We start from the raw sequence: 115,343 nt of genomic DNA, 5'->3' as shown, positions 1-115,343 counted from the left end.
GCATAGCCACTAAATTCAGTTCCTGGACCACCGTACTGTAAATAATATTTACCATTGTACTTGGTCATCCATGCCCCTTCCATAAAAGGTTGAAGAAAAGTATTGTCGTTGTACTCTCCAAAGCGCTCCCAACCATGGTCCTCAGGAACCAGACTGATTAAGGGTTTTACATAGCCTTCAGACTGCAATGTTTCTGTATTGATCTCAGTGCCCAAAATGGGAAACACGTTGCTGGAACCCCAATACATGTACAGTTTATCGGTCTCTTCTTCATACAAAAAACCAGGATCCCATGCACCGGCCTTTAACGAGTCCACAGCAATTTCCCAATTATCCCCGGTTGGATCTTTACTCTTCCACATAGAAAAAGCTGGTCCATGGGTGGAACCAATGAGATAGAGTTCATCCTTCATGACAAATGCTGCGGGTGCACAAAGTTCGTCGTAAGTCTCATTGCGTTCTCTCAAAAATTTTCTTGGGACAAACTTCCAATCAACCATATCATCACTCCACCAATACCCCCATTGGTTTGTGGAAAATAAAAAATAGTTGCCCTTGAAGGTTACAATTACCGGGTCTGCCGTGGCTCTGTGTTTGCCATGCTTGGCCAAGTTGGGAATAGGAGTGTATCCGTAATCAATGTTAATGGGATTGCAATAGGTTTTTTGTTGTGCGTGAATTACTTGAAATGACATAAAAAGCACAAAAGAGAATGAACAAAATAATGTTTTGGCTCTCGTCATTATGGACTTTCTTTTTTGTGTGAAAACAGCCAAGGCAACAAATCGGGTTCTGCAAAGGCAGGGTCCCAGCTGTTATGATTGGCAAAATCGTATACCGTAAACCTTGGATAAGCCCCAGCGCTTAAAAGTGCGGATACCATTTCCATGGATTGCAACGGATTCACCACGTTGTCTTGTGCCCCGTGAAACACCCACAGCGGTATTTTTTTGGCATAGGTTGCTACGGAATTAGGGTCTCCTCCTCCGCAAATTGGAATTGCGGCTGCAAACGTATCCGGTTTTCTACTTAACAATTCAAAAGTGCCCATGCCCCCCATGGACAATCCCATCAGGTACACTTGATTGTCATTGGCATAGGGTTGTTCAATGGTGGTTTGGAGCAAATCCATCACCATTTCTAAGGGTTTGGTAGGACCTCCCTTGTAATTAAAGTTCAATTTTATGGGATAGGTGCTTCGGTCCACATCCACGTTGGACCAATAGCTATTGGTTGGACACTGTGGAAAAATAACGATTGCCGGATATCGCTCTTGCAGATAATCCGTAGCGAATAACTTACCGCCATGTACCAATTGTTTTTCATTATCGTTTCCACGTTCTCCAGCTCCATGTAGAAAAAGTACAACAGGATAATTCCCATCTTCCTGAAAATTATTGGGATACATTATCCGATATCTTAAAGTATCGTTCCCTTCGATCAACATTTTGGCTTCATATTTTGATTGCCATTGTGCAGCGACCAAATTACAAGTGAGGAGCAAAAGAAAAAATGATAATTGTTTTGTCATATTAAAATCCAAGTTTGGTCAAACCGGCCTGTACATCTTCGTTTGCCATAAACAGATTCCAAAGCAACCCAGTTCGGTAGTTTTCAATCATAATAATCTGAGGACCTTGGTCTATGGCCAAGTACGCTTCGGCCACCCAATAATTATTTTGCGGACTAAAGGCATCATAAAATCCGGCTGGGCCCAATAATTCCTCTTTATTTTTATAAAAATAATGCATTGCGGCCAACGATTCGTCAGGAGTGTACGGAATTGAGCTTATGGCAGCCGTAGGTGATATAACCCCGGTATCATTTGATGGACTATGGGCATTATATCCTATACTGCCATCATTATTTCTAGAGTAGCTCGCCGTTAAGCCCCAACAGTCTTCTCCATAATCTAAATAATTGTTGGGATTGTCTACACAGTACGTATAGTTGATCATGGAGTGGTTGATGTTTACATCCCAATAATCCACATAATCATCGGACAGGTTTCTTGGATTTAATCCCAAATAGGAATAGTGTGCCCAAAACAAGGGGCCACCAAACTGTTCTGATCCATTATGCTTAACCCAAAGTGGATATCCGTATTGGGTATTGGCCGAGACTATACTACCATCTGAAGCCCAACCGCTAGTATAAACTTCCTTTGATATACCATAATCAGGAGAAGCTGCGGCCATAATGTAGGTGATTAATACTTCGTTATATCCCCTTAGTTGAAAATTGATATCGAATCCAAAGTTTGGACTCCAATGCCAATACAGCACGTTTTGGCCTTGGGTGTACCAATCCCATTCAACACCTTTCCAGAGGTCATCTGCCTGTTGTGCCAGTGTTTGTTCTGATGCACTTCCATTCTTAAAATATTCTTTTACACAAATAAGGCCTTGAGCCAAAAACGCCGTCTCGACCAGATCACCTCCATTATCCATAGCGCTGAATGGAATCACAGACCCATTGGCGCCATTAATCCAGTGCGACCATGCCCCATGAAACCGGTCTGCGTTCTCTAGAAAATCCAAAAGTGTAGTCAATCGTTCTACACCTTGTTCCCTACTGATAAAACCTCTTTCCATTCCCACTAGCAACGCCATAAGACCAAAGCCCGTACCTCCTGCAGTAACCACGTTGGCATCCCTACCTGGGTCATTTGGATGGTATCGTTCCCTGGCCCCGCCTGAATTTTCTTCGGCGTAATCCCAAAAATATTTAAAGGTTTCCTCCTGGGTCAGGTCCATGAGTTCTTCATTGGTAATGGTTGGTTCTTCCTCCTCCTCAACGGGAACCTCATCGTCCGTAGGTAATTCTGATAGCCCTGTAGGTCCCTTGCCATCATCAGAGCATGAAAGCAAGAAAAGTGTGCAAAGCAAAAAATATCCAACTATGTTTTTTACCATGTTATTCTTGGGTTTTAAAGCCTAGCTTTTCCAATCCTTTTTGTACATCTATATTAGCCATGAACAATTTCCACAACAAACCACTCCTGTAATTTTCAATCATTACAGGAATTGGACCTTGATCTATGGCCAAATATCTAGGCAAATACCAGTTGTCTTCCAAACTAAATGCATCATACGGACCGTATTCCCCAACCAAACTATCCTGCTCGGTGTACATAAACCGTAAAAACTGCATACTTTCTTTAGGTGTATACGGCATGGATGACAAGGCTGCAGTGGGTGAAATCACTCCTAAATCCATCCCTGGACGGTGACCGGCATATCCTTTTATGGAATAGCTCGATGTTAGTCCCCAGCAATCTTCCCCATATCCTTTATAGCCTTTTGGATTGTCCACGGCGTATTTATACTGAATCATAGCGTGATTGGTGTTCAATTTCCAATAATCCGCGTATTGGTCTTTAAGGTTTTTTGGATTGAGCCCCAAATAGGAATAATGCGCCCAAAACAAGGGACCAACAGGTGCATTATCATGCTCATAATGATTCAATTCGGTTTCCAAACCATAATAGGTGGTGTCTTGTGCTATTTTGCCATCCAAGGCCCAGCCCTTTTCATACACACTTTTTTTGATGGAATGGGTTGGCGATGCAGCTGCAAGGACGTACATAATCAGGCATTCGTTATACCCTCCCACAGGGAAATTCATTTCCCATTTGTATTCTGGGCTCCAGTGCCAATACAGCACATCTTCCCCATTCTTGGTATACCAGTCCCACTCAACACCTTCCCAGAGCTGCTGGATTTTATCCGCTAGCTTTTGTTCACGTTCATTGCCATCTTTGAAGTACTCCTTTACAGCCAAAAGTCCCTGTACGAGAAATGCAGTCTCCACCAAATCACCTCCATTATCCTTTTTACTGAAGGGAGTCACTTTTCCTGATGGCAACAGCCAATGGGGCCATGCACCATGAAAACGGTCTGCTTTTTCCAAATAATCCACAATTTTCTCATAGCGCTCCAACGCTTGTTGACGTGTGATGAACTTCCGTTCCACACCAACCAAGATAGCCATGAGTCCAAATCCAGATCCACCTGTGGTAATGATATCTTTATCGTGATTGGGATACACATTGTCCATATGAAAACGTTCCCGCGCCAAACCAGAAATGGGCTCCGCTCCCTCCCAAAAATAGTTGAAGGTTTGGTACTGAACCGAATCCAACAATGCTTCATCGGAATATGTTTTCTTAGCTGGAGTATTATCCGCTACACTTTTGTCCTTTTTAGTTTTTTGGCCATTGCATCCCATAACCAAGGATGCAACGGCCAAAGCAATTGAAATTAAAATTAACCGCATATAAATCAACTAACTCAAAAAACTTAACTTTTTGATTTTTATTAATCATTCATTATTTCTTGTATTTCCTCTTGGGTCAATGCCTTATCGAATATGTAAAGCTCATCAATAAAGCTTGTATCCGACAGGTGTCCCCATCCAATAAAATTGGGTGCTCCAGAGCCAATGGAGAGTATGGAACAGTTTTCCCAACTAATGGTCTTACCAGTCATATCTCCCATGTTGGCCACAGGCTCTCCATTGAAATAGATCAGTGTTGCAGTTTCGGTCACTGTAAAGGCTACATGTACCCATTCTCCTGCGGTAACGTCGATGACCTCCCCATCATTCCACACATCTCCGGCATCACTTCCCACATGAAGTTTAATACGCTGTGATGCGGCATCTCCTTCTCTAAACAACCTAAACCCTGCACTTAAATCATTATCGCTCCCATTCATGGGTGGGCTAACTGTAAGTAGTCCTGCCCTATCAGGGTTTCCATCCACTTTATACCAGAAAGCAGCACTGAACTGATTGTTGAACAATCCATCGATAGGGAATGTGAGATAGGAATCTGCTACGCCCGCGTAAGCGTCGCTTCCCACACTACTTTCTCCAGCAAATCCTGGAGTTCCTTCCACAGTGGGTTCTGAGTTGCTATTGGCCTCCGTGTAGGTACCATCGAATGGCATATACAAGGTTGACCCATAGTTTGGTACGGTTACCGTACCGCCTGCAACCGCTGCCACTTCTTCAGGCGTAAGTGCCTTATTGAAGAAACGAAGGTCATCTATGGTACTATTGTCCGATAGGTGATCCCAATAACTGAAAGTTGGGCCTCCCGATCCAATGGTAAAGGTTTCGCAACCTGTCCAGTCGATAGGTGCAGACATGGCAGAGGAAAGCACTTCAGTACCATTAAAGTAAATGGTGTTTTTATCACTGGCAATGGTAAAGGCAATATGTACCCATTCTCCGGCGGTAACATCAATGACATCACCATCGTTCCAGCTTTCACCTGCTCCCGTTCCTACGTTGAGTTTGATTCGTTGTTCATTGGCATCACCTTCCCTGAAGAGCCTGAACCCTTGGAAACGGTCCACTTCATCATCGCCAATTACTATAATTCCAGCCCGTGTAGGCTCTGCATCCACCTTATACCAGAAGGCTCCGCTGAATTCGGGGGTAAGCAGTGATGCGTTAGCTGGATATTCAATATAAGAATCCGTTGCCCCAGCATAGGCTTGGTCACCTACTTGACTTTCATCTGTAAATCCAGGTGCACCTACTTCGCTGGCTGCCCTACTTCCCACTAAATCAATATAATCACCATCAAAAGGCATATAGAATGACTCTCCGGGATACTGTGGCATATATGGGTTTAATGAATTCAACATAATTTGTATGTCTACATCAGTCAACGCCTTATTGAAGATTCGGAGTTCATCTATTTCACTATAATCCGATAAATGGTCCCAGTAATCAAAAGTAGGACCACCTGAACCAATGGTCAAAACTTCACAGCCTGTCCAATCAATGGGTGCTATTAAATCTGAAGACAACATCTCAATCCCATTAAAGTAGATAGTGGTCTTGGTTTGCGAGATGGACATGGTCACGTGGACCCATTCACCTGCGGCCACATCTATGACGCCACCATCATTCCAGCTCTCACCGGCTCCAGTACCTACGTTCAATTTTATCCGCTGTTCATCACCATCTCCTTCCCTGAACAATCTAAAGCCTTGGAAACGGTCTTCGGCATCATCGCCAACTACTAATATTCCGGCTCTGTCCGGTACAGCATTTACCTTATACCAAAATGCCGCACTAAATTCTGGGTTTTTTAGCCCATCCATGGGAAAATTGAGGTAGGAATCTTGTGCTCCAACGTAGGCATCAGAGCCCACGTATCCATCTCCATTGAATCCTGGTGAGCCTACTTCCTCGGGCTGTTGAAAGCTGATGAGGTCCATAAATTGGCCATCAAAAGGCATGTACATTACCTCCCCATCAAACATAGCCTCATATGGAGGCGATTTGGAGAAGTTGACTTCCTCTGTGGACGTTTTTCCCTCTAGGTCGGTAGCAGTTACGGTAAGCTTGTGATCTCCATCGCCTAAATTATCATATGAGAACTCTTTGAGTACCACACGATAATCCAAAAACGAATTGAAATTGGCAATTTGGGTACCGTTCAACATCACTTTAATATCCTCTACCTCTATATCATCGGTAACTTCAATATCAATATCCAAGCTTGTTACTTCTTCAAAAACCTGAATCTGGGTTCCCTCAGTGGGATAGTTTATGCTTATCTGAGGAGCTGTCTCATCTGTTCCCGGAGCTACTTCTGTGATAGAGTCAATTCCTTGGTCACATCCATAAAAGAACAGGATAACCAGGCAATTGACCAGTATTAATCTTATGGTTTTCATTTTTGTGCTGTGTTAGTTGTTAATTATATCTCCCAAAATGGGGAATTCATCAATTTGGTCTTGATGATATGTAACGAAGGCTTTGTCTGCCGTGAACGTCCTTCCTTCGAAACTGAGTTCCTCATATCTACCTAAGCGAACCATGTCCAAAAACCGTTTGCCCCATTCCATGGCCAATTCGGCATATTTTTCATCTACAAGTTGGTCCATAGTAACACCACTAATGGGTGGAAGTCCTGCCCTGCTTCTTACCATATTCACCGCTTGGTCAGCACTCATTGCAGAGCCTGATGCTCCATGTAACAAAGCTTCGGCATAAATCAATAGGGTTTCTGCATATCTATATACTATATAGTGCTTGTTGCTTCCATATTCTGTCCGACCAGAAATGAGTTGGCTGCTGGGCAGGTAGTGCTTACCACTGCAGAATATGGCCCTTTCGTTGTCTAGAAGGACATCTCCATATCGTGTTTCAGGAGAAACAAAATCAGGTAAGGTTTCCGCGGTGTAAGCTGTTGCGTTGATAATACTGTCAATTCCGTTCTGGGTGAACAACACTGTTGTTTCCAGACGTTCCGTTTCGCCGCGGTCCAACATAAAGGTCACATACTTCATACTTGGCTCAAAGAAGCCCCAGCCACCTGCGGCTCCAGCCACTGCAGGGGTCCAACCATTGGGTCCATAAGGCGCATAAAGATGGCCTACGCGATCTCCAGAACCTGTATTAAAATCAGAATATTGGAATTCAAATAGGTTTTCATCACTGAGCTTTCCCGGTGTTTTGAATAATTCATAGTAGTCAGACATCAAGCTAAATTTACCTGAGCTGATTATTGCTCCTGCGGCATCTGCTACAACTTGGTAATTTTCCAGTTCTTGGTTCGCCAATGCCTTTAGCATTAGTGCCGTATATCGAGTTACACCTCCAGGCAAATCTGTACGTTCATTGGGGCGCATGTTCAGCAGAAATGGCAGGGCCTCATCCATTTGATCGGAAATGTGTTGCATCACCTCTTCCTTAGTGGGAACCGAGGTTACATTTTCAAAGGCACTGAGGTCTGATGATTCAGGAATAAAGACCGCACCATATACCTGTGACAATTGAAAAAGCAATATGGCTCGCAAGACCTTTGCCTCGGCTATATATTGATTACCAAGGGCAATTCCTTCCTCATCGGCTAATTCCATATACCTGCCAATCTGTTCCATACCAGTATGTGCCGCTATGATATCACCGTAGTAGGTCTCCCAAAGGGTTCTGGAACCAAAAAAGGAGTTATCATACACATATCTGTCCTGATTCTTTAAACCTTGCTGATCTCCAGCCGCATTAACATCATCTCCTCTGGTTGCCACAACCAAAGGTTGTTCCCAACCTCTGGAATTTACGGCCTGATAGACCCCAATGAGTGAGAATATCATATCATCGGTCTTAGAGAAGTCGGTACCACCCGCAAAATTGTTATTGAGTTCTGGTTGCTCAAGTTCACTGGAGCAGCTTGAAATCAAGATGCCCAAGAATGCCAAGAGTGCAAAAAATTTGTTTGTTTTTATAAATTTCATAGCTGTCTTTTTAGATTTTAACATTAACTCCCACTGTATATATTCCTGGAATAGGATACGTTTGATTGTCACGTCCATCTGGCACCTCTGGGGTGAAACCGTTATAATCAAATAAGGTCAAAGGCCGCTCCGCGGTTATATAAAACCGTATTTCGGGGTTAAATTTTCCGGGTAATTCCGGCAAAGTGTACCCCAAAGTCACATTTTGTAGTCTGACAAAATCTCCTTTTTCAACAAAAAAGCTGTTGAGAAATTGATTGCTCCATGGGTTTCTAATTCCCCTGGCTGATGGGTAGGAATTGGTAGAACCAGGCCCGTTCCATCGATTTATCGCAAAGTCTCGGTCTATATTGGGATCGGGAGTTTGACGAATTGCAAATCGTTTTTGATTGGCAATGACATTCCCGCCTTGTCCAATGACATTCAATGTAAAATCCCACGCTTTATAGTTGAGCCCAACATTGAAACCAAAGGTATATGTGGGCAAGTAAGACCCTAAATCGACCCTGTCTTGGGCATCAATCATCATATCGCCATTGTGGTCCACAAATCTAAAATCACCGGGTTCTACCGTTAGACCATTTCCAATAGCTGTCTGTGCAGCAGGGTCCGCTTGGATTTCTTCAGGTGTTTGATACACTCCCGCCACTTCGAGACCAAAGAAAGGGTTTATGGTACCCCCAACCACGGTTCTTTGGGCAAGGTCACCACCACTGGTCAGGTTTTCTTGTCCCTTCAAATCCAACACTTCATTATTGAGGGTAGAAAAGTTAGCCCCAATATTGTAACTGAAATCCTCAGAAACCCGTTTGTTCCAATTCAACACCACCTCAAACCCAGTGTTTCTGATTTTTCCAACATTCTGTCTTGTTGTCCCTGGCACCAACAATCTAGACACGGGAATTACCGCGTCCCTGGTATCCCTTTTAAAGTAATCCGCATCCAAAGACAATTGGTTATTGAACAATCTTGCTGTTATACCCACATTGGTCTCTGCCGTAACTTCCCATTTCAAGGCCTCAAAGTCACTGCTAGTGACCAATCCTGAAAATCTGGTATCTCCAAAAGCCGCAACAACTTCTTCTGAGGTTATGCCCCCGGTACTTGAAGCAACATTGGCATTCCCCAATTCACCCCAGCTACCTCTAAACTTTAAAAAATTGATGGCATCGGTGTCTGGAAAAAACGATTCTTCTGAAATGACCCATCCAGCACCAATGGTTGGAAAATAGCCCCATTTTTCTTGGTACTTGCTTGTTCCATCCGCCCTGAATGTACCATACAAAAGGTATCGATCATCGAAATTGTAGGCAACTCTTCCAAAGTAAGAGAAAAAGTATTGCCTACTTCCATCATCCCCAACACCATCAACATCAATTGTTTTGGACAAATCCAAGAAATAGGATTCATCGCCAATCCCTGGTCCATTAGGGAAATTCAATCCTTTGGCTTCCAAAAGTTCAAAAGATCTATCCCGAAATGCCGTACCTGCCAAAACTGTTAAGTTATGTTTGCCAAAACTGTCATTAAAGGTCAGGGTATTGTCCCAAGTCTGTTCAGAAAAGGTTTCCGTTCTTTTGATCAACTCTGCATTCTCCCTGAAGGCATTTCCGTTTCCAAAAAAGAAAGGCAATCTTACTTCCCTTACTTCCAAGGTTTCAAAATTGTGGTAATAAGCAGTTTTGAATGTCAATTTATCGGGAACCAGTTGATAGCTCAAATCAATGGTCATCAGCGTATTCCGTATTTTGTTCCTATTTTCCGTATTGTCCATTATTGGGAAAGGGTTTTGTGTGCCCCTATACCCTAAATCCTGTGCATTAGCATACGGTTTTGGGTAAGCATCAGTTTTGGAAGGGTCCAGAACTGGCATTACGGGTACTGCAAAATAGGCTAGCGCAAAAGCAGTATCTTCTGGTCTATATCTTGTAGCATTACTAAAAAGTGTGGATACGCCTACATTGAGTCGATCACTAATATCAAAGCTCAATTTGCTTCGGATATTGAGACGCTCAAAATCGTTCTTCATTTTAAGAATCCCTTCTTGCTCAAAATAATTCAGCCCTACTGAATAAGCGATGTTATCGGAACCTCCTGTCACCCCAAAACTGTGATTTTGTTGAAGGGCATGTCTTAGAATTAAATCGTACCAGTCTGTATTGACATTTGGCACGTTAGGGTTTACCCTGCTTCTACCATAGCGTTGCATGGCATTTTCAATAAACTGCGCTTCAGCTGCAGACCCTGACTCCCTGGCCAAAGTGGCAAACTGTTCCGAATTGGAAAGCTTCACTAAATTTTGGGCTATTTGTACGCCTTGATACCCATTGTAAGTAATCTGTGGTTTTTGATTTTTTCTTCCGGACTTGGTCTCTATCAACACCACACCATTTGCAGCTCGAACACCATAAATGGCAGCTGCCGAAGCATCTTTCAAGACTGAAATACTTTCAATGTCCTCCGTATTCAGAAAGTCAATGTCATCGAAAAATGTTCCGTCGACCACATATAAAGGATTCGAAGCCCCACCAACATAAGAACCAATACCCCTTACCCTAATGGTAGGGCCTGTTCCCGGAGCACCACTACTCACAACCTGCAAACCCGCTACTTTACCCTGTAGGGCCTGCATAGCGGCTCCAGAAGGAGTCCTGGTGATATCCTCTGATTTAATCGTGGCTATGGAACCTGTTAAATCAGCCTTCTTTTGGGTACCATAACCTACTACTACCACTTCATCCAAGCTCTCTGTATCTTCCTGAAGGGAGATATTAATAATGGTTTGACCATTAATAGATACTTCTTGGGTGGCAAAACCAATGTAACTGAATGAGAGTGTTCCGGTACTTGAAACATTGTCCAAACTGTAATTTCCATCGAAATCGGTTTGGGTTCCGGTTGTAGTACCCATTAAGATAATACTCGCTCCTGGCAATGGCGTACCTTGATCATCAGTAACTGTACCCGAAACCGTTATATTGCTTTGGGCCAAAAGCACCGCTTGAAACAATAAAAACGAGATTGTTAATAGTTTGCTTTTAATTTTCATAATTGTGCAAAAATTGAGTTAGATTTTTACTAAATTAATAAAGTGTCGTTCCCGTTGTCCGATGTACCATTACATAATAAATACATCATTAAAATATACCTCAGAATGCCTTATTTCACTTGATTTGCAGTAGCACCACCCTAATTTGATGTAAAAAAATTTAACATAGTGATGTAGTGATGATGTAGTGGATAAAGCACGGAATTTATCCCTTTTTAATGGGCAACACCGCTATTAAAAAGTTATCAGAAAATTGGAAAGGTTGTCAGAACTGTCCATATCCAGTTTTTTTCGCAGTCGGTATCGATGTATTTCAACGCCCCTGATGGATATCGCCATCAATGGTGCTATCTCCTTTGTGGAAAGATTCATTTTTAGGTAGGCACATAATTTTAAATCCTTTGGCGTCAATGCTGGGTATTCTGCTAAAAGTCTTTCAAAAAAGTCTTCGTGCAATTCCTTGAAGTTCACTTCAAAGCGTTTCCAATCTTCGGTATCTTGAATAGACCTATTTAATTTTTTGATGAACGACCTATATCGTTGTGAATTGGAGAATTTATCCTTGTTCATCAGGAGCATGTTTTTTAGCTCCAATATCATTTCATTCTTTTTGGCGATGTTGAGGGTCGTACTCGCCAATTCGTTTTGCTTCAGCCGTATTTCCTTTGCCAATTTTTCCTTTTCCAGCTTGGCCAATCGCTCCTGCTGTTCTTTTTCCATCTGTTTCTCCAATTCCCTTTGCTTTCGCATAAATTTTCTACGATTGTAGAGCCTTATCGCAATCACGACCAACACCGCGCCAATGCCATAAAATATCATACTGATGGTGGAAAGGTACCAAGGTGGTGTAATTTCAAAATTGATGATATTGGGAGCCGAAACCTTATTATCCATCCCGGCAGTGGACACTTTAAATGTATATTCGCCATGGGGTAGGTTCTGAAAATTTATGAATCCATCCTCGGCATACTCAGAATATTCTTTTGGGCCTTCAAGCTCATAATAATATCGGGACTGTATAATTTCCGGGCAGGATGCTTCTATGATTATTGACTGTGAATTTTTAAAAGGTATCTCAATTTTTCCCTCCACTGAGTACTTGTTTTTCTGGTCATTTAAAACGGTAATATCAGGAACGGGAAGGGCATGTTGATTGGACTGACTTTTTAATTTGTAATCGTTGACTTTTGCAAAACCATCACTCAACGTAATAAATGAAATGGAATCGTTCATTTTAATCAACCGCTGGGAATCTGGAATCAACCGTTCCCGTAGCGGCAAGTCCGTAATCATCAAACTATCCCTTTTTAAATCGGTATAGATAATCGATTTTCTTCCTTCACCATCAACAAACCAAAAATGAGTATCATCAAAAAATAATAGTTCCTTGTTGGAATAATTGGAAAATTCCTCAAAAGAAACAATGTTCTCGCCAATGGGATTATACTTGAACCATTTGCCTTCGCTGGAGAAGACCATTTGATTTTTAATGTTGTACACCTTTACGTTATATTCACTCGGGGCACTTTCTTCATGAAATCTTTGGGTTTGCACAACCTGCGCGTAGTCATCATCCAAATGTATCCTATAAAATCCCTTGTAGGGGTGGGCCGCCCATAAAATGCTAGGAGTTTCAAAAGACAATTGTTTTACGGGAAAATCTATTCCCCTAATCTTGGTGACCTCCCATTCTCCATTGGGTTGTTTTATAAACTTTGTGAGTCCGTTGTAGGTGCCCTGTATATACGTTGCATTCTGATCGGGTACTTTTATAATTTGGTACCCCCCCGATTGTGAGGTCAACAATTTGAACCCATTCTCTTCAACCTTATACGTTCCGGTATTGTGTCCGCACAATAGGTCGCCCTCAACCTCAATCAAATTCCAAACATGTCCTTGTGAGCCATTAACAAACTTCAATGTATTCCCTTCAAAATAAAATACGCCTGTATTACTGCCCAGATATAATCTATCATTATGATTTACCATGTCATAGACCATTCCCAATGTTCCAGAATAATCTGTGTAATACATGATTGAATTGTTGAGTTTTGCCCTTGCTATTCCATTATCCAATCCCAACCACAACTGATCATTGAAAAGCAACATGGAAAGCACTGTATTATTCTGAAGGCCAGATTCACGGTTTACTATTTGATACGAATCTGTATTGGTATTGAATAGGTACATCCCATTTTTAATGGTTCCAAAACCAATCTCATTTTCTGCCATAAGCACCATTTTGTTCAACTGATGAAGTTTAAGCTCATCATTTACCTTGGCGTTCCAGGGTTGTAAGCGCTGACCATCAAAAAGGTAGCATCCACTTAATTTGGTTCCTACCAAAAGTTTATCCTTCAGCAAAATCATATCCGTCACCGTCTTTCCCTGTAATAATTCTTGATTGGGCAACGGGACAAGTCCTTCGTCCGTAAGCTCAAATAGACCTCGCAACCCCCCAGCTACAATGATTTTGCTATTAAATTCTATAATATCCGATATGACGGGTTCGGGATCTACAACTTCTATCTTGTTGCCATCATAACTGTAAATAGATGAAAATGAGCGAAAAAAAACTTTATTTTTTACAGGAAGAATTTCCCAAAACTCCTCACTGGTAAATTCGTGGTCTTTTATAAGTTGTGTCAAGGAAGTGTACTCAAGTTCTCCCAATCGATTCTTTTGCCAGTACCCGAATTCTTCATAGGAACCTGTATAGATTCTATCACCAATCGACTCAACCGATCTAATGATGGTATTGTTGGGGAGTTTGTTGAGGTTCCACTGCTCTCCATTAAAGTGCAGCAATCCCTTGTTATTGGCCACAAACAGCTCTCCATTGGCATTTACGGACAAATCCCAATTTTTACTGGCTCCTTTATATTCCAGTAACCGGTAATTATAAATGGGGGGAAGCAGGTTTTGGCCGCTTAGCAATAGAGGGATGAGGAAAACAATAACCCTAAACAGCATAAAAAAGATATTTTTTTGTTTGTTGCCCAAAAAATTGTTTGTAGTACTCAATATACAAAACTGGTCTCAAAGAAAGACAATCATAGATTTATGCAGGATAAAATACGGGAGGTGCGATCGGCTGATTGAAAATCTCGAGCTAAGCATAGAATGTTTTTTTGATTAACTTATGTTGGTTTTAACCCAATTTGACCTGTAAAGATTCAAATGTAAGGGAAAAACAGTACGGAAACAGCAGGGTAGCTCCTGTATATTACACCTCTTAATTGACCCTTTATGAAGCTTCGCTTTCGAATAACCAATCTCTTTCAACTTTTTACTTTTTTAATTCCTGTTCTTCTTTTAGGACAGCTTTCCAATGAAATCAATCCAAAATTATTGGAGTCATCATGGGATGCAAACTGGATTGCCCATCCCACCGAATCCAGAACCGAATATGGGGTGTATTTGTTCAAAAAGGAATTTAATCTGGTCGCTGTACCTGAGAAATTTGTGGTTCACGTTTCTGCGGACAACCGATACAAACTCTATATCAATGGCGATTATATCACCAATGGTCCAGCAAGGGGAGATGAACAAAACTGGCGATTTGAAAGCTTGGATATCGCATCCTACCTCAAATCGGGAACAAATGTGGTAAGTGCTGTGGTATGGAACTTTGCACAATACAGACCCTTGGCTCAGCACTCCGCTAAAACCGGCTTTTTGCTCCAAGGAAATTCAGATATGGAGAAAATTTTGAACACTGATGAAACTTGGTCCGTTGTCAAAGATAAGGCGTATAGTCCCCTCCCTGTCTCCATGAACGAATTCTATGTGGTCGGACCTGGTGAACATTTTAATGGGTCTCTACACCCATGGTCTTGGATGAATGCTGGTTATGAGACTGATTTTGTCAAGGCCAAGGCCTTTGAGCCTGCCCAAACCCAAAAAAGCCTGAGGTATTGGGGCAATATACCCGCCCTTGTACTTACACCCCGAACCATTCCTTTGATGGAGGAGCATCTTCAGCGTTTTGAGTCCATACGGCGTTCTTCAAATACAATCGGCATAAAATCAAAACTTCTTTTGGGCGAAGGGTCCCTGAGCATCCCCAAAAACACACAAACCAGTATTTTGATAGACCAAGGTTATTTGACCAATGCCTATCCGGTATTGACCTATGCAGGCGGTAAAGGGTCATCCATTAAAATAACCTATGCGGAAAGCCTCTTCAATGAAAATGGACAAAAAGGAAATCGTGATGCGATTGAGAACAAGTTCATAAAAGGAAACTCCGATGCGATTATCGCGGATGGTGAAGCTGATAGAACCTTCCAAACACTTTGGTGGCGTACCTTCCGGTATGTGAAGTTGGACATTGAAACCAAAGATGAAGCGTTGAAAATAGACGATTTTCATAGCATCTCCACAGGCTATCCCTTTGAAGAAATTGCCTCGTTCAAAAGTTCGGAACCTGTGCTTTCCAACATTTGGGATGTGGGATGGCGAACCCAGTTATTGTGCTCTGGGGAGAACTATTTTGACTGTCCATATTACGAACAATTGCAATATGCCGGGGACACTCGAATCCAATGTTTGATATCCTCTTATGTTTCTGGGGATTTTAAGCTCTTTAAAAATGCATTGGAGTCCTATAACCATTCCAAGATGCCATTTGGCCTCACCCAAAGTAGGTATCCCAGTTTTGATACGCAGATCATCCCCACTTTTTCTTTGGTTTGGATCACCATGTTACACGACTATTGGATGCTAAGCCCAAATAATGATTTTCTGGAACAAATGATGCCTGATATCCTGGACATTGTCCAATGGTTCCAAAATCGATTGGATAACAATGGCATGTTGGGGCATTTGGAGTATTGGCAATTTGTGGATTGGGTTAATTATGATGGTTGGGAACATGGGGTCCCTCCGGGGGTGTATCATGATAATTCTGCCATTATCAGTCTTCAATTGGTGTACACGTTACAAAAAGCGGCAGCTCTGTTAAAATACTACAACCGACCTGATGAGTCTCAAAGATTGGAAGCGCTCGGTGAAAAGATTAAAACAGCCGTAATACGGCAATGTTGGACTGAGGAAAAAGGTTTGATTGCTGATACTCCGGATAAAAAACTTTTTAGTCAACATGCCAATATCTTGGCAATTTTAACCGAAGCCATTTCACCCGAAAATGCAAAAAACCTGATGGAAAAGGTTCTGGCTGAAGAGAAAATGGCCCAATGCACTTATTATTTTACGTTCTATCTGGTGGAAGCCTTGAAAAAAGCAGGAATGGCCGATAAGTACCTTTCCACCCTTGAACCATGGGAAGAAATGTTGGATAATGGGCTCACCACCTTTGCCGAAAAACCAGACCCTACACGTTCGGATTGTCATGCTTGGAGTGCTTCACCCAATTATTATTTTCTTTCACTCATTGCAGGGATAGAACCCATGAAACCCGGGTTTGAATCAGTTAGAATTGCACCAAACCTTGGTGATTTACCTGAAATTGAATCTTCCATGCCCCACCATTTGGGAATGATAGGGATAAAGCTTGAAAAAAGGTCTGAATCTAATATTACGGGCACCGTGACCCTGCCCAATGGATTAAATGGTGTTTTTGAATGGAAAGGAAAACAAACAGCACTTCAATCTGGTGTTAACCTTATAGATTTATAAACTTATCAGTGTGATACAGGCTGACGGTTAGCCCTTAAAATCTTATCTTTTCATCTTAATTCAAATATAAGAGGCTCCGAGAATTCTTCTTTTTAAGGGTGTTGCACCATAAATGACCCAGCTTTAACCAGATAATTTTAACAATGATTAATATAAGGTTAAATAAACAAAATTTTAATTAAGCAATGCATCAAGAAGAGTATATTCCAACCATTTATAATATCTTTTTTAATTGAATATTCAGCTACCCTAAAGGAGTTGCCAAAACATTGGATTGATAAGCTTTTAACCTAAAATATGTACGATTACTTAAAAAGAACAAAGTTTAAAATATTCTTGACCTGCTTGTTGGCGGTTTTGGTCAATTGTACCCAAAAAAACCAAGAAAAAACGCTATTTCAACTAGTGTCTCCAGAGGAGAGTCATGTAGACTTCAACAATGCATTAACTTCAACGGATTCCTTAAATGTTCTGGATTTTGAGTACATGTACAATGGAGCCGGGGTAGCTATTGGCGACATCAACAATGATGGATTGAGTGACATCTACTTCAGCGGTAACCAAGTCTCTGGCAAACTCTACCTGAACAGAGGAAACCTAACGTTTGAAGACATTACCGATAAAGCCGGTGTAGCAACCACAGGCTGGAGCAATGGGGTTTCCATGAACGATGTTAACAATGATGGACTCATTGATATTTATGTCTGCAGGGGCGGTCCAAGGGGAACAAAGGAAGAAGATAAAGGCAACCTTTTCTTTTTAAATCAAGGAAATGGCACTTTTAAGGAGGTGGCCCAAGAAATGGGTATCGCCGACACCGGATATAGTATTCAGGCTCTTTTCTTTGATTATGACAAGGATGGCCACAAAGATTTATACGTGCTCACAAACGCTTTGGTCGATTACAATCGAAACAACACCAAACCCATAGAAAAAAACGGTACATCCATCAGTACAGACAAATTGTACCGCAACAACGGAGATGGCACTTTTACCAATGTGAGTCAACAGGCAGGAGTAACTATTGAAGGTTTTGGTTTGGGGGTAACTGTTTGCGATATCAATGAAGACCTTTGGCCAGACCTCTACATTTCAAATGATTTTTTGACCAATGATATTCTCTATCTCAACAATCAAGATGGTACTTTTACAAATAAAGTAAAGGAATACATCAAACACCAAAGCTATAACGGCATGGGCAATGATGTAGCCGATATTGACAATGATGGCAAGTCTGACATCATGGTACTGGATATGTTTCCGCAGGACAACCAACGTATCAAACAGACCATGATGAAGCCCAGCTATGACACCTATACGAGAAATATTAATTATGGGTATTCACCCCAATTTGTTCGAAACACTCTCCAATTGAACAACGGCAACGGAACCTTCAGTGAGGTAGGGCAATTAACAGGCCTTCACAATACGGATTGGAGTTGGGCTCCACTTATTGCCGACTTTGATAATGACGGTTGGAAAGATGTTTTTATCACCAACGGTTATCGTAGGGACATTACCAATCTGGACTATGTGGTGTACAGTGAGCAAAACAGTGTCTTTGGCGAAAAAAAAATAGACGAAAAAGACCAGCTGAACAAGCTGACATCCCTCCCAGAAGTTAAACTGCACAACTACATCTACAAAAACAACGGCGACCTCACCTTCACCGATATGGTGAAAGAATGGGGACTGGAACTTCCCAGCTATTCAAATGGTGCGGCCTATGCCGATTTGGACAATGATGGTGACCTCGAGCTAATTATAAATAATATTGATGACAAGGCCAGTATTTATAGGAACAATGCCATAGAGCAGCAGGACTCGGTACAAAGTGACAAACACTTTCTAAGAGTCAAATTAACCGGAACAAACGATGCAACCGGCACCAAGGTATCCGTGTACAAAGACGGACTTTCCCAACATCAATCGTTTTCTCCTGTCCGTGGCTACCTGTCCAATGTGGAACAGGCATTTCATTTTGGTTTGGGCAAGGCCACCCAGGTAGATTCGTTAAACGTGATTTGGCCCAATGGATTTGAACAATCCCTTAAAAATATCCAATCTGATAAAACCGTGGTGTTAAATCAGACAGATGCTAAACCAATGGTGAAGGAAAATAAAGATGTTCCCACTTTGTTCACCAAAACAAACGAAACATTAAAAATTGACTATCAACATACAGAGGACGATTTTATAGAATTCAAATGGCAACCCACTTTATTACGCATGTATAACCGTTTAGGACCAGGTTTGGCGGTTGGCGACGTAAATGGCGACGGCCTGGAAGACTTTTATGTAGGGGGAAGTAAGAAAAAAAAGGGAGGATTATTTATCCAACAAAAAGACGGAACCTTTACACCCAAGGAGTTTGGCGAAGAAGAACCTCGTGAGGACATGGGACTCGCATTTGCCGACATTGATTCAGATGGGGACTTGGATCTACTATCCGTTCATGGGGGTGGTGTTTGGGAGATGGCTCGAAAAGACTATAAAGATGTAATCTACGTGAATGACGGAAAAGGAAACTTCGCGATCAAAACCTTACTGGAAAGGGATTCCAGAGGTTCGGTGGTCCGACTCGCGGATGTAGACCGTGATGGAGATTTGGACATTTTTATTGGAGGTCGGGTAATCCATGGTTCCTACCCCTCAAGTCCTAAAAGCTACCTACTCAAAAACAACAACGGCACATTTGAAGATGCTACAGAAACTGTTTTTGGTTCTGAGGGGCAACTAGGTATGATTTCAGATGCGCTTTGGACCGACTTTGACGATGATGGCTGGACAGACATGATCATGGTGGGTGAATTTATGGAAATCCAATTTTTAAAAAATGAAAATGGAAAGTTAGTGAACATAACATCACAAACCGGACTTACCAACCATAATGGGCTGTGGAACAGCATTGTTTCAGGAGACTTTGATGCTGATGGGGATACCGATTATGTTATGGGTAACCTAGGTCTCAACAATGATTTTAAAGTAAGCCCAGATGAACCGCTGACCCTCTATGCCAAAGATTTTGATGAAAATGGCAATATAGACCCTTTGGTAAGTTGCTATCGAAACGGTAGCGAGCATCTCATTCACCCCAGGGATGTACTCATAGATCAAATCAATGGAATGAGAAACCGGTTTTTGGACTATGAAACCTATGCCAATGCCGATATGAGCCAAACCCTTTCCTCAAAAGACTTGGAAGGAGCCCAAATTTTTAAAGCAACCAATCTGGCTAGTACCTATATTGAAAACCTGGGCAACGGTAAGTTTAAATCAAAACCATTACCGCTACAGGCCCAATTCTCACCTATATATGGTATGCAGGTACAAGACTTCAATACCGATGGATATATGGATGTTCTTGTAGCTGGAAATCAATTTGCAGTTGAACCTTTTATGGGAAGGTATGACGCTTTTGTTGGATTATGCTTGTTAGGGGACGGACAAGGCAATTTTAAAACCGTGCCCACAAACAAAAGTGGGCTGGACATTAGTGGTGATGCCAAGGGAATGGTTTCGATTCAATCAGCCACTGGTGGACATAACATCTTGGTAGGGCAAAATTCCGGTAAGTTGCAATCCTACAGTTATGGGGGGAAATTAAGTCAGGTAAACGCTAGTACTATGGATTCCCATGCGATAGTTCATCTAAAAAATGGGGGGACTTATAAAACGGAATTCCACTATGGAGGTTCGTACCTAAGCCATCCTTCCCGTAGTTTAGCGATTGACAAAACAGTAATAGATTATATTGAGATTTTCGATTATCAAGGAAATAAAAGAAAAATAGAAATACAATCATAAACTTTCAGTAGCAATAGGAATAGCATCATGAATAGAATAGATCAGGTCCTTAAAAAAAGATTTTTTATCGGGTGGTTTTGTGCAATTATGCTTGTTGGGTGCAATCAACAAGTGGATGAAGTAAAATTGCATCAATTGACCGATACGGCGGTAATGGACTGGAACTCCAAATTGACCGATGTAATCGTAGCGGACATTTTTACACCCCCTGTTTCCAGCAGGATCTATGCCTATTGCAATGTTGCCGCTTACGAGGTATTGTCCAAATCAGACCCAAACTTCCACAGTTTTGCCGGTAAATTGAATGGGTTGGAAGCCACCCCAAATCCACAAGAAGATAAAGAATATAATTTTCCAGTTGCTGCCATGGTTGCTTTCTCATCGGTGGGTAAAAATTTGGTCTTTAATAGCGAGGCCATGGAAAAATTACAAAACGATTACCTCGATGAAATCAAAGCTACAAACCTCGACGAAGCCACACTTGAGAATTCTATAACTTTTGGCAATGAGATGGCGGGTCACATCATGGCTTGGGTCAAAAAAGATGGCTATAAAGAACGCAGCGCCATGTCTCGCTATCAAATTGACCATAACGATCCTGGCACATGGCAACCCACTCCACCCAATTATATGGAAGCCATAGAGCCCAATTGGAGCACTTTACGTCCTTTTACCCTGAAAACATCCAATCAATTTGAACCTGCTCCGCCAACGCAATTTGACTCCATCCCCTCTTCACAGTTTTATCAAGAGACCATGCATGTTTATGAATCGGTCAACAATTTAACCGAAGAAAATTTGGCCAAGGCCAAATTCTGGGACTGTAACCCAAATATTTCCTATACCAAAGGGCATGTGATGTTCTATCATCAGCAAATTTCTCCTGGTGGACATTGGATCATGATCGCATGCCAAGCGGCCAAAGCGGAAAAATTGAATCCCATGAAGGCTTCAGAAGTATTGGCCAAAACCGCCGTTACCATTGCTGATGCCTTTATCAGTTGTTGGGCTGCCAAATACAATACTGGGCTCATTAGACCCGAGACCTATATCAACCGATATATAGATCCTGATTGGAAACCAATTCTTCAAACTCCCGCTTTTCCAGAATACACTAGCGGACATAGTGTGGCCTCAAGCTCCGCCGCCACAATGCTTACCCATCTTCTTGGAGAGAATTACAGTTTTATTGACTCAACGGAAGTAAGCTATGGACTCCCCCCTCGTCCTTTCAAATCATTTAGGCATGCTGCCGATGAAGCAGCCATAAGTAGATTGTATGGAGGAATCCACTATATGCCTGCGATACAAAATGGAGTTGAACAGGGAAAACTGATTGGCGAGCATGCTATTCGAACACTAAAATGATAGCCAATTGATTCCTCTCATACTATTGAACACTTATGAAAAGAACCCTTTTCTTTTTATTGGCCGTGATTGTATTGGCAAGCTGTAGAAACAAAGCCAAAAATACTTCGCAAGACAATGTGGATGATACTGAAGTTCAGCTTAAGGACCATACCAATAATGTGGAAGAACCTCCAATGGAAACTCCAGAAGGAATGATCTGGATTTCTGGCGGGGAATTTATGCAAGGGGCTGTGTCACAGGATAAAATGGCCATGATGCATGAAAGACCTGCCCATAAGGTCCATGTCGATGGATTTTTTATGGACATCCATGAAGTGACCAATGCCCAATTTGCCCAATTTGTGGAAGAAACGGGATATATCACCGTAGCGGAAAGGGAGATTGATTGGGAGGAAATGAAAAAGCAGTTGCCCAAAGGTACACCCAAACCCCATGATTCCATTTTGCAACCGGGTTCATTGGTTTTCAAAAAGACCAAATCCAGCGTTCCCAACCTATATGATTATTCGCAATGGTGGGAATGGAAAATCGGTGCCAACTGGAAGCATCCAAATGGACCGGAGAGCACTATAAAAGATAAAGAAAACCAACCTGTGGTACATATTGCACTCGAAGATGCACTTGCCTATTGTAAATGGGCTGGAAAGAGACTACCTACCGAGGCTGAATGGGAATATGCGGCACGGGCCGGGAGAAAAGACGACCTGTTCTTCTGGGGAAATGATATTGGTGAGTTAAGTTCCCATGCCAATTCGTGGGAAGGTGAGTTTCCTGTGGAAAATACTATGGAAGACGGTTTTGAACGTAGGGCTCCCGTGATGAGCTACTCCAAAAACAACTTTGGACTCTATGATATGGCCGGCAATGTATGGGAATGGACTAATGATTGGTACAACACCAATTATTATAATGAACTCGCTGATAAAAATGAGGTTGTGCAAAATCCAAAAGGAGCTGCCAAGGCATTTAATCCCTCCAATCCGTATGCAGAAGAAAAAATCATCAAGGGAGGGTCTTTCCTATGCAGTGCTTCATATTGTGCCAGTTATCGAATCTCAGCAAGAATGGCCACCAGTCCAGATTCGGGAATGGAACATTTGGGGTTTAGAACTGTACTGTCACCTAATTAAGAACAAGGAGACCACTCAAAATATAGCGGTTGTCCCATTGTGGAAATACATTTTAATGCCCTTAATGTTGGTAGAGTCCAGGTTCTACCATTCAGCAAGACTACCATCTTGGTTCCTCCAAATTGGGTTGCTCCATTGATGGCCCTCGTTCACGGCGCTCCTAAGTTTTTCTTCATCAATGCGCACACCCAGTCCCGGTTCTTTTAAAAGTGAAATGTAGCCATCCTCCATGTCAAAAACTTCTGGGTTCTCCATATAGTCCAATAGGTCATATCCCTCATTATAATGAATGCCCAGGCTGCTTTCTTGAATAAAGGCATTTATGCATGTAAAATCAATTTGTAAAGCCGACGCCAATGAAATCGGACCCAATGGGCAATGCGGCGCCAAAGCCACATCATACGCTTCAGCCATGGCCGCAATCCTTCGTACTTCAGATATACCACCTGCATGACTAAGATCGGGCTGTACGATATCAACAACACCCCTGTGCAGTAGTTCCTTAAAATCCCATCTGGAGAACATACGTTCTCCCGTGGCAATGGGAATGGATGTAAAGGAATACACATGCTCAAGAACACCGTTGTTTTCTCCCAGTATGGGCTCTTCAATAAACATGGGGCTATAGGGTTCCAATTCTGAGATGAGTCTCTTCATCATCCCTTTGTGCACCCTCCCATGGAAATCAAGTCCAATATCCAAGTCATCCCCAAATTCCTCTCTGAGCAATTGGATGTTCTTGGTCACGCTTTTTATTTTTTTTGTGGAATCAATCCACTCCATTGCACCTGTGGCGTTCATTTTTACCGCCGTATACCCCTCTTTTACCTTGGACTGGGCTTGTTCAATGACCACATCTGGGGTATCACCACCGATCCAGCAGTACATTTTCATTTTCTTTCTGACCGCTCCGCCCAGCAATTCATGGACTGGAACACCCAAAGATTTTCCCTTGATATCCCAAAGTGCTTGATCAATTCCAGCCAAAGCGCTCATCAATATGGGACCTCCTCTATAAAAGCCTCCGCGGTATATGATTTGCCATATATCTTCAATGTCATTTGCTGATCTACCAATGAAATGTTTAGAAAGTTCCTGCACACATGCAGCAACCGTATCCGCTTTTCCTTCCACAACTGGTTCACCCCATCCAATTATGCCTTCCTTGGTGGTTATTTTAAGGAACAACCATCTTGGTGGCACCTTGAACAGTTCAATATTTTCAATCTGTAACTGACCCATTTTAGCTTTTTAGACGTTCCACAAACTTTGATGCACTAATTTTGATCGCATTCAAATCTTCTTTCGTTGCAACTTCTGATGGAACCAACGTACTTCCAATGCCAACACCATCAATCCCTGATTCAAACCAATCGCCGATATTGGCAATCCCTATACCACCAACAGCAAAAAAATTAGTACTGGAAAAGGGACCTTTCAAAGATTTAAAATAGCCCGTACCAAACTGATTTGCCGGGAAAAGTTTGATGATATCGGCCCCAAAATCAATAGCATTGGCTATCTCGGTTGGGGTCAAAGCTCCCATGACCACTGGTATATCAGCCTTTTTTGCCACATCCACTACGGCTTTATTGGTATTGGGCGTAACCAAAAATTGAGACCCGGCTTCAATTGCTTTAAATGCTTGGCTTTGGTTGGTGATTGTACCGGCCCCAATTAAGATATCTGGGTATTTCTTCCGTGCTTTTCTAATTTCAACATCAAAATTTGGTGTATTGGAGGTAACTTCAAGTGTCTTGATTCCCCCTTGTATGAGGTGGTCAATGACACTAGCTGTCATTTCGCCATTTTTAAGGCGAACAATTGAAATGATTTTTTCCTCCAAGAGTCTATATAGTATTTTTTCTTTCTTCATCGTATCACATGTCCTGATAGATTTCCATCCACCACCGAAAGAATTTCTTCCTCCGTGCTGGTATGCAAATCCCCGTTTATGGTATGCTTGAGCGCAAAGGCAGCTGTAGCAAATTCTACTGCCTTCTCTACTTCCCATCCCTTGTTCAAAGAGTGAAGATAGGCCGCCGCAAAGGCATCCCCTGTACCAAAGCGATCTTCTACTTGAATCTCATAAGGCTTTGAAAAGAAGGTTTCATTGTCCTTAAGTGCTGCACCTTGAAGCTTATTTTGCGAAGCGGAGCGATGTTCCCGTATGGTAAAAGCCAGATTTTTTACCCCGAAAAGGTTACTTGCCTTTAACATTGCCCTTTCTGTTCGCTCCATTCCATCCTTTCCTGAAAATTTTAAATCATATACATCATCCAAGGCACCCAAGTTGCCAAAAATCACATCTGAGTTTGCTATTATGGCATCAAATATGTCCCGAGCCGTTTTCCCATTAGGCCATAATGTCCTTCTAAAGTTTAAATCAAAACTGACCTTAACACCATATTTTTTAGCGGTTTCCGCAGCCAAAATTGACTCTTTGGCACATTGATCGGACAAGGCTGGCGTAATTCCGGAAAGATGAAGCCATTTCGTATTTTGTAAAATAGCATCCCAATCCAATTCTCCAGATTCCATTTGACTTATTGCGGAACCCTCTCTATCATACACCACCCGCGATGGCCGGATTGATGCACCCAACTCTATAAAGTAGGTTCCCATTCTATGGCCTCCAAGCAAAACATTATCGGTGGAAACCCCAAATTGATTAAGTCCCAATAAAGCGGCCTTACCCATGGGATTATTGGGCACTTTGCTCGCAAAGGAAACCTTATTTCCCAAAAAGGATAGGGAAACCGCCACATTGGATTCTGCTCCTGCGTATCCCAAGGCAAACTCTTGAGCAAGTAACAATTTACCCCCCTTTTGCGAGGGTGTTAGTCTTAACATGATTTCCCCAAAGGTGACAAATTCCATCATTGTTTTAATGCCTTTATATAATTCTCACGGGTTATCCTTAAGTGTTCCCTCATAAAATTCTCAGCTTTTTTCGCATCTTGGGAAATTATTGCATCCGCTATCAATTGATGATAATGCATCATCTCCTCCTTATCCTTTTCAAGATTCCCCTCAACGGATTTTGCAAAAACCCCAAGTTTAAATTTTGGCATAAGATTAAATATGGGATCCACTAACAAATGCAACACAGGATTGTCAACACAATCAAGTAGGATACGGTGGAATTGGTTGTCGAGCTCAGCCTCTTTCCTTTTATTTTCCAAAGGGCATTGCTTCATCTTTTGAATATTCTCTTGCAATTGAGCCAAATGATCTTCTGTTCTAACGAGGGCTGATTTTGCGGCTATCATCGGTTCGATCATAGCCCTCGAATCAATGGTACTCAACATTACATCTTGATCGGATGACAACTTAAAGAACATGTTCAATGTTTCGGAGGCATTTTTAATACTCATCTCAGAAACATAAGCCCCACTCCCCTTTTTCACTTCTACAATTCCCTTTGCATTTAATCCTTTGATAGCCTCTCGAACCACAGTTCTGCTTACATTAAAAATGGAACAGAGTTCATTCTCAGTCGGTAACTTCTGCAAGGGCTGATATTGACCTTTTCTGATTGCTCTGGTCAGTTCTTCTTCAACCTGTTTGCTAAGGGGTCCACGATTTTCTATGGGTTGAAACAAATTCATTAAGAATATTTGTCATACATCATACAAATTTATTTAAAAATAATGAAATATGCATCACTCCGAGATAGATTAGTTAATCTAGATTATGGAACCTTGATTACCACAACAGGGCATAAATGACCGTCAGGACTATCATGATGCAAAAGGCCACAATGTTGAACAACGGTCCGGTCCTGAAGGTTTCCTTTTTTAGTTCTATCCCCTTGGGGTCATCCTTGCCATTGGTTTGTACATAACTGGCCAGCATGATGACCGCCATGGTGATAAGACAGGTTAGGCCCATTTGGTCCATCCATGGCAAAGATGGAAAAAGGGGTTCAAGCGCACTTCCCCCGGCCCAGCCCTTTGGGCCAACCTTGAAGAACATGGCGATGGGTATGGAGATCAAAACCCCAATAATGGCACCTCTGTTGGTCGTCTTTTTCCAAAAAAGTCCCAATAAGAACACAGCCAGGATACCGGGGCTCACCACTCCAGTATATTCCTGTATAAATTGAAAGGCTTGGTCCAATCCTCCCAAAAGTGGAGCCACGACCATGGCAATAATCAGTGCACCCGCTGCTGAGAGCCGTCCTACCCCGACAAGCTTCCTATTGCTTGCGCCATAGTTTATGTGTTGTTTGTAGATGTCCATGGTGAAGATGGTTGAGGTGGAATTCAACATGGAGGCCAATGATGACACGATGGCCGCTGCAAGGGCCGCAATGGCAACACCCTTGAGTCCTGTGGGCAGGAACTGCATCAACCATGGGTAGGCCTTGTCCGAAGCCCCCGAAGAGGGGATGTTGGCCAATCCCTGTTCCCCGAGGCCCGATAATAGACCTGGATCATTGACGATGACGTAGGCCGCGATTCCAGGGATTACAACAATCAAGGGGATGATCAATTTCAAGAAAGCTGCAAATAATATCCCCTTTTGCGATTCCTTCAGGGATTTGGCAGCAAGCGTTCGTTGGATGATGTACTGGTTGAACCCCCAGTAGTAGAGATTCGCCACCCAGAGACCACCAACGAGCACACCTATGCCGGGCAGGTTGATGTATTCAGGATTGGTTTTGTCCAATATCATATCAAAATGACCCGGCACTGTATCAAAGACCGTTTGGAGGCCGGCCATAACCCCATGTCCGCCCGAGACGGTATCCAATGCCAAATAGGTCGTGACCAAGCCGCCTAAAACCAAGAACACAACTTGGATAATATCTGTCCAAGCAACTGCAGCCAATCCACCGTAAAGGGAGTAAGCTGCTGCGAAAAGGCCCAAACCAATAATGGCATAGATCATATCAATACCCAAAATGGTCTCCAGCGCAAGCCCTCCCAGATACAGTACCGAGGTAAGGTTCACAAAAATGTAAAGACAGACCCAAAACACGGCCAAAATAGATTTTAGATTGCTAGAAAAGCGTTTCTCAATGAATTCCGGGATGGTGTACAGTTCTTTTTCAATGAATACGGGCAAGAAATACTTTCCCACAATGAGAAGCGTCAGAGCGCCCATCCATTCATAAGATGCAATCCCCAGCCCAAGGGCAAAACCTGAACCCGACATACCGATGAACTGTTCCGCTGAAATGTTCGCCGCTATCAGTGAAGCTCCAATGGCCCACCACGGCAACGCCTTGCTTGCCAAAAAATAGTCCTCAGTGCTCTTCTCACCCCCCTTCTTGGTCCGTGAGACCCAAAGTCCCACTGTCAATATCACCAGTGCGTATAGCACGAAGACCAGATAGTCCCAAAATTCAAAACTGCTTTCCATAATTATTGGTTGTTCGTTATCGGTTCATTTTTATTTGTTGGTCGACGCCCATTTCAATGGCCCTCCATTTTGGTATAGTGTTCCGTTGGGAGCTGGGCCAAGGCCATGGCTGCCTGTTCAGCGGTGATGTCCCGCTGTGGGTCGGCGAACATTTCGTAGCCAACCATGAATTTTTTTACCGTGGCCGAACGCAACAAAGGTGGGTAGAACGACATGTGAAAATGCCATTCGGGATGCTCCTCCCCGTCTGTAGGCCGCTGGTGAATCCCCGATGAATAGGGGAACAAAGTCTCAAAGAGATTGTCGTACTTGGTAGTTACTATTTTTATCATCTCTGCAAAATCCCTCTTTTCCTTTCCATTCATTTGTGAAATATTCTGATGGTGTTTTCTGGGAATGATCATCATCTCATAGGGCCATACCGCCCAATAGGGCACCAGTGCCACAAAATAATCATTCTCCGCGACTATCCGCTCCCCCAGTTCCAGTTCTTGTTCCAGATAATCCCCCAAAAGGCTCCTTTGGTTCTTTTCCCAATGCTCTTTTTGATGGATGGTCTTCTTCTCCACTTCCCGCGGAACGGAACCCTGTGCCCAGATCTGTCCATGGGGATGGGGGTTGCTGCAGCCCATGATGGCCCCCTTGTTCTCAAAGATCTGAATATGATTAATGCCCGGGGCTTTTCCCAATTCTGAATATTCACTTTGCCAAAGGGAGACCACTTTTTCAATTGCGGAAACTTCCATTTGGGGGAGTGTCAAGGAATGGTCGGGTGAAAAGCAGACCACCTTGCAAATACCGGCCTCGCTTTTTCCCATTAAAAGTCCCTTGTTATATACCTCCATCGATGTATCGGGAAGCAAAGCTGAAAAATCATTGACAAAACTGAATACATCCCCATAATTGGGATTGGCCTGCCCGCCTGCCCTGACATTTCCAGGGCACAGATAACATTCCTTATCGTAGGATGGTTTGTCCAAGGTGGACAGTTTTTCCTGTTTGCCCTGCCATGGCCGTTTGGTGCGGTGTGGCGAAACCAGTACCCACTCTCCAGTAAGAATATTATACCTACGGTGCGGTATTTGGTTCAATTGGTTATCAGCCATGCTTTTTTATGATTGCTGTCCCTTCACTGGGAACGGTTTGGAACGGTGAAAGTTCAATTGAAAATTTCTTTTTGTAGGCCTCGCTTACCGCGCTCACAAAACTGTCAACGGCTTCCTTATGGATAATGTTCAAGGTGCATCCGCCAAAACCGCCTCCTACCATCCGGGCGCCAAGTACTTCTTTCCAATCCCTTGAGAAATCCACCAAAAAATCAAGCTCTGGGCAACTGACCTCATATTTTTTGCTCTGCCCCTGGTGGGACTCATATAAAAGTTTTCCCAAGTTGGTTAAATCATTGTTCTTCAGGTGCTCCACAGCTTTCAGGACCCTTTGGTTCTCTTCAAGTACATAACTGCACCTTCGGTACCTTACATCGCCCAGTTCCTCCCTGCAGCTGTTGATCATGTCGATGGTTATATCCCTAAATGAATTGGGTACTCCATAACGTTCGGCAATAATCTTAAGACCGGAAGAGCTTTCCTCCTTCCTATCATTATAACCACTTGTGGAAAGATTATGTTTGACATTGGTGTTGAGCATCAAGATTACATAGGGGTCCATCTTGGTGGGAATGTACTCAAAATCCAGTGATTGGCAATCTAGTAGCATAGAATGATTTTTTCGCCCCATAACGGAAGCAAACTGATCCATGATACCGCATTGGGTGCCCACAAAGTTATGTTCAGCCCTTTGACCAAGTTTGATTATTTGCCAGCGATCAAGTCCTAAGTCGAAAAGCTCATTCAATCCAAAGGCTAGCCCACATTCCAGTGCTGCGGAGGAGCTCACCCCCGATCCCACGGGTATATCCGTCTCCATTTCACAGTCAAATCCCTTTAGGTCCTTTGTGAGCAACTGCATCTCATTTAAAACGCCCAGCACATAATTGTGCCAACCTTCAGTGCCCTTGTCTAATTTGGCAAAATCAACGATCAAAACACTGTCAAAGCCCTTGCTCTTTATGGTGCACCTGGTATTACTGCCATTGACCCTAAACCTCATGGTAATGGACTTATCAATGGCGGCCGGCAGCACAAACCCATCATTGTAGTCTGTGTGCTCCCCAATTAAGTTGACCCTCCCGGGCGAGGAGACCTCCAGGTCGTATGCTAATTCTGCGACATCCAGGTCGCCATTTATTTTTTTCTCCATTAAACCACTATCATTTTTCATCTATCTCTAAAAATCAAATTGAATTCATATTTATTCCACTGAAAACTTGTATTCTGTAACCGTGTGGTAGATCTCACCCGGATTGAGTTGTATGGATGGAAATCCTGGTTGGTTCGGTGTGTCCGGAAAATGCTGGGTCTCCAGACAAAACGCTGTTCGGAAGTCGTCCTTGGCACCAGATTTCAAAGTATTCTTTGAAGCCATAAAGTTTCCGCTGTAAAATTGGATTCCCGGTTCTTCGGTAAACACCTCCATGACAACTCCCGATTTATCCCCCACAACCTTTGCTGCTTGATGTAAGCCATTTTCATCGCTATTTAAAACATAGTTGTGGTCATACCCCTTGCCAAATTCCAGTTGTTCATTGATTGCTTTAATACGCTCACCAATCGTATGAGGCTTCCTAAAATCGAAGGGGGTTGAGGCTACATCACTCAACTCTCCAGTGGGAATGAGTCCTGCATCAACTGGGGTGAATCGGTCCGCATTGATTTGCAGCTTATGGTCCAAGATTGAACCGCTTCCTTCCCCATTGAGGTTAAAATAGGCATGGTTGGTTAAATTTACCACCGTAGGTTTATCCGTAGTCGCTTCATATTCAATCTTAACCGCATTTTTTTCAGTGAGCGAGTAGATTACCTTCGCTTGTAAATTCCCGGGGAAACCTTCTTCCATATCAGGAGAGGGGTACGTTAAAATCAATGTATACCCATTGGGTTGTTCGGCATCCCACACCACATCTTGAAATCCTTTGTAGCCCCCATGTAGGGTATTTTTATTGTCGTTGGTAGGCAGGGTATATTCATTTCCGTTTATGGCAAACCTACCATTTGCAATACGGTTACCTACCCTACCAATGGTTGCCCCAAAATAGGCTTCGGGTGATTCCATGTATTCCTTAATACTACCGCGACCTATGTTTACGTCAATTGCATTCCCATTTTTGTCTTGCACAAAAAGGCTTATGATGCGTCCCCCATAGTTGGTCATCGCCATTTTTAAATCCTTCCGCTGCAACCAGTACAGTTTTACGGATTTACCATCAATTGTTGTATCAAAATCTTCATCTTTTATGGTACTGAATATTGCGGCTGCTAGGGTATCGCTTTTGTTTTCCTGTTTTGTTTTGCACGATATACACAATAGAACTATAAACAAAGCTATTGCCCGTCTGAGAATTTTAATTTTTGACCGAATGATCATTTCCCCTCATCGTTTAATTTTTTAATTAAATCAACTTCATCTTGTCTATAGGGAGTACCGTCCTTTCTAAATATGTCGTGAAACCATTCAACAGGCTCAGCTCCATCTTCAATGGGAGTGTTCCATGCATATATGGTGTTGGATTTTCCATTGACCAACCCCCAGTTAATAGCTCCGATATTCTCCTTTTTGAGAACAGGCAAAACATTGGAGAATCTGCTGTTGTTGGTCCGTGCCATATATTCGGTACAGATCATGGGGCGCCCATGTGTCTTTAGCAAATTGATTACATGCTGGTGTTTTTTCTCATCATCATAATGGTGATAGGTAAGAATGTCTGAATTGGCTGCCTGGAACTCATTGAGTTCCTGAAAATCCCAGCGCCAAAGGCCTGCACTCAATGGTTGGCTCGGATTGACTTCTCGTGCCCAAGTGAAAATCGCTTTTAACAGGGGCATGGAACTTGTGAGTTTGTCCGTGTTCCCGGGTTCATTGTAAAGATCCCACAGAAGTACACGATCATCATTGGCGAAAGTGTTCAGGATATCCTTTACATAGATTTCCAAGGCTGCAAAATTTTCTTCATTCTTGGATGCCGGGTCTCCCGGATCTTGCACCCATCCCGAATTATGGGTTCCTGTAACGGGTTCAGGTTGCTTGCCAATTTTTGGCTCTTTCCCCCAAACGTCATCAAAGAACACAAACATGGTTTTGATACCGTGCTTGTCTGCAATTTCCAAATAGGTTTCCATATTTTTCTTGAAGTCCTTTGGATTTGCTTTATAGGCCAAACTGTGCAGGTATACTCTCATGGTGTTGAACCCTATACCTTCGGCATAGCCCAACTCACGATCAATAGTCTCTGGGTCAAATGTGCTGGATTGCCACATTTCCAATTGGTTAATTGCTGTACTGGGAACAAAATTGGCACCGGTAATCCATTTTTGTTTGGCGTACCATTCACTCGCTTTTTCTTTTGACCATTTATTCTTTTCCAGAACATTTTCTTGGGCATTTGCCACAAGGATTGCACATAAAAACAGCCCAGTAATCAATATTCGCTTCATAATAATCTTGTTATTTTTTGATTCACACTTAAATATTTTTGAGAGCTTAGGTTTTGGAATTAGCATCGACCTTGAAATTGGAATAGGCTATTCTGTGTGGGGAAGTTGAACAATAGAATTACCGGGCCTTTTTCAAAGCCCGATAATTTCCATCAACTAAACTCAAACAATCTAATTCAAACTAACTAACACTCGTACTCAATTAATTCTTGGTTTTATTTTGGTTTTTTTATGACTTTTTCCAACGGCCATGGCTCACCAAAATCCGGTCTGCCCTCTTTATCCCAACCAAATCGTTGTATCCGTGTACTCCGCTGGGAACATCCCAATTTGGGTTTGTCCTTTGCATGATACACCAACCAATGTTCACTGGGATCATTGGAGGTCGTTATACTATGGTGGCCTGGACCATACACATTGTTTTCTGTGGAAAATTCAAAGACCGCTTTAGAAAACCGCTTCCAAGAAGAAGCTTTGGTAAAATCTGAATCCTTCTTGGCCGCCAGCATTCCCAAGGAATAATTATCGTCCCAACAGGCTCCAGCCGAATACACAATAAAGACCTCATCCCCTGGCCCCTCCAAAAATGAAGGTCCTTCCAGAATACTTCTTTCTCCGGTTTTCTCCCAGTCATATTTGGGTGCAGCCAAAATGGTTTCATCGTCATTTAAGGTCCAAGGGTTGGACATGGTGGCGATGGCTATATCGCTGTGGTCATCTACGTAGGGTGAATACATGAAATACCTTTTATCGCCATATTTGAAAATAGACCCGTCTATTCCGCAGTATTTTGTGTTGATTTTCCCCCTATCAATCCACTCCCCTTGCATTGGATCTTGATGGCTGTTCTCCAGAACAAAGACATATCTGGAGTGATCTCCTTCATTGGATGCATCAGCAGCGGTGTAATAGATGTACCACTTTCCATCCACATGATGAATCTCTGGCGCCCAAATGCAACAACTGTTTTCCCCCTCACTGGGAGCTTTCCATACTGTTTTTGAACCAACGGTCTTCACTTGGGTAAGGTCTTTAGTGGACCAAAGTTCCAAGCGGTTTCCCCTTGTTACCATGAAATAGTAATATCCATTGTCATGCAGCATGGTATAGGGGTCGGCTCCGTCCTCAAGAATGGGATTGGTGAATGTGTTTTTATCCTGACCTATTCCCATCTGAAAGAAGAAAATGGAAATCATATAGACCAGTATGTTTTTTAAACTTTTCAAACTCTCTTGTATTGGTTGAATTATTGCATCCTATTCGGAGGGAATTTCAATGACATCTTCCACAGATCTAGGTGTTCCGATGACGGGATAGCCTTCCCCACTCCATTGAATCATTTGCATCCTAGGTGAACGATGCGAACCGCATCCTTGGCCTGGTTCTGAATTCGCGTGGTACAGAATCCAATCCTCTTTTCCGTTAGGTGACTTAAAAAAGGAGTTGTGCCCGGGACCATACACTCCATTCTCCGGGGACTGTGTGAATATGGGTTCATCAGACTTAACCCAAGCGTCTGGGTCCAATAAATTGTCCGTTCCGGTAAACGTCAACAATCCCAACGAGTAATAATCGGTCCAACATCCACTTGCAGAGAACACAATAAATATGTTGTCATCATGGGACAAAAATTGTGGTCCTTCGTTCACATATACCTGTGGAGGGTTACTATCGGAAGTGCCTTCATTCCAATGCCTTTCCCATTCATGGGTTGGTGACGAAATTTTTACACGGTCTCCTTCAATCTCCAAAGGGTTTTTCATTTTGGCGATGAAAATATCTTGCTGCCCGTTGGCATCGCCTTCCCAGCCGGACCAAATCATATACAATTGCCCATTATGTTTAAAAACATTACCATCAATGGCCCATTTGTCCGTAGCTGCGGCTATCTTTCCCTTAAACTCAAAAGTGCCTTGAAACGGGTTTTCGTTCGAGTTTTCCACAGCATACATTCTGTGGGTCTCATTGTTCCCATCATCTGCAGCAAAATACACGTACCACTTTCCATCAATAAAATGCACTTCTGGCGCCCAAATATCATGGGAGTACAATGTGCCCTCTGGTGGGGTCCAAATTGTCTTGGTTTCTGCTTCACTAAGATTTGCCAAGTTTTTCACTTTTCTCAAGACCAGTTTATTGCCCTCTGTACTGGTGTAATAATAGTATCCGTTATGGTAAATGTTGAACGGGTCCGGGCCAGATGGCAACAATGGGTTGGTGAACGTCTCTTTCTGGGGTTGTTCACTTTCTGCTGCTTCTTTTTTTTCTGTCCGCTCCTGACATGAAATCAAACAAAAGCCCAATACCGCAATAAGGGGTCCATAAACTATTGATTTTCTCCTATTTTTCATTGAATTCTTCTTTAACAATCTCAAATTTCTCAACTAGTTGGTTATATTCTTTTTTTGAAATAGCGATCATGCAACCGTGCCTAACCTCTTTGGGCAATGCATATTTATCCCAATCACTATAAAATGTATATCCTGATGCTTGATACCACGGGCCATTCAAATTATCGGCCACGGATAGCCCGTAGGAAACCCCTGGATATTGCTCATAATACAGGTACCAAACTTTATTGTTTGGGGAGGGAATTAGAGTTGGTGCCTCCCTAAAATTTGGGCTTATGGGATCTGCTGGAAAGGAATACGGTCCCAACAAGGAATCTGACCTTGCAATTCGTATGGTCTTTCCAGTTGGCCAGTACAAGGTTGGATAGGTTTCATCCTTTATGATTGCAAAATAGGTGTCCTCTACCTTTCTGATGATAACGTCAATGGTGCCAATGTTCCAATCAAAAAGTTTTTTGGGGGTGTCGGAAAATGTCTTCAAATCCTTTGAAAGCACATACAAAGTCCTTTGACTTGCCCAATACCGTTCTGGGTCCGTTTTGGTGCCTTCTTTGTGCGGTGTATGCCAGGTCATGACAAATTGCGCCGAAGCTTCATCATAAAAAAGTTTAGGTGCCCCAATACGCTGTAACGCCTCTGAATAATCCGGAGTTTGTTTAAGGTTGGGCGTATATACCCCGTGTTTCTTCCAGCTGATCAAGTCATCAGAAACCCAAATATTGATATCAGGTGAAGAATCACTGGTATTGCCCAAAATATAGTACTTTCCGTCTGGCCCTTTGCAGATATCTGGATGGCCTTGATATTCATCAAAAACTCGTTCCCCATTGTTCAAACGTTGCCAATGCAGACCGTCCAAGCTAACGGAGTAATATAATCGCCCATAATCCTCATGGGTCATGTGGGCAAAAAGATAGGCCTCATTTTTTGGCGACTCATTTTGGGAAACCTGCCCCGGTATATCGGGTTGCTGGGCAATTAAGTCCGCAGACCCCATTAGAGCAACTAAAAATAATATGCGACACACCAAGTTCATCTTCAAATTCTGTCTTCTTTCAGTTTGGTTCATGTTGATTGGTTTTTATGGTACGCGTCTGATTTCCCACAAAATCATACACATTGATTTGTTTTACACTTTTTGTGGGGACAAAAATGCCCCTTGAGGACTGGGTTAAATATCCACTACCATACCCTATTTCCCTTCGTTCATTCTTCCCATTATCCAATATCATTTCGAGCGATGTTTCATCGGTTTGAAGCGATATAAATTCGCCCTTTGATGCTACTGAAGTCTTTAGTAATTGTACAAGAGCATCGTTATTGGTGACAACGAAAAGATTTTCATTACCCGCATTTATCATCCCCAGCGCTTTTTGGTCATAATCCAAGTACAGCCCAGAGTTGGATTGCGGAACATAGGTGAAATCCCCATTTCCATTTCCGAACAACAAAGTGCCCAAAGAAGCATTGTATGGTCCTGTGTAGGTTTCAAAAGATTCTGAATTACCCACAAGTAGCACATCTAAAAACCCATCTGCATTAAAGTCATTGGCCAGCGTTCCAAAAACAGGAGAGAACTGCACTTCGTTAGGCAACGGTTTTAGAACAAACTTTGAATTTCCTTTGTTTTCTATGTAGCAACTGCGCATTTCAGTGGCAGAAAGTACAATAGCGCTTTCCAGTTCTTTTTTGCTGAAAATATCATTTATGGAAGCTTTTGAATAAGCATCATATGTTCCAAACCGCTTGTGGGTGAGGCTCAATTGTTCTTGCATTACATCCCGAACAGCCACAGGAACATCCTCGCCGTTTTTAGAGTAGCTCACAATGGGATCGTTGGTGCCATTATGGTCAAAATCTGAGCCATATACTTTTAAAGGCCTATCTGGATAGGCTTTATACTGACTGTTTAACCCAAGATTCCCTGCGATATAATCCATGTCCCCATCTTGATCAAAATCGCCGGCGGTTATGCTGTTCCACCATCCACTTGAATTGGGAATTGTGGCTTGTTCATCCCATTTTAGTGTTCCTTCATGATTCTTAAAGAAGGTTATGGGCATAAATTCACCCGCCACCACTAAATCATACCATCCGTCCAAATTATAATCAGTCCACAAGGCCGCGCTTACCATGCCCACATTTTGTAACCCATCCACCATATGGGCCACATCATTGAAAATCCCATCATCATTTTGCAACAAATAACTGTCCGGTGATTTTGGAAATTCGCCGACAGCAACCCTGCTTCCCCTAAAAATATCCAAGTCTCCATCGCGGTCATAATCGGCGGCTACCACAACACTGCCGCTAAAGCGTGTTTTGGGAATCAGGTTTTGGGACCGGGACATATTACCTTTGCCATCATTTAAATACAACCGATCGTTGTAGATATAGTCATCTTCCTTTAGGTTAACACTGCCGCCACTTACCACATACAAATCATTATCCCCATCATTATCGGCATCAAAAAGAAGCGCACCCATATCTTCCATATTGTTCTCCCCTTGGGGCAAGGCTTCAAATTTTCCCGGTGTTTTTTGAAGGTAGATGGTTCGCAATCGTTTGGAATCCGCTCCTATAAAAATATCATCGAGGCCATTGTTGTCCACATCGGCTATGGCCATGCCCGGAGAAAGTTGGTTGTATTGCTGATGTAGGGAGAAGGTGCGTTTGAACTCATCAAAAGCGTACTCCTCATGTTCGTAGGTCAATCCCAAACTATCTGCTTTCAACAGTTGAAAAACTTGTTGCTCTGAAGGTTGGGCAACCAAATGCTGTTCTTCTTGCGATGCATACTTTATGGTATGAAGGGTATCCGGAGCTAAATCATGTAACTGTTGAATTGTGCCATCGGTCCAAACCACTTCCACCCTAAAACTGGTGTTGTTCCCCAACCCAAATGAGAGTATGGGATCCACAGAGGACATATACCCTCTTACCGGTAGGTTTTCCTGATATTTTAATTCCCCGGAAGGAAGCAAGACCCTCACCTTTGCACCAACTTCTTTACTTTGACCTGTATCGGATTTTAATTGAAGTCGCACAAAATGGGATTCGTTTTTGATTTCAGTAACTTCAGAAGTGGAGGATGAAATAAGCTCGTTTCGGTACAAACTTGCTTCGGAATCGATATTGTTGAACACCAAATCAAGGTCGCCATCATTGTCAAAGTCTGCATAGGCCGCACCATTGGAATAGGTGCTTTCTTGAAGTCCCCAGGTTTCCGAAGCATTTTTAAAGGTTAAATCTCCATTATTCTTGAATATAAAGTTCTGCAGTTGTATTTCTGGAAGCTCATACAGTTTTTTGATTCGATTCTGACGTGCTTCCTCTTGGTTCTTGCCTTGAAAAGCTGCTTCTTGGTTTAGATACACTGCATAATCCAAATTGGTAATATCACGGCGATAGCCATTGGTGACCACCAAGTCTTTTAATCCGTCATTGTCAAAATCGGCCAGCAAAGGAGCCCAGCTCCAATCTGTGGCATGAATGCCGGCTAGCTGGCCTATTTCGCTAAACCGAAGACTACCTTCTTGGTTGTTCCCTTGATTGATTTGCAGGACATTTCTAACATACTCCTCTTGATAGCCAAGACCTTTAGCCATGCTAAAAAAGTCCCTGTTGGTCTTCATGACCATCATTTTTCTTCGCTGCTCCTCTTCAGGCAACATATCCACGACACAGATGTCTGGAAGTCCATCATTGTTCACATCCTGTATGTCCACTCCCATACTGTTGTATGAAGTGTGCTTTAAATACTCAGCAGATTTGTCCACGAATGTTCCATCATGGTTGTTGATCCAGATATTGTCGTTGGAGACAAAATCGTTGGCACAGTACACATCAAGCCATCCGTCTTGGTTTAAGTCTGTTACGCAAACCCCCAATCCATGGCCCTCTTTTAGGATACCTGCACCAAGAGTCACATTTTCAAAGCTTGGATGACCATCTACAAATCCATTGTTCCGGTACAACCGATCATTTGATGGGCTCTCACCATTATTTCGCTTTTTATGTAGTTGGTTTCGACCTGTTTTTTCCATGGCGTTGCTAAGAATGTAGCAATCCAGATCGCCATCTTTGTCATAATCGAAGAAAACCGATTGTATGGAAAATCCATCATCAGCAAGGCCATACGCATTGCTCAACTCTTCAAAAATGGGAATTCCTTCAGCGTTGTTCCCTTGGTTGATGAACAACAGGTTGGACCTTTCTTCTTTAGATCCCGTTGCATGGGCGACGGCCACATACATATCCAACAAGCCATCCTGGTTGACATCTGCCACTGAAACCCCGGTGCACCATTTAGTGGTGGCAACACCAGCTTTTTCAGTAACTTCAAGAAAGGTAAAGTCACCCTGATTGATATACAATTGCGAGGACACCAGATTTCCCGCAAAGAAAATATCTTGAAGTCCATCTGCATTGAAATCCCCTATTCCCACACCAGCGCCGTTGAAAAGCACATCATATTCCAAAGCATTGAGGGTATCACTTTCAAAAGGTTGAATTTGATTATTAAAATCAATTCCTGAGTGTGTACTGGATATCCGTTTGAACATCTTTGGTTGAGCATCATTTTCAGAACAAGCTGCAAAACATAAACAAAGGGCAGTAGCGCTCAAAAGCATGCTCCTTTGCCTTGTTAAAAATGTCCGTATTAAACTGCACCTCCCCATCGATGAAACGATATCTTAATTATCCTTGAAGTTTTAATTGGAGACAAGCACCATTGCTTGATTACGCTTGCAATGGCACTTGCCTTCTCTTTATTAAATTTATTTATCGCTTACCAGCCTGGATTCTGTTCCAACGAACCTCCGTAGGCATCAATTTCCCGCAAAGGAATTGGCAAGTACTCTGATTTTCCCTTGACAAAGTTTTGGAACTCGGTATCAAAATCTGATTCTGCAGCCGAAAGGCTTGGATCAGGACCCGCAAGTTCCGGTCCAGCGATACCATAGCGTACCATGTCAACAAATCTTACACTTTCCCCAGCCAATTCAACCACACGATCGTGGCGTAACTGTAGCCTAAAATCCTCCTGATTCAAGGTCATGGGCAAATCATTCATGTTGGATCGTTGACGGACCAAGTTTGCATATGGAATGGCCTCTGGTGTTCTGCCCAGCTCGTTCAAGGCTTCGGCATACATTAAATACACATCGGCCAATCTAAGCACCCTGGTATTGATTCCTGAAAAGTAGCTTTCATAATCTTGCCAGTAGTTGGTGTACTTTCTCCAAAAACGGTCATTGGGTCCAGCACCTCTTTCAGCATAGGTTTGCCCATATAAAAGTTCACCTGGATGATCATAAGTCATGGTGTACTGCAGACGTGGGTCTTCATTGCCATCACTATCGGTTTCACTCAAGAATTGGTTTAAGAGCCATTTGGTAGGTTGACCATCGGTCCAACCCAAAGGACGAACTCCAAAAAACTGTGCACGCTCACTGGTTTCATCTCCAGAAGCATTGTTATACGTAGGAAAACCACCGGTCTTCCCGTTGTTATTGACAAACTGTATTTCAAAAAGGGACTCTTTGTTGTTTTCGAACTCCTCTGTAAAATTATCCTTGAAATCTTCCATTAAGTCATAAGTTCCTGGTACCATGGCAATGATTTTCTCAAATTCAGCTGCTGCTTCACTCCATTTTTTCTGTTGCAAATAAGACCTTCCTAAATAACCTATAGCTCCACCATACGTTGCACGTCCAGTATCAGCCCCCGTATAACTTTCAGGTAGTCCTGCAGCGGCAGCAATGAAGTCTTCTTCAACTAAAGCCCAAACTTCCTCGATGGTTCCTTGTGGATAACGCGTATTGGCATCCTCAATGCCAGTAACCAATGGAACACGACCCCAAAGTGTAGCCAATTTGTAGTAACAATGCCCTCTTAAAAAATGGGCTTCGGCCACAATTCTGGCCCGTAGCGATTCATCCATTTCTATGTTTGGCACATTTTCAAGCACCTGGTTTGCTTTATAGATGGTTCTATATAATTCTCGCCAAACCTCAAGTAGCCATGGGAAGTCGTAATTTATGTTCACGTGTCTACCCACATTGGCGAGGTCTGTCCATGGACTCTGGCTATAGCCCTCATCCGAGCGCATGTCATAGTCAAATATTTCCCACAGACTGAGTTCGCGGTTCTGGATTCCAGAGTATACTGCATTTATACCAAGTATGGCATCCTCCTCCGTCTGCCAGAACGTATCTGGCGTAGGAGCATTTGGATTCACTTGGTCCAAAAGGTCTTTTTCGCATGAGACGGTCATCCCAAAGAATACCATCAATACTATTATTTTTCTTATTTTTTCCATTCTTTGAAGTTTAAGTTTTTAGTTGATTAAAATCCTATTTGAATCCCCAATATTCCTGTTCTCAATGAAGGGAAATTCCCGTTGTCAAATCCTCTGTTCAAGAAATCACCGTTTCCATTGGCTCCAACTACTTCTGGGTCATAACCGGAATAATCGGTAATGGTGAAAAGGTTTTGTCCTGTCATATACAATCTAAGCTTATTTAAGCTGAGTTTGCTGATGACTGCTTCTGGAAAGGAGTATCCTATTTGTAGGTTCTTTAACCTAAAGTAATCCCCCTTCTCCACATAACGGTCAGAATTCTGGGTAGGGTTAAGTGAAGAATCCAAGTGTTGTGGTCTAGGAATAAGATTTGAAGTGCCCTCACCCGTCCAGAAGACATCTCCGACCAAATAGTTGGCGTTGTCATCATAGCGCTGAGACCACCATTTTTGCTCATTAAAGATGCTGTTTCCAGTAACTCCAGCGAAAAACGCCGTCATATCAAACCCTTTATAACCAAAATTCAAGTTTAAGCCGTATTCAAAATCCGGTAGGGCCTTTCCAACCACGGTTCGGTCATCAAAATTGATGACTCCGTTGCCATCATTATCCACATACTTTACATCACCAGGGCGAGCACCGGGCTGTACACCCCATGCATCAATCTCAGCTTGGTTTTGAAATATACCTGCAGTTTCCAACACGTAGAAAGATGCCACTGGTTCACCAACTGCAGTACGCAAAATCTGTCCTTGTCCAAAAATGGGCAAGTTCCCAGCTTCTTCAACCAAAGCCTTTACCTCGTTCTTCAAGAAAGTACCATTGGCCAAAATCCCAAAACTAAAATCATTGATGACATTCTGGTAACCTAGACTAAGCTCCAAGCCCCTGTTCTGTACCTGACCTACGTTGGCCAATGGGTCGCCACCTGTGTTACCGGAAGACAAAGGTATTGGCACAGCCAATAGTAGATCTTCAACATCAGCTATATAATAATCCGCAGTAAGGCTCAATCTATTTTGAAAAAAGCCCATATCCACACCAATATTGGTGGTGGTTTTGCTTTCCCACCTTAGATTTGGATTTACCAACTGAAGGTTGGTGGCACCAGGAACCACTTGGTTGTTGAGTACATAGTTTTGGTTGTATCGAAGTACGCTTTGGGTCGCGTAATTGTTGATGGCCTGATTACCTACAATACCCCAACTTCCTCGAAGTTTTAGGTTACTGAATACACCGTTGTTTTCCATAAATCCTTCTTCACTAATTCTCCAAGAAGCGGATACTGAAGGGAAATTGGCATACTGGTTGTTTTTACCAAACTTAGAAGAACCATCTCGTCTAAAATTGAACAATAGGGTGTATTTATCATCAAAAGAGTAGTTGAAACTACCAAGAAAAGACCGTAGTCCGGCAACTTCCTCCCTACCTTCAGTACGTGGGCTGGTAGTACCATTATCCTGTACCCAGAACTCTCCACTCAACCCTTCGGTATGGGCAAAATTATAGGTAAAATTGTCTTTTTGGGTAGTGTAACCCACCAATGCAGAAATGCTATGTTTTCCAAATGTCTTGTTGAAATTCAAGGTGTTTTCCGCTAGAATATTGAAAAACTCTGTGTGGCGATCATCCAAAAAGGCTGCTCCGGGAGTATTCTGTCTCAACGCCCCAGCTCTTTGATAGTATTTTTCTCTGATTTGTGCATAATCCAGACCAAGATTCAGTTTATACTTTAAAAATGGGAAAATCTCAAATTCAGCAAATGCGCTACCAAGTACTTTACTGGTAACCGCAGTATTGCTGTAATGTTCTTGTAATCCGATTGGATTGGTCGCGAAAGTTGAATTGTTATCGTCCCCATAGCCATAGCCACTTTCATTATTGGGGTCGTACACTGGTATCGTGGGTAACATCCAGACCACATCAATAAACGGGTTGCCGTTTACCCTGGTTTGAGTGCTTCGGCTCATGGCAATATTTTCACCAAAGGTGAATTTCCCCTTCTTGGTTTGGGTATTGACCCTAATCTGATAACGCTCAAACTCAGGGCCGATGATAGCACCTTCTTGATCGAAGTAGTTCAATGAAATAAAATAGTTTGAATTTTCGGAACCCCCTGAAAGGTTTAGATTATGCTCAGAAATAGTTCCGGTCTTGAACAATTCTTCTTGCCAATCGGTATCCACTCCTTCCCTAAGATTTAGGGGCGCATCGCCATTATTGGTATAGGCAAGATTGTTAATTTCCCTGAACTGCTCGGCATTGGTCAACTTTAATCTTTTGTTTATGGTCTGGAAGCCATAATAAAAATCATAATCCACTTTTAATGGACCCGGTCTTCCTTTTTTGGTTGTTACAACAATGACCCCGTTCATTCCCCTTGATCCATACAACGCTGTTGCCGCAGCATCCTTAAGCACTTGTATCGACTCAATATCGTTTGGGTTGAAGTCAGACCCTAGGGCAGAAATCAACATACCATCCACTACATAAAGCGGAGAATCTTGACCCGAAAATGAATTCAATCCCCTGATTTTTACGGAAGAAGAGGTACCGGGCGCACCAGTTGAGGTAACGGTTACCCCAGCTGCCCTACCCTGCAACATCTGACCGACATTACCAGCGGGAGCTTTCAACATTTCGTCCGTATCCACAACAGATACAGATCCCACAATTTCACTTCGTTTAACACTTTGGTAGCCAATTACCACTACCTCATCCAAAAGGTTATTGTCTTCTGAAAGCACAATGTCAATCGACCTTCTATTATTAACATCTACAAGCAATTGTACAAAGCCAATATAACTCACCGTGAGCTGCCCATCCGCTGGCACGCCATCTAGTTGAAAGTTTCCATCAAAATCCGAAGTAGTCCCTTGCTGGGTACCTTGGATAACAATACTGGCCCCAGGTAATGGAGCACCCTGGGTATCCGTAACGCTGCCCGTAACCGTCAGTTGTTCTTGTGCATGAACATAGCTGTGTGCGCACAACAAAAGGATTGGCAGTAACGCCATTTTAGTTAGTCTAGTTAGCTGTTTTTTCATTTGTCCTTAATTTTAATTTAAAGTTGGTATTCCAAAAAAGCATTGGTTCGTTGTCAATTTATCAATCACACATACTGTTAATTGATATAATTTGAATAAACAAATCAAATAATTTACATATTGATAACACCTATGGATCTGTTCCAATCTATCATACAAATCGTTCATACTTTAAGAAACCGTTAAGGATTTGGCCTTTTTGAAATAAATTATTGCATGTTGAGACAAATTGTTGTGCCTGACCAAAACAAAAAAAGCAACATAAATTATAATTTAACTCTTTGTTTTTTAGCATTTTACAACCAACAAAGCATCTATTTTTTAAACCTTGGGTGTGTGTATAGTACACAAGAATGGACCGACTGGAGAAAAGTTGGTTTGACTGGTTTTTTACACGATTTCTGTATTTCTAGCCCTATTTTACTACGGAGTCTCACCTCTTTTTCAGATAGTGTCACATGGTATGCATCGAAAATAATTAAAAGGAAAGTCTGGCCTACTGTTTAGCAAAGGGGACAGGTTTTATAGGTCAGGCTGGGAGTGGATTGGATGAATTTACCCAAAAGATTACCTTGTTGGAGTGAGTGCTCTATCTTTGGTATTTCTTTACACCAAGTTTTAGCCTAACCATAGGCAAAAAAATGTAAATCAATAGGTTAATCCCATTCCGTGCCATTCTCGCCAATAACAGGGAACGCACTTATGCGTAATCTGGCCGCACCCATGGGAATCAATTCAATTTGTTCAACAGCTTCATCAGATTTTACAGGACTATCCTGTAATTCACTCGCCAAACCGTACTCGTCTATGGTCCAATTTGGGATTACCTTGCCCTTAGCCTTCAGTACAAATGGAGTGGTCTCGGGAGTGAAGGGAAAATTGTCTTTTGGCCATTGTCTTTTTGTCATGGAAAAAGAAGCTTCAGGATTCTGGTCATCCAAAACCAATCCATAGTTCCAGGCTGTGGTCGGATAAATTGAAAAGGAAGGCCATTTACCAACATCGGCATCTTTTTGCCATTTTGAGTCCCAAACCGCTGTCTTATCACTTTCACCCTTTACATATTCCTCGCCTATCTTCAAAGAGAACGTCAAAGGGCCATAATCTACACTTACACTGTTGTGATTATTTTCCCAAGTACGGAGTTTCAATTCCTTCGGAAGTGAAAGCACCAAAGTATCTCCTTTCTTCCAATTTCTATCTAAACGGATGTATTTACCCTGTTCTGCCTGTACATCCATAATTGTATTATTCAGTGCTATGCTTGGAGACTTACACCAAGCGGGTATGCGAAAATATAACGGAAATGAGGTTTCATTTTTAGAGTCGATGATAAAAGTGAGGTCCTCCTCAAACGGATAATTGGATTGCATTGTGATACTGACTTCTTCTCCCTTACCTACTTTTGCAGTTACCGTGTTCGAGGCATAGATGACGGCAGCGAGACCATTATCGGGGGTTGCCATCCAAAGGTTTTCCGTTAAATAGGGCCAACCCTGACCATGGTTATGTTGGCAACAACGCGAACTAAACGGATTCATCATTAAAAAGGGTCCATCATTTTGTATACCTGGTCGGTGGTTCTTGTCGTCGTTCAATACCATATTGGGACTTGTGATGTACCGCAGACTTTTAAAATCGGGCATTAAAGCTGCCGGAAGCAAATTAAAGGCAACCTCCTCGGCATGGTCCGCCCAAAAAATATCGCCCGTTATCCGAAGTAAGTGTTCATCTGAATTCATCTGCTCTACCATGCCACAGGTCTCAATGCCTTGTCTTGGATCATCATAACCTGGCCTTGCATTCTCATCGGCCCCGAACATGCCCCCGGGTACTTGACCAAAATATTTCCTAGCTATCCCAAAATTCTCATACGTAGCCTGCAAATCTTTCGTGTTCTTGCTGACCAAATAATACTGGGCAGGTTCCCTAAAGGCTTGAGCAATGTTGACATTGTGCCAATCAACCAGTTTGCCATACCAATCTGGCCATTCCATCCCTTCACGGACTTCTTTCCAATTCCCAATTTCCTCCAAAGTATTATCCCTTTTTGACCAAGGTGCGGTATTTCTGTGGATTTTCTCTGCAAGCTCTAAAAGCCATTCATCCCCCGTTCTGTTATACAACCAAATAACGCTGTGCAGATTATCCCCTCCGCGAATACGCTGCCAATATTGGGTCTTGGAAAGCAATTCTTTGTCAGGAAGGTTTAATTGGTATCTGAAATATTTGGTCATCAAGTCGATTACCCTTTTATCTTGGGTATATTCATAGTAGGATTGCAGGCAATAGAGCATGATCATATTGCTCCAAAAATCCTGTGTGCCATCCTTTTCAGAAACCATAATGGGCCCAAAATTTCCATCGGGACGCTGACCTGCAATGACCGCCTCAACCCAAATCTGGCTTTCCTTGATCATTTCTTCATCTTCAAGAATATAGGCAGTGTTCAAATACCCCTTTAACCAATAGGGAACTTCTTCCCATCCCCATGATCCATGTCCGTCCTTGGAAAGCCAAGCATTATCATCTTTTTGCAGCCAGGCACTAATTTCACCTAAATGACCCATTAGGCCATCAGCCTGACGTCTTAGACATTCTTCTAGCCAATTGTGGGGCTTAATGGCTCCCAAGGGCAGTTTGATCAAACGACTCGGTACCAAAGGTGTACGATTGCCTGGATAAAGGGTGTTGGTTGCTGTTGAATCGGGAACTTGAACAATTTTGACTTCTACAGTTGGCGTATCCTGTAGGCTATTCTGGCAGGAAATACATATAAATAGCAAAAATGCCACAGACCACTTCAGTTTCTTTTTCAGAATTGCTGTCATAATTTCCTGTCGTATTTTCATATTGTAAAAGATAAACAATTTGGGATGGCCAACCCAGCATCTTGAGGTATTGTAAAATGAATGCTCAAGAAAGGCCTTTCAACGCGTTTTTATGGAATGCTCCTTTACCCCTTCATGTGTAATTTTGACCGGTTTTATGGTTCCGTCGGCATTGAACTCCATTTTATCCATACAAACCACACGATGATCACGGTCCTTATTGGGAATGGGCCTTCTATGATAAACCATGATGTATTCATCAAGACCTGGCTTTTTAATGACCGAATGATGTCCGGCCCCTGTGGCAATATCACCTTCTTGGGTCTCCAAGACTGTTCCTATGCGTTTGTAGGGCCCGGTAGCCTTGTCGGACATGGAGTAGGCAACTTTATAACTCCCGTCCCCCCAACTGCCCTCGGACCACATAAAATAGTATATCCCGTTTCTCAGAAACATAAATGGTCCCTCTACATAGCTTTCAGGTGTGACTTCTTTAAAGAGGGTTCCATCTTCCCAAGGAGTGAATCCAGTAAAATCATCGTTCAGTTTTCCTAGATTACAATGGCTCCATCCACCATAGAAAAAATAGTACGTACCATCGGTGTCTTTAAAAACAAATTGATCTATGGGTTGGGCGTCATTATAAAAATCGGATATCAATGGCTTACCCAAATAGTCTTTATAGGGTCCTGCAGGACTTTGAGCCACAGCGACCCCTATGCCACCATAATGGTTGATATCATTATCGGGGTCATAGGAATCCCTACCTGGTCGCTGAATGTCATTGGCACCAAAAAAAAGATAGTATTCATCGTTTTTTTCAATAATGGAAGGAGCCCACAAGGCTTGCCTCAGCCACTTAATTTGGGTCGTATCCAAAATACGTTCATGCTTTTCCCAGTTCACCAAGTCTTTGGAAGAGAAAGCATCGAAATGGAGCTGTTTTTCAAAATCATCGGAAAACGTTGGAAAAACCCAGTAGGTATCTCCAAAAACCACACCTTCAGGATCTGCGTACCAACCATCGAACAAAGGGTTATGGTTTTCTTTCCCTTGCGAATTTGATGATTGTGCACCAATCACCGTTGTTGTCAACAGCATTATTCCAATTATGCATTCTCTAACTTCTTTATTCATGAATGGCATTGATTATTTCCAGATTGATTTTCTTTACTGCTGAAAAATCCATCTTATCTACCTTACGATCATATGTCATGAACCCGTTGACCTCTCCCTCTACGTCTGTGGTTTGGGTATAAACGGCCGCTGAGAAACCTCTTATTACCATGTTTTTCAATTCCTTTGCATATTTGATATATTCATTGGTGGTCTCCTTGGAGTTTTTAAACTTTATATAGCCCCAGTTATTATCAGGTTTCCAAAGATGTCCTTCCAAAGGAAGCCCGATTCCGCCATATTCTCCCAAGACATTGGTTCGTTCAGCATCATAAAGATACATTTTTGGTCCGGGATAGTGATGGAGGTCCACAATATCACCAGTACGATAGAAGTTCCCTCCACTGGCGGAATTTACAAGTCGACTTGGATCATGAGCCTTTGTCCACTCGGTGATTTCTTCTGTTTTAAACTGACCCCAAGCTTCATTGAAAGGAACCCATACGACAATGCTGGGGTTGGAATACAGGTAATCCATGATATCCTTCCATTCTTTTCTGTAAATCGCTTCCGATTGGCTGCTTCTTTTAAGCTCCGTACCATCAAAATAGTTTCGGTTCTGCCATCTTGGGCTTTTATCACCATTCGGCATGTCTTGCCATACCAATATTCCCAAACGATCACAGTGGGTGTACCAGCGTGCAGGTTCCACCTTCACATGCTTTCGGATCATGTTGAATCCTAATTCCTTTGTCTTTACGATATCATATTTCAGGGCTTCATCGGTTGGAGCGGTATAAAGCCCATCGGGCCACCAACCTTGGTCCAACGGACCAAACTGAAAGTAATCTTTATTGTTGAGTTGCATTCGGACAACGCCATACTGGTCTTTCTGCATGGAAATCTTCCGCATCCCGAAATAACTTCTCACCTCATCCACCACCTTTCCATTACTGATCAGTTTTGCGGTGAAATCATATAAAAAGGGAGATTCTGGGGACCAAAGTTTAGCATTTGGCACATTGAGCATCAAGGATTCCCCCACAGAAGATTTTGCAGTAGCTATGCCATTATCACCATCTAAAACGCTCACTTCAATGATATCACCATAAGTACCACCAACAATATCTGTCTCTATTTTTACCGTACCATTATCTATATCAGGTACACTTTTAATACCGTCAATACTTTTTTGGGCCACTGGTTCCAACCATACGGTTTGCCAAATGCCTGTAACTGGGGTATACCAAATGCCTTCGGGTTCCTTCACCTGTTTGCCCCTGGGTTGTGGACCATCGTTGGTGGGATCCCAAACTTTGACCACTAAATTTTGTTCATTGTTGCCCAAAAACGGGGTAATGTCAAGGGAGAAAGGTGTGTATCCTCCTTCGTGGGAACCAATTTTTACGTCATTAAGCCATATATCAGTTCTCCAATCCACTGCACCAAAATGCAGTAGAACGTTTTTACCGTTCCACCCTTCGGGTACAGTGAAAGAGGTGCTGTACCATACCTCCTTGGATGCCCCTACTTCCTTCATGACCCCAGATAGGCTGCTCTCCACTGCAAAAGGCACTAAAATCTTTCCATCATATCGGGTTGGTTGAGATGCTCCTTTAGGCTGAATGGCATAATCCCAAAGCCCATTCAGATTTTTCCAATCGGCCCGCTCCATAATCGGGCGAGGGTATTCTGACAATACATTGTTAGGGTTGATTTTTTCTGCCCATTCTGTTTTGATTTTGTTACCCGCAGGTTTCCATTGTGCCGAGAGCTGAAAACTCAACAAAACAGTAAAGAGTATCGTAATTGTGTTTCTCATGTTTAATGCTATTAGGGTCATTTTTACTTTGTGTTGGAAATAGTGTCGTTGCTCCATTGAATTGATTATAAAACTCAACGGAATCCATAAAGCATTCCAAGTACCATATTTCTGTGGTGATGGGCGCGATAATTTGTTTCAAAATATATCACAATCCGTTCAAAAAGTGCATTTTCCTGAATCTTGATTGGAATTATGCAACAATTTGAAGCAAAATGACACGCTTTGTTGTTCTCTAAATCCATAATATTGTAAAACAGCAATGAGGTCTATGATGAAGGGTATTTGGTTTGGTTTTTGGATGTTCCTTTGCTCATTTTATTGGGTAACCGGACAAGAATTTTATTTCAAGAATTACAAAGCAGAGGATGGTCTTTCCCACAATACCGTTCTCAGCTCTTTACAAGATGAGCGTGGCTTTTTATGGTTTGGGACCAAGGATGGTCTTAACCGTTTCGATGGATATTCTTTCAAGGTTTTTCAATATGATGCCAACAATCCAAAAAGTTTGGGCAGTAATTTTATTGAATGCCTACATGAATACAAGGGCAAATTATGGGTAGGCACAGATAGTGGACTGTTCAGTTACGATGAGCGTTATGAAAGCTTTGAGGCCATTGATGCCTCAATGGGTCTTCCCATTCTTGATATAGACCATGACGATCAGGGGAATCTTTGGTTTGTATCCGGGCAATCTTTGGTCAAGTATGAAGTAGAGACCCAGAAATCCACCCGTTATGATGCCGAAAAGCATTTCCATGTAGAGGATATCACCAGAGGTGCTGATGGAAATATCTGGGCTGCCCATGATAATTCCCTACATTGGTATGATAGCGATTCAAAGAGTTTCAAAAATTTCAATATTACCCTAAATGAATCAAATGCCCCATCATTACGGATAAGTAAAATAGAAGCACTTGATAGCTCTACTTTATTAGTGGGGACCCAAAGTCACGGCTTACTTTCTTTTGACACTTCAAACCAAAACGTGACCAAGCTTTTGTATGATGATGAAGATCAGTTGTATGTAAGGGGCATCTCTGTAAAAAAAGAGGATGAGCTTTGGGTGGCAACGGAATCAGGGCTTTTTATCTACAATATAGAAAATGGGACATTCATCAACCTAAAAAAAAGCATCAACGATCCTTACGCCCTTTCTGATAACGCTCTTTACTGTGTTACCGTTGACAATGAAGATGGTGTATGGATAGGCAGCTATTTTGGCGGGATCAATTATTATCCCAAACAATACACGCAGTTCAATAAGTTTTTCCCGATACCCGGAGAAAACTCTATCAGCGGAAATGCGGTTCGGGAAATCATCAAAGACCGCTTTGGGAATCTTTGGATTGGAACCGAAGATGCCGGGCTCAATAAATATGACCCAAGAACAGGGCTTTTTACAAATTATGCCCCATCAGAATCGGACCAAACACTTTCCTATTATAACATCCATGCTCTTTTTCCCAATGAAAACCGTTTATGGGTGGGTACTTTCCAGCATGGGCTCGACATCATGGACATTACCACCGGAAAGGTAGTAAAGCATTACGGAAAGGGTGATGGCCATGGACTTTCCAGTGATTTCATTTTCAGCTTGTATGAGGACGATTTTGGGAACCTGTTTGTGGTAACAGATTCCGGGATTCAAACCTACGACTACGAAACCGACATGTTCTCCACCATTGATGCCTTTTCCGAAGACACACATTTTACTGCCGTACTAAGAGATGATGATGGGGTACTTTGGGCGGGTACCTATTGGGACGGTCTGTTTACTTTTAACCCCAAAACCAAAAAGAAACGGATTTATAGACACGACATAAATGATCGGAACAGTATTAGCGGGAACAATGTCAATGGAATATTTCAAGATAGCAGCAACCGTATTTGGATTACCACAGAATATGGACTTAACCTGTATCGAGAAGAAACAAATGATTTTAAAACCTATACGGTTGGTGATGGTTTTCCCAGTAATGTGTTCTACTCCATAATTGAGGTTGGGGAATGGTTATGGATCAGTACCTCTAAAGGTTTGGTTGAATTCAACCCAGAAACCGAGGAAAAACGAATTTATTCAAAGGCCAATGGTTTGCTGAGCGATCAGTTCAACTACAATTCCGCCTATAAAGATGATAATGGAACGCTTTACTTTGGAAGTGTTGCGGGCTTGGTAAGCTTCAATCCTTCAAGTTTTAAAGAGAATTCCGAACAGTCTCCAATTTATCTAACGAGCTTGCAAATAAATAATACGGAAGTCAATGTATCCGATGAGGATTCTCCTTTGCAAGAATCATTGATTTGGGCCGATAAAATTAATTTAAAGCCCAATCAGGCATCCTTTAGTATTGGTTTTGCAGCCTTGGGCTATGCTGCTCCAGAGACCACGGAGTACTGGTATCGGATGGATGGTTTGAACGACGATTGGATTAGCCTTAAAAAGAGCCATAATGTGTCTTTTACCGAAATTCCAGCAGGAAATTATGTGTTCAAGGTTAAATCCATGAACTATGATGGTACTTGGAGTAAAGAATCCAAGGCTTTGCAAGTAAAAGTTTTTCCCATATTCTGGAAAAGCAACTTGGCCTACGCCCTATATACTTTTTTGATTGCAACCTTGGCCATACTAGGGTTTAGACTATATCACCAACGGAATAAAATTAAAAATATCCAGCGAATCCGTCAATTAAACTATAAAAAGGAAAAAGAACTGTACGAGGCCAAAATTGAGTTCTTCACCAATATTTCACACGAAATACGTACCCCGCTGACATTAATAAAAAGTCCGTTGGAAAAAGTGCTCAACAAAGTGAAGGAATTGCCGGGCGTATCCGAAAATCTGAACATCATTGAAAAGAACACCAACCGCTTGTTGGACCTCGTGAACCAGTTGTTGGATTTTAGAAAAACCGAAACCGAACGGGTAAACCTTACGTTTGTGGAGACCAATATTACAGAGTTGGTAAAAAAGACTTTGGAACGCTTTAGTGAAGCCATTGAAGAGCGGGAAATCGATTTTAAATTGAACACAAGCGACCATGACATCTATGCCTATGTGGATGCTGAGGCCCTTCGGAAAATACTGAGCAACCTATTTGGAAATGCCATTAAATATGCTGACGAAAATGTCACAGTACACCTAAAAACAAGTACAGAGGGGTTGGTATTGACCATTGCCAATGATGGAAATTTGATTCCCACGCATTTAAAAGAAACTATTTTTGAACCTTTCTACAGGGTATCCGGAGTCGAGAATCAGTCAGGAACTGGAATTGGGCTTGCATTGGCCAGATCACTTACAGAAATGCACCAAGGAAGCTTAACGCTGGATACCAGTAATGGAACTGAAAACTGCTTTGTGTTGGTATTGCCTATCCGTCAAGAAAAGGAATTTGTGCTTTGGCCCAAAAGAATTGACCAAAGGTTTCAAAATGAGGAACCGGAAGAAAGTCTGAAAGTGTTTGGGAAAACAAGTATTTTACTGGTGGAAGACAGTGAAGAATTACTGGATTTCATAGCCAAGGAACTGAAAGAGGAATATACCGTATTCAAAGCTTCAAATGGTGCCATTGCCCTTCAAATCTTGGAAGTGGAAAACATTCATCTTATCATCAGCGATGTAATGATGCCCGGCATGGACGGTTTTACGCTTTGCAAGAACTTAAAGACGAATCTGGAAACAAGCCATATTCCCGTAATCTTACTCACATCAAAAAGTGCGATGGCCGCAAAGATGGAGGGGCTTGAATCTGGCGCCGATGCCTATATGGAAAAGCCTTTCTCCATGCGGCATCTAAAGGTGCACATTGCCAATCTGTTGGAAAACCGCAAACATATTTTGGAGCATTATACAAGTTCACCCCTGGCACATATCAGAAGTATAGCCAATACAAAAACCGATGAAAATTTCATCAAGAAGTTGGATGAGGTCATATACGAGAATATGGCAGACCATGAACTTAACGTTGAAGTTTTGGCAGAGATCATGAACATGAGTCGATCAACCTTATATCGCAAAATCAAGGACATATCCAACCTAAGTCCCAATGAGCTGATCAATATTACCCGGCTAAAGAGGTCTGCCGAACTGTTAAAAACAGGGAAGTATCGCATTTTTGAAGTAGCTGAAATCGTAGGATACAATTCGGCTACCAGTTTTGGACGGAATTTTCAGAAGCAATTTGAAATGACCCCTACCGAATACATGCAAGGAAAGCCCTGAGTTAAATGTATTCAGTCTAAAGTGGAGGTGGCAGAATATGGGAATGTTTTATAAGAATTATAAGCCAGCCTAAAATTATTGTGCTTTTAAAGCAACGATGACTGAAATCCCATTTACATCCTTACTTATTTACTTGCTTCAAGCCTTTTAACTTTCGGTTAAAATGGATAACGTATGTCGCATTGAACCCAAAATTAAGGTTAGGGTTCTTAAAGTTGAAATTATAATTTGTTCCTGTGATAAAGGCATCTTCAACAATATGTGAGGCATTTGTAAGCATAAATTGGAGCATTACATCCCCAAGCTCCCAATTTAGCCCTATACTGAAAGGGCCGTAAGTATCATAGGATTTTTTTGGATTAAACACTGTATAGTATTCCGAAACCAAAGAAAGATGCCCTCCCAATTTATACCTTCCTCCAAAACCGATTGCAAAATGATTCATTGGGTCTTCTTCAGAATATCGCATCCCTTTGTGTACAAATGTGGGGGCTATTTGAAATGAAAAATCTGGGGTAAACTTTCTTGCAACAAGTGCTTGTGAGGTAAAAGACAATCTGCCGGAAAAACTATCTTCCATATTTGGTGCCGTTATGCCTTCACTATAATAACTGGCATTCTGAAAAAGCGTGATACTGAACGGGGAGCCTTCTGTATCATTCCGTTGCCTAACAAGTCTGTATTTTAGATATCCGTCAAAGAGTCCGTCCCATGTACTTCCTCCAAAACCGATAGAAAATCTATCGGAAATACCATATTCCAATGCAATGCGTGCATTCATTTTATCCGCCCCAAAACTTTGGGAATATAGGCTCGGGGTATTCCAAAACCGGTTGGCCACTGAAACCTCCAAAATTCCCTTTTTTCGCGTTTCAATGGAATGCCCATAGGAGATCCTTGTGGCCTTAAAGGTTGCCAAGGTATATTGCGGAAGGTCCTGCTGTTCCTCATCCAATATCTCCAATAGGCCTTTTTGGGCCATGAGGTCATTGGCTACAAGTACCAAAATGAATAAAAACAAAATCCTCTTAATCTTCATAGGGCAAACATTCAAATCTAAAATCAACAGATACTGTTTTTGCTATATTCCCGGCCAAAAGAGGCGGTATTTTTATCTCGTAATCCTGTACCACAGCTTCAAAAGTACCTGATAGCACATAATTCTTATCCACTTGCTCTATCCTGGTTTTGATTTCCAGTTCCTTTGTCACCCCATGCATGGAAAAGTTTCCCTTTACAATTTTAGTCTGATCATTACCCGAATCAGGATCAAAATCAAGCATTTCTCCTTCAAAAGTGGCTTTGGGGTAAATGTCAGATTCCACGTAACTTTCGTTGAAATGTTCCCGCATCAATGCTTTTTCAAAAATAAAAGCGTTCATCAGCATGCTTACCGCAATCTTACCGCTCTCAAGATCAACGATACACAATGCCTGGTTATTTTCGGCTTTTATGTTTTCCACTGAAGTATACGAGAAAAAGGCCACATGTCCCTGGCGGGCAATTACCTTTTGCGCCACCAATTGCTGGCTTACCCAGAACATGTTAAAACAAAGTAATATATACTTAATCATTTGCTTGACTGAAGGTGACAACACAATCCAAAAATACGGCGTCTTTGAGATACCCCTTGAAAATACCCTTTATTTTGACAGAATCGTTGGGTTTAAGCTGAGATACCACCTTTCTTTGATGTGACACCATATCGCATATAATATAAGGAGGACTGTCATTGCTTCCTTTTAACAATACGGTTATTCGTCCGTTAATGAAATTGGTTTCTTTAACATGACCTGTCACCTCAATAATTCGTTCGGTATTTAAGCTGTCTTTCCATGCTAGGTTTCCGTCATTTAAAACAGACAATAGATTTTGTGCCGAAATCTCCACTTCAGGAGTGGCCTTACGTATATCTGTCTTTTTGGTATCCAATAGTTTCCATAGCCCAAATAACAACACCGCCGCAAGAAGGGTTGAAAAAACCATGGATTTTACTTTTATGGACATTTTGGAAAGTTCTACACCAATGATAAAGATAAGGCTAGACATTAATTAAAAAACCAAGACCCGGTCTGGATCTTGGTTTCTTTAATAAAAATTCCCTTTTTCAATCTACTATGTTGAGGGTTCCTGTCATGGGAATATGGAACTCGCAAACATAAAATAAGGTATCTGGAGCATCATTGGGAACCGCAAAGGTCACCGTACCCGATGCTGTACCATTATTTGTCACTCCATCATTATAGGTATCTCCTGTACCAATGCTTTGAACCGTTTTTATCCAAAAGGGATGACCGGGTGCACTCACATTGAATTCATAGGTGTTGCCTCTTTGTAAAGTTAAATCTGGATTCACGGCACCGCTGAGACCATCACCATCCAAGACATAAGCGGATGCTTCCTGATTGGCTACATCATAAGAAATTGTAGTTGACGGCGGTTCTGGTGCGGTTTCAGTATCAGAATTAGCAATGGGCCATATTCCTGCAGAAGGGAAACCTACCCCGTAATTGTCTCCGCGTTCTTCATCTTGGCCAAAGTAATACAATGGCCATCCTTTATAGGTTAATTGTTGTCTTCCAAATACATCTATTGAACCAAAATCCCCGGATGAGAATGTACTGGGCACCTCCATTAAAGTTTCCTCAAAAATGGGCCATACCCCATTGTTGGAAAAATCATCGGCAGTAAAGTTGTTTACTCCATTTTCATCGTTGGAAAAAAGATACAGGGTGTTGCCATACGCATCGGTCATATAAAAGGTCTGCTCATCCCCCGGTTCATAATTGCTGGTTAAATTGGTTTCGACTCCGCCAGAATCCCTACCAACCAATTGGGCCCTTACCTTCATCACCGAATAATCAGGTTTGGCAACGTACCATACATCGTTGAAACCATCACCGTTCACATCACCTTCCACACTATCATCGGCATAGTAGTATAAAGGCCACCCTTTGTAGGTGGTTTGCATGGCACCATCAGTTCTTGTAATTGTACCAAAGTCACTGCTGTCCAAACCTTCATCCAAGGTTAAATCCGAAGCGTGGAATACGGGCCAAACACTCAAACAACCATCAATACAATTGGATTCACCCTTACTGTCTAAGGAGAAAAAATACAAGGTTCTTCCATCAGTATCTGTCAAAATGCTTCCAAATGTTCCATTGCTGACCAACCTCACACTATCGGGGTCATCCATTGGTGGCATATCATCATCTGGTGGGGAATAATCATCTGTTGGATCTCCACCAACGGGACCATCATCGTTCATCCCTTCATTATCAGAACTGGAAGAGCATCCCAAAACAAATAACATTACCAGAAAAAAAGTGATTTGATTTTTCATTTTCGTTTTTTTTAGTTGTGTTTTATTCAAATGAAGTATTAATTACAATCCTGTCACAAAAAACCTTGGTGAAGGCGAATTATGGCTTATAAAAAGGAATTTTGGAGCTTGAAATTTGACGGGTTTAAAAAATCCGAAGGAGATTAAACCCAAAATAAATATCGGCCTTGCCCCAGTCCCCTGTTGCTTGGTTTAAAAATGTATTGATGTTCATGGGTTGGGCATTGGTAAAGTGCAATTGGAAAACGTGCCCCCCTGTTTCAATATCCACCCCAACAGATAATGGGTTTTTGAACGGCGAATTGGAAGCCCTGTTCAAGTGAACCCCGTAATCCGCGTTCAAGGAAACCCTGTTTGAAATTTTATACCTTCCTCCCAATCCAATGGCGTATTGCGAATTATCCTGCTCGTCCAAAGACACCAGATTGTCATGAAAAAAAGTGGGAATGGCTTCGAGGGATAACTTTGGGGTCATTTTTCGTGAAATGAGAATTTGCATTGCATAGGACAACCTATGTTCAAATGTAAGTCCCGGTAGATTTTCCTTCTCCAAAGCGCCATTCAATAGAATGGTGTTGAACGAAACAATGCTGAAAGGTGACCCATTTTGGCTTTGCCGTACCAATCTGAGCTTTAAGGAACTCTCATAGGTTTTTTCAAAGGAACTTCGGGATATACCCAAGTTGATGCCATCTGTAATACCATAAATGAAATTCAATCGGGTTACGGCCTGATCCAGCCCAAAAAATTCTTCAATTCCCGGTTTAATGCTTCCAAATCTATGTGACACCACAAAATACAACCTTCTTTTGGGCACCATTTTAGTGGTTTCAAAGTTGACAATCTTTAACCCCTTAAAGGCAGCAATCTCATAATCATCCTGGACAGAAAGTGTATCTATTTCATCCAATAGATCATCTTGTGCTGCAACCCACAAAGGTGCTAGAAGCAATGCGAAAATTATTTTTTTCATGTTCAAAGGTTCTGGTTTTTTTGGTTATCTATTCTTGAATTATTGTCGCTTGGTCCAACTTTACTTCGCCCAGTAGGTCATCATAACCAATGCATCGTCCCTTTACGGTAATACTGTCCCCTTTTTCAAGTTCAGGGTTTGAATCCATAAGGTTTACCACCACACCATCCCCCAACGTAATGGTACTCCCATCGATGGCTATTATTCTTCCAAAGGTTTGGACCACCTTATCCCCATATTTTTTAGCGTTTTCTTCACTGGACATTTCATTTACCAAGGCTTTGGCCGATAGCGTAAAGTCAACCCTTTGGGTTGCAATGTTTCTTGGCTCGGGGAACAGCGTTTTGTAAACAACAACTATTACAATGCCCAGTACCAAACCTATCGCCATCAGTATTGTTCTTTTATTCCTCATGATCGCCGGTTAGTTTAAAATCAAGTTTCACCATTACTGTTTTGGCTATTTTGTTCTCAACTATTTTTGGAATCTCAATATTGAAATCCCCTGGAACGACGGTGAAACTTCCCCCAATGGCCATGACATTATCAATCTTTTGAATTTGTACGGTGGGTTCAATTGTCTTTGCAATCCCCCGAATTTCCAGCGTCCCCTTAATCACATACTCCTGGGTGGTGCTATTGGCTTTGTCAATATTAAAGCCCATAATTTCTCCCTTGAAAAGGGCCTTGGGGTATTGGTCTGATTCCATATAGTTCTCGTTAAAGTGCTCCTGCATCAGGGGATTCTTAAACTGGAAGCCCCTTATAAGGGCCAATGCAGCTATCTTGTTGTTGGAGGCATCAAACAAAACCGAAACGGATTCGTTCTTTGCCTTGACGGGTTCAAACAGTTTTTCGGAAGCTTCAAAAACCACTATGCCCTTACGATCCACGTACCGTTCCTGACCATAGGAAATCCCGAGATTCAATATTCCAATCAAAAGTCCTAGCACCCTTATTTTTATCCAAATACTTCCCATACGTTTGTTTTTAATCTTCCAAAAGACCATCGGTTATCCATTGCTCCACCAAATCAATAGTGGCTTGGGGCAACCGACCTGAAGGAGGCATCGCCCGTGCCTCGCTGGTCTGCCTGCTGATTGCTGTGAGCAACAAACCGCTTTCTGCCCTAGTTTTTACTTCGTTGTAGGTGGTCAATGGGAAGGGAGCTCCATTTACCGGGGGGTTGGAATGACAACTGAGGCAGTTATTACTTATAATGGACTTGATGTTGTCGTTGTAGGTGACCAATTCATTTTCATTATTTGGAGGATCCATCAAATCGCTCTCACTGTCATTGGAACAACCCCAAAACAAAAGGGCAAAAACTAGAGCTGGAACTAAATGTTTCATGACTGATTTTTATATTCCAAAACAATCAATTGAAAGGAAGGCCTGCAATTAAACTTTGGTGAAGCGGAATTATGAGGGGTGAAAAGGAAAAATCGGGATTAAAGATTCTTGAAAATTCTCTCTGAAACATGATGCTGCGTGTTATGCATCTTTGAACAACATCCCCATAAGAACTAATTGCTATCTTGTACAGAAATTGCTAAAGCACAATGAGGAAAGACAGGCTATACTTGCTCACATTTTTGTCTGTGGCCGTTATTTACCTAGTCGTAATTATGGTGGCCACGTCCTACTTTTTGGAAGACACCACGTATGAGCTGATTGATTCACAGCTGGAGTCTGGCCGGAAGGAAACCAAAACTTTTGCCACATTGGTGGGCAATGAATTGTTGAACGGCACGCCGAAGGATACTGTTGTGGAACAGGTTCAGGATGCCTTGCAGGATACCCATCAGAATAACGTGTTTTTAAGTGTTATTGATTGGTCTGGCAGAATTGTTAGCCATCCTGAAATACAAAATGTGGGACAAAGTGCCCGTTCGGAGGAGTCATTTGTCTCTTCTGTGGCCGATAATTTGACCGCGGATGAATTCTATAAAATCTATAAGGAAGCGGATAGGTCGGAAGATGATTCAGAGGTAATTTTTATGTTTCCTATTGAAAATTCCGATTGGATCGTTGTATCCCACATCAATCTTAAAAAACTCAATGCCAAAATAGAGCGGCTCAAGTACCGCTTTTATACAATTTTTTTCATTATCGGACTGGTGATCATCCCAACTTTTGTGATGACCACACGCTATATTGGGGGTATTTATGAAAAACGCCTGGAACTGCAAAAACAGCAATTGGAAGATGAAGTATTGAACCTTTCAAAACTGAACAGGGCTGTTGGTGATTACCAGCAAAAGGTCACAGGAAATCCGAATTCCAACGCCACCAAAAAAAGAATTCTAACTCAACTGAAAAATGAGCTTCTCTCCGTTCCCATAGAAGAAATTGCCCATATCTATACCGAGAATTCCATAACGTATGTAGTTGGTATTGACGGAAAAAAATCGACTACCAATTCCAGTTTGGATGAGTTGATTTCCCATCTGGATGAAACCATATTTTTTAGGGCAAATCGGCAATTTATCATCGCCATTTCCAGCATCGATAAGATTGTAAAGTATGGCAATAGCCAACTTAAGATATTGGTCAACCCAGAAACCAATGTTGATATTTTGATCAGCAAAAACAAAGCCGCCGAATTTAAGAGTTGGCTTAACTCCTAGTTACTATTAGCTAGAATCATCCTTAATAAAAGGCCACTTTCTCTGAAGTTTTTAGGGATGTTAAATTTTGGGAATCTTGTAAAGTTTTAAGCCAAAGCATGACTGTTTAATGGTAAGCAATGATTTTTTACGATGTTTAAAACATCCATTCCACCATTAAAAAGTAGGTTAAGCCATGAAAAATGTACTTATAGTTGAGGATGATCTTGAAATTGTTCGTTTACTACAAATACATCTAAAGGACTTAGGGTGCGATGTTATAAACGAGACCAATGGAATTGCAGGTCTCAGCAGAGCATTGAAAAAAAATCCCGACCTCATCATCTTGGATGTTATGCTCCCAGAAATGGATGGCATTGAAATATGTCAAAAATTAAGGGCAAACAACATCACTACCCCCGTTATGATGCTTACTTCAAGATCTGAAGAAATAGACAAGGTCCTGGGCCTTGAGGTTGGAGCAGATGATTACCTTACCAAACCCTTTAGTGTTCGGGAATTCATTGCCAGGGTCAAGGCCATTTTTAGACGCCAGAAATTGGATAACCTTGAACAGACCTTGCATAACAATAAAATACTACAGTTTGAGACCCTGCTCATTGATATTGAAATGCGAAAGGTGCTTTTAAAGGGTGAAAAAGTGGAACTTTCCCCCAAGGAATTTGAATTGCTGGTACTACTGTCATCCAACCCCGGCAAAAGTTACGACCGTTCTAAATTATTGAACATGATATGGGGGTATGATTTTCGTGGCTATGAGCACACAGTGAATTCACACATCAATAGGCTTAGATCCAAGATAGAACCCGATATGGGCAAGCCCAGGTATATTTTAACCACATGGGGTGTTGGCTATAAGTTTAATGAAGAGCTTGTTAAAGCCTAATTGCTACAAAATGGGAACCCGTAAAGTACTTACCACCAAGTTTGTTGTTAAGTTGATACTTACCTTTTTTACCATCATCCTAATGGCAGGGATTGGATACACCGTCACCTCAATTTACTTCTCAAATCAATATTTCTACGAAACCACACAACGGTTAAATGCAAGTCTAGCTAAAGATCTTGTTGCCGAAAAATTCAGCAACACCAAACCTTTCGATTCCAACGGAACGGTAAACAAAGTGCTTTTTGGGGATATTATGCACAATATGATGGCGGTAAACAGGGCCATTGAAGTATATCTATTGGATGATCAAGGGTATGTGCAATACTCTGTGGTTTTAGATCATAATATCCCTGAGACCAATCAAAAAAAAATTGATCTCGCTCCCATACACAAATTCATAAAAGACGATGGACGCAACTATATATTGGGTCAAGACCCCAAAGATTTAACCCACCAAACCATTTTTTCTGCAGCAGAGTTCAACCAAAATGGGCACAAAGGATATGTATACATCATTCTGGCGGGAGAAGATTTCTTAGCGGCGCGAAGCGATTTGTTCAATGGGTATTTGATGCATATAGGTCTTGGAGGTTCTTTACTCACCCTCTTTTTTTCAACTTTTCTGGGCATACTAGCCATTTGGCACCTCACACGAAGCCTTAGAAAAATCATTTACGCGGCCAAGCGCTTTCAGGAAGGGGATTTAAAATATCGAATTGAAAATGCAGATAACACGGATTTGGCCAATGTGGCCACCACTTTTAATAGCATGGCCGATACCATTCTTTCGGATATTGAAAAAATAAAATCCATAGACCAACTAAGACAGGAGTTGATCGCAAATATCTCGCATGATCTTAGAACGCCTCTTTCTGTTGTTCAAGGCTATATTGAAACCTTGCACATGAAAAATGACCAGCTATCCGTTGAAGAGCAGAAAGGATATTTAAAAATAATTTCTTCGGGCAGCGAACGACTCTCCAAATTAATTTCGCAATTGTTTGAATATTCCAAACTGGAATCAAACCAAATTCAGCCGCAGAAAGAACCGTTCCTGATCGGTGAACTGGCCAATGACATCCATGGGAACTATTCCATGCTGGCCAAAAATAAGAACATCACTCTGAGACTATCCATGTCAGATGACATTCCGTTGGTTTTTGCAGATATTTCATTAGTGGAACGGGCCATTCAAAACCTGATGGACAACGCTCTAAAATTTACCCCCGAAAACGGTGAGATCGTGATGAAGATAATCCCCCTGGAAACCCATGTGGAAATAGTCATCCAAGATTCAGGACCAGGCATTGATAAAGAAAGTCAGGCATTGATCTTTGAACGGTACAGGCAAACCAAAATTGGAAAAGAAAAGGAAGGTTCTGGATTGGGGCTGGCCATCGTAAAAAAAATCATGGATATTCATGATAGTGAGATCACTGTACTGAGCAACCCAAATGAAGGAACAGAATTCAGCTTTGAACTACCAATTTACGGTGCTGTTTAAAGCGATTTCTTGGCGAAATCAAAGTTGATTTATCTTAATTTGGAAAGATCATTATCCTTCTTAAAACTGTAGAGATCGTACCACTCATTAACCTTCTCCCCTTTATTATACTTTTCCGCTGAAATTAATTTTTCATTCTCATAGCGCAAACAATAGCCGTCCTTTACACCTTTGGTCAGTTGGCATTTGTGATCAATGGTACCTCGCGCATCATAAAACAGCCACCAATGCTCCATTTTCCCTTTAATAAAATGCCCCTCCATTTCCAGAGCCCCATTACTGCCATAGAAATACCAATATCCCGTCTTACTATTGTTTTTATAGTGACCTTTTTTCATAAGGGTCCCGTTGGAATAATAATATTTCCAGTATCGTACTTTATCATTTTCCTTTACCCAACCCTCGTATTTAAGTATACCCGATGGGTAAAATTCCTTGACGTATCGCTCGGAAACATTATCGCTCACGCCAATAAGGCTAAAAAGAAAATAAAACAGGAGATGCGTAATTTTCAAAATTTATTTTTTTGCTATTGCCCGAATTGGCAACAGACAATTTGAAGCGAAGTAACGCTAAAAACATCACGAAAAAATCACCAAATCATAGAAGAAGTTTATTTGGCCCTAATTCAACTTGCCATAATCCGTAAACTACTTTCTGTATCTGGGCAATGAAGATTTGATGATTTTGTGATATCTCTGGGATATGTTCATAATTACTTTGACCTAGTAATAAAACAGTTTTGAAATAGATTCAATGTAACTATGAAAACAAGAAACTTTTTGATTATCTGCGCTTTGACAATGGTATTTTCGTACGGTTTTGGTCAAGGTACTTCCATTTTTTTTGAAAGAGCCGATTCATTCTTTGGCCAATATGTGAAAGATGGTAAAGTGGATTACCGCCAAATTCATGCAAACCCTGAAAAACTGAACAGTCTGTTGGAATTGGCCAAAAATGTAACGGTGGCAAAGACCAATCCAAAAACCTACCAAGCTTTTTGGATAAACGCTTACAACCTATGCGTTATTAAGGGAGTGATGGACAGCTACCCAATTGACTCCCCCTTGGATGTCCCCGGTTTTTTTGATACGAAAACCTATTTCATTGGCAATGCGGCCAGAACTTTGAATGAAATAGAGAACAATTTGCTTCGGGCCAACTTTCCCAATGAGCCCCGATTTCATTTTGCCCTGGTATGCGCTGGTCTGGGGTGTCCACCAATTATTGATAAAGCGTATTTACCGCAAACACTGGAGAGGCAACTGCAAAAGCAGACAGAACTTTCGTTGAACAATCCGCATTTTGTCCGTATTGATGGCAAACAGGTCGGTTTATCCCAAATTTTTGAATGGTATGCGGGCGATTTCACTAAAGATGGAAAAAGTTTCATCGACTTCGTGAACATGTATAGAACCAAAAAATTAGACCCTGCCTTGGAAGTTGTTTTTTACCCCTACGATTGGTCTTTGAACAAAATGGAATAATACTCCATTTCAACTGGCCAACATTTAAAAATCCACCTGAATTCTTTTGTTATATAACCGTGATTTTTCTGTGATAGGTTACCCATAGGTTTGGAGTCGAAATTCACAGGGACCACAACAGATCTACTGTCAATTTCAAACAACAAACTAAAAATAATTAAACCTAAATTGATGAAAAGAAAATTTGTAGCATTAACGAGTATTTTTTCGGTATTTGCCTTTGTATTGATCGGTTGTTCCGATGACGATTCTGAAACAATTACCATTGACACCGCACTGCCCGTCGGTAATTTTGAAGTTGACAGGCAAGGAGACTTGGTTGCTGAAAGCGGAACTCCCACCCAAGGTACGGTTCAACTGGGAACTGACTCAGAAGGAACTGACTTTTTGCGTTTCTCCGACGATTTTACCACAGAACTTGGCACAGGAACCGTGGCCATATTCTTGTCCACATCTGCTACGTACACTGCAGACCCTGCCAATGGGAATCCAGATTTACGCTTAATTGGCAATGTGGCCAGTAATGGGGAAATGTTCATTAAACTGGACGGTGCCCCGGAAGCTAAATTCACCCATATCATTCTATGGTGTGCCACCGCAAGCATTCCCTTCGGAAACGCCGAACTTCAGTAGATAACCACATACTTAAACAATTGCCTTCGGAAAGTAGATTATGGCAACAGATGGTTTCCATTTCTTTCCGAAGGTATTTTTAATTCAAAAAAATAAGTCTTATGAAAAAGTACTGGTATGCCTTTGTGGTCTTTGTGGTAATGGCATCACAAGTCCAAGCCCAAAGCGGATGGACAAGGAAAGCCAAAAGTTTTTATGTACAAACTACAGCATCTTATTATTCTTCAAAAGATTACTATACCACCGAAGGTATTTTATTTGATACTGGAAGTAGGTTCAACAGCAGCGCGCTCATCCTATATGGTGAATATGGCGTAACGGACCGCATTACAGCCATTGTGGATGTACCTGTGGTGATGCTGAACAGTTTTAGTTCTACGGAAACCGTTGCAGGCGTGGGCAGTGTAAGGGTTGGACTAAAATATAGGGTGTTCAATAATATTCCCATAGCCGTTCAGGCCGATTTTGAAATTCCCACAGACGATGGGACAAACTTTGCAAGGTCAAAGCAACCGAATGCCCTGGGCACTTTTGATGAAATCAACCTGCCCACTTCCGATGGGGAGTTCAATGTATGGACCAATCTTATTGGATCCCATTCCTTTGGGAATGGAAAGACCTATGGAAGTTTATATACCGGGGTAAATTTTAGAACTGAATCCTTTAGCAATCAATTTCAGGCAGGTGCAGAGGTTGGACACCTATTCTTTGACAAACTCTATTTGATAGGCAAGCTGCGCATATTGGAAAAATTGTCTTCCAGTGACGGATTTCAAGGTGGTTCCTTTCTTTATGGGGAGGGCACAACATTTACTTCTTATGGATTAAATGCCATCTATAAATTAGGGGAGCATCTGAGCTTGGTTGCTGCATATTCAGATTATGCGGGTTTCTTGGTGGAACGTAAAAATATTTATGACGGAGGAACCTTCTCGTTAGGTATCTCCATAGAGTACTAAGACCTTATCCATAACAAAAGTAACCTTACTTTCATTTGTTTTTTATTTGGAAGTAAGGTTTTCTATTTTAAAGAATTAAAGGCAGGTTGGTCAAATTATATTCATACATTTAATACTGAAACTTGCAATGCACCATCCAGTGTCCAGTAAAAAATCATTGATACGTTACGTTAACAACTTTGTTGAATTGTCCGATGAGGAAACCCATCAACTGGAATCAAGTTTTGAAGAAGTACATGTAAAAAAGAGGCAGTTCATTGTTCAGCCAGGGTTTACCAATATGCATAGGGCTTTTGTGGTAAAAGGTGCATTTAGAGCCTATGTCATCACCAATGATGGGCAAGATCACACCCTTCAATTCGCTATTGAGAATTGGTGGGTTTCAGATTTCAACAGCTATATCTACCAGCATCCTGCAACCCTTTTTATTGTCGCCTTGGAAGACAGCACTATCTTGCAAATAGAATATAATCAGGAACAGGACCTGAAAAAATCCAACCACAAGTTTGAGACCTTTTTTAGGATCATGGCCGAAAAAGGACTTGCCTTTGAACACCGCAGAATTCTTTTTAACCTCACCAATTCTGCAGAGGCCCGGTATGAGAATTTTTTACTGAATTTTCCCAATTTTGTGAATCGGGTACCGCAGTATGCCTTAGCTTCCTATTTAGGCATGACCACAGAATTTCTTTCCAGAATCCGAAACAAAAGAGTCAAGAAAAGTTGAACTAGTTCAACCTTTTTTCTTGACGTACTTCATTTTTATTGGCTTCCAATCGGAGGACTTTTGTCTTGTCGATATTGACACAGAATTAAAACAGTAAAAATGGAACAATCATTAAATGAAGTCCTTTCGGCCAAAAATGAAATGGTCAAAAATGGACAAATTGTGGAGGCCACCGAAAAGTATTTTTCTTCGGATGCCAAAACGTATGATTTTGACGGTACGGTTACCAACAACAAAACCGAGATGCTCTCCAAAATGCAAGGGTTTGCTGGAGCTATTGCCAAGGTCAACGGTATCACCCTACATCATGCATCGTTGTCCGGGGATGTCTCTTATGCAGAGTTCACCTTTGATTTTGACATGAAAGACGGCAGTAAAATCTTATGGCACGAGATCCTGCGAACCGTCTGGCATAACGGACAGATTGTGGAAGAGCAATATTTTAAAGGATAAAAAGGGCACCATGGGATTTGTAACAAAAAAAATACATGCGTACTTGGATTATCCGGTAGCGGCAGCGTTGATGGCCCTACCCTTTATATTGGGATTGGGTTCTACTAACTCAATGGCCTGGAAACTTTCCCTAATTGTGGGAATTGCTGCATTGGTCCTGACTCTTTTGACTGATCACCAGTTTGGGGTATACAGAATTATCCCATACAAGGGTCACCTCATTGTTGATGGCTTGGTAGGAGCCTTATTCGTCCTAGCACCTTTTATATTGAGTTTTGAAGGCTTGGACGCCTACTACTATTGGATCAATGGCATCGCCGTTTTAACGGTGGTCAGTTTACATAAACCAGAAAATAATTTACAAAAAGCAAAAAATTAAAAACTATGAAATCATTACTATTGGCGGCAACGCTACTAATCGCATCACTAGGTTATTCACAAGATTTGAAAAAAAGCAATAACATAGATGACAGTAAAATTGCACTACAAGGTTACAGCCCAGTTTCTTACTTGGATTTAGGTATCGCACAAAGAGGGCTCAAAGAATACAAAGCCACCCACAACGGGATATCGTACTATTTTACCAGTGAGTCCCAAAAGAAGACTTTTGAAGCTTCGCCTGAGAAATATTTGCCCCAATACGGCGGTTATTGTGCTTTTGGGGTGTCCGTTGGAGCTAAGTTTAGGGTTGACCCCACAAAATTTGTGGTAAAGGATGGGAAGTACTATTTATTTCTATACGATGTAGAAGTCGATGCCCAACAACTTTGGTTGGCCGAGAATCACCAGCAAGTGAAGAAAAAGGCAGATGCCAATTGGAAGAAGTTAAGCAAGTAACATTGAAAAAGACCCATTGGAACTGTGTTTCCCGTGGGTCTTTTTATTTCCACATATCCCATTAGTTCTTTCTTGTTGTTCATTCTAAAATGATAGTGCACCGCAATACCAATTGTAATTTCTTCAATTGAATTTCTACTAATGCACCAAGACTAAACCATTCCATAAGTTCAAAATGAAAATTAGTTTCAGAACTTGCAACGCTTCGGATTTTGATGTTATCGCCGATTTGATCATCAATTTATACGAGGAGGACCCGGGGCTTATACAAATGACCAAGGAAAAGGCATTCAATACCCTTGACCTGCTTTCAAAGAAAAGTGACCTAGGTGCTGTCCTGGTCATTGAAAATAAAGCAGAAATCATAGGATACTGTATTCTCATCAATTATTGGAGCAATGAATATGGAGGAAACATTTTGCATATTGATGAGCTCTACCTGAAACCGGACTATCGCTCAAAAGGAATAGGTTCCCAGTTGATCTATCAATTGGCCAAATCCAAATTCGCAAATGCCGTGGAGCTTCAGCTCGAAGTCACTCCCGGAAACTCAAGAGCCAAAAAATTATATGAAAAACTTGGTTTTACGGTTCGTAAAAACACTGCCTACGAAATGGGGTTGGATTGATTCCCACAATTCAATGGGAAGACTTCTTGGCTTGAATTAAATCTTCCGCCAATTTTTTTAACCGATACACCGGTTCTTGATTTCGTTGCAGTTTACTTTCAATTATGGCATTCTCAAACAGGGAATAAACAATATAGGCCAACTCCTTATCCTCCAATTCGTGTTCAAAAAAAAGAAGCAGGCCGTTTTTATGGTTTTGAATCTCGGCATATACCAATTCCTTTTCTGGGCTGGTTTCGGAAAGCATGTTTAAAAAACTACACCCTCTAAAATCGTCCGTGCTATTTCGTTCAACCAAAAAGTCAAATGCCGCCAGGACCTTATCCTTCTTGTCCTTAAGAAACTCATAAAAAGCCGTGTTCCAGATTTCATTGCGACGTTGCAAGTAAGCCACACATAAATCTTCCTTGGACTTAAAATGATAGTAAAGACTGGCCTTTGCAATATTGGCCTCACTGATAATTTGATTGATCCCGGTCTCATTGAACCCTTGCTCCTGGAACAATCTATCAGCCGTAATTAGAATTCTATCTTTTACATCTTGATTGTGGTGAACCATGATATACTACAATTTCCCCATAAAGGAACGTATTTTTTCAATGATGGCCCCACCATCTTCTTCCAAAGCAAAATGTCCCGTATCGTAGACATTGTAATCCACTGTTTTTAAATCATTTTTATAGGCTTTGGCTCCGGATTCAGGAAAAAATTCATCGTTCTTACCCCAAACAATGAGCATGGGAGGTTGGTATTTCCTAAGATATTCCTGCCATTTGGGATAAAGTTTTACGTTGTTTTGGTAGTCGTAGAAAAGGTCCAGATTGATTTCGTGCGAACCTGGCCGGGACAAGCGCAGATAGTCCAACTGCCAAGCATCCGGATTGATGTTTTCAGGGTTTCTGGTTCCGTGGGTATACTGCCATTTAAGGCCTTCCAAAGAGAATGCCTGCAACAACGCATTCCTATTTTCCAAGTTGTTTTCTTTCCATAGTCTTCGAATACCTTCCCAAGCATCTCCCAATCCAGCTTCATAGGCATTCCCATTCTGATTAATGATGGCGGTTACCTTTTCGGGATGCGCCGTAGCGATCCTAAAACCAATTGGCGCTCCATAATCCTGTATCATCAAGGCATAATTTTCCAGATTGAAGCTCGCGATAAAATCATCCATCAATTTGGCAATAGTATCAAAGGTATAATTGAATTTATCCGACGATGGAAAATCGCTTTCACCAAATCCTGGATAATCTGGAGCAATCAAGTGATACTCATTTGAGAGTTCACGAAGTACCTTTCTGTACATGTGCGAAGACGTTGGAAATCCATGCAATAAAACAATTGTTGGATGTTCGGGATTCCCTGCTTCCCTGTAAAAAATATTGATATCACTTATTTTCTTCCTTTTAAACCGTACTTGTGTACCTATCATATCGTTATAATTTTTGTTACATATGTCATTAAGGCCATCCTTGGGGCTTGCCTGTGCACAAATAAAAAACAGTAGTGCAGCCATTACTTTTTGAGCTTTCATATTCCAAGTATTTGTTTTGTTTGATTTGAATTTTTAATCCAGGTCAAATGTAATCATCATAAGTTTATTCAGACAAGTCTGTATATATATTTTAACTTAATATTAATAATTTATGATTCAAAGAGACACGGTCAATTTGCCTCGGAAAAATGGAACTTTTTGTTATGTTATTTTGTGTTGGATAAAAACAATTTGGCCCTTGTAATGAAGGTTTCTTTGTTGGAGCCGGTATGGGCACCATGCGCTACATTTGGTAATATCCAAATATCCACATGGGCCAGGTGTTTTTTGGCCCTGGCTATTTCATGTAGTCCAACGCCCGGGTCATCATCGCCAGAGATGATAAACACATCACATTTAATTTGTTGCAGTTCTTCATTTGTAAGATAAATGGTATAATTCTGAAATTGTTCCATCAATATCCTGACCTGCTCTTCACTGGTTTGTGCTTCTATAAGCCACTTGTATTGCACCCTATTCTCAAATGTGAAACTCTGCTTTAGTTGAGGAAAATCCGCAATGGTCCATGAACCAACGGAGCCAATGCTTATCATTGCCGTAATCAAAGTTGGATTGATCAGTGCCAGTTGATAGAGTATATCGCCACCAAAACTAAACCCAACTGCTTTGATTTTATCCAGCCCCATTTGGTCCAGCATTTGGTTCAACTCCCCAGCTACGGCCTTTACGGACAAATCCCCATGCAAATAATCCGACTTACCATGCCCCGGTAAGTCAATGAGGTAGACTGTATAATCCCGGCTAAAATCCTTCACATAGGATTTCCAAGATTTGGACGACAAGCCATAACCATGCAAAAAAATAAGGGGGTCCCCTATTCCATACTTTTCAAAATACAGGTGCTTTCCGTTAACAATTACGGTTTCCGATTCAACATTTGTTTGGGAGTGGAGGTTGTAGTTTGCCATACCAATGAGCAATATGAAAATCATATAAACTCCAAGACAGTATCGGTGCATATATGGAACAGTTAAAGTCTAGGCAGTTAATTTTTCATTGTATTGGTCGATTTTTATCCCATCACTTACAATGTGGGAAATGGATTTGGGGCCAAGAAGAGATGTCCAAAGCCCCAAAATCCGTTATAAATAGCTCCATTTTCAGTTTTTGAAATGTGCTGTGGCCAAAGGAATGGCCATTGGCCTCATGGGCGATCCACTGGCTCCCCTCAATTTTAATGAAGAAGCTACGAATGCAAACTCATAAATTTTATCGGATGCAATACCTTCTAGATTCAATTGCTCCATGAACATAATCCCTTTTTCAGCCAACAAATAGCTATGAACCGGCACCCAATTTTCCTTAGTGTTGGAAGGAAAGGCTTCAAGACCGAGATTATCTGCACCAAGAATCATTATATTTTTTTCCTCTACCAACCATTTTACGGCATCCAGGCCAACCCCGGGATATTGATCTAAATATTTCGCTGCATCATTATAGTAGGTGGCTTGGCCCGTCCGAATTAGGACAACATCTCCCTTTTTCAGTTCAACTTTTTGCTTTTCAAGTGTTCCTTCAAGGTCTTCCTTGCTTATTCTATAATCTCTATCCAATACCGATTGGTTCTTGTAGCCGGCAACATCAATCAATACGCCTCGTGCAATAATGGGAGGAATATTTTCGGCACCGGCCCTTTTCCAACCTTTGTCCCCTAAAAATTCATTGGCTGAGAAGCCATTCCAGATTTCACCGTTAAGACCAAAGTGGTTCAAGGCATCTATATGTGTGCCCGTATGGGTAAGCATGGAGATGGCATCCGATGTATAACTCACTTTTTTGTTCATGGTCTCTCCTTGATAGTTTGGATTGTCCACAACGGTGCCATGAGGGGTATGGGTAAGCCAATATTGATACTCTGGGTCGCCCAAAAAATTAAAACCGGGCATCCCTACAAAATATTCTACGCCCAAATCGTAAGTCTTTCCCGACCCTATGGACTTTAAGACCTGCAGTTTAGATCCATCTGTCATCATGTTCAACCTACCTATTTGGTCTTGACTGCCCCATGGGCTCTTCCCCACTTTTTCTTGGCCAACCGCTGCACAAACCGATAGCATTGAAACTGCCGTGATAATCAAAGTTTTTCTCATGATATTATTTTTTTGATTTATCCGGCAAATTTTGCCCAGAGGAGACCGAAAAAAAAGAAGATATCTTAAAAAACTAGTGCGACCTTCTTATATAACTCAAAAACTCTTTGGTAATGCCCAAATAGGAAGCGATCATATATTGTGGGATTCGCTGTTCCAAGTCTTTGTACTTGTTCCTGAACTGTTCATAGCGCTCCCGAGCATTCCTGCTTAGGTTTACAAGATGGCGTTCCTGTAGTTCGCTATGGGCATTTTCAAACTTAATTCTGAAAAATCGTTCCAAAGGAGGTATTTCATCAAACAATCTTTCCAATCGATGTCTGTGGATTTGCAATACCACCGAAGGTTCAATGGCTTGTATGAACTGTTCCGATGGCCTTTTGCCCAAATAGCCTTGAAGATCGCTCACACATGATCCCTTTACCCCAAACTGAATGATTACCTCACGATCGGACTCAATCTTAAAAACCCGTACACAGCCAGAAGCGACAAAATAAAGCGAATCAGCCTTTGAACCGGGCTGAAGGAGGTACTCCTTTTTATGAAGCCGCACTATTTTGAATGATTCCTTTATTTTAGAGAGCTGACCTATTGTAAAACTTGTGTGGTCTGTCAGTACTTTAAGTACGGGGGCATAATAATCCGCATCCATTAACTGCATATTTTAGATTCACGATCTAAATTAAACACAAATGAACCATGGTAATCCATGGAAGATAAGATAATTTTTTTTGGAGAATTGGATAGAACAAAGAAGTTTCATCACAAGGTGATTTGAAAAATGGCCTGAAAAAACAATACGGTTTGTATCCGTAAAAGCGGCTTGGAGCTGTTAGCCCAACAAACCGCCTTTACTTCTACAACCAATCAAAGTTTAGTAATTAAATAAGTGAACATCATAAAATGTACAGCGTAATAGCTTAGAAACAGGGGTTACACAATACGTTTAATCCAAAAGCCCCATTCTTTAGCTAGGCCACTTATTCTTTTACCAACTCAACACGGCAGTCAACCCTAACTTCTCGCCCAATGGAAAGTCCACCGGCTTCCATAACAGAATTATATTTAAGACCAAAGTCATATCTATCCAAAACGCCCCATATTTTTAGCCCAGCACGGGTACCTCCCCAAGGATCTTTGACTATGCCGCCAAACTTTGCATTCAGCACTATCTTTTTTGTGACTCCGTGCATTTGTATGGTTCCGGACAATTTATAATCGCCATTACTGGATTTACGGAATCCATCTGATTTGAATACAATTTGAGGGTATTTGTCAACATCAAAAAATTCAGGACTCCTTAGATGTTCGTCCCGTTTTTCATCTTCGGTATCTATACTGTTTGATTGGATCATAACACTTATCTTGGCATCGGAAAAGTCTTTCTCATCCGCTTTTACAGTAACCGAATAGTCTTTGAACTCCCCTACCGTTTCCGAAATAACCAAATGATCAATGGAAAACCCCAATGTTGAATGTGAGGGATCTATCTTCCAAACTGTACTTTGACCAAACCCAAGGCCAACCACATTCAAGAACATCAACAGTGATACACTCTTTTGCAATTTTTCTTTCATCAATTCCAACAATTTTTAATGTTTAATCAAAGCAAAATTGTATCAAATCAACTGGAAGAAAAATAAGATAGATTAAAAAAAACGGTTAAACTAGATTAACATTTTCCACTTGTGTGTTCCGCATTTCACTTCTGATCTTACTGAGAAATTCTTTGGTAATCCCTAAATATGAGGCGACCATGTACTGTGGGACTTTCTGTTCTATTTTGGGATACTTCTCCAGAAAATTGGAATACCTTTCTTTAGCGGTCAAGGAGAAGTTTGACACGATTCGCTTCTCTGAAGCAATAAAGGCTTTTTGAATTATCAATCTAAAAAAACGTTCAAGTTTAGGGATTTTCCGATACAAAAACTCCATGGCGTCATATGTAAACTGAATGACTTCGGTATGGTCCAAACACTGGACATTGTAGGTGGCAGGGGTTTTTGAAGTGAAACTCCCCATATCTGCGACCCACCAATTTTCTATGGCAAACATTACAACATGCTCATTTCCTTCCCCATCAAGATAAAAGGTCCTGGTACACCCGTTGAGCACAAAACTTTCTTTATCACATACATCACCCTGCTGAACTATGTATTGACCTTTTAAATAGTTACGCTCCATGGCATGTGACAACAGAAGTTCTTCTTCTTCCCCGGTCAATTGAACATATCCAGCAATATATTCCAATAATTTCTTCTTGCCCATATCATTCAAAATATTTTGATTTTCAGTTTTTTCCTTAAGTCTGTAGCCTTACCCCTTTTAGGACATCGCTAAATTCATAAAATTATCATTAATGTTGTCTGTTTCGGGGAAGAATTCTTCCCCGAAACGTTTCTTGTATTCCCTGGGCGGCATATCCCCGATGGATGAATGGGGATGCCTTGTATTGTAATCCTCCATCCATTTTTGGGTCAGTGCCCTTACTTGGTGGAGGTCGTTGAACCAATAGGCATCGAGCACATCCTCCCTGTAAAACCTGTTCAGGCGTTCCATATATCCGTTCTGCATGGGCTTGCCGGGCTGGATGAACTGCAGCTCGACACGTTTGGCCTTGCACCATTGTGATAGGGCCTTGGATATGAACTCCGGACCGTTGTCGCAGCGTATGGTCTTTGGCAGGCCTATTTCCTCCTCCAGTTGTGATAAGGTCTCCACTACCCTTATCGCCGGATAGTTCAGCCCCACGTCCATGGCCAGTGCCTCCCGGTTGCAGTCGTCCATCACATTGAACACCCTTATCTTCCTTCCATCGGACAGCACATCGGCCATAAAGTCCATGCTCCAGACCTCGTTGAGCTCCATCGGGGCCCCCAGTGGGTTCTTTGTCCTTGCAGGAAGCCTCTTCTTGTGCTTCCTCCTGAGTTTTAGGTTCATGGACCTGTAGACCCTCAACACCCGTTTCCTGTTCCAGTTGCGGCCTTCGCGACGCAAACGCTTGTAATACACCTCGAATCCCCTTGTCGGCAGCTCTTCGGCCAGCCTGGAAAGGGCATCGACGACCTCGGTGTCGTCCCTCCTGCTATGGTAGTACCACATCGACCGGGCAAGGTCCAGTACCCCACAGGAACGCGATACACATACAGAATAGGCCTCCTGGAGATATTTGGCGCGCTGCTTCTTGTCGGAAGGCCCTAGAACTTTTTTGACAGTACGTCCTTGAGCATACGGATGTCAAGACTGGCATCGGCGTACATCTGCTTGAGTTTGCGGTTCTCCTCCTCGAGTTCCTTCAAGCGCTTCATATGCGCAACTTCCATGCCCCCGTACTTCTTCCTCCAATAATAAAAAGTGCTGGTGTCAATCCCCATCTCACGGGATATGTCACCCACCTTGCGGCCCTGTTCGTTCTCTTTCAGTGCCTTGATGATCTGGCTCTCGGTAAACTTGCTTTTTTTCATGTGACAGTTAAAATTTAAAGTTAGAAAATCTGAATTTTAAACTGTCCTATTTTTAGGGAAGGCTACAAGTCTATTTCCTACCTGTTAAAAAGATAGCTCAATGAATTTTAAAAATCCAAAATGAATGTCTTACAATTAAACACATATATCAATTGTTATAGTGTGTTTTACTTTGGTAAGCCTGTTTTAGAAAACGAGCATTATACATTGTTCAAGCGCATTGCCATATTAATTTGAAGATGCTCCATCTTTTTTCCGGACAACTGCTTTTCTCCAACTTTTGCAAAACCGAGCCGTGCATATAATCTTTTAGCATTACCATTATCCATGTCCACAAGTAAACCAATCGTCCTATTCAATTTGTTCACATATTGGTCGATCAAGAAATTAAGCATTGTTGAACCAATTCCTTTGCCTTGCCAATAGGTACGTACCCCTAGACTATCTATGTAAATTTCTCCACTTTGCGTCTCATCTTCTGGATTAAACCCCTTTTTGAACATTGCCGCTATCTTTTCCGTAACAGGTGCTCTTAAGCGATGCAATTCTGAACCATCATAGACATTTGCCATAGCTATAATCTCATCTCCTATTTCTGCGACCCAACAATTCTCATACGAATATTGATTAGCTTCCATACATACCAAGCTTTCTAAAAAACGAATGGCCTTTTCAACTGAATTATCTCCTATAAAATCAAAAACTATTTGGTCCATTGCCAACATAAGCAGTGCTGCAATGTCTTTTGAATCTTCTATTCTAGCTTTTCTGATCATCATGTTTTTATGTTGTACTTTTTCATGATAGTTCACCCAACACGGAGCCGAAATTCCATTATCTCCATCAGATAAAACAAACTCGAGGTCCTTTCCATCATTTCCCGATACATACTAAGAGTCGTAAAAAACTATATCCCAATACAATTTCTACCAATAAATTCCAACACTATAAATTCAACATTTGGCCAATAATGATTCCCTATTGTCATGGAAGTTGCGAATGATTTAACTTTGTAGTTTTCAGCATATAACGTATCCACTTGTAAAATGAAGACCTCAACAACTATTTTCTTCTTTTTTGTATTGACCATGATCCAAGGACAAAAAAGTTTGGACAGCTTGGAGTATTTGTTGGCCCAGGATGCGCTATCACAGATTGAAAGAGTGGATATCCTGAACGATCTAGGTTATGAATATTGGATTGTGGACACCAAAAAATCCGTTACCTATGGAACCCAAGCGCTACAAATGGCAAAAGATCTGGGGTATATTCCCGGAATGGCCAAGGCCAGAAGAATTATTGGTGTTTCGTATTGGGCCCAAGGCAACCCCAAGTCTGCCCTGGAAAACCTTGTGGAGTCCAAAACCATGTTTGAAGAAATTGGGGATGATGTGGGCCTTGCCAATTGTTTTCTGAACATTGGTATGGTCTATGCGGATATCGATGAATTTCCAAAAGCCAAGGATCTCTATGAAAAGGCAATGGAAAAATTCACGGCCCATGACCTAAAGGATAGAATAGCGACCACATACACCAAAATGGCCGATGTCTTTCTTGCACAAGATAATCTACTTGATGCCAAAAACTTTTTGGACAATGCCCTGGCCATACATTCAGCAAACAATTTTACGTACGGCATGGCCGAAGCGCATAACCGGTTGGGACAACTTTTTATGGAGGAAGGGGAACTGGAGCAGGCAGAATACCACATCAGACAATCCATGGTTTTGGGGAAAGAAGTGGGCGATGAAGACGGGAAAATCAGCAATCTTGTTTTATATGGGCATCTGTTGCGGTTGCGCAATGAATTTGAGGCATCTGAGGCCCAACTGAAGTTGGCACTTACAGGAGCGGATAAAAAGAACTTAAAAAAATACAAACTGAATGCGTTTCGGGAATTAAAGCTCTTGAAGAAACAGGAAGGAAAACTCGAAGAATCACTTGAGTACTATGACCAATACATTGCCTTGAAGGACTCTATTTACAACACGGACAAATCCAAACAAATTGCCGCTATGGAATTTGAAAATGAGTTAAGGGAAAAGGACAATCAACTGGCGTATCTTAACCAAACAAAACGGACAGATTCAAAAATAAAATGGATCTTGGGAATTGGTGTTTTTATGATCACCCTTCTTTCAATCTCCTTGATATGGAGCCTAAAGCTGAGGAATAAAAAACAAAGGGAACTTTTGGTTTCCCAAGAAAAGCTCAATGCAACAATAATTGAAAATCAAAGATTGAAGCAGATTGAACTGGAAAACCAACTGCATTTCAAAAATAAGGAGTTGGCTTCCTACGCTCTTAATTTTGTTCAAAAAAACGAGTTGTTCGAAAACCTTCATTCCCAATTAAAGGCCCTTAAGAATGCTTCACAAAAGGATAAGGTCAAATACTTTAACCAAATAGAACAGGTTATAAGACAGCACAGGTCCCGGGAAAAAGACTGGGAAGATTTTAAAGTACATTTTGAACAGGTGCATTCCAACTTCCTCACTGCACTAAAAGAAAGTTTTCCCGAACTCAGCAGCAACGACCTAAAAGTTGCTGCCCTTGCCCGTTTGAATTTGAACATTAAGGAAACCTCCAATATTTTGGGGATCTCTCCCGAGAGTGCCAAAACGGCGCGATATCGGCTAAGGAAAAAGCTGAAAATGACACAAGAAGACGATCTTTTTTCTTTTCTCTCCCAATGGGACCAAGGAAGTTGATATAATTTTCCGTTCCAAGCACTTATTATTTAACAGAATTTTGAGCATTGGGTTTCAATGAAATACAAATTTCTGTCTACCCATTGTTTACCAATTTTTAAGAATTTAAGTCTATCTGTCCACTTAACATAACCCCTTGGTACACACAACATGCACGTGTTCTTTATATAGTTTTCCCCATTGACTTGATACGTTTGCACACTTCAAAAAAAAAATCACATGACACTTTAGTCAATTAAACGATTTTTTGAAAAACTGTAAACTAAACTATTAAAGACAATATGGCCGTACCTGGGCAAAATAGAATGCTGTTGGGCATGGAACGACTCCACAAAATGCTCCTCTACCCTATTTTGGGCATCATTGCCCTTTCCTTGGGATTAATGGCGTGCGTCTTTGGTATGGACAATGTTCTCTTTGATGGTCAGGACAACGGGGATGTCTACTATCAAAACTATAGTATTTCCCTTTTGGGGGATTCCGAAAAGAGCAAGACCATCAAGTATGGTTTCGAATTATTTCAACATACACCAAAATATCTAGGTCCAGATAGCAAAAATCCGTATGCTGGAAATCACCTTTCCTGCAACAATTGTCACCTTTTATCGGGAACCAAACCGTATGCGGCCCCGTTGATCGGTATAACAAAACGTTTCCCTCAGTTCCGGAACCGGGAAAACAAAATGGGATCTCTTGAGGAACGCATCAATGGCTGTATGCAACGTAGCATGAACGGTACCGCACTTCCGGAGGACAGTAATGAAATGAAAGCATTTGTAGCCTATTTGGAATGGTTGGGTCGCTATGCTCCCTCTGATGGAAAAATAGAAGGACAAGGGTTTGTGAGCATACAGATTCCAAACCGCCCAGTGAACCTTGAAAATGGGAAAAATATTTTTGCCAAGCAATGTGCGGAATGCCATGGCAATGACGGCCAAGGAAAATTGGCATTGGATGGACAGATTTACCAATATCCTCCACTCTGGGGCGAGGATTCCTATAATAATGGAGCTGGAATGACGCGAGTGATAACGGCTGCAAGCTTTATTAAAGGCAATATGCCCTATGGCACTACTTATAAAAATCCCATTCTCACAGATGCGGAGGCTTATGATGTAGCAGGGTTTATCAATCAACAAGAAAGACCTAAAAAAAAGAATTTGGAAGAAGACTTCCCTAATCTAAAAAAGAAACCAGTGTCCACCCCTTATGGCCCCTATGTGGACAGTTTTTCATTGGTTCAACATCAATTGGGGCCTTTTCAACCCATTATGGAGTATTACAAAAAGGAATTTAATTTAATCAAAAATAAGTAGTAATGAAAGATCATCAATCGAGACGAATGTTTATCGGAACACTGGCTTTGGGAACAACAGCCAGTACAATGGCCGCAGTAACAAACCCATTGAGCCCGTGGTATCCAAAACTTTCAGAAGCGGAAAATGAAGCTCTAGAAGTTAGTGATGCCGAAGCTTGGTTCAAAAAAATCAAGGGAACACACCGCACGGTGTTTGATGGTTCCATGCCACATAACGGTTTTCCCGTTATCTGGAATTGGGCCTTTTATCTGAGCAATAATGAAACAGGATCTCCTGACAGTGACATTACGGCCATGACCGTTCTTAGGCACGATGCCATTCCTTTTGCTCTGCATTCCGATATTTGGAAAAAATACAAGCTCGGTGAAGTCTTTAAAATAAATGACAATGCCACCCAGAAACCTTCACTTCGGAACCCCTATTTTGAACCCCAGGAAGGCGATTTGCCCTTGCCAATCATTGATGGCATTAAGCGCCTGCAAGAACGTGGGGCCATGTTCTGCGTGTGCAACCTTGCCATAACAGTATACTCAAGCGTGGCGGCTCAAAAAATGGGGTTGGATCCAAAAGAGGTGTATGACGAATGGGTAGATGCCATCCTTCCAGGAATCCAATTGGTTCCCTCTGGGGTTTGGGCCCTAGGCCGCGCCCAAGAGCACGGCTGTTCCTACATCTACGCTGGAGGATAATTATTTCTTCGGGCAATAGCATAAACTTTAAAGGGGCTATAATGGATGGCCCCTTGGGTTTTTATGTGCGCTATTTTCAACTTCAAGAGAACATCACTCATCAATGGAAACTTTCCAACTTATAGGATATGTGGGTGCATTTGCCATAGGATTGATCATGGGATCTACCGGGAGTGGCGGATCTGCAATGGCCGTTCCCATATTCAATTATCTGTTCTTAATGGATATGCACTCTGCTACAGCCCATTCTTTATTTGTTGTAGGCATGTCAGCTTCCGCAGGTGTATTGCTCAATGCAAGAAAACAGCACATGGATTGGCAATTGGCCCTACTTTTTTCCATTCCTATGGTTATAACGGTCTTTCTGGTACGCAAGTTCCTATTGCCCTCAATCCCCTCTGTACTCTATCAGATAAATAATGACCTTACCATTACACGGGACTTGGCAATAATGGTATTCTTTAGTGCATTAATGGCCATAGCTGCCATACAGACCATAAAAGATGCGAAGAAAAAATCACCAACATCGTCCAAACCCAAGCAACATTACCTTCCCATTTTCTTGTTTGGTACAGGAATCGGTATCATAACCGGAATAACAGGTACCGGAGGTGGTTTTTTGATTGTTCCCGTGCTTATCCTTTTTTTAAGACTTCCCATAAAAAGAGCTATTACCACATCACTTACAATCATAGCCCTAAAGTCTTTCATTGGATTTATTGGAGATATGGGCAGTATTGAGATAGATTGGATATTGTTGCTCAGTTTCTCCGCCATTTCCTTAACGGGAATGGCCATAGGCATACACTGTTCGCATTTTATTGCTGAAAAGAGTTTAAAAAAAGGGTTTGGTTATGTGGTGCTGTGCATTTCAGTTCTTGTTCTTTGCAGGGAACTGGCACAGTTTATTTAATTGTTGCCCATACATATTTTCGGTAGGATTAGATAGTCTACCCTATTAAAACTTATTGTTCAAGTGATGATTACGATATCCGTTTCGGTGCAAGCGACCTTCATTGGAAAAATCAACTTGCAAGGTGTGGCTTACGTAGTCCACATCCTTATCTAAACGCTCATCAAAATACGAGATTCAAAAGGAGGATCATCAAAATGGTCAAAAAGTGTGAAACCGTTTCCGCCAGGCATCTCAATATCCAAAAAAATGAGTTGTGGATTCTTTTCATTGATAAGATCAATTGCCTCTTCTACATTGAAGGCATCTCCCAATAATTGAATTTCGGGACAGAAATTGGTTAACATTTTACTCAATGTTTCATGATGCCGTGCTTCATCATCAATAATAATGGCCTTAATCTTAAATTCGCTGTCCATCTGAATCAAAGAATTGAGTAAATATGCGGTTCTTACTTTTTTATAGTTCCCTCTTGCTTAATATTATCATTTAAGTTGTAGCCTTCCCTAAAAATGTAGCCTTCCCTAAAAATGTAGCCTTCCCTAAAAATGTAGGACAGTTTAAAATTCAGATTTTCTAACTTTAAATTTTAACTGTCACATGAAAAAAAGCAAGTTTACCGAGAGCCAGATCATCAAGGCACTGAAAGAGAACGAACAGGGCCGCAAGGTGGGTGACATATCCCGTGAGATGGGGATTGACACCAGCACTTTTTATTATTGGAGGAAGAAGTACGGGGGCATGGAAGTTGCGCATATGAAGCGCTTGAAGGAACTCGAGGAGGAGAACCGCAAACTCAAGCAGATGTACGCCGATGCCAGTCTTGACATCCGTATGCTCAAGGACGTACTGTCAAAAAAGTTCTAGGGCCTTCCGACAAGAAGCAGCGCGCCAAATATCTCCAGGAGGCCTATTCTGTATGTGTATCGCGTTCCTGTGGGGTACTGGACCTTGCCCGGTCGATGTGGTACTACCATAGCAGGAGGGACGACACCGAGGTCGTCGATGCCCTTTCCAGGCTGGCCGAAGAGCTGCCGACAAGGGGATTCGAGGTGTATTACAAGCGTTTGCGTCGCGAAGGCCGCAACTGGAACAGGAAACGGGTGTTGAGGGTCTACAGGTCCATGAACCTAAAACTCAGGAGGAAGCACAAGAAGAGGCTTCCTGCAAGGACAAAGAACCCACTGGGGGCCCCGATGGAGCTCAACGAGGTCTGGAGCATGGACTTTATGGCCGATGTGCTGTCCGATGGAAGGAAGATAAGGGTGTTCAATGTGATGGACGACTGCAACCGGGAGGCACTGGCCATGGACGTGGGGCTGAACTATCCGGCGATAAGGGTAGTGGAGACCTTATCACAACTGGAGGAGGAAATAGGCCTGCCAAAGACCATACGCTGCGACAACGGTCCGGAGTTCATATCCAAGGCCCTATCACAATGGTGCAAGGCCAAACGTGTCGAGCTGCAGTTCATCCAGCCCGGCAAGCCCATGCAGAACGGATATATGGAACGCCTGAACAGGTTTTACAGGGAGGATGTGCTCGATGCCTATTGGTTCAACGACCTCCACCAAGTAAGGGCACTGACCCAAAAATGGATGGGGGATTACAATACAAGGCATCCCCATTCATCCATCGGGGATATGCCGCCCAGGGAATACAAGAAACGTTTCGGGGAAGAATTCTTCCCCGAAACAGACAACATTAATGATAATTTTATGAATTTAGCGATGTCCTAAAAGGGGTAAGGCTACAATGATTTTGTAAAAAGAGAGGAAAATATAATTCAACAAGAAAGGCAAGCTGTTATTGATTTGAACAATTCAAAATCCGAACAATCTGTTAAATTCTTTACCGCATCAAACTGGACTTTAGAATATGCTTTGTTCAAATCAATTAGTATATCAACTACCTTTCAAAATGTTTGCAAAACGATTCATTCAGGAACAGAATGGGAAGAAGATTTTGAAAAGAAACTCGCAATTAAATTGATTGATAAAAATAAGAAGTTAAAGAAAACTGAAATTGCCTATGGGTTAGCCAATGCCATAGATGAAGACTTGCTAAATACTCAACCAGAGAGAACCATAAACATTAATCCAATTAATGAAGATGACAGTATCAATTATCTAATAGAAGCCATTAGATATGCCGCAGGAAATTAACATTACTAATGCGGATATTGAATACGCAGAAAGAATCCTCTTACCAGAAGGAAAAGTATTCGACGAAGAAAGAAGATTGTTTATTCGTGACTTAAGCACACTTGACCTTCAAGCTGTTCCAGGAAGCGGCAAAACGACAGCATTATTGGCGAAACTAGTCATTCTGGAAAAGTATATGCCTCTAAAAAATGGATGTGGTGTACTGGTTATCTCTCACACTAATGCTGCTGTTGATGAAATAAATGAACGCATTGGGAAGCACTGTCCCAAACTTTTTTCATATCCGAATTTTGTTGGAACAATTCAAAGTTTTGTGGATACATTTTTAGCGATTCCATTCTACACCAATCAATTCAAACAAAAGCCCTTTCGCATCGATAATGAAATCTATGACGAACAGGTTGAAAGATTTTTCCTTAACACGAGGAATACAGGGCTAAAAAATTATCTCGATAGACAAATAGATGGTTTGGCTTTATTAAAGTCAATTCGAATAACAACTCAGGGTAAATTAATTTCATACTTAAATGGTACACCTGAAACTTTTAAATTAAAAAATCCAGAATCACCGACATATAAATCGCTACTCCGATTCAAGATTAACTTATTAAAAAAGGGATACCTTCATTTTGACGATGCATATTCTTTAGCAGAAATTCAATTGGACAGAGTAAAATATTATCCAACAATTTTACAGAAAAGATTTTCGTATGTGTTTGTTGATGAGATGCAAGACATGGATATTCACCAACATGATCTGATTGAAAAAGTATTTCATCCAGATATAAACACTCTTTCAGTTATTCAAAGAATAGGTGATCAAAACCAAGCAATTTATAACGGTGGCTCTGTACATCTAGAAAGTATTTGGTCTGTCAGAGATAACGTACTATATATCAATGGCAGTCATAGACTAAGTCCTAGAGTTGCTTTTTTGGTACAAAACCTTGCCCTTACTCCAAACCGCATTGATGGAAAAAATCAAAACCCTAATGGTTCTGCAATAGACATAAAACCAACAATCTTTTTATATCAGGATAACTCAATAGAATTGGTAATTCCAGCTTTTGCAGATAAAATAAAAGAACTGCAAAACTCTAGTTTTATCCCAATTAATCCTTCTCACAAATTTATGGCTGTTGCTTGGAGAAAAGAACATGAGGATACTGATAAAATAGCTTTAGGTGATTATTGGCCTCATTTTGTTAGCGCCAATTCTGGTCAGCAAATTGATTTCAAAGTACTTGAAGATTATGTTTTGTTCTTTGACAAAGAGAAAAAAACTCTAGAGTCTGTAAGAAAGAACATTTTAAACGCCCTTTTGAAGATACTGCGCTTGGAAAACGTTACAGATGAATATGAGAGAGATTACACCAAAAGAAAATTAATTAACTTCTTTAGAACTCTTAAAAATGATGAATATGAACTTTTAAAATTAAACCTTTATAAATGGTCAATTGATAGCATAAAAGGAAAAAGCCTAGAAACAATTGATTCGATTAGGACGTATATACCCTCCTTTCTTTCTGCTTTCCGCAAAGGCATTACAACTTCAGCAAACTTCATAAATGGAGCGTCTGAAATTAATGAAATAGAGGTTGAGGAAGAGCCTAGAAGAAATATCTTTGAAACTGATGGAATAAGCATTGAGATTGGTACCGTTCATTCTGTTAAAGGACAAACTCATGCTGCTACTCTCTATTTAGAAACATACTTTCAAAAAGACGGTAAAGGTGCTAATGCTAAATCTTATGAATCTCAGAGGTTAGCTGAGCAATTATTGGGTAATCAAATACCGATTACCGTTGGAAAAAGAGTAAAGCAATCTGCAAGAATGGCTTATGTTGGATTTTCGCGACCAACGCATTTATTATGCATTGCTATTCATAAAGATAGATTTGAACGATACCTTTCTAATATCGACATAGAGAAATGGGATATTATTGAAATTGAAAGTTAAGAAAACGTATGCAAATTGTATGCAAATAAAAAAGGGTTACAACTTAAAAAAGATGTAACCCTTTGATTTTCAAGTCGGGGTGGCAGGATTCGAACCTGCGACCTCCTGCTCCCAAAGCAGGCGCGATAACCGGGCTACGCTACACCCCGAAAATATTCCAAATCTTAAAAGGAAATAGCGGAGAGACTGGGACTCGAACCCAGGCAGCACTTACGCGCTGACAGATTAGCAATCTGCTCCGTTACCACTCCGGCACCTCTCCTAGTATTATTTTATGAACGTGCATTCAAAAATGCGGATGCAAATGTACCTTTTCATCCGAAAGATCGCAACTATTTTTCATTTTTTTTAAAACCATTTGATTTCCAGCATCCCCTACTCCGGATACTCTACACGCAAATGGTAAATATTGGTGAGTTTTTGCTTCAAAACCTTTTTCACCATCTCAATTTCCTTCAAGGTGATGTTGGCATTCAAAAACTGATCGGCCTGCATCTGGCCCTTCACAATTTTATCCACAAATTCATCAATAATGGTAAAACTGGGGTTCTTTAAACTTTTGGATGCGGCTTCAACAGCATCGGACATCATTAAAATGGCTGTCTCCTTGGAAAATGGAATCGGCCCTGGATATTTAAAATCTGCTGGGTCAACATCGGTTTCCAGCTCTTGTTGCTTTTTGAAAAAATAATATACCAAAGTCGTGCCGTGGTGGGTCCGTATAAAATCAATCACCCGGTCCGGAATGTTGTTTTTACGGGCAATTTCAATACCCTTTATTACGTGATCTACAATGATTTTTGCGCTTTCCCGCGGTGGAAGGTCATCATGCGGATTTACATTGGTAATTTGATTTTCAGTGAAATAGGTCGGTTTTTCCATTTTACCAACATCGTGGTACAACGCTCCCACCCTGACCAACATGGCATTTGCCCCAATCTCATTGGCTGCCGCTTCGGCCAGATTGGCCACTTGTAAGGAATGGTGAAAGGTTCCTGGAGCCTTATCGGAAAGTTCTTTTAATAATCTGGAATTGGTATCAGAAAGTTCCAGCAGGGAAACATCAGAAACCAAACCGAAAATCTTTTCAAACATATAGATCAAAGGCTGGGCAAAAAGGGTCAACAATCCATTTATCACAAAAACCCCAAAAAGTATCCATTCTATATTTTCAAGATTTCCTTCATGGATGGCATGAAAGGCAAAATAACCTACGATGTAAATCAGGGTAATTTGGCCTACCGATATAAAGAGGTTAGCTCTTTTATAAAGTTCCGATGCTGTCAAAATGGTCACAATACCTGCTATGATCTGTAGAAAGATGTACTCAAAACTATTGGGTACAACAAATCCCAGGATCAACACAGTCAGTACATGCACAAACAGCCCCAATCGGGCATCAAAAAAGTTTTTTAATACCAAGGGGAGAATACAAAGGGGAACCACGTACACATAATTTTCATAATGCTTCACGGTCAATGTGGTAGCCAAAACCATGAGAAGGATGTTGAAAAAGATAAAGGTGACCTTGTTGTTGTTCTTAAATATTTCGTTCCTATATCGTTTTAAGAACAAGAACAGCATGATCAATACCAATGCCACCAAAATGGTATAGCCCAACATAATAAAGTAGTAGTTATTGCCATGCCACAATTCGGATTCATACTCATCCTTGAGGGAGTTGAGGATTTTGAAGTTTTCGGCCTCTACTACCTCTCCCTTGGTGATGATCAATTTTCCTTCGGAAACTTCGCCCCGGGTAAATGAAATTTTGGAAAGCTCTTCTTCCAGTGCTCTTTCCGTAAGGGCAACATCAAAAGAAAGATTGGGCCTAATATTTCGTTGGATGATATTTCCGAGTCTTGAAATTCCTTTAACACTCCTGTTGGACAAAATTCCTCCAACCCGTTCCTTGGCTTCTTCAACATCCATAAAATCGTTGGGATCCAACGGAATGGCTTCGTTGTTCTTTACCAATACGATAGCGTTTGAGGATGGCAGGTCCTGAAATACACCAAGCTCGTAGATACTGTCTATTACCTCATCCGCATTGTTCAACAGCCTTCTTTGTTCTTGGTTTGAGAATGAATTTGATCCAAACAGGTTGTTCAGTTCCCGTTCCACTTCATTTTTGATGGTAGTTACCACAGATACATCAAAAGTGTAATAATCCGTTTTTTTATTGCGCAGGGAAAGCTGTTCTTGGGCTATTTCATCTTGTGTCTTTTTGATGGAGAAATCAATGGGAGCATATAGATTTTCATACTGCCAGGGTTTTCCCTTTTGAAATTCGTACTTGAACTTTCCTCCCTTCGGAAAAAAGAATACAATGAGCCCTACAGAAATCAGATATAGAAAATACTTGTAGGCAAGTGATTGATGCTTATATACATTGTCCAAAGTCTTTCCCATTCTGTGCGCTGTTAACATCAAAAATAGAAAATATAAATAAGAAGTGGGCCTCTTGGCCAATCTGGACCTTTTGCATTTAATTTTAGTATTTTCGCATCAGTAAAAATGCACATATGAACAAAGTTGTTATTGTATCGGCAGCAAGAACCCCAATAGGGAGTTTTATGGGCGCTTTGTCCACCATACCTGCCCCAAAATTGGGTTCCATTGCCATTAAAGGAGCATTGGAAAAAATAGGGCTAAAGCCTGAATTGGTAGAAGAAGTTTTGATGGGGAATGTGGTACAGGCCGGCACGGGACAAGCTCCTGCACGCCAAGCGGCCATTTATGCCGGAATTCCAAATACAGTACCCTGTACAACAGTGAACAAGGTTTGTGCTTCGGGAATGAAAGCCATTACGCTAGGGGCCCAATCCATTGCTTTAGGTGAAAATTCCATCGTAGTGGCCGGAGGTATGGAAAATATGAGTCTGATTCCACATTATGTGCACATGCGAAATGGTGTTAAATTTGGTCCAGCCACAATGATTGATGGAATGCAAAAAGATGGACTTGTGGATGCATACGACCAAAACGCCATGGGGGTTTGTGCCGATGCATGTGCCACTGAACATAAATTTAGCCGTGAGGACCAAGATGCCTATGCCATACAATCCTACAAAAGGTCTGCAGAAGCATGGAAAGCTGGAAAGTTTAAAGATGAAGTGGTTCCTGTTGAAGTACCCCAACGCAGGGAAGAGCCCATCGTTGTAAATGAGGATGAGGAATACAAGAACGTGAAGTTGGATAAAATTCCGGCTTTGCGCCCGGCATTCACCAAAGAGGGTACGGTTACCGCTGCGAATGCTTCAACGATAAATGATGGTGCTGCGGCTGTGGTACTGATGAGTGAAGAAAAAGCCAAAGAACTGGGATTGGAACCATTAGCCTACATAAAAGGATATGCTGATGCGGCTCAAGAACCGGAATGGTTCACCACAGCTCCGGCCAAAGCACTGCCAAAGGCTTTGGAAAGAGCAGGCGTTTCACTATCAGATGTGGATTATTTTGAGTTCAACGAGGCCTTTTCGGTAGTGGGATTGGCCAATACAAAACTTTTGGGGCTTACAGATGCCAATGTAAATGTGAACGGTGGAGCTGTTTCTCTAGGTCATCCATTGGGCTGTTCCGGGGCAAGAATAACCATTACCCTGCTCAATATATTGATACAGAACAATGCCAAATTAGGAGCGGCAGCTATCTGCAATGGTGGTGGTGGCGCTTCCGCAATTGTTCTTGAAAGAATTTAGTTATCCAATTCAGCCAATAAATGCAATATGGAATCTGCCATTTGAGCATTGTTCCCATTAGGGTTCAGCCTGACGATTGTACTGAAATGGTTTCCCAACTTTTGTACGGGGAGCATTTTAAAGTCTTGGAGAGTAGAAAAAAATGGAGCAGGATTCGTGTGGCCCATGACCAATGCGAGGGGTGGGTTTCCAACTCGCAATTTATTTTTATCACTGAGGATGAATATGAGGGTTTAGCTTCGGGACCTCAAAAGATTTCTTCTGATGTAATTTCCCATATCTGCGCCAATAATGGTATGTTGCTTCCCATATTATTGGGTTCCCTAATTTCTGCATCACCTTTATTGAATCATTCTTTTGAAGGAACTGTAGTAGCTGGTGAAAATCCTAAGTCAAGCTTGATTGATACGGCTTTCCTGTATTTGAACGCACCCTATTTAAAGGGTGGAAAGACCCCTTTTGGCATAGATTGTCCAGGGTTCACCCAAATGGTATACAAGGTCAATGGATATAGTCTACAGCGAGATGCGGAAGGGCAATCCAAACAAGGGGAGGCGCTGAGCTTTATTGAGGAAAGTGAACCAGGTGATTTAGCTTTTTTCGACAACAATGAAGGTATCATCGATCATGTGGGCATTATATTGAAGGATAATTACATTATCCACGTTCACGGCCATGTGCGTATTGACCGCTTGGACCACACAGGTATCTTCAATGCACAGGAGAAGTTATATACCCATAAGCTCAGGGTCATCAAAAAAATACTCTAAAAGAAAAGGGCCGCATTTTGCGGCCCTTTTTATTTTCTAATGGTAGAAAGGAAATTATTCTCCCAAAAGTTTTTTAACCCTCATAAAGTTTTCGGTATCACCTAAAGCACCGTAGATGTTTTTCAACTGGGTCAAGATACTTTGATTGTCAGGATTGGTTTTAACAGCATCTTCCAACACTTTAGCACCTTCTCTGAACAAACTGTCTTTTTTTGCTTTTAACTCATCGTATTTGGCAATATCGGCCTTGGAACTGCCAAGGGCGTTCATTTCATCGATAAGTCCATTACCTTCGTTTACGTAAGTTGTGGATAGATTCAAAAGAGCATTAATGTAACCTGGGTCAATGGCAAGGGTCTTTTTGTAAGCATCCCTAGCATCTTCCAAATTTCCTTGCTCCATGTTGATAACTCCAATGTTGTACAATAAATCGGCATTGTCAGGAGCCATTTCAGAAGCCTGGGCCATCAATTCCTTAAACTTGTCTTTATCACCAAGGGAATAGTACAAATTTGCTTCTCCCAAGACGAGATTTACATCCTCTGGATTGGCCTCTCTTGCTTCAGCGTAAGCTTCAAGAGCCTTATCCGAATCACCCAATTGTTGGTAAATCAAGGCAACATTTTTAACTATTTCTGGCTTTTTGGAAGGGCTTCTTTCTTCTTTGGGGTCCTTGTGGGTACCTGCTTTCACATACAAGTCCCTGGTATTCTTGTCCATGGTTTCAACCTCACCGGTCTCTACATTTACTGCAGTATAGGTTACTCCACTTCCATCATAGCCAAGGTCTTTGAGTTCATTATAGTACTGCAATGCCTTCTCATAGTCCTGACCGTTTACGGCGCTACTTGCCGCATAATATAGATAAACGGTATCCGCAGGGCTCAACTTGTAGCTCAAGTAAAGTTTTTCAGCAGCTTCCGAAAATTTCTGATTGTTGTTGTCCTCAACAGCGGCATTTACCAAATCGGCTGTCATTTCCGACAGTTTTTGTTGTGCCACGGTAGTATATTTTTCCTTTCCGCTTGCTTCTTCAATGGAAATAACTTTTTTGTAGGCATCAATAGCAGGTTGGAAAGCAGTAGCATCTCCCTTGGATGCCAAGTCTGAATACACATTGCCCAAAACAGCATAATATTGGGCCTGCAATCTTTCATCTGCAGCATCAATAGTGGATGATGCTGCCTCCAAAGCCGTTTTTGCAGCTGCCGCATCACCATCTTTTAGTGCTTTTTCTGCATCTCTGATTTCACTCTTCTGTGAAAAGCCCATCGTTGAAATCCCTATGGCTAGCAGTATTAAAACTTTAGTCTTCATGTTAAAACGTAATTATTTAGTGTTTATCGATTATTAATTATTTTCATTGTACTTATCAATTGCCATGCCATCTTAGTCATTGACCTCTATATCAAGGACATTGGTATCGTCAAGGGAATCATCTTCTTTCATGACTTTGGCCACGGCAGCTATGGAGTCCCCTTCCCTTAAATTGATGAGGCGAACCCCCTGTGTAGCCCTACCCATGACACGAAGATCTTCCACGCTCATGCGAATGGCAATACCGGATTTATTGATGATCATAAGGTCATCGGTATCCGTTACATTCTTAATGGCTACAAGTCCACCTGTTTTTTCAGTGATGGAAATGGTCTTAACCCCTTTTCCTCCTCTATTAGTTACGCGATAATCCTCCAAGTTGGATCTTTTACCATACCCATTTTCTGAAACGACCAAGATGTCATCCTCAAAATTGTGAACGGATACCATACCGATTACTTCGTCTTTGTCATCCGCCAAGGTAATTCCCCGAACACCAGAGGCATTCCTACCCATGGGCCGCGTTTTACTTTCTTCAAAGCGAATGGCTTTTCCAGATTTCAATCCAAGGAAAATCTGGCTGGTTCCAGTAGTCAACTTGGCTTCCAAAAGCTCATCGCCATCTTTAATGGTAATGGCATTGATACCATTTTGGCGTGGACGGGAATATTGCTCCAAGGATGTTTTCTTCACTGTTCCCTTTTTGGTGGCCATAATCACGTAGTGACTGTTCACATAGTCCTCATCCTTAAGATCTTGGGTACAGATAAAGGCTTTCACCTTGTCCTCCATCTCAATATTGACCAGGTTCTGGATAGCTCTTCCTTTGGAGGTTCTGCTGCCCTCGGGAATTTCATAGACGCGCATCCAGAAACATTTACCGTTTTGGGTAAAGAACAACATGTATTGGTGGTTGGTGCCCACAAAAAGGTGTTCCAAGAAATCCTCGTTTCGGGTTGAGGATGCCTTTTGGCCCACACCTCCCCTGTTCTGGGTCTTATATTCTGATAAAGGTGTTCTTTTGATGTAGCCTGCGTGGGAAATAGTGATGACCACTTGCTCATCCGGAATCATATCCTCAATGCTCAAATCGCCACCTGCATAGTTGATTTCAGATCTTCTGTCGTCGCCATATTTCTCCTTAACCTCAAGAAGCTCATCTTTAATGATCTGCATTCTACGCTCCTTCTTGGCAAGAATATCTTTCAAATCCTCGATGGTCTTCAAAAGTTCAGCATGTTCATCACGCAATTTGTCCTGTTCCAGACCAGTAAGTTGGCGCAAACGCATTTCCACAATGGCCTTGGCCTGAACCTCGGTCAACTTAAAGCGTTCCATTAAATTGGTACGGGCCTCTTCCACATTGGAGGATGCCCTAATAATGGCAATTACCTCATCAATGTTATCGGAGGCAATGATCAGTCCTTCAAGAATATGGGCCCGGTCCTCGGCCTTTTGCAATTCGTATTTGGTCCTACGGACCACCACCTCGTGCCTGTGCTCTACAAAGTGATGAATGATTTCCTTTAGGTTCAACAGCTGCGGCCTACCTTTTACCAAGGCAATATTGTTGACGCTGAATGAGGATTGAAGTGCTGTGTACTTGTACAGCATGTTCAGTACGATATTGGGTATGGCATCACGTTTAAGGATATACACGATACGCATTCCATTTCTATCAGACTCATCTCTGAGAGATGCAATCCCCTCTATTTTCTTTTCGTTGACAAGGTCGGCGGTCTTTTTGATCATATCCGCCTTGTTGACCTGGTACGGAATTTCGGTAACAACGATACACTCTCTTCCCTGGACTTCTTCAAACGAAGCTTTGGCGCGCATTACAACCCGTCCTCGACCGGTATGAAAAGCTTCTTTTACCCCCTCATATCCATAAATGATTCCCCCTGTGGGAAAATCGGGAGCTTTGATGTGGGTGATCAGCTCATCTATTTCAATATCACTATTGTCAATATAGGCCACAGTACCATCTACAACTTCAGATAGGTTATGGGGCGGCATATTGGTGGCCATACCTACGGCAATACCCGAAGCTCCATTCACCAAAAGGTTGGGCACCCGGGTGGGCAGAACCGTGGGTTCTTGCAGGGAATCATCAAAATTGAGCTGATGGTCCACCGTATCTTTATCAATATCGGCCAACATCTCCTCTGCAATTTTCCGCATCTTGGCCTCGGTATAACGCATGGCCGCAGGGCTATCGCCATCAACGGAACCAAAGTTTCCTTGACCGTCCACAAGCATATATCGTAGGCTCCATTCCTGGGCCATACGCACCATGGTATCATATACAGACGTATCGCCATGTGGGTGATACTTACCCAATACCTCCCCAACAATACGGGCAGATTTTTTGTGCGAACTGTTAGATCTCACCCCAAGTTCGTGCATTCCAAAAAGTACTCTCCGGTGAACTGGTTTTAGTCCATCACGAACATCTGGCAGGGCACGTGACACAATGACCGACATTGAATAATCAATGTAGGCAGATTTCATCTCATCCTCTATGTTGATAGGAATTAACTTTTCTCCTTCCGCCATGCTAAAATCTTATTGTTTTTACTGGTTAAAATATCATGGCAATATACGGAAAATAGACCCTTTCAGAACAATAGGGACTTACTTTATTAAAAAAATTATCAACATTTCCGACCAACATCCCCATATTGTAATAAAGCTATGTTAAACCACCTAAAAAGTGTCCATTATTTCGACATTTAATACTAGTTTATCGAATAAGGGTACGGTATTTGACCACTGTAACAATACTTTTATTAATTTTAATTGCTGAAAAAGAAAGGTATGGATGATAATTTTTCCCCCAGAGTAAAAGACGTGATAGCATACAGCAAGGAAGAAGCCCTAAGATTAGGGCATGATTTCATTGGTACGGAACACCTTATGCTTGGTCTTTTAAGAGATGGAAATGGCAAGGCCATAAACATTTTGGATGCCCTCGACGTGGATTTGGAACACTTACGCAGAAAAGTGGAAATCCTAAGTCCGGCAAATCCTAATTCTGGAACCATGCAAAAAGACAAGAAAAACCTTCACCTCACTCGGCAGGCCGAGCGTGCGTTGAAGACCACTTTTTTGGAAGCAAAGCTTTTCCAAAGCTCTTCCATCAATACCGCACACCTGTTGTTGTGCATTCTTAGAAATGAGAATGACCCCACAACCAAGTTGTTGCACAAATTAAAGGTGGACTATGATAACGTTAAAGAACAGTTCAAATCCATGATCACAAGCGATGATGATTATATAGATTCACCACAAGCGGAATCCTTTCCTAGCGACCCGGACGATTCTGGTGATGCCAAGGAAAGTACCTTCGGTTCAAGTTCCGGTCAAAAAGGCACTAAAAAATCCAAGACCCCGGTCTTGGACAATTTTGGACGCGATCTTACCCGATTGGCCGAGGAGAACAAATTGGATCCTGTTGTGGGACGCGAAAAAGAAATTGAGCGTGTCTCCCAGATTTTGAGCAGGAGAAAGAAAAACAATCCGTTGCTCATTGGTGAGCCCGGTGTGGGTAAGAGTGCCATCGCCGAAGGTTTGGCATTGCGCATCATCAACAAAAAAGTTTCTCGCATATTGTACAACAAGCGCGTGGTTACTTTGGATTTGGCCTCATTGGTGGCCGGTACCAAATACCGTGGTCAGTTTGAGGAACGAATGAAAGCCGTAATGAACGAGCTGGAAAAGAATGATGACATTATTCTTTTCATCGATGAGATTCATACCATTGTTGGAGCAGGTGGTGCCACAGGCAGCTTGGATGCTTCAAACATGTTCAAACCTGCTTTGGCCCGAGGTGAAATTCAATGTATCGGTGCCACTACGCTTGATGAATACAGACAGTACATCGAAAAAGATGGCGCCCTTGAGCGTCGTTTCCAAAAAGTGATGGTGGAACCCACCACTGTAGAGGAGACCATCGAAATTTTGATGAACATCAAAGGCAAGTACGAAGACCACCATAACGTTAACTATACCGATGAAGCCATTTTGGCCTGTGTAAAGTTGACCAATCGCTATATGACAGACCGTTTTTTACCGGACAAGGCCATTGATGCCCTGGATGAAGCTGGTTCGCGGGTTCACATCGTGAACATGGACGTTCCCAAACAGATTTTGGAGTTGGAGAGTCAGTTGGAAGATGTACGTGAGTTGAAAAACAGCGTGGTCAAAAAGCAGAAGTACGAGGAGGCCGCCAAGCTTCGGGACGATGAAAAACGTCTTGAGAAAGAATTGGCATCTGCCCAGGAACGTTGGGAAGAGGAAAGCAGGCTGCACCGTGAAACCGTTACAGAAGACAATGTTGCCGATGTGGTTTCCATGATGAGCGGTATTCCCGTCAATAAAATTGCACAGACCGAAAGCAACAAATTGGCAGAATTGCCAAATTTGATCAAAGGATTTGTTATAGGTCAAGATGAAGCAGTGGCCAAAGTGGCCAAGGCCATCCAACGTAACCGAGCAGGTTTAAAGGATCCCAACAAACCTATTGGTTCTTTCATTTTCTTGGGTCAGACGGGGGTCGGAAAAACACAGTTGGCCAAGATTTTGGCCAAGGAACTGTTTGATTCTGAAGATGCCCTTATCCGAATAGATATGAGCGAATACATGGAAAAATTCGCCATTTCCAGATTGGTGGGAGCACCTCCAGGATATGTGGGTTATGAAGAAGGAGGTCAGTTGACTGAAAAGGTTCGACGTAAGCCTTATTCTGTAATCCTTTTGGACGAGGTTGAAAAGGCACACCCAGATGTCTTCAACATGTTGCTCCAGGTTTTGGATGATGGTTTCCTTACCGATAGTCTTGGCAGGAAGATTGATTTCAGAAATACCATTATCATCATGACCTCCAATATTGGAGCTCGTCAGTTGAAGGATTTTGGGCAAGGCATAGGGTTTGGTACTGCGGCCAAAAAGGCCCAGGCCGATACACACCAGAAAAGTGTCATTGAAAACGCCCTTAAAAAAGCGTTTGCCCCTGAGTTCTTGAACCGTATTGATGATGTGATTGTCTTTAACCCTCTGGAGAGAGAGGACATCCACAAGATCATTGATATTGAATTGAACAAATTGTACCAGCGTATCAAGGAGATAGGTTATGACCTCAACCTTTCTGATAAGGCCAAGGATTATATTGCCGAAAAAGGTTTCGACAAAGAATATGGAGCACGACCTCTAAAAAGAGCCATCCAAAAATATATTGAGGATGCCCTTGCGGAGGAAATCGTAAACTCCAAACTCGAAGAAGGTGACAGTATCTTTATGGATTTGGATGAGAAAAAAGAAGAACTCACCATCAAAATAAAGAAAACGGAAAAATCACCCGAGACCGAAAAATAAATCCATAAAAACACAATAAAAAAAAGCTGACAGATGTCAGCTTTTTTTATGCCCCAAAATGTAATACAAACGATAATATTGCTTTTAATCTAATATTTTTCTGATCGCTCCTTGTTCGCCATACTTTCGTCCAGAGACACTATAACTATTTGGGGAATGAGAATTACTTCTACGAAGAAGACCATCGTGGTACGTGAATACCAGTTGGATATTGGAACCATACAGGTTTTTGATGATTACATGGTCGCTACTTTTGATGAAGGTGCCACAGTTACGCTTGAGCGCGCTTATCAAATGATTGGGATATCAGAAATACATTTTAGGAACAGGAATTTTGGCTACATCAGCCTACGGAAAAATTCCTATGCTGTAGATCCCACCATCTACAACTATCTTCGTGGTTTGGACAACCTAAAGGCGTTTGCCATTGTTTCCAAAAAGGAAATAGACATGCATAACTTCAAAATAGAGAAGTTGTTTTACAAAAAGAACATGGAATTCTTTATTGAGTTTGAGAACGCATTGGCCTGGGTTAAAAAAAGAGTGAAGACGGGTAAAGGCAAAAAATAGCTTTAACTCTTTTCCCTATCCTCAACTTCAGGCGGATTTAGGATTTCCAGATACGCCTGTCCTATTCTATTTATGATTTCAGATGCCTTAACCGCTTCATAACCGAGTTGCGATGCGCCTATATCTCCTGCAAGGCCATGAAGGTAAACAGCAAAGATGGCCGAATGCACCGGTGAATATCCTTGGGCCTTCAATCCTGTCATCATTCCGGTAAGCACATCACCACTGCCTGCCGTGGCCATTCCCGGATTTCCAGTGGTATTCACATAACCTTTACCGTTATGAAGAACTATCGTATGGGCCCCTTTTATAACCAACACCACCTCATTTTCCAAAGAAAAGGTTTTGGCCTTTTTTAATTTATCAAAATCATTTTCCCATTTTCCGATGAGTCGCTCCAATTCTTTTGGATGGGGCGTTAAAATGGAATTTTTGGGAATGTCCTTCAGCATTTTGGGATTTTTAGCCAGAATATTGAGTCCATCCGCATCGATGACCATGGGCGCCTTCATCTCTTTGAGAAGATCACCAAATGCTTTTGCCGTTTTCTCTTCTGTACCGATCCCCATCCCAATTCCAATAACGTCAGGCACAAAAGGAAGGTCTACATGCGTGATATTCTTTTCATCTTCATCAGTTAAAACCATTACCTCTGGAATGCTTGTTTGGAGCGATTGGTATCCACATTGGGGAACAAAGGCGGTTACCAACCCACTACCCGTGGATAAACAGGCATTGCCTGCCAATTGCACAGCTCCAATTTTACCATAACTCCCTCCAATGATCATGGAGTGCCCGTACGTTCCCTTATGGGAAAATTTAAGCCGAGGTCGGTATAGCGGAAGTATTTCCTGCCTTCCAATCAATTCATATTCAGCATCGGTTTTTTCCAAAATTTCCGTATCCAATCCAATGTCGAGCAACTCCCATTGATTGATAAAAACCCCGGTCTCTGGAAGAAAAAACACTAATTTGGGTACTTGAAAGCTCAATACATAACTGGCTTCAATCACATGCGATGGATTCCAAGGACTCCTATCCATGGGCAATCCCGAAGGAACATCCACAGCAAGAACAAACGCTTGCGAAGCATTGATGTGCTGTATCAGATTCCCAACCCAAGTATCAGGAGCGCGGTTGAGTCCAATGCCAAAAATGGCATCCACCACAATATCGTTCGGTGAAATTTCTGGCAAGTCACTATCGGCATTAATAAAATCCGGCCAAACCTTGTTTTCTTTTAGCCGCTCCAAATTCAGTAAAAAATCCTTGGAGCGTTTTTCGCTGTAGTTCACCACATGTACCTCAATGGTGTAGCCATGTTCATGCAGTAGTCGGGCCAAAACCATTCCATCACCACCATTGTTGCCAATACCACAAAACAACTTTATATGCACGCTAGTGCCCCTTAATCGCGCATGAATCCACTCAAACAACTTGGTAGCGGCCCGTTCCATTAAGGCATCACTGGTAATTTGCTGTTTTTCTATGGTAAATTTGTCAGCGTCATAGATTTGTTGGGCGGAAAAAATTTTCATTCAACACAAAAATTTGATTATTTGTATGGATTTCGCAAAAAATACGTTGTAGGATTTGATGAAGTAATCAAAAGTACTACTTTTATCTCCTCATAACAGAACAATGCAAGTTAAACAAACGGATAGTAATCTTCTTCAGATGGAATCTTTTTCATCTATCTTCACTGTGATTACCACCACCCCTTTGGGGTAAATCTGCTATATATTTCCGTCCGTTTTTTAATCTATTTTTCAATATTTCTTACAATACTATTTCATCATGAAAGTCTTAAAATTTGGTGGCACTTCAGTGGCCAATCCAGAGCATATCAATAAAGTCAAGTCCATAGTCCAACAACTGGACAAAGAAAAAGCAGCCGTCGTGGTATCAGCCTTTGGTGGGGTCACCGACCTTCTTCTGAACACATCAGCCTTGGCTGCAAAACAAGATACAGCCTACAAGGAATCCTTAAAAACAATTGAGGACAAACATATAAACGCTATCCGGGAATTGATTCCCGTCCAAAATCAAAGCGCTGCCCTAAGCAAGGTAAAAAGTGATTTGAATGTACTGGAAACCCTTTTGGAAGGTTCATTCTTGATTGGAGAATTGACCCCAAAACTTTCCGATAAAATTGTTAGCTATGGGGAACTGTTGTCCTCTTTTATCATCAGTGAATTTTTTAAGACCGAAGGTCTTGATGCCGTTTTCAAGGACAGCCGTGAACTTATTATTACCGACAGCAGTTACGGAAAAGCCAATGTGGATTTTAAGCTGACCAATCAGAACTGTAAAGCATTTTTTGAAGAAAATAAGCATCAAATTACCGTTTTGCCAGGGTTTGTATCTTCCAGTAAATCTGGAGATTCCACCACCTTGGGCAGAGGTGGTTCCGATTACACCGCCGCCATTCTTGCTGGTGCTGTTGAAGCTGATATTTTAGAAATATGGACCGACGTAAGCGGTATGTACACCGCCAATCCCAAATTGGTGAAACAGGCGAAATGTGTTTCGCACATAAGCTATGAGGAAGCCATGGAACTTTCCCATTTTGGCGCAAAGGTGTTATTTCCCCCTACCATTCAACCCGTTTTGGGCAAAGGAATCCCGATTGCTATCAAGAATACATTCGACCCCGAAAATCCGGGAACACTGATTACCAAGAACACCAACGGAAATGGGAAAACCGTTCGTGGTATAAGTCATGTGGGCAATATCAGTTTGTTGTCGTTGGAAGGTCCGGGGATGATTGGAATCCCAGGAATATCCAAACGATTCTTTGAAACATTGTCTCTAAAGAATATTAGTATTGTGCTGATTACCCAAGCTTCATCCGAGCATTCCATTTGTGTGGGTATTGCTGATGAAGATGTGGACACTGCGGCCGAAGCAGTAAATGAGACGTTTGAATACGAAATCTCCACCAAGAAAATCAAACCGGTAATCGTTGAAAAAGACCTTACCATCGTTGCCTTAGTTGGAGACAATATGAAAAGTCACCAAGGGCTGAGTGGTAAAATGTTCAGCACTCTTGGAAAGAATAATGTAAACATCAGGGCGATTGCGCAAGGTGCTTCGGAGCGAAATATTTCTGCGGTCATCAAAAAAGATGATGTAAAAAAAGCGCTCAACTCACTGCACGAGACCTTTTTTGAGGAAAACATCAAACAACTCAACCTTTTTGTGATGGGAGTTGGAAATGTGGGCTCTAAATTCTTAGACCAGATTCGCCAACAGAAAAAATACCTAAAGGAGGAGTTAAAATTGAACATTCGGGTCATTGGAATCAGCAATTCCAGAACCATGGCTTTTGATGAAAACGGTATTCCATTAAAAGACTGGGAAACCGTTTTGGCCAATGGTGAAAAAGCAGATAAACAAGCCTTTTTTGATCGCATAATAGCACTCAACTATCGCAACAGCATTTTTGTGGACAACACCGCAAGCTCTGAAGTCTCGGAAAGCTATCCGAGCTATCTCAAAAACAGTATTTCTGTGGTGACCTGCAACAAAATAGCATCATCTTCGGATTATGATTATTATAAGGAATTGAAACAATTAGCCAAGCAGTACAACGCTCCCTATTTGTTCGAGACCAACGTAGGAGCTGGTTTGCCCATCATCGACACCTTAAAGCATTTGATTGCTTCAGGTGATAAGGTCAGAAAAATACAAGCGGTGCTATCCGGTAGTTTGAATTTTGTCTTCAATACTTTTAATGATACCACCACCTTCCACGATGTGGTAAAGCAAGCCCAGGAACAAGGCTATACAGAACCGGACCCAACTATCGATTTGAGTGGAATTGACGTGATGCGGAAGATTCTTATTTTGGCGAGGGAAAGTGGCTACCACTTGAATATAGATGAAATTGAAAACGAAGCCTTTTTGCCCAAGGAAAGTTTGGAGGCCGATTCCAATGATGCCTTTTTTGAAAGCTTGAAGAAATATGAATCCGACTTCCAAAAATTGTACAAAGAGGCTGCCGATGCAGATAGTAAACTAAAGTACGTGGCCCAGTTTGAAGACGGAAAGGCCAAAGTTGGATTGCAGAAAATTCCAAAAGGACACGATTTTTACAACCTGGAAGGAAGTGACAACATCGTGCTGTTCTTTACAGACCGCTATGTTGAGCAACCATTGATCATAAAAGGTGCCGGTGCCGGTGCAGATGTCACTGCTTCAGGTATCTTTGCGGATATCATACGAATTGGAAATTTCTGATTATGGAAGAAATCAAGGTGTTTTGCCCCGCTACCATTGCCAACGTTTCCTGCGGATTTGATGTGCTAGGATTGGCCTTGGACTCCGTAGGTGATGAAATGATTGTCAGAAAGATTTCTGAAAAGACCATTCGTATCAGCAAGATTTTAGGCCAGGACCTGCCGTTGGAAACGGAAAAAAATGTTTCTGGCGTAGCTGGATTGGCCTTATTGGCCAAAAGCGACTATGAAGGTGGTTTTGAAATCGAAATCGATAAACGAATAAAACCTGGAAGCGGAATCGGTAGTAGTGCCGCTAGCTCAGCAGGTGCCGTTTGGGCCATGAATGAATTGTTGGGCAAGCCATTTTCCAATTTGGAACTGGTGCAATTTGCCATGCAAGGTGAAAAACTGGCCAGTGATGTGGCCCATGCCGATAATGTGGCCCCTGCCATTTATGGCGGCTTCACGTTGGTAAGGAGTTATGACCCATTGGATATCATACCCATCCCCACCCCTTCCGAACTGTTTGCCACAGTGATTCATCCACAGATAGAAATCAAGACCTCGGATTCCCGAAAAATTCTTCGGACCACCATTTCGTTGGCACAAGGTATACAGCAGTGGGGCAATTTGGGGGGGCTTATCGCCGGATTGTATCAAAGCGATTATGACCTCATCGGGCGTTCCCTCCACGATCATATTGTGGAGCCCATCCGTTCCATTTTGATTCCCGCTTTTGACCAAATCAAGTCCAATGCCATCGAAGCTGGAGCGTTGGGTTGTGGCATTTCCGGGTCAGGGCCATCCATTTTTGCGTTGAGCAAAGGGGAAACCATGGCACAAAAAGTGGCAACTTCCATGCAGGAAACCTATAAAAACATTGGTGTTCCTTTTGACATCCATATATCCAAAGTGAACACCCAAGGCGTAAAAAAAATCGCTTAATTCCATGAAATTTTACAGCTTAAACCATCCCATCCCAGAAACATCGTTCAAGGAAGCCGTCATTGCCGGAATCGCACCTGATAAAGGCTTGTATTTTCCTGAAAGCATTACACCGCTTCGGTCAGATTTTTTCGATACCATTGAAAATTTATCCAATCTGGAAATCGCATTTCAAGTCATACGACAATTTGTGGGCGAGGACATTCCTGATAACGTCCTGAAAGAAATCTTGAAGAACACCTTGGATTTTGATTTCCCCGTGGTTGAAATTGAGGAAAATGTGGCCACTTTGGAGCTTTTCCATGGCCCCACCATGGCCTTTAAGGACGTTGGCGCAAGATTTATGGCGAATTGTTTGGGCTATTTTTCACAGGATGAAAATGAAGAAGTCACCGTATTGGTAGCCACTTCAGGGGATACCGGCGGTGCCGTGGCCAATGGTTTTTTAGGGGTTGATGGTGTGAATGTAGTGATTCTATACCCCAGTGGCAAGGTCAGTGATATTCAAGAAAAGCAGTTGACCACCTTGGGTCAAAATATTGTGGCCATGGAAGTCAACGGCACGTTTGACGATTGCCAGCGCATGGTAAAAACCGCATTTTTGGATGAGGAAATCACAGCACACAAAAAATTAACATCGGCCAACAGCATAAATGTGGCACGTTGGTTACCGCAGTTGTTCTACTTTTTGTTTGCCTACAAACAGGCCAAATCCAAAGGAAAAGAGATGGTATTTTCTGTTCCCTCTGGAAATTTTGGAAATATTTGTGCGGGAATGGTAGCCCAGAAATTGGGCATGCCCGTTAAGCATTTTGTGGCCTCCACCAATGTGAATGATGTGGTGCCCAAATTCATGCGGGAAGGAATATATAACCCAGTGCCTTCCATTGCTACCATTTCCAATGCGATGGACGTGGGTGACCCCAGTAATTTTGTCCGCATCAGACATTTGTACCAAGACGATTTGTCCACACTCAAAGAAAATCTTTCTTCCTATGCTTTTACGGACGATGCTACAAAGGCTGCCATGAAAGAAGTTCATACCCAAACGGGATATGTTATGGACCCACATGGCGCTGTGGGCTATTTGGGTTTGAAGGAATATCAAAAAAACAATCCAAATACCTACGGTATTTTCTTGGAAACGGCACACCCCGTGAAGTTCTTGGATGTGGTGGAAGAAACCCTTGGATTAAGCCCAGAAATTCCATCCCAAATTCAAAAAGTAATGGGTAGACAGAAAAAATCCAACAAAATTTCATCTTACGATGCGCTAAAATCCTATCTACTGGACAATTAGCATTTTTTGGTTTGAATTTAACAGTGGTTTGTTCAAAACATCGGAATGTTTAAAGCCTTGTCTTGTACGAAATCAATAAATTTACCCCATAAACCAAAAGGAATGAAAACAACTGCGTTGACCGATACCCACGTTGCGTTGGGTGCAAAAATGGTTCCCTTTGCGGGTTACAACATGCCCGTTTCCTACGAAGGGGTGAACATTGAGCACGAAACCGTTAGAAAAAGTGTTGGAGTCTTTGATGTTTCGCACATGGGCGAGTTTTTGATTGAGGGCCAAAAAGCGTTGGCCCTTATTCAGAAAGTGAGTTCCAATGATGCTTCCAAATTGACCGTGGGAAAAGCACAATACAGCTGTATGCCCAACGAAACGGGGGGCATTGTAGATGACTTGATCGTATATCGCGTTAAGGAGGAAACCTACCTTTTGGTGGTCAATGCCTCCAATATTCAAAAAGATTGGGATCATATTTCCAAATACAATAAGGAAATTGGGGCCGATATGCGCAACATTTCAGATAATTATTCATTGTTGGCCATTCAGGGACCAAAAGCAGTTGAGGCTATGCAGTCGTTATCTTCTGTGGACCTTTCGGCCATTAAGTTCTACAACTTTGTGGTGGGTGATTTTGCAGGGATTGACCATGTGATCATTTCGGCCACGGGCTACACGGGTTCCGGCGGTTTTGAAATCTATTGCAAAAACGAAGAAGTAAAACAGGTTTGGGACAAAGTTTTGGAAGCGGGTGCAGATTTTGGCATCAAGCCCATTGGATTGGCAGCACGGGATACCTTACGTTTGGAAATGGGCTACTGCCTTTATGGGAATGACATTGATGATACCACTTCCCCTTTCGAAGCTGGATTGGGATGGATTACCAAGTTCACCAAGGATTTTGTGAACAGCGATGCCCTTGCCCAAGAAAAAGAAGAAGGCCCCAAGCGGAAATTGGTCGCCTTTCAGATGGAAGAACGTGGTATTCCCAGAAATGGTTATCCCATTTTGGATGCCAAAGGGAATGAAATCGGCAAGGTAACCTCTGGAACCATGTCCCCTTCCCTATCCAAAGGAATTGGATTGGGTTATGTTACTGCAGAAAATGCCAACTTGGACAGCACCATTTATATTCAGATACGTATCAACAAAGTTCCGGCCACTATAGTAAAATTGCCATTTTATAAAACCCAGTAATAGCGTTTGGAGAAAAAGAAGATATTGATATTAGGAGCGAGTGGATTTGTGGGAAACGCCATATACAAGGAACTCTGCTCTTATTTTGACACATACGGCACCTATTATTCCAACCGAAGTTTTTCCAATAACAAGCAGTTTTTCCGATATGATCTGGAGGAGGACGATATTTTCCGGATTCTGGAAAAAGTGCATCCTGATGTCATTATTTCTTCATTGAGAGGAAATTTTCCAGCTCAGATACAGGCCCACCATCATTTAATGGAATATTTGATGAAGAGCCAGGCCAAATTGTATTTCATCTCATCAGCCAACGTTTTTGATGCATACAGCAAGTTTCCTTCCTACGAGTTTGACAAAACGCTATCTGAAAGTGTCTACGGGCGACTCAAAATAAAGATTGAAAACATGTTGATGCGTATGCCCAAGGACAAGACCACCATTCTACGAGTGCCTATGGTCTTTGGAAATACATCGCCCAGGGTAAAGGAAATCAAAGCACAATTGGAGAACAAGGAACCTATTGAGGTGTTTCCCAACCTTATCATCAATGTTACGAATGACGACAGGCTCACCCAACAAATCCATTACCTCATCAACCGGGATAAAGCTGGAATTTTCCATTTGGGAAGTACGGACCTTATCCATCATGAAGAATTCATAAATGAGATTGTCCAACGCATGGGAGGAAACCAAAAGCCCATTTTCAAGCGGGTTTTTACCACCAATGAAGACCGATATTTAGCGGCACTTCCCAAGGATAATCAATTGCCAAAAAACTTGAGGATCAGCTGTCAAGAAATTATCGACCATCACATTCCCGTGGATTGATTAATCCTCTTCTTTTTCGCTTTTTCGTATTGATTTGGTTAACTTTCAATAAAACGAAGTTTTATGGAAAAGTTGAGTACAGCACAAATTGGAGAATCCCTTAAAAGCCTTTCGGGGTGGTCTTTAAAAGATGATATGATTGTGAAATCATTCAAATTCAAAAACTTTAAGGAAGCCTTTTCCGTGATGACCCGGATTGCTTTTGAATGTGAGCATCAAAATCACCACCCCAATTGGGAAAATGTCTACAATAACCTCACCATTAAATTGAACACCCATGATGCCGGCGGTGTTACCCAAAAGGATATTGACCTGGCCAAAACCATTGAAAGCATCGTCAATAAGTAAAATTTACCCCTTCTATTTACGCTCTTGACAGCGGTGCTTTTTTTGCTAAATTTGCCCCCAGCCATAACCAATAATTTGTATGGGAAGAGCATTTGAATTTAGAAAGACACGAAAACTGAAGCGTTGGGCGGCCATGTCCAAAGCATTCACCAGAATTGGAAAAGACATTGTAATGGCTGTCAAAGAAGGTGGCACTGACCCGGATGCCAACTCAAAACTTCGTGCCGTAATTCAGAATGCCAAGGCGGTGAACATGCCCAAGGACAATATTGAACGGGCCATTAAAAGAGCTTCGGACAAAAGTCTTGGCGACTATAAGGAGGTGCTTTTTGAAGGCTACGCGCCTCACGGAATTGCCATCTTGATAGAGACCGCTACGGATAATAACACCCGTACCGTGGCCAATATTCGGAGTTATTTCAACAAATGCAATGGTAGCTTGGGCACTTCTGGTTCTGTGGAGTTCATGTTTGACCACACCTGCAACTTTACCATAAATGGTGAAGGCATCGACCCGGAAGAACTGGAACTGGAGATGATCGACTTTGGTGCCGAAGAGGTTTTTGTGGATGAAGAAGGTATCCATATTTATGCGCCTTTTGAAAGTTTTGGTGCCATCCAAAAAGAATTGGAGTCTCGGGATATTGAAATTCTGTCTTCCGGCTTTGATCGTATTCCACAAGTGACCAAGGAACTTTCCGAAGAGGAGATGGCGGATGTGGAAAAACTTTTGGAGAAAATTGAAGAGGATGATGACGTACAGAACGTGTACCACACCATGCAGGAATAAATACGCTCACACCCTTTAAATACACGTAAAAGCCTCTATATCAATAGAGGCTTTTATTGTTTATAATCGTTTATGTTTCATTATATTTATGCATATTCCGAACTAATACCGAACTAATGAATTTCAACTATTATCTTTCCTCTTATTTAAAAAAGAACGGAACCCAATTAATCAGACTTAAAATTGAGACTTCTAAAAAGGATGTCCAGTATATTGACTCTGGAATATCCGTACTAAAAAACCAGTGGGACGACAAAAAGAAAAAAATAAAAAGGCATCCACTTGAAGAAAAACTGAACGCCAATCTCCAATCCTTATTGATCTCTGTTCAACAAATCTATTACAATAATAAAGGGATTTCGGCCAAACGCTTGCTCCTTCTTTATAAGAATAACAAGAAGTATGATACTAGTTCTTTTTTGGACTTCTATCAACAAATAGTCGATGAAGCTAGGTTAAAAGGTAAAATCCGCACTGCCAACACACAACAGAAGTACATCCAAAAACTAAAAAAATTCTCGAGCTACGTTTCATTCTCCGATCTTTCCGTACAATTCGCCAAGGATTATGAAAAATGGATGCTTGAAAAAGGGAATAAAATTAATACCGTCGCCTCGAATTTCAAGTCAATGTATGCAGTTCTAAATAAAGCAATGAAAATGGGTGTTATAAAGGAAAATCCCATAAGAGGCTATACAATAGTAACTGAGAATGTTGAAAAAGACTCATTGACTTTTGAAGAAATCACCAAACTTTCAGAATTGGAAATCCCTGTAAGATTCAAAGGGATGATCAAAGCCAGGGACATGTTCCTATTTTCCTTCTATACAGCTGGTATGAGATTTTCTGATATATGCAAGCTTAAATGGGAAAATATTGCCGGAAATGAAATCGTATATACTATGGGCAAATCCAGAACTAGAGCCGGTGCAAAAAGAACTTTGCCTTTGACTCCTAAGGCTGTGGCTATACTAGAAAATTATAAAGGTAGAAACAATACTTTTATCTTTCCTCCCCTTTATGGAATGGACAATAAAAATGCAGAAGAAATAGAACACAAATTATATATTGCCAATAATGCTATAAACCGGTCATTGCGTAATGCTTGTGAAAAAGCAGAAATAGGAAAATGGGTAAATATGCATATGGCAAAACATTCCTTCGCCGACTTTGCGGTAAAAAAAGATACTGGGTTGTTAATGATCTCCAAACTATTGGGGCATACCAAATTGTCCACCACACAGCATTATTTAAAAGATTTTTACCATAAGGAAGAAGCAGAAGAAATGAATCGATTGTTCGGTTGAAGTGCTTTTCATGCAATACTTAAACTACTTCATTAATAGTGATATAATACCCTTTGTCCACTCTTATGGATATTTCCCCCTTTCTGAGTTTTTGATTGACCGAATAAATGTCTTCATAAGCATACAGGTATTTTTTGCCAACTTTGAAAAAACTGACTAATCCTAGATCCCGTAAAGCCTGCATGATCTGTCCATTGTACGATACACCAAGCTTTTCGCAAAACGCCTTACCGGTCAGATTAAGGGGTTGTATGTTTACTTGATTGCCCATTGAATTTTACGACACTCTGATTCGATTTATTTGTTCAATCCCTTTCTTTTCTTCTTTCTTTTAGACTTTTTTCTGGCACCATGGTCAGTAAGTTCCAGCTTAAAAGGATTCCATTCCGATTCATCCATTAAAGACTCGACTATTCCATTTTCCTTAATTTCTCCCACATGACTTTTTGATTGTTGAGCAGAATTTCGAGTGCCTTTTGCAGTCCCATTATTTCTTGGTTCAACCTTGACTGTTCCTTCAACGTTTCCTTCGTCAGCTTGATCAGTTCCTCGTTCTTTTCCATTAGCCGATAATATAATTGAACGGTCTCTTGTTTGCTCATAATCGATTTGTTTTACAATACTGTTCCATGAAAAAATTTTACCAAGGGTACTGCCTTTATATACCACATTTTGATATTTGAAAGATATCCCCGAAACCCTGCCTGTGGTTTCGCTTACGTTGAATCTTGGCAAGATATTTTGCTCTTGTAGCAACTTGATAAATTCTGTTGTGTCCATTGCTTTTGAGATTGCCGAACCAATTCGCTCCTGTAGGACAAGTTTGATAGGTACATCGCCTGTTCTCAGGGTTTTCTCTATTTCCTTTTGATCAAGTGATTTTTTTCCACCAATTTTTGTTGAAATTTGAGTCAACCCATATTTCCTCTCCAAATCATTGAGCACTTCCCGGCTTCTTCTTTTAATGTTACTGTCACTCGTTATCCTACCCGAATACCTGACCCTATTGCCCACTATATGGATGTGTTCGTGTTCCGTGTCCGTATGACGGTACATAATGAACTGGTTGTTATCGAAACCCATCTTCATTAGATAGTCGCATCCCAATGAAGCAAATTCATTATCGTCCAATTGGTCAGAGTACGGCAGGTTCAAGGAAACATGAAGGACCGCATTCCCAAGTCCCGGACGCAATTGCCTGATCAAATTGAATTCCTGTGTCATGTTTACCGCTGTGGAATACTCTATATTGGAATCGATCACATACCCTACACCTTCGCCTACCTTTTTCTCATTGTAGGCAAGAACACCGTAAAAATCCTTTCCTATTGTTATCTTACCTATCATTGTTCGCTATATTTGATTTGAGCTGTTGCAACAGCATTTTTACCTCCTCCAATTGTTTAATGATATTGAACGGGTCACGGATACCTGAGTTTGAGACCCTGGCAAGTTGGTTCAGGTTGTTTCCCACCCGGCTCAACTCGACAAAGAGTTTCCTGTCCAATGGGGTTATCTTTTTATTCGGCAAGGATTTTCCCGTACATTTTCTTCGGATATATTCGGCAACGGACAGCCCGATGGTTTCTGCATTAACGGAAACTTTGGAATGATCAGCAGCAGTCATCCTGACATTGACCTGTATTGTTTTTAATAACCCAAGTTCTTTTTTTGGCCTTCCCATTTCAAATGATTTAACGGATCACAAGGCAAACTGCAAACAAGGTGCGCAGGGTTTTTGTTAGCAAAAACACAACTTGCTTCGTGACCTCCGATCAACTATATCACAAACCTATAGTCTATGGATTGATTACAAGGGCTTTGCCGTACATGGCCTTATGTACGGTAAATCATTGGAGGGTCTTTTCAGAAGGGGAAAACCAAAAACGGAGGAAACAACAGCAGGGGATTTCCATGGAAAGGGAAAAGAATGGCCAACGCATGCACGCTAAATTTTTAATCCTTTTACCGGATTGCCATTTTTTATTGGATCAAGTCAAGCAATATCTTTGCCATGAACCCATGGAAACCAAAAACCTTGACATTTCGTACATTTATTTTGATGAAAATAGAATCACCCAAAGGAAAGTTTTATGGGAACCACACCACAATCCTATGAAGTGACAAGTTAGAAGACTAGGACAACAAGGCGATTAATAGAAGCTTTCTAAAATTTTTAACATTAAATTCTGTGCCTCTCCGGTTATTGTTAACTAATCAAACTCTTAAATATCAATATAAATTTGATTGTCAAATTGGTTAGCGGAATACAAGTCATTTATCATTTTATCCAAATCATTTTTGTTTAGTAGATTTTGATATTTGGGGTACTTCGTTATTGTTTCCTCCAGAATATCAATTGGATTAAAACCATTGTCCTTAAGTTGACCAATTTTATCAATCAAATATTTCTTTGTGTTACTAGAAAATTGTATTTGTTCTTTCTTTTTTAGATAAAACGCCCTAATGATATTGGCTTCAGTGGTCGGATTCAAATTTTTATATATAGGGGATTTCAGTAAAATATCCAATCTTTTATTTTTCACATATGACCTATAATGCTGTATGTTTAGATTAAAGGTATGAAGGTTAATGACCAAAGAATCGTAATTGTAGAAACAGCCTTTGGCAATACTGTTTAATTTATCTTTTTCGTTCAATTTGACCAATTCATTCTTAAAAGCCCAATTATTTTCAATACTCCACATATCTACTACAATATTGTCAAATTGTAATTTAATCCCTTTGTGCCTATTTATTGAATACTGACAATTAGATTTATCTATAATCTCAATTAATTTTTCATCATTTAAATCTATAATAATATCTAAATCTCTTGACTTTTTAGAGTTTAAAAAATCTCTCAAATACCCCCCTACAATATATGCGCTTCCATAAACGAAAATTTCATAAAGAAGGAATTTCAGTCTCGGGTTATTATTTAACTCCGTACCAAAATGCTTTTTAAATTGTAATTTAAGGTGCTTATAATCCAAAATTAAATTTTAATGCCTTTGAGTTCTTGAAACAACCTAATTGCATATCTATCGGTCATTCCGCTAATAAAGTCGACGATTAATTGCAAAGTTTTATACTCATCATTTTTATATTTTTCAATGTCCTCGAATACTTTTCTATGGCTGGTAGAAATTATTTTATACAACCTAGATTCCAAATTGTTTCCAGACGCAATAAAAGAATCACTTTTGGAGGCTTTAACAAAAATTTCTAACAAACCATATATGGCCTCCCATCCTGCTATTTCTTTTTTAAGGATCGACTTATCATCAAATACAATGTACTGTAATTTTTTATATGCTTTACGTATATCTTTAGCTGCTGAAATATCAATTATTTCACTTTCTAACTTTCCTTCCATTATCTCATCATAATGTTCCTCAAATGATTTCACTATGCTGCCAATCATTATCTGTTGAGTTAAAATTCTAAATTTTTGAACTATCAATGAGGTATCAACATTCTTCTCTTTTTCAAATTTTTTCCTTAATTTTTTCAGATTACCAAGTACATTTTTCTTGTTTTCCACTAAGTTTTCTCTGAAAATCCTTTCAATGTCATTTAAATCTACTTTTCCTAGTTTAATTCCATCTTCAATATCTGCCGCACTATAAGCAATATCATCGGCTGCTTCAAGTAAATAGACAACAGGGTGTCTTCGATCCCCTAGATTTAGGTACTTGTTTATTTCAATAAATGTTTCTTCCTCAGTTTGAAAATAACCAAACTTCTTCTTGGCGATTTCAAACGTGTGTTTCTTTTTTTCACTACTTGGCAACTTACTAAACTCTTCTAATGATATTAATTTTCTATTTCCATCAATAGAATTTGAGGGATATTTAATTATTGAAGCTAGACTTGAATAATTTAGATTGTATCCATGTTCATCACCGAAATAATAAAGTTTGGATAGTATTCTAAGTGTTTGCACATTACCGTCAAAGTTTTCGAAATCAGCTTTTTCTATCTCACTAAGTGTACTCCCGTCATTGTTTTTAAAATAATCTTTGAAAAATGTCTTTATTGCCTCCTCCCCAAAATGTCCGAACGGAGGGTTCCCTATATCATGTACAAGTCCTGCAACCCTTAATAAAGAACTTAAATTTCCTTTCAATTCTGAGTCAAGTTCTTTTTTCTTTAATAGTTGATTTTCTATACTCTGACCAATTGAGCTTGCTAAATAGGAAACTTCCAAAGAATGGGTTAACCTTGTTCTGATATAATCACTTTCCTCCAATGGAAATACTTGGGTTTTGTCTTGCAACCTTCGGATTGGTGCACTTGAAATAAGTCTCCCGTAATCATTCTCGAAAGTGTTTCGCCCATCACTTTCAATAGTTTTAGATTTAGCCCGGAATCTTTTCTCTTCAAGAAGTAAACTCCATTTCTCTTTATAACTCATAACCTTTTAGAATTTAGTGCAATTAGTCAATATACTGAATTTTATTCGGCATGTCCACTAAATTTAAAATACCGCATTCACGTTTTTTCTCAACACCCTAAAGAATCAATTCAATAAAGGTAGCAGTACCGATTTATCCAGTTTTAAATCTATCTGCAAATCGGGAAGATTGTCAAAATCAAAAATTGGAAAAGGGGTAACAGTGACAACGCTTGCTCGGCGTAAGGTCTCGACCCATAACAGAATGTGCCATGACAAGAAAATCTGGTTGAATTCCCCTTGATCCAAATCCCTTTCCGGCAATCCCCTTAGAAAGCGATAAGCGGTATATAAAGCATCAAAAAGTTCGCACATAAAAACCTCATCCAAGTTCTCATCCCTTGGATTGGTCTTGTCAAAAAGATCTTTTAATAAATGATCGGGCAATCCATCGGACATTGTGTGCAAGGATTCGACCATTATGGAGACTGTTCGGGATATGATACCTTCTGGATCATTGTCGAAATCAAAATATAGCCCTCTCTCTTCTTGCATATAGAGTCCAAGGTAAGGTTTCGGTTTAAAATGATAAAGGATTGTAGTGTTATTTATCTGGTTTTTAGCATTGTCGTCCCCAATCATTGCAAGATCTCACCATTAATCGTAATATTGGCATATTTCAAAAAAATGTGGCTTTTGGATTATTAAATATCTCCCCCTAAAGACAATCAACAGCTACATTTTTTAAACAATGTTGCAAAAATCTTACCTGAAAATTGGCACTGACATCAAAAGCTTTGGAAGTTTTGAAAGAACTCAAACGGATTTCTTCGGTCAATTTGACCACACATATTTTATATGGTAGTGACGAAGCACTTACATTGTTCCGTGAATCCCCTGAAGCATTGTTCATGTCGGACTGCCTAGATTTCGATGTGGTCGTTTTTGAAGCCAATCTGGGCAAGGAGCCAGAGATTCTCACTGATACATTTGAAATTGAGGGCTATAGCCTGATAGATCAAAATACCTATGATCGGTTACATGACAATCTCTGCAAGAAAGTAAAAAACATGGTCATTGAGCCCAGAAATCAAAAAGGAGCAAAAAAATTGGGAAACTAGAATACGACTTACTCCTCCGACCAATCCAAGGGGATTTATTGATATCTCCCAAAAATATCATTTCAAGTAAATGACCAATGTGGTCATCATTTGTTTGGACATTTGGCTACTGTTCTGCTTCTGCTTCCCAATCACTGATATAAGCATCTAAATGCAACAGCAAAAAATTGACCTTTTCAATAGGGAATTTTTTTGGGTCATATTTTCTGCCCAAGGCAACATGTTTTGATTGAACCCACTTCTTAAGCTGTTCATGCTCTGAGTGCTTCGCGTTGTCCATTATCCTTAAAAAATCATAAAAACCGGGCAAACCGCCCACATCCTCTGGAGGGCAGTTCAACTCACCAA

Annotated in this window: 92 protein-coding genes, 2 tRNA genes and 2 pseudogenes (2 of these 96 only partly in view); 38 read left to right on the top strand and 58 right to left on the bottom strand. The window is 41.4% G+C overall.

What is annotated here, in order from left to right; genetic code table 11:
* From FG28_RS13795 to FG28_RS13760, 8 genes are all read right to left on the bottom strand, one after another.
* Window positions 1-695 carry the 5' portion of a discoidin domain-containing protein gene (locus FG28_RS13795; RefSeq protein ID WP_036383697.1) on the bottom strand. It extends 1,027 nt beyond the left edge of the window, so the window shows 695 of its 1,722 coding nt (coding positions 1-695); it begins with the start codon at window positions 693-695; the stop codon falls past the left edge of the window.
* Between the two features lie 47 nt (window positions 696-742).
* Entirely contained in the window at window positions 743-1,531 is a 789-nt protein-coding gene (locus FG28_RS13790; RefSeq protein ID WP_036383694.1) for an alpha/beta hydrolase-fold protein, read from the bottom strand.
* A 1-nt stretch (window position 1,532) separates the two neighbouring features.
* Window positions 1,533-2,915 (bottom strand): glucoamylase family protein, encoded by a 1,383-nt coding sequence (locus tag FG28_RS13785; RefSeq protein WP_036383692.1) that lies wholly within the window; start codon window positions 2,913-2,915, stop codon window positions 1,533-1,535.
* A gap of 1 nt (window position 2,916) precedes the next feature.
* The gene (locus tag FG28_RS13780) at window positions 2,917-4,278 is read right to left on the bottom strand and encodes a glucoamylase family protein (RefSeq protein ID WP_036383688.1); all 1,362 of its coding nucleotides are present in this window, start codon (window positions 4,276-4,278) and stop codon (window positions 2,917-2,919) included.
* 41 nt (window positions 4,279-4,319) lie between these two features.
* The gene (locus FG28_RS13775) at window positions 4,320-6,698 is read right to left on the bottom strand and encodes a LamG-like jellyroll fold domain-containing protein (protein WP_036383686.1); all 2,379 of its coding nucleotides are present in this window, start codon (window positions 6,696-6,698) and stop codon (window positions 4,320-4,322) included.
* 12 nt (window positions 6,699-6,710) lie between these two features.
* Entirely contained in the window at window positions 6,711-8,261 is a 1,551-nt protein-coding gene (locus FG28_RS13770) for a RagB/SusD family nutrient uptake outer membrane protein (RefSeq protein ID WP_036386637.1), read from the bottom strand.
* Window positions 8,262-8,271: 10 nt separating this feature from the next.
* A complete protein-coding gene (locus FG28_RS13765) occupies window positions 8,272-11,310 on the bottom strand; it encodes a TonB-dependent receptor (protein WP_036383684.1) in 3,039 nt (1,012 codons plus the stop codon).
* 234 nt (window positions 11,311-11,544) lie between these two features.
* Window positions 11,545-14,283, bottom strand: a complete 2,739-nt coding sequence (locus FG28_RS13760) for a Two component regulator three Y domain-containing protein (RefSeq protein WP_036386636.1) — start codon at window positions 14,281-14,283, stop codon at window positions 11,545-11,547.
* 276 nt (window positions 14,284-14,559) lie between these two features.
* Between FG28_RS13760 and FG28_RS13755 the strand changes: the two genes are divergently transcribed.
* The 4 genes from FG28_RS13755 (at window position 14,560) to FG28_RS13740 (ending at window position 23,258) form a co-directional block, all read left to right on the top strand.
* Window positions 14,560-16,950 carry a family 78 glycoside hydrolase catalytic domain gene (locus tag FG28_RS13755; protein ID WP_051947333.1) on the top strand — a complete coding sequence of 797 codons (2,391 nt, stop codon included), beginning with the start codon at window positions 14,560-14,562 and terminating at the stop codon, window positions 16,948-16,950.
* A gap of 297 nt (window positions 16,951-17,247) precedes the next feature.
* Window positions 17,248-20,757, top strand: a complete 3,510-nt coding sequence (locus FG28_RS13750; protein ID WP_051947331.1) for a VCBS repeat-containing protein — start codon at window positions 17,248-17,250, stop codon at window positions 20,755-20,757.
* A 27-nt stretch (window positions 20,758-20,784) separates the two neighbouring features.
* A complete protein-coding gene (locus FG28_RS13745) occupies window positions 20,785-22,125 on the top strand; it encodes a vanadium-dependent haloperoxidase (protein ID WP_036383682.1) in 1,341 nt (446 codons plus the stop codon).
* A 35-nt stretch (window positions 22,126-22,160) separates the two neighbouring features.
* Window positions 22,161-23,258: a formylglycine-generating enzyme family protein gene (locus FG28_RS13740; protein WP_036383679.1), complete on the top strand. Its 1,098-nt coding sequence runs from the start codon at window positions 22,161-22,163 to the stop codon at window positions 23,256-23,258.
* A gap of 84 nt (window positions 23,259-23,342) precedes the next feature.
* Here the strand turns inward: FG28_RS13740 and dgoD are convergent, their stop codons facing one another.
* The 18 genes from dgoD to FG28_RS13650 all read right to left on the bottom strand — a co-directional run bounded on the left by dgoD (window position 23,343) and on the right by FG28_RS13650 (window position 50,652).
* Window positions 23,343-24,500, bottom strand: a complete 1,158-nt coding sequence (gene dgoD / locus FG28_RS13735; RefSeq protein WP_036383676.1) for a galactonate dehydratase — start codon at window positions 24,498-24,500, stop codon at window positions 23,343-23,345.
* A gap of 1 nt (window position 24,501) precedes the next feature.
* Window positions 24,502-25,134, bottom strand: coding sequence for a bifunctional 4-hydroxy-2-oxoglutarate aldolase/2-dehydro-3-deoxy-phosphogluconate aldolase (locus FG28_RS13730; protein ID WP_036383673.1), 633 nt, complete (start codon window positions 25,132-25,134; stop codon window positions 24,502-24,504).
* Window positions 25,131-26,141 carry a sugar kinase gene (locus FG28_RS13725; protein ID WP_231562631.1) on the bottom strand — a complete coding sequence of 337 codons (1,011 nt, stop codon included), beginning with the start codon at window positions 26,139-26,141 and terminating at the stop codon, window positions 25,131-25,133. The genes FG28_RS13730 and FG28_RS13725 overlap by 4 nt, the downstream gene beginning before the upstream one ends.
* The gene (locus tag FG28_RS13720; protein ID WP_036383670.1) at window positions 26,138-26,869 is read right to left on the bottom strand and encodes a FadR/GntR family transcriptional regulator; all 732 of its coding nucleotides are present in this window, start codon (window positions 26,867-26,869) and stop codon (window positions 26,138-26,140) included. Before FG28_RS13720 ends, FG28_RS13725 begins: the two co-directional genes overlap by 4 nt.
* Window positions 26,870-26,966: 97 nt before the next feature.
* Complete coding sequence (locus FG28_RS13715) at window positions 26,967-28,628, bottom strand: sodium/sugar symporter (protein ID WP_036383668.1); 1,662 nt, start codon at window positions 28,626-28,628, stop codon at window positions 26,967-26,969.
* Window positions 28,629-28,681: 53 nt separating this feature from the next.
* Window positions 28,682-29,734 carry a UDP-glucose--hexose-1-phosphate uridylyltransferase gene (locus FG28_RS13710; protein ID WP_036383666.1) on the bottom strand — a complete coding sequence of 351 codons (1,053 nt, stop codon included), beginning with the start codon at window positions 29,732-29,734 and terminating at the stop codon, window positions 28,682-28,684.
* Window positions 29,727-30,887: a galactokinase gene (gene galK, locus FG28_RS13705; protein WP_036386629.1), complete on the bottom strand. Its 1,161-nt coding sequence runs from the start codon at window positions 30,885-30,887 to the stop codon at window positions 29,727-29,729. The genes FG28_RS13710 and galK overlap by 8 nt, the downstream gene beginning before the upstream one ends.
* A 51-nt stretch (window positions 30,888-30,938) precedes the next feature.
* A complete protein-coding gene (locus FG28_RS13700; protein ID WP_051947328.1) occupies window positions 30,939-32,111 on the bottom strand; it encodes an aldose epimerase family protein in 1,173 nt (390 codons plus the stop codon).
* Complete coding sequence (locus FG28_RS13695; protein WP_036383664.1) at window positions 32,108-33,178, bottom strand: glycoside hydrolase family 2 TIM barrel-domain containing protein; 1,071 nt, start codon at window positions 33,176-33,178, stop codon at window positions 32,108-32,110. The genes FG28_RS13700 and FG28_RS13695 overlap by 4 nt, the downstream gene beginning before the upstream one ends.
* A gap of 215 nt (window positions 33,179-33,393) precedes the next feature.
* Window positions 33,394-34,404 carry a family 43 glycosylhydrolase gene (locus tag FG28_RS13690; RefSeq protein WP_156102278.1) on the bottom strand — a complete coding sequence of 337 codons (1,011 nt, stop codon included), beginning with the start codon at window positions 34,402-34,404 and terminating at the stop codon, window positions 33,394-33,396.
* Window positions 34,405-34,434: 30 nt separating this feature from the next.
* Entirely contained in the window at window positions 34,435-35,529 is a 1,095-nt protein-coding gene (locus tag FG28_RS13685; protein WP_081894385.1) for a family 43 glycosylhydrolase, read from the bottom strand.
* Window positions 35,519-36,598 (bottom strand): glycoside hydrolase family 43 protein, encoded by a 1,080-nt coding sequence (locus FG28_RS13680; RefSeq protein WP_231562630.1) that lies wholly within the window; start codon window positions 36,596-36,598, stop codon window positions 35,519-35,521. Before FG28_RS13680 ends, FG28_RS13685 begins: the two co-directional genes overlap by 11 nt.
* Complete coding sequence (locus tag FG28_RS13675; RefSeq protein ID WP_197062602.1) at window positions 36,585-40,094, bottom strand: VCBS repeat-containing protein; 3,510 nt, start codon at window positions 40,092-40,094, stop codon at window positions 36,585-36,587. Before FG28_RS13675 ends, FG28_RS13680 begins: the two co-directional genes overlap by 14 nt.
* A gap of 227 nt (window positions 40,095-40,321) precedes the next feature.
* Complete coding sequence (locus tag FG28_RS13670) at window positions 40,322-41,854, bottom strand: RagB/SusD family nutrient uptake outer membrane protein (RefSeq protein WP_051947324.1); 1,533 nt, start codon at window positions 41,852-41,854, stop codon at window positions 40,322-40,324.
* Between the two features lie 26 nt (window positions 41,855-41,880).
* A complete protein-coding gene (locus tag FG28_RS13665) occupies window positions 41,881-44,883 on the bottom strand; it encodes a TonB-dependent receptor (protein WP_051947322.1) in 3,003 nt (1,000 codons plus the stop codon).
* A 656-nt stretch (window positions 44,884-45,539) separates the two neighbouring features.
* Complete coding sequence (locus FG28_RS13660) at window positions 45,540-47,714, bottom strand: beta-L-arabinofuranosidase domain-containing protein (RefSeq protein ID WP_036386611.1); 2,175 nt, start codon at window positions 47,712-47,714, stop codon at window positions 45,540-45,542.
* 99 nt (window positions 47,715-47,813) lie between these two features.
* The gene (locus tag FG28_RS13655; RefSeq protein WP_036386609.1) at window positions 47,814-48,815 is read right to left on the bottom strand and encodes a glycoside hydrolase family 43 protein; all 1,002 of its coding nucleotides are present in this window, start codon (window positions 48,813-48,815) and stop codon (window positions 47,814-47,816) included.
* 28 nt (window positions 48,816-48,843) lie between these two features.
* Window positions 48,844-50,652: a glycoside hydrolase family 2 protein gene (locus tag FG28_RS13650; protein WP_036386607.1), complete on the bottom strand. Its 1,809-nt coding sequence runs from the start codon at window positions 50,650-50,652 to the stop codon at window positions 48,844-48,846.
* Between the two features lie 271 nt (window positions 50,653-50,923).
* Between FG28_RS13650 and FG28_RS13645 the strand changes: the two genes are divergently transcribed.
* Window positions 50,924-54,877: a two-component regulator propeller domain-containing protein gene (locus FG28_RS13645; protein ID WP_231562629.1), complete on the top strand. Its 3,954-nt coding sequence runs from the start codon at window positions 50,924-50,926 to the stop codon at window positions 54,875-54,877.
* Window positions 54,878-54,998: 121 nt separating this feature from the next.
* Here the strand turns inward: FG28_RS13645 and FG28_RS13640 are convergent, their stop codons facing one another.
* The 8 genes from FG28_RS13640 to FG28_RS13605 all read right to left on the bottom strand — a co-directional run bounded on the left by FG28_RS13640 (window position 54,999) and on the right by FG28_RS13605 (window position 60,549).
* A complete protein-coding gene (locus FG28_RS13640; protein ID WP_036383658.1) occupies window positions 54,999-55,916 on the bottom strand; it encodes a DUF5777 family beta-barrel protein in 918 nt (305 codons plus the stop codon).
* Complete coding sequence (locus FG28_RS13635) at window positions 55,906-56,421, bottom strand: YceI family protein (protein ID WP_231562628.1); 516 nt, start codon at window positions 56,419-56,421, stop codon at window positions 55,906-55,908. The genes FG28_RS13640 and FG28_RS13635 overlap by 11 nt, the downstream gene beginning before the upstream one ends.
* A 22-nt stretch (window positions 56,422-56,443) precedes the next feature.
* On the bottom strand, window positions 56,444-56,926 hold the full coding sequence (locus FG28_RS13630) for a hypothetical protein (protein ID WP_036383654.1): 483 nt from the start codon (window positions 56,924-56,926) through the stop codon (window positions 56,444-56,446).
* 58 nt (window positions 56,927-56,984) lie between these two features.
* Entirely contained in the window at window positions 56,985-58,223 is a 1,239-nt protein-coding gene (locus FG28_RS20825) for a hypothetical protein (RefSeq protein ID WP_197062601.1), read from the bottom strand.
* 124 nt (window positions 58,224-58,347) lie between these two features.
* On the bottom strand, window positions 58,348-59,196 hold the full coding sequence (locus FG28_RS13620) for a DUF5777 family beta-barrel protein (protein ID WP_036383652.1): 849 nt from the start codon (window positions 59,194-59,196) through the stop codon (window positions 58,348-58,350).
* A 28-nt stretch (window positions 59,197-59,224) separates the two neighbouring features.
* Window positions 59,225-59,611 carry a hypothetical protein gene (locus FG28_RS13615; protein ID WP_036383650.1) on the bottom strand — a complete coding sequence of 129 codons (387 nt, stop codon included), beginning with the start codon at window positions 59,609-59,611 and terminating at the stop codon, window positions 59,225-59,227.
* The gene (locus FG28_RS13610; RefSeq protein WP_036386602.1) at window positions 59,601-60,176 is read right to left on the bottom strand and encodes a YceI family protein; all 576 of its coding nucleotides are present in this window, start codon (window positions 60,174-60,176) and stop codon (window positions 59,601-59,603) included. Before FG28_RS13610 ends, FG28_RS13615 begins: the two co-directional genes overlap by 11 nt.
* A gap of 10 nt (window positions 60,177-60,186) precedes the next feature.
* On the bottom strand, window positions 60,187-60,549 hold the full coding sequence (locus FG28_RS13605; RefSeq protein WP_036383648.1) for a hypothetical protein: 363 nt from the start codon (window positions 60,547-60,549) through the stop codon (window positions 60,187-60,189).
* A gap of 209 nt (window positions 60,550-60,758) precedes the next feature.
* Here FG28_RS13605 and FG28_RS13600 point away from each other — a divergent pair, with 209 nt between their 5' ends.
* From FG28_RS13600 to FG28_RS13590, 3 genes are all read left to right on the top strand, one after another.
* Window positions 60,759-61,826, top strand: coding sequence for a LytTR family DNA-binding domain-containing protein (locus tag FG28_RS13600; protein ID WP_036383646.1), 1,068 nt, complete (start codon window positions 60,759-60,761; stop codon window positions 61,824-61,826).
* A gap of 175 nt (window positions 61,827-62,001) precedes the next feature.
* Window positions 62,002-62,712 carry a response regulator transcription factor gene (locus tag FG28_RS13595; RefSeq protein WP_036383644.1) on the top strand — a complete coding sequence of 237 codons (711 nt, stop codon included), beginning with the start codon at window positions 62,002-62,004 and terminating at the stop codon, window positions 62,710-62,712.
* Window positions 62,713-62,722: 10 nt separating this feature from the next.
* Window positions 62,723-64,219 carry a cell wall metabolism sensor histidine kinase WalK gene (locus FG28_RS13590; protein WP_036386600.1) on the top strand — a complete coding sequence of 499 codons (1,497 nt, stop codon included), beginning with the start codon at window positions 62,723-62,725 and terminating at the stop codon, window positions 64,217-64,219.
* A gap of 29 nt (window positions 64,220-64,248) precedes the next feature.
* Here the strand turns inward: FG28_RS13590 and FG28_RS13585 are convergent, their stop codons facing one another.
* Window positions 64,249-64,734: a toxin-antitoxin system YwqK family antitoxin gene (locus FG28_RS13585; protein WP_081894381.1), complete on the bottom strand. Its 486-nt coding sequence runs from the start codon at window positions 64,732-64,734 to the stop codon at window positions 64,249-64,251.
* 249 nt (window positions 64,735-64,983) lie between these two features.
* On the opposite strand from FG28_RS13585, the gene FG28_RS13580 reads away from it, so the two are divergent.
* From FG28_RS13580 to FG28_RS20185, 8 genes are all read left to right on the top strand, one after another.
* Window positions 64,984-65,706, top strand: coding sequence for a DUF547 domain-containing protein (locus FG28_RS13580; protein WP_036383642.1), 723 nt, complete (start codon window positions 64,984-64,986; stop codon window positions 65,704-65,706).
* A 171-nt stretch (window positions 65,707-65,877) separates the two neighbouring features.
* Entirely contained in the window at window positions 65,878-66,339 is a 462-nt protein-coding gene (locus FG28_RS13575) for a DM13 domain-containing protein (RefSeq protein ID WP_036383639.1), read from the top strand.
* A gap of 101 nt (window positions 66,340-66,440) precedes the next feature.
* Window positions 66,441-67,298, top strand: a complete 858-nt coding sequence (locus tag FG28_RS13570) for a hypothetical protein (protein WP_036383637.1) — start codon at window positions 66,441-66,443, stop codon at window positions 67,296-67,298.
* Between the two features lie 127 nt (window positions 67,299-67,425).
* Window positions 67,426-68,025, top strand: coding sequence for a Crp/Fnr family transcriptional regulator (locus FG28_RS13565; protein WP_036383636.1), 600 nt, complete (start codon window positions 67,426-67,428; stop codon window positions 68,023-68,025).
* A gap of 99 nt (window positions 68,026-68,124) precedes the next feature.
* Window positions 68,125-68,478, top strand: coding sequence for a hypothetical protein (locus tag FG28_RS13560; protein WP_036383635.1), 354 nt, complete (start codon window positions 68,125-68,127; stop codon window positions 68,476-68,478).
* Window positions 68,479-68,488: 10 nt separating this feature from the next.
* On the top strand, window positions 68,489-68,857 hold the full coding sequence (locus FG28_RS13555) for a hypothetical protein (RefSeq protein ID WP_036383633.1): 369 nt from the start codon (window positions 68,489-68,491) through the stop codon (window positions 68,855-68,857).
* Between the two features lie 5 nt (window positions 68,858-68,862).
* On the top strand, window positions 68,863-69,315 hold the full coding sequence (locus FG28_RS13550) for a YHS domain-containing (seleno)protein (protein WP_036383631.1): 453 nt from the start codon (window positions 68,863-68,865) through the stop codon (window positions 69,313-69,315).
* 175 nt (window positions 69,316-69,490) lie between these two features.
* Complete coding sequence (locus tag FG28_RS20185; protein ID WP_051947314.1) at window positions 69,491-69,943, top strand: GNAT family N-acetyltransferase; 453 nt, start codon at window positions 69,491-69,493, stop codon at window positions 69,941-69,943.
* Between the two features lie 10 nt (window positions 69,944-69,953).
* On the opposite strand, the gene FG28_RS13540 is transcribed toward FG28_RS20185, so the two are convergent.
* The 9 genes from FG28_RS13540 to FG28_RS13495 form a co-directional block, all read right to left on the bottom strand.
* Window positions 69,954-70,502, bottom strand: coding sequence for a TetR/AcrR family transcriptional regulator (locus FG28_RS13540; protein WP_036383629.1), 549 nt, complete (start codon window positions 70,500-70,502; stop codon window positions 69,954-69,956).
* A 6-nt stretch (window positions 70,503-70,508) separates the two neighbouring features.
* Window positions 70,509-71,474 carry an alpha/beta fold hydrolase gene (locus FG28_RS13535; RefSeq protein ID WP_081894379.1) on the bottom strand — a complete coding sequence of 322 codons (966 nt, stop codon included), beginning with the start codon at window positions 71,472-71,474 and terminating at the stop codon, window positions 70,509-70,511.
* A gap of 167 nt (window positions 71,475-71,641) precedes the next feature.
* Window positions 71,642-72,403 (bottom strand): alpha/beta fold hydrolase, encoded by a 762-nt coding sequence (locus tag FG28_RS13530; protein ID WP_197062600.1) that lies wholly within the window; start codon window positions 72,401-72,403, stop codon window positions 71,642-71,644.
* 192 nt (window positions 72,404-72,595) lie between these two features.
* A complete protein-coding gene (locus FG28_RS13525) occupies window positions 72,596-73,585 on the bottom strand; it encodes a cyclase family protein (protein WP_036383625.1) in 990 nt (329 codons plus the stop codon).
* A 73-nt stretch (window positions 73,586-73,658) separates the two neighbouring features.
* Entirely contained in the window at window positions 73,659-74,237 is a 579-nt protein-coding gene (locus tag FG28_RS13520) for a Crp/Fnr family transcriptional regulator (protein WP_036386594.1), read from the bottom strand.
* Window positions 74,238-74,565: 328 nt separating this feature from the next.
* The gene (locus FG28_RS13515; protein WP_036386592.1) at window positions 74,566-75,162 is read right to left on the bottom strand and encodes a YceI family protein; all 597 of its coding nucleotides are present in this window, start codon (window positions 75,160-75,162) and stop codon (window positions 74,566-74,568) included.
* 85 nt (window positions 75,163-75,247) lie between these two features.
* Window positions 75,248-75,853: a Crp/Fnr family transcriptional regulator gene (locus tag FG28_RS13510; RefSeq protein WP_036383623.1), complete on the bottom strand. Its 606-nt coding sequence runs from the start codon at window positions 75,851-75,853 to the stop codon at window positions 75,248-75,250.
* Between the two features lie 57 nt (window positions 75,854-75,910).
* Window positions 75,911-77,049, bottom strand: a protein-coding gene (locus FG28_RS13505; RefSeq protein WP_231562584.1) for an IS3 family transposase whose coding sequence is annotated in 2 segments (ribosomal slippage) — window positions 75,911-76,788 and window positions 76,788-77,049 — 1,140 coding nt in all. Because the reading frame shifts where the segments join, the coding sequence is not laid out codon by codon here.
* A gap of 200 nt (window positions 77,050-77,249) precedes the next feature.
* A complete protein-coding gene (locus FG28_RS13495; RefSeq protein ID WP_036386590.1) occupies window positions 77,250-77,828 on the bottom strand; it encodes a GNAT family N-acetyltransferase in 579 nt (192 codons plus the stop codon).
* Between the two features lie 267 nt (window positions 77,829-78,095).
* Between FG28_RS13495 and FG28_RS13485 the strand changes: the two genes are divergently transcribed.
* The 4 genes and pseudogenes from FG28_RS13485 to FG28_RS13470 all read left to right on the top strand — a co-directional run.
* Complete coding sequence (locus FG28_RS13485; protein WP_081894375.1) at window positions 78,096-79,760, top strand: tetratricopeptide repeat protein; 1,665 nt, start codon at window positions 78,096-78,098, stop codon at window positions 79,758-79,760.
* Between the two features lie 281 nt (window positions 79,761-80,041).
* The gene (locus tag FG28_RS13480; protein ID WP_231562627.1) at window positions 80,042-81,076 is read left to right on the top strand and encodes a c-type cytochrome; all 1,035 of its coding nucleotides are present in this window, start codon (window positions 80,042-80,044) and stop codon (window positions 81,074-81,076) included.
* Window positions 81,077-81,078: 2 nt separating this feature from the next.
* Window positions 81,079-81,768 carry a Tat (twin-arginine translocation) pathway signal sequence containing protein gene (locus FG28_RS13475; protein ID WP_036383616.1) on the top strand — a complete coding sequence of 230 codons (690 nt, stop codon included), beginning with the start codon at window positions 81,079-81,081 and terminating at the stop codon, window positions 81,766-81,768.
* A gap of 91 nt (window positions 81,769-81,859) precedes the next feature.
* Window positions 81,860-82,681 (top strand): annotated as a pseudogene (locus FG28_RS13470) (sulfite exporter TauE/SafE family protein); the annotation flags it as partial.
* 152 nt (window positions 82,682-82,833) lie between these two features.
* Here FG28_RS13470 and FG28_RS13465 read toward each other — a convergent pair.
* Window positions 82,834-83,100 carry a LytTR family DNA-binding domain-containing protein gene (locus FG28_RS13465; RefSeq protein WP_036383611.1) on the bottom strand — a complete coding sequence of 89 codons (267 nt, stop codon included), beginning with the start codon at window positions 83,098-83,100 and terminating at the stop codon, window positions 82,834-82,836.
* Window positions 83,101-83,281: 181 nt separating this feature from the next.
* Between FG28_RS13465 and FG28_RS13455 the strand changes: the two genes are divergently transcribed.
* The 3 genes from FG28_RS13455 to FG28_RS13445 all read left to right on the top strand — a co-directional run bounded on the left by FG28_RS13455 (window position 83,282) and on the right by FG28_RS13445 (window position 86,806).
* A protein-coding gene (locus tag FG28_RS13455) for an IS3 family transposase (RefSeq protein WP_231562626.1) occupies window positions 83,282-84,420 on the top strand; the annotation gives its coding sequence in 2 pieces (ribosomal slippage) (window positions 83,282-83,543 and window positions 83,543-84,420; 1,140 coding nt in all).
* A gap of 75 nt (window positions 84,421-84,495) precedes the next feature.
* Window positions 84,496-84,846, top strand: a complete 351-nt coding sequence (locus FG28_RS13450; protein WP_036383607.1) for a hypothetical protein — start codon at window positions 84,496-84,498, stop codon at window positions 84,844-84,846.
* Window positions 84,830-86,806 (top strand): UvrD-helicase domain-containing protein, encoded by a 1,977-nt coding sequence (locus FG28_RS13445; RefSeq protein WP_036383605.1) that lies wholly within the window; start codon window positions 84,830-84,832, stop codon window positions 86,804-86,806. The genes FG28_RS13450 and FG28_RS13445 overlap by 17 nt, the downstream gene beginning before the upstream one ends.
* Before the next feature lie 74 nt (window positions 86,807-86,880).
* Here the strand turns inward: FG28_RS13445 and FG28_RS13440 are convergent.
* The 3 genes from FG28_RS13440 to FG28_RS13430 form a co-directional block, all read right to left on the bottom strand.
* Window positions 86,881-86,955: transfer RNA gene (locus tag FG28_RS13440), tRNA-Pro, on the bottom strand.
* 29 nt (window positions 86,956-86,984) lie between these two features.
* Window positions 86,985-87,068 (bottom strand) — tRNA-Ser (locus FG28_RS13435).
* A 113-nt stretch (window positions 87,069-87,181) separates the two neighbouring features.
* Window positions 87,182-89,218 (bottom strand): HD family phosphohydrolase, encoded by a 2,037-nt coding sequence (locus tag FG28_RS13430; protein WP_036383604.1) that lies wholly within the window; start codon window positions 89,216-89,218, stop codon window positions 87,182-87,184.
* Between the two features lie 113 nt (window positions 89,219-89,331).
* Here FG28_RS13430 and FG28_RS13425 point away from each other — a divergent pair, with 113 nt between their 5' ends.
* Together FG28_RS13425 and FG28_RS13420 are read left to right on the top strand one after the other, a co-directional pair.
* Window positions 89,332-90,507 carry an acetyl-CoA C-acyltransferase gene (locus FG28_RS13425; protein ID WP_036383602.1) on the top strand — a complete coding sequence of 392 codons (1,176 nt, stop codon included), beginning with the start codon at window positions 89,332-89,334 and terminating at the stop codon, window positions 90,505-90,507.
* A 20-nt stretch (window positions 90,508-90,527) separates the two neighbouring features.
* Entirely contained in the window at window positions 90,528-91,277 is a 750-nt protein-coding gene (locus tag FG28_RS13420) for an NlpC/P60 family protein (protein ID WP_036383601.1), read from the top strand.
* 54 nt (window positions 91,278-91,331) lie between these two features.
* Here the strand turns inward: FG28_RS13420 and FG28_RS13415 are convergent, their stop codons facing one another.
* Together FG28_RS13415 and gyrA are read right to left on the bottom strand one after the other, a co-directional pair.
* Window positions 91,332-92,594, bottom strand: coding sequence for a tetratricopeptide repeat protein (locus FG28_RS13415; RefSeq protein WP_036383600.1), 1,263 nt, complete (start codon window positions 92,592-92,594; stop codon window positions 91,332-91,334).
* Window positions 92,595-92,666: 72 nt separating this feature from the next.
* Window positions 92,667-95,153, bottom strand: a complete 2,487-nt coding sequence (gyrA, locus tag FG28_RS13410) for a DNA gyrase subunit A (protein WP_036386586.1) — start codon at window positions 95,151-95,153, stop codon at window positions 92,667-92,669.
* A gap of 261 nt (window positions 95,154-95,414) precedes the next feature.
* Here gyrA and FG28_RS13405 point away from each other — a divergent pair, with 261 nt between their 5' ends.
* Entirely contained in the window at window positions 95,415-97,970 is a 2,556-nt protein-coding gene (locus tag FG28_RS13405) for an ATP-dependent Clp protease ATP-binding subunit (RefSeq protein ID WP_036386584.1), read from the top strand.
* Between the two features lie 156 nt (window positions 97,971-98,126).
* A complete protein-coding gene (locus FG28_RS13400) occupies window positions 98,127-98,540 on the top strand; it encodes a hypothetical protein (protein WP_036383598.1) in 414 nt (137 codons plus the stop codon).
* Between the two features lie 2 nt (window positions 98,541-98,542).
* Here the strand turns inward: FG28_RS13400 and FG28_RS13395 are convergent, their stop codons facing one another.
* On the bottom strand, window positions 98,543-100,078 hold the full coding sequence (locus tag FG28_RS13395) for a bifunctional ADP-dependent NAD(P)H-hydrate dehydratase/NAD(P)H-hydrate epimerase (RefSeq protein ID WP_036383596.1): 1,536 nt from the start codon (window positions 100,076-100,078) through the stop codon (window positions 98,543-98,545).
* Window positions 100,079-100,337: 259 nt separating this feature from the next.
* Here FG28_RS13395 and thrA point away from each other — a divergent pair, with 259 nt between their 5' ends.
* From thrA to FG28_RS13355, 9 genes and pseudogenes are all read left to right on the top strand, one after another.
* Entirely contained in the window at window positions 100,338-102,782 is a 2,445-nt protein-coding gene (thrA, locus tag FG28_RS13390; RefSeq protein WP_036383594.1) for a bifunctional aspartate kinase/homoserine dehydrogenase I, read from the top strand.
* A 2-nt stretch (window positions 102,783-102,784) separates the two neighbouring features.
* Window positions 102,785-103,708 (top strand): homoserine kinase, encoded by a 924-nt coding sequence (locus tag FG28_RS13385; protein WP_036383592.1) that lies wholly within the window; start codon window positions 102,785-102,787, stop codon window positions 103,706-103,708.
* Between the two features lie 4 nt (window positions 103,709-103,712).
* Window positions 103,713-105,008: a threonine synthase gene (gene thrC / locus FG28_RS13380; protein ID WP_036383589.1), complete on the top strand. Its 1,296-nt coding sequence runs from the start codon at window positions 103,713-103,715 to the stop codon at window positions 105,006-105,008.
* A 102-nt stretch (window positions 105,009-105,110) separates the two neighbouring features.
* Window positions 105,111-106,199, top strand: a complete 1,089-nt coding sequence (gcvT, locus tag FG28_RS13375; RefSeq protein ID WP_036383588.1) for a glycine cleavage system aminomethyltransferase GcvT — start codon at window positions 105,111-105,113, stop codon at window positions 106,197-106,199.
* A 6-nt stretch (window positions 106,200-106,205) separates the two neighbouring features.
* A complete protein-coding gene (locus FG28_RS13370) occupies window positions 106,206-107,030 on the top strand; it encodes a sugar nucleotide-binding protein (RefSeq protein WP_036383586.1) in 825 nt (274 codons plus the stop codon).
* 63 nt (window positions 107,031-107,093) lie between these two features.
* The gene (locus FG28_RS13365) at window positions 107,094-107,378 is read left to right on the top strand and encodes a 4a-hydroxytetrahydrobiopterin dehydratase (protein ID WP_036383584.1); all 285 of its coding nucleotides are present in this window, start codon (window positions 107,094-107,096) and stop codon (window positions 107,376-107,378) included.
* Window positions 107,379-107,457: 79 nt separating this feature from the next.
* The gene (locus tag FG28_RS13360; protein ID WP_036383582.1) at window positions 107,458-108,168 is read left to right on the top strand and encodes a YebC/PmpR family DNA-binding transcriptional regulator; all 711 of its coding nucleotides are present in this window, start codon (window positions 107,458-107,460) and stop codon (window positions 108,166-108,168) included.
* Window positions 108,169-108,284: 116 nt separating this feature from the next.
* Window positions 108,285-108,500: pseudogene (locus FG28_RS20980) on the top strand (site-specific integrase); the annotation flags it as partial.
* A gap of 87 nt (window positions 108,501-108,587) precedes the next feature.
* A complete protein-coding gene (locus FG28_RS13355; protein ID WP_231562680.1) occupies window positions 108,588-109,475 on the top strand; it encodes a site-specific integrase in 888 nt (295 codons plus the stop codon).
* Between the two features lie 19 nt (window positions 109,476-109,494).
* Here the strand turns inward: FG28_RS13355 and FG28_RS13350 are convergent, their stop codons facing one another.
* Genes FG28_RS13350 through FG28_RS13340 form a run of 3 tightly spaced genes read right to left on the bottom strand, consistent with a single transcriptional unit; the run spans window position 109,495 to window position 111,159 of the window.
* The gene (locus FG28_RS13350; protein ID WP_036383578.1) at window positions 109,495-109,746 is read right to left on the bottom strand and encodes a hypothetical protein; all 252 of its coding nucleotides are present in this window, start codon (window positions 109,744-109,746) and stop codon (window positions 109,495-109,497) included.
* A 26-nt stretch (window positions 109,747-109,772) separates the two neighbouring features.
* Entirely contained in the window at window positions 109,773-110,822 is a 1,050-nt protein-coding gene (locus tag FG28_RS13345; protein WP_036383577.1) for a relaxase/mobilization nuclease domain-containing protein, read from the bottom strand.
* Window positions 110,812-111,159, bottom strand: coding sequence for a plasmid mobilization protein (locus tag FG28_RS13340; protein ID WP_036383575.1), 348 nt, complete (start codon window positions 111,157-111,159; stop codon window positions 110,812-110,814). The genes FG28_RS13345 and FG28_RS13340 overlap by 11 nt, the downstream gene beginning before the upstream one ends.
* A gap of 73 nt (window positions 111,160-111,232) precedes the next feature.
* On the opposite strand from FG28_RS13340, the gene FG28_RS20625 reads away from it, so the two are divergent.
* Window positions 111,233-111,427: a hypothetical protein gene (locus FG28_RS20625; RefSeq protein WP_156102277.1), complete on the top strand. Its 195-nt coding sequence runs from the start codon at window positions 111,233-111,235 to the stop codon at window positions 111,425-111,427.
* 273 nt (window positions 111,428-111,700) lie between these two features.
* Here FG28_RS20625 and FG28_RS13330 read toward each other — a convergent pair whose 3' ends face one another.
* From FG28_RS13330 to FG28_RS13320, 3 genes are all read right to left on the bottom strand, one after another.
* A complete protein-coding gene (locus FG28_RS13330; RefSeq protein WP_036383571.1) occupies window positions 111,701-112,471 on the bottom strand; it encodes a hypothetical protein in 771 nt (256 codons plus the stop codon).
* Between the two features lie 2 nt (window positions 112,472-112,473).
* Window positions 112,474-113,895: a dGTP triphosphohydrolase gene (gene dgt, locus FG28_RS13325; RefSeq protein WP_036383569.1), complete on the bottom strand. Its 1,422-nt coding sequence runs from the start codon at window positions 113,893-113,895 to the stop codon at window positions 112,474-112,476.
* A 105-nt stretch (window positions 113,896-114,000) separates the two neighbouring features.
* Entirely contained in the window at window positions 114,001-114,429 is a 429-nt protein-coding gene (locus tag FG28_RS13320; protein WP_156102276.1) for a hypothetical protein, read from the bottom strand.
* 221 nt (window positions 114,430-114,650) lie between these two features.
* On the opposite strand from FG28_RS13320, the gene FG28_RS13315 reads away from it, so the two are divergent.
* Window positions 114,651-114,995 carry a hypothetical protein gene (locus FG28_RS13315; protein ID WP_036383565.1) on the top strand — a complete coding sequence of 115 codons (345 nt, stop codon included), beginning with the start codon at window positions 114,651-114,653 and terminating at the stop codon, window positions 114,993-114,995.
* A gap of 106 nt (window positions 114,996-115,101) precedes the next feature.
* Here FG28_RS13315 and FG28_RS13310 read toward each other — a convergent pair whose 3' ends face one another.
* On the bottom strand, window positions 115,102-115,343 hold the end of the coding sequence (locus FG28_RS13310) for a plasmid pRiA4b ORF-3 family protein (protein ID WP_036386582.1). The gene runs 370 nt beyond the window's last position; the window shows 242 of its 612 coding nt (coding positions 371-612); its start codon lies beyond the right edge, outside the window; it ends in the stop codon at window positions 115,102-115,104.

This window comes from Muricauda sp. MAR_2010_75 (assembly GCF_000745185.1).
GTDB lineage: Bacteria > Bacteroidota > Bacteroidia > Flavobacteriales > Flavobacteriaceae > Flagellimonas.
This window is presented reverse-complemented; position numbering and strand designations above follow the sequence as displayed.

Bases quoted from the DNA above. Each gene is read 5' to 3' on its own strand.
- FG28_RS13790 (WP_036383694.1), bottom strand. From the start codon at position 1,531: ATGACAAAACAATTATCATTTTTTCTTTTGCTCCTCACTTGTAATTTG.
- FG28_RS13785 (WP_036383692.1), bottom strand. From the start codon at position 2,915: ATGGTAAAAAACATAGTTGGATATTTTTTGCTTTGCACACTTTTCTTG.
- FG28_RS13780 (WP_036383688.1), bottom strand. From the start codon at position 4,278: ATGCGGTTAATTTTAATTTCAATTGCTTTGGCCGTTGCATCCTTGGTT.
- FG28_RS13775 (WP_036383686.1), bottom strand. From the start codon at position 6,698: ATGAAAACCATAAGATTAATACTGGTCAATTGCCTGGTTATCCTGTTC.
- FG28_RS13770 (WP_036386637.1), bottom strand. From the start codon at position 8,261: ATGAAATTTATAAAAACAAACAAATTTTTTGCACTCTTGGCATTCTTG.
- FG28_RS13765 (WP_036383684.1), bottom strand. From the start codon at position 11,310: ATGAAAATTAAAAGCAAACTATTAACAATCTCGTTTTTATTGTTTCAA.
- FG28_RS13760 (WP_036386636.1), bottom strand. From the start codon at position 14,283: ATGCTGTTTAGGGTTATTGTTTTCCTCATCCCTCTATTGCTAAGCGGC.
- FG28_RS13755 (WP_051947333.1), top strand. From the start codon at position 14,560: ATGAAGCTTCGCTTTCGAATAACCAATCTCTTTCAACTTTTTACTTTT.
- FG28_RS13750 (WP_051947331.1), top strand. From the start codon at position 17,248: ATGTACGATTACTTAAAAAGAACAAAGTTTAAAATATTCTTGACCTGC.
- FG28_RS13745 (WP_036383682.1), top strand. From the start codon at position 20,785: ATGAATAGAATAGATCAGGTCCTTAAAAAAAGATTTTTTATCGGGTGG.
- FG28_RS13740 (WP_036383679.1), top strand. From the start codon at position 22,161: ATGAAAAGAACCCTTTTCTTTTTATTGGCCGTGATTGTATTGGCAAGC.
- dgoD (WP_036383676.1), bottom strand. From the start codon at position 24,500: ATGGGTCAGTTACAGATTGAAAATATTGAACTGTTCAAGGTGCCACCA.
- FG28_RS13730 (WP_036383673.1), bottom strand. From the start codon at position 25,134: ATGAAGAAAGAAAAAATACTATATAGACTCTTGGAGGAAAAAATCATT.
- FG28_RS13725 (WP_231562631.1), bottom strand. From the start codon at position 26,141: ATGATGGAATTTGTCACCTTTGGGGAAATCATGTTAAGACTAACACCC.
- FG28_RS13720 (WP_036383670.1), bottom strand. From the start codon at position 26,869: ATGAATTTGTTTCAACCCATAGAAAATCGTGGACCCCTTAGCAAACAG.
- FG28_RS13715 (WP_036383668.1), bottom strand. From the start codon at position 28,628: ATGGAAAGCAGTTTTGAATTTTGGGACTATCTGGTCTTCGTGCTATAC.
- FG28_RS13710 (WP_036383666.1), bottom strand. From the start codon at position 29,734: ATGGCTGATAACCAATTGAACCAAATACCGCACCGTAGGTATAATATT.
- galK (WP_036386629.1), bottom strand. From the start codon at position 30,887: ATGGAGAAAAAAATAAATGGCGACCTGGATGTCGCAGAATTAGCATAC.
- FG28_RS13700 (WP_051947328.1), bottom strand. From the start codon at position 32,111: ATGATCATTCGGTCAAAAATTAAAATTCTCAGACGGGCAATAGCTTTG.
- FG28_RS13695 (WP_036383664.1), bottom strand. From the start codon at position 33,178: ATGAAGCGAATATTGATTACTGGGCTGTTTTTATGTGCAATCCTTGTG.
- FG28_RS13685 (WP_081894385.1), bottom strand. From the start codon at position 35,529: ATGAAAAATAGGAGAAAATCAATAGTTTATGGACCCCTTATTGCGGTA.
- FG28_RS13680 (WP_231562630.1), bottom strand. From the start codon at position 36,598: ATGAACCAAACTGAAAGAAGACAGAATTTGAAGATGAACTTGGTGTGT.
- FG28_RS13675 (WP_197062602.1), bottom strand. From the start codon at position 40,094: ATGTTCAAACGGATATCCAGTACACACTCAGGAATTGATTTTAATAAT.
- FG28_RS13670 (WP_051947324.1), bottom strand. From the start codon at position 41,854: ATGGAAAAAATAAGAAAAATAATAGTATTGATGGTATTCTTTGGGATG.
- FG28_RS13665 (WP_051947322.1), bottom strand. From the start codon at position 44,883: ATGAAAAAACAGCTAACTAGACTAACTAAAATGGCGTTACTGCCAATC.
- FG28_RS13660 (WP_036386611.1), bottom strand. From the start codon at position 47,714: ATGACAGCAATTCTGAAAAAGAAACTGAAGTGGTCTGTGGCATTTTTG.
- FG28_RS13655 (WP_036386609.1), bottom strand. From the start codon at position 48,815: ATGCTGTTGACAACAACGGTGATTGGTGCACAATCATCAAATTCGCAA.
- FG28_RS13650 (WP_036386607.1), bottom strand. From the start codon at position 50,652: ATGAGAAACACAATTACGATACTCTTTACTGTTTTGTTGAGTTTTCAG.
- FG28_RS13645 (WP_231562629.1), top strand. From the start codon at position 50,924: ATGATGAAGGGTATTTGGTTTGGTTTTTGGATGTTCCTTTGCTCATTT.
- FG28_RS13640 (WP_036383658.1), bottom strand. From the start codon at position 55,916: ATGAAGATTAAGAGGATTTTGTTTTTATTCATTTTGGTACTTGTAGCC.
- FG28_RS13635 (WP_231562628.1), bottom strand. From the start codon at position 56,421: ATGTTCTGGGTAAGCCAGCAATTGGTGGCGCAAAAGGTAATTGCCCGC.
- FG28_RS13630 (WP_036383654.1), bottom strand. From the start codon at position 56,926: ATGTCTAGCCTTATCTTTATCATTGGTGTAGAACTTTCCAAAATGTCC.
- FG28_RS20825 (WP_197062601.1), bottom strand. From the start codon at position 58,223: ATGAAAAATCAAATCACTTTTTTTCTGGTAATGTTATTTGTTTTGGGA.
- FG28_RS13620 (WP_036383652.1), bottom strand. From the start codon at position 59,196: ATGAAAAAAATAATTTTCGCATTGCTTCTAGCACCTTTGTGGGTTGCA.
- FG28_RS13615 (WP_036383650.1), bottom strand. From the start codon at position 59,611: ATGAGGAATAAAAGAACAATACTGATGGCGATAGGTTTGGTACTGGGC.
- FG28_RS13610 (WP_036386602.1), bottom strand. From the start codon at position 60,176: ATGGGAAGTATTTGGATAAAAATAAGGGTGCTAGGACTTTTGATTGGA.
- FG28_RS13605 (WP_036383648.1), bottom strand. From the start codon at position 60,549: ATGAAACATTTAGTTCCAGCTCTAGTTTTTGCCCTTTTGTTTTGGGGT.
- FG28_RS13600 (WP_036383646.1), top strand. From the start codon at position 60,759: ATGAGGAAAGACAGGCTATACTTGCTCACATTTTTGTCTGTGGCCGTT.
- FG28_RS13595 (WP_036383644.1), top strand. From the start codon at position 62,002: ATGAAAAATGTACTTATAGTTGAGGATGATCTTGAAATTGTTCGTTTA.
- FG28_RS13590 (WP_036386600.1), top strand. From the start codon at position 62,723: ATGGGAACCCGTAAAGTACTTACCACCAAGTTTGTTGTTAAGTTGATA.
- FG28_RS13580 (WP_036383642.1), top strand. From the start codon at position 64,984: ATGAAAACAAGAAACTTTTTGATTATCTGCGCTTTGACAATGGTATTT.
- FG28_RS13575 (WP_036383639.1), top strand. From the start codon at position 65,878: ATGAAAAGAAAATTTGTAGCATTAACGAGTATTTTTTCGGTATTTGCC.
- FG28_RS13570 (WP_036383637.1), top strand. From the start codon at position 66,441: ATGAAAAAGTACTGGTATGCCTTTGTGGTCTTTGTGGTAATGGCATCA.
- FG28_RS13565 (WP_036383636.1), top strand. From the start codon at position 67,426: ATGCACCATCCAGTGTCCAGTAAAAAATCATTGATACGTTACGTTAAC.
- FG28_RS13560 (WP_036383635.1), top strand. From the start codon at position 68,125: ATGGAACAATCATTAAATGAAGTCCTTTCGGCCAAAAATGAAATGGTC.
- FG28_RS13555 (WP_036383633.1), top strand. From the start codon at position 68,489: ATGGGATTTGTAACAAAAAAAATACATGCGTACTTGGATTATCCGGTA.
- FG28_RS13550 (WP_036383631.1), top strand. From the start codon at position 68,863: ATGAAATCATTACTATTGGCGGCAACGCTACTAATCGCATCACTAGGT.
- FG28_RS20185 (WP_051947314.1), top strand. From the start codon at position 69,491: ATGAAAATTAGTTTCAGAACTTGCAACGCTTCGGATTTTGATGTTATC.
- FG28_RS13540 (WP_036383629.1), bottom strand. From the start codon at position 70,502: ATGGTTCACCACAATCAAGATGTAAAAGATAGAATTCTAATTACGGCT.
- FG28_RS13535 (WP_081894379.1), bottom strand. From the start codon at position 71,474: ATGAAAGCTCAAAAAGTAATGGCTGCACTACTGTTTTTTATTTGTGCA.
- FG28_RS13530 (WP_197062600.1), bottom strand. From the start codon at position 72,403: ATGGCAAACTACAACCTCCACTCCCAAACAAATGTTGAATCGGAAACC.
- FG28_RS13525 (WP_036383625.1), bottom strand. From the start codon at position 73,585: ATGAGAAAAACTTTGATTATCACGGCAGTTTCAATGCTATCGGTTTGT.
- FG28_RS13520 (WP_036386594.1), bottom strand. From the start codon at position 74,237: ATGGATGCGGATTATTATGCCCCCGTACTTAAAGTACTGACAGACCAC.
- FG28_RS13515 (WP_036386592.1), bottom strand. From the start codon at position 75,162: ATGAAAGAAAAATTGCAAAAGAGTGTATCACTGTTGATGTTCTTGAAT.
- FG28_RS13510 (WP_036383623.1), bottom strand. From the start codon at position 75,853: ATGGGCAAGAAGAAATTATTGGAATATATTGCTGGATATGTTCAATTG.
- FG28_RS13495 (WP_036386590.1), bottom strand. From the start codon at position 77,828: ATGATGATCAGAAAAGCTAGAATAGAAGATTCAAAAGACATTGCAGCA.
- FG28_RS13485 (WP_081894375.1), top strand. From the start codon at position 78,096: ATGAAGACCTCAACAACTATTTTCTTCTTTTTTGTATTGACCATGATC.
- FG28_RS13480 (WP_231562627.1), top strand. From the start codon at position 80,042: ATGGCCGTACCTGGGCAAAATAGAATGCTGTTGGGCATGGAACGACTC.
- FG28_RS13475 (WP_036383616.1), top strand. From the start codon at position 81,079: ATGAAAGATCATCAATCGAGACGAATGTTTATCGGAACACTGGCTTTG.
- FG28_RS13465 (WP_036383611.1), bottom strand. From the start codon at position 83,100: ATGGACAGCGAATTTAAGATTAAGGCCATTATTATTGATGATGAAGCA.
- FG28_RS13445 (WP_036383605.1), top strand. From the start codon at position 84,830: ATGCCGCAGGAAATTAACATTACTAATGCGGATATTGAATACGCAGAA.
- FG28_RS13430 (WP_036383604.1), bottom strand. From the start codon at position 89,218: ATGGGAAAGACTTTGGACAATGTATATAAGCATCAATCACTTGCCTAC.
- FG28_RS13425 (WP_036383602.1), top strand. From the start codon at position 89,332: ATGAACAAAGTTGTTATTGTATCGGCAGCAAGAACCCCAATAGGGAGT.
- FG28_RS13420 (WP_036383601.1), top strand. From the start codon at position 90,528: ATGCAATATGGAATCTGCCATTTGAGCATTGTTCCCATTAGGGTTCAG.
- FG28_RS13415 (WP_036383600.1), bottom strand. From the start codon at position 92,594: ATGAAGACTAAAGTTTTAATACTGCTAGCCATAGGGATTTCAACGATG.
- gyrA (WP_036386586.1), bottom strand. From the start codon at position 95,153: ATGGCGGAAGGAGAAAAGTTAATTCCTATCAACATAGAGGATGAGATG.
- FG28_RS13405 (WP_036386584.1), top strand. From the start codon at position 95,415: ATGGATGATAATTTTTCCCCCAGAGTAAAAGACGTGATAGCATACAGC.
- FG28_RS13400 (WP_036383598.1), top strand. From the start codon at position 98,127: ATGAGAATTACTTCTACGAAGAAGACCATCGTGGTACGTGAATACCAG.
- FG28_RS13395 (WP_036383596.1), bottom strand. From the start codon at position 100,078: ATGAAAATTTTTTCCGCCCAACAAATCTATGACGCTGACAAATTTACC.
- thrA (WP_036383594.1), top strand. From the start codon at position 100,338: ATGAAAGTCTTAAAATTTGGTGGCACTTCAGTGGCCAATCCAGAGCAT.
- FG28_RS13385 (WP_036383592.1), top strand. From the start codon at position 102,785: ATGGAAGAAATCAAGGTGTTTTGCCCCGCTACCATTGCCAACGTTTCC.
- thrC (WP_036383589.1), top strand. From the start codon at position 103,713: ATGAAATTTTACAGCTTAAACCATCCCATCCCAGAAACATCGTTCAAG.
- gcvT (WP_036383588.1), top strand. From the start codon at position 105,111: ATGAAAACAACTGCGTTGACCGATACCCACGTTGCGTTGGGTGCAAAA.
- FG28_RS13365 (WP_036383584.1), top strand. From the start codon at position 107,094: ATGGAAAAGTTGAGTACAGCACAAATTGGAGAATCCCTTAAAAGCCTT.
- FG28_RS13360 (WP_036383582.1), top strand. From the start codon at position 107,458: ATGGGAAGAGCATTTGAATTTAGAAAGACACGAAAACTGAAGCGTTGG.
- FG28_RS13350 (WP_036383578.1), bottom strand. From the start codon at position 109,746: ATGGGCAATCAAGTAAACATACAACCCCTTAATCTGACCGGTAAGGCG.
- FG28_RS13345 (WP_036383577.1), bottom strand. From the start codon at position 110,822: ATGATAGGTAAGATAACAATAGGAAAGGATTTTTACGGTGTTCTTGCC.
- FG28_RS13340 (WP_036383575.1), bottom strand. From the start codon at position 111,159: ATGGGAAGGCCAAAAAAAGAACTTGGGTTATTAAAAACAATACAGGTC.
- dgt (WP_036383569.1), bottom strand. From the start codon at position 113,895: ATGAGTTATAAAGAGAAATGGAGTTTACTTCTTGAAGAGAAAAGATTC.
- FG28_RS13320 (WP_156102276.1), bottom strand. From the start codon at position 114,429: ATGCAAGAAGAGAGAGGGCTATATTTTGATTTCGACAATGATCCAGAA.